Raw genomic sequence first — 115,343 nt, 5'->3', positions numbered from 1 at the left:
CTCATGACGACGCCTGAGTTCACCCTGTTGGGCAGCAAGCGGAATGCACCGATCGACAGTGAGGAACTGGAGACGTTCCCGAAACCCGAGGGCCTCTACGAGGTGGAGTTCACCACCAGGGAACTCACCTCCCTGTGCCCGATCACCGGGCAGCCGGACATCTATACCCTCACCGTCCGGTACACCCCGGACGCCCTGTGTCTGGAAGCCAAGTCGGTCAAGCTCTACCTGCACCGGTTCCGCAACATCGGCGTCTTTGCCGAAGAGCTGGCCGTGGTCATCGCTCAAGACCTGCAGCGAGCCTGCGGAGCAACCACCGTCAGCGTGGAGGCGGCACAGCAGGTCCGAGGGGGCCTCTCCTTCACCGCGCGGGCAAGCGCCGGCCCGAGGGGTGACGACGTATGAAAGTCGTCGTGCTGCTGTCCGGCGGGCTGGACTCCACAGTCCTGGCCGCACAGTTCGTTGAGGGCGGCCATGTGGTGTTGGGCCTGTCGGCCAATTACGGACAGCGTCATGTGCGGGAACTGGACGCCGCCGCCGCCGTGTCGGACGCATTGTCCATCCGCCACAACATCGTCGACCTGCGGGGCGTGACAGCTGCGATGGACCCTGCTTCCTCGGTGCTCCTGAGTTCGACCGCTATGCCCCACGGCCAATACAGTCACGAATCCATGGCCGCGACCGTAGTCCCGGGCCGGAACCTGCTCTTCATCGCGGCCGCGGCTGCCGTTGCCGCCTCGCGGCAGTACGACGCCGTGGCTCTGGGCGCCCACGCCGGCGACCACCCCGTGTACCCGGATTGCCGTCCCGACTTCCTGGTGGCTGCCGCCGGGGCGGTGGAGCGCGGTACGGGGGTGGAACTCCTCTTCCCGTTCGCTGAAACGGACAAGACCGGGATCGTGGCGCTCGGCGCCCGCCTCGGCGCCCCGCTCGATCTCACCTGGTCGTGCTACGACGGCGGGGACGTACATTGCGGACGGTGTGGCACATGTGTGGAAAGAGCTGAGGCATTCAGTCTGGCCGGGATCCCCGACCCGACCGCGTACGGGGTATGACCCTGGGCGACCACCTATGAAACAGCGCCCCGGGCAGTGTTGATGCCGGATGCCACTACGCGGCTCAGGAGGTCCGGGTGTGGTGGTCCAGCAGGCGGGTGAGCAACTGCACGAACTGGTCGCGTTCGGCCGGACTCAGCGGCGCGAGCAGTTCGTCGTGGAGGTCGTCCAGGACCTTGTCAAGGCGGCGTAGGTGGCGGCGGCCCTGGGGGGAGATGGTGATGATGTTGCGTCGCCGGTCGTCGGGATCCGGTGCCCGTTCGACGAGGTCACGCTCGGCCAGTTCGTTGAGCACGCTGACCATGTCGCTGCAGTAGATGCCGGTGCGTCCGCTCAGCGCCGCTTGGCTCCCCGGCCCGGAATCCTGAAGTGAGGCGAGCACGGCGTAGTGCCACTTGCGGGCGTCGACCTGGGCCAGTCCCTCGTTTATCAACCGGTCCGACCGCGCGGACAGTTGCGACAACAGTCGGCTCGCCCGTCGTCGCAGCCTGTCGGGCGTCTTGGGTGCGCCGTCGTCGGGCCTGTCCGCGGCTTCGGCTCTGATCATGGCGCCCATCCTAACTCGTTGCGTTAGTTCGACTAACGATGTACGTTCGTTCGCGCCGAAAACGTTAGTGCAATAAACGATTGAGTGAACTCCAAGGAAGGAAGATCTTGCCCACCAAGACACTGCAGATTCCCACCACAGACGGCCAGGCTGACGCTTTCGTCGCCTTCCCCGACCGCGGCGAGCGGCACCCGGGGGTGCTGTTGTACCCGGACGCCTTCGGCGTGCGGCCCGAGCTGGAGGAGAAGGCCCGCGAACTGGCCGGGCACGGGTACTACGTACTCGTCCCCAACCTCTACTACCGGCACGGCCCGGCACCGGTGATCGAACTCCCCGAGCACATCGGAGCAGAGGTCCGGCCCGCGGTCATCGACCAGCTGATGCCCTTTATCGAGGCGCACACCACCGAACGTGTCCTGCGCGACGCCGACGCCTACCTCCGGTTCCTCACAGCCCAGCCCGAAGTCAGCGCGGGACCGGTCGCCACGATCGGCTACTGCCTGGGCGCCGCCCTGGCGATGCGCACCGCAACGGCCCACCCCGACCAGGTGGCCGCCGTCGCCGGATTCCACCCCGGCTTCCTGGTCACCGACGCGCCCGACAGCCCGCACCGCCTGGTCTCCGAGCTCACCGCCCAGGTCCACCTCGGTCTCGCTGAAGGAGATCTGACGCCCGAGGCCATCAGCGAGCTCAACAAGGCCTTCGATGCCGCGGGTGTCGGCTACACGACCGAGATCTACCCCGGCACCGTCCACGGCTTCACCATGTCCGACACCGACGCCTTCAACCCCTCCGCACTGCAGCGCCACTGGGACCGTCTGCTCCCCCTGCTCGACCGCACCCTGGCCAACAGCTGACGCTCCGGCCCGGAAGCCAAACCCGAAGTGCACGGCTCCGCAGCCCGTAGCTCGCACGCCGGCCGCAACGCAGCGGCCGGGACCTGGTGATCGTGGTCATGCGCCGCAATCGCGTGTACCTCGTGACAGCTTCCTTAACGACGAGCCAGCACCGCGCCGGCCGCACCCTGCGCAAAGTCCGTGGTGGCGGCGCTGGACCAGCGCCCGAACTGTTTAGCGGGCATGAAGAAGTCTTCCTGTGAGACGGGGGCTGGCGGCCTGACCGTAGCCGTCCGGGGCGGACGGGCCGTCGCCGCGCAGCGGGCTGAAGTCGACGTCCAGGTGCGGGTCGTACGCCTCGGGCTCAAGGCCAAGTTCATGGGGTGGAGTATTCGCCGAAGCGGCGGATGTGCTCGGTCAGGTACGGCGAGATGTGCGCCAGGTCCTCGGGGTCGATGACGTGGCCCTCCTCCTGGAGCCGGCGCACGATCTCGGCGATGTCCAGGGCGTTGCGGAAGATCACCGCGTTCGTGAGCAGAGCATTGAATTTCGCGGTCTTCTCCCTGCTCGACGGGGTCGTTGTCGGTGATGACGACCACCGTTGCCGAAGCCGATCCACTGGGAGAAGCCGTTGGGTCGAGTTGCTGTCAGGCCGGCGCCGGTACTCAGGCATGCCCACGTTGGAACTGGCGCGGGGGCTGCCTTGTTCTGGAGATATCCGCCGGGGTGCCGACGTCGGCCTGGCCACCAATACCGTCGCGCCGCACCAAGATCATCGTCCCCGCTCGATCCCGCAGCGGGGATGCAGAGCACATGGCCGTACGTCTCGCCGACTGCGCTCACGCGGCCGCGGCCGGCGGCTTCAGCTCCACCGCCATAATGCTCGGGTGACTGCCGCCTCCTCCCCTTCCTCCGCCGCGTCGGTACAGCGCGCCCCCGTCGTCATCGTGGGCGCTGGACCCGCCGGTCTCACCGTCGCCAACATCCTGCGCGCCGCCTCCGTCGACTGCGTGGTGCTGGAAACGGAGAGCAGACAGTTCATCGAACAGCGGCCCCGCGCGGGCTTCATGGAGGAGTGGGCGGTACGCGCCCTGGAACGGCGCGGGCTGGCCGACCGGCTGCTGGAACAGGCGCAGGCGCACAGCGAGTGCGAATTCCGATTCGCGGGTGGGCGCCACAGGTTCCGGTACAGCGAGTTGTCGGGGCACCGTCACTTCGTCTATCCCCAACCGCTGTTGGTGACAGATCTGGTGCGCAAGTACGCGGACGAGGCCGGTGGCGACATCCGCTTCGGCGTACGCGATGTGGAACTGCACGCCATCGACACGGATCAGCCCTCGGTGTCCTATACGGACCCGGAGACGGGCGAGCGCCGACGCATCGACTGTGAGGTCATCGCCGGCTGTGACGGCGCACGCGGCGTGACGCGCGCCTGCCTGCCGGCGGAACACATTTCCGTCGCCCGGCACAACTACGGGGTCGGCTGGCTGGCTCTCCTCGCCGAAGCGCCCCCGTCCTCCGACTGTGTCGTCTTCGGCGTCCATCCGCGCGGCTTCGCCGCCCATATGGCCCGTAGCCCCCAGGTCACCCGCTACTACCTCGAGTGCCCGCCCGGCGACGACCCGGAGAACTGGCCGCACGAGCGGGTGTGGTCCGAGCTCCGCCACCGGCTTTCGGTGGATGGGGCCCAGCCGCTCGCCGAGGGACGGCTGATCGAGAAGCGGGTGCTGGACATGCACAACTACGTCGTGGAGCCGATGGCATACGGACGGCTGTATCTGGCGGGCGACTCGGCCCACCTTGCGGCGCCGATCGCCGCGAAAGGCATGAATCTCGCCCTGCACGACGCGCTGTTGCTCGGCGACGCGCTCGTCGCGTACTGCGGCAAGGGCGACGACAGCGGACTGAGCGGCTACTCGGCGGCCTGCCTGCGGCGCGTGTGGCAGTACCAGGAGTTCTCGCAGTGGCTCTCCGAGGTGCTGCACGGGGCCTCGTCGGGCGACGCCTTCCGGGCCGGGTCCACAGCTGCCCGGCTGCGGCGGATTCTCGGTTCGCCGGCCGCCGCGACCGCTTTCGCCGAGTTGTACGTCGGCAAGGACACCGACTACTGACCCGGACCGGGCCGGCGGCTGGGCTGGGTATCTCCTGTTCCGCTCGTCAACCAGCCCCCGTGCTGCACGCTCAGCCGGCAAACGATGTCCGGCGAGACTTGCTTCCGGGCCGGAAGGCTGTGCCGTCCGGCCGTGCGGCGGTGGACCCGGCAGCGGCGTGGCATTCGTCGTGCCGGGTCCTTTCCGGGTCCGGGTCGGGCCGGGTCCGTTCCCGGTCAGGGTCCGGGCGTCGTCAGCCGCACCTACGGCCGCTGTTGATGCAGTTCACTGCTTTCCTCATCAGCGACGAGGACATCACGTTAATGAAGTCACCATGGTCCGTGCCCGGCTTGTGCAACTGCTCGGGGAAGCTGTCGACGGCGAACACCGAGCCGGGCGCAATCTTGTACGTGATCCGCTGGACCAGCTGCGGGATGGCCCGGAATCCCTTGGCGCACGAGCCGTTGGGCCGGGCGAAGGCCACATGCGTGCGATGGTTCGCGCTGTCAGTGTTCTGACCGTCCCAGCAGCTCTGGAACTTGAACGTACGCACCACATTGCTGCCCTGCGGGCACAGCGGGTACTTGTCCTTCAGCTGTCGGTTCTCGAAGCCGGTGCAGCTCCACGAGGCGTTGGCATTGGCTGTTCCGTTGGTGAACGCCTTGGCGTCGCCGGTGATGATGCGCAGGAACGTGGGTATCGCCGTGACTTTGCTGACGGGGCTGCCGCGGAAGGTGAGCTGCACTGAGGCGGGCTGGAGAATGCGCCCGACGTTACCGTCCTGTCCTCCGCCGGGGAGGTTCACGTCCCCCTCGTTCTTTCCGTTGCGCAGTCGCAGGACCGGCCAGTAGTGGGTGGAGCGGTCTCCATTGGTGCATGTCGTCCCGGCGGTTGCGAGGTCGTCATTGCTGGAGAAGGCGTCGGTCTCGAGATTGCCGACGTAGTCGTGCATGTGGTGGGCGCCGTTGCTGACACCGGGGGCGACGATCACGTTGTCGGGGTTGAAGTGCTTGTTCTCGTTGCGCCCGCAGCGCGACTGGAAGGTGCCACGGGAGGCAGTGCTCTGCAGGCGGGGGCTCGCGACGTTGGGCCGTACTTTGCGGATGTCCACGAAGTCGGACCGTCGGGGGCCGGTCTGCGCCTGACCGCCTGCGGCCGGAGCGGAGGCACCCGGAGCGGGGGCGCCAGGAGCAGAGGTGCCGCTGGCCGGAGCACTCGGAACCGCTGCGCCGGAAGCGGGCGCAACGTCGTCCCGCTTGACCGTGCAGGACGCCAGCGAGTCCAAGCCCTGCGGCCTGGTCGAGACCCGCTCGATTTCGGCGGCGATACGGTCCAGTGTGCTGCGGCGCTGCGACGACAGCGGGTCCAGCACTTGCGAGCGCACCCAGTTCTGGTCGGCTTTCGCGTCGCCCGTGGCGAGCTGCCCATAGGCATCCGCCACCTGGGTGTCCAGCTGCGCCAGCTCATTGTCCACGGCGGGTCGCGCCTGCTGCGGCACACTCCACAAACGGACCGCGACATCGGGGCAGTTGATGGTCATCGGCGCCTGCGCCGCCGCCAGCTGGCGCGCTGCCTTCGCGGATTCCCGGGAGGCCGAGGCATTGTTGCCGGTCATCAGGAGAGCCCCGCCCCCCACAGCCATTGCCGCAACTGCCGCGACTGTCATGCCGATCCATCTGGACCGCTTGTGTCTCTGTCCGTACCTCACAAGTCCGCCCCTTCTTGGTCGCGTTCGCACACCGCCGTGCCCTCACCCGCCCGGAGGAGACACAGCACAACGCCTGGGGATACGGAAACGAGGACTGTTCTACTCAGTAGGAGCTGAAGGACATTGAAACTCCGCGCGCCGGGCGGGCGTCGAACGGGCTCTGCCGCCCCTCAGGCAGCGCCGATGATCAGCGCAGAACTCACTCGTACTCGGCGCCGCCGACGAGCAGACGCTCCAGCAAGTCACCGAGCAGTTCGCGCTGGTCGGGGGTGAGCGGGGCGAAGGAGTCGGTGAGGACGCGGTCCACGATCTCGGCACCCTCCCGGTGTACCTGGCGGCCGTGGTCAGTGAGGCGGTGGCGTACGGCGCGGCCGGGGCCCGGTAGGCGTTCGATGAGGCCTCGCTCGACCATCCGTCCGGCCAGCGTGCCGAATGCCTGGTCGGTCTGGAAGGTCAGCTGCGCCAGGTCGTGCAGCGACGCTTCGGGGCTCTGGTCGACGTGGCGCAGGGCGTCCCACTGCACCAGGCTCACTCCGATCGTCCGGAGGCCGACGTTCAGGGCGTTGTGGTGGCGGTTTTGCAGGCGCTTCACCGCCCGCCCGAGTTCCTGGAGAGACGTACTCACACGGCTATCCTAGCTCCTGACTAAGGTTGCTTATATAAGTATGTTGATTTACCTTTCCCGTACGACTCACCTGAGCGCTCCCACCCCGCCTGCCGCCGCCGCGCATACCACCACCGTCCAAGACCTCCCCTTCGAGAACCTCACCGCTCCGGGGACCGCCGACACAATCATCAGCACCCTCGGCCGGCACGGCGAAGGGCACCCCTACCTGCTGCTGCACGGAGGTGCCGGACCCCAGTCCGTCGCCGCCTTCGCCGGGCAGCTCGCAACCGACGCCCCCGGCCAGGTGATCGCCCCGACCCACCCCGGTTTCGGCGGAACCCGGCGTCCGGACCGGCTCGACAGCATCGCCAAACTCGCCGTGCTCTACCGCAATCTGCTGGACCGGCTCGGCCTTGAAAACGTCACCGTCGTCGGCAACTCCATCGGCGGTTGGACAGCCGCCGAACTCGCACTTCTGCGCAGCCCGCGCGTCAGCCGCGTCATCCTGGTCAACGCCGTCGGCATCCTCGTCGAGGAGGCTCCCGTCACCGAAATCTCCGGGCTGACACCGGACGAACTGTCCCGGCTCAGCTTCCACGACCCGGCCCCGTTCCGGGTCGACCCGGCCTCGCTCACCGAACAGCAACTGGCCGCCATGGCCGCCAACCGTCGGGCGCTGGCCGTCTACGGCGGGCAACCGCCCATGACCGACCCGGCACTGCGCGACCGGCTCGCCGGCATCACCACGCCCACCCTCGTCCTATGGGGCGAGAGCGACGAGATCGTGATCCCCGCCTATGGCCGCGCCTACGCCGAGGCCATACCCGGCGCGGAGTTCCGCGTACTCCCCGGCACCGGACACGTCCCCCAGATCGAGACTCCTCAGCAACTGCTCAACCACGTACGGACATTCGCGGAGGCCCAGCCGCCAAACGACCCGGCATAGCACCCGACGCCCCGGCCCACAGAGGCGGACTCACCCAGGCAAGGGCATCTGACGGAGACGATGGAAGCGTGGCGACGCGGTCGGTCCGTCGCCCCGCTCCGCTGGATGGAGACAGTCCAGGGCCACGCCGGAGATGTCCGGCCGTAGCCGGACCGTGATGCTCAAGTTCCCCTCAGATGTAATGACGGCGAGCCAACCGGGTCCTTACTCTCCTCCCTACGCAACTCGCGCGCGACGCGACAACGGTGATCGTCGTCACGCACGAGATGGGCTTCGCACGATCCGCCGGGAACCGGGTCGTACTCGTGGCCGACGGCAAGATCATCGATGAGGCCTCGCCGGAACAGGTTTGCAACACCCGCGCAGGGACCGGGCCAAGGACCTCCTGTCCAAGATCCTGCGCCGGTGACGCGCGACGTCCTGCGGGCGCCGTTGTCCCCGACCGTCGAGCCTGCCGAATCCGTTGACATAAAGGATGTTTCACGATGAAGCCCTGCAAGTCCGCACTCGCGGCGATCGCTGTACTTTCGGTCGCCCTCACAGCAACCGCCTGTGACAGCGGGTCCGGCGGTGCCGATGACACGCCCACCGGTAGCTCGGGCAGCGGGAACCGGCCGACGCTGCCCACCTACGCGGTCGCCAAGGACGTCAAGATCGACTCCCCGACCCTGCGGAAGGCCCAGCAGGCCGGCAAGCTTGTCATCGGCGCCAAGAACGACCAGCCGTACCTCGGTTTCGAGGACGCCAACGGCAAGCGGTCCGGCTTCGACATCGAGATCGCCAAGATGGTCGCTGCCGACCTCGGGTTCTCGCCGGACATGATCGAGTTCAAGACGGTCGACACCCGCAACCGCGAGGCCACCATCTCCAAGGGCGACGTCGACCTGTACGTCGGCACGTACACGATCAACGACGAGCGCAAGAAGCAGGTGGGCTTCGCCGGCCCGTACTACACGGCGGGCGCCGACCTCCTGGTCCGTAAGAACGACGGGACGATCAGCGGGCCGTATTCGCTGCAGGGCAAGACGGTCTGCTCGGTCAAGGGCTCGACCGCGATCCGGGAGATCAAGAAGCCCGACTACAACACCACCACCGTCGAGACAACCAAGTACAACGAGTGCGTTCAGCGACTGCTCAAGAACGAGGTCGACGCCGTCACCACGGACGATGCCATCTTGATGGGCTACGCCGCCCAAAGCCCGGAGAAGCTGAAGGTCGTCGGCAGCCCGTTCACCGAAGAACCCTATGGCGTCGGTATGAACAAGGATGACAAGGCACTGCGTGACGCGGTGTCGGACGCCCTCGAGGAGCACGACAAGAACGGCGATCACAAGATGGCGTACGACGCGACGCTTGGCCTGTCCGGCTCCCAGTACGGCGGGGCGTCGATGGTCGAGCGCTACTGACGGCGCCGACGTCGCCCAATCGGCGCCTCGACAGCACGGCAACCGTCTCAGGCGTCGGGCACGCGAATTCCGTGGCGACCCTTTTCCAGGCATCGGACGCCTAGACCGATCTCCGGCTCACCGAGACCCGGACCTTCGGCAACGGGGGTCGTGCTCCTCCATTACCGGCGTACTGAGGCTTCCTCGCCGAAATGACCTTCGCGAAGCGGCGCCTCGCGCGGATGCACGGCCAAGGCGTGGGCGCCGATGGCGAGTTCAGTGGCCGTGGGCGTACGGGCCATATCGTCCAGGGGCTCGCCTCGGGTGCGCTCAATGGGTAGCGGCCGCGGAGCCGCTCCCGTTGTCCAGCTGTCCAGCTGTCCGGGACAGTGCCCTGACCAGTCCGGACACCGCCGCGCTGTCCGGGACAGCTGTCCACTGTTGCCGGGTCCCCCGCCGCGCCGAAAGGCTCTGTCGCAGCCCGAGCGATCCCGCCGGGCACCGTTCCACCCCACGACAGGAGTGCCTCATGGGAACCCGAGCACGAGTCGCACCCGTAGTCCTCGCCATAACCCTCGTCGGCGGCCTGACGGCCGCCGCCGTGGCCCCGGCCCATGCCGGGGCGACGGCCGAACGCGCCGTGGCCCCCGCCGCGGCTCCCAGCTACTACCTCAAGTTCGACAAGAACACCGTGACCAACTCCAAGCTGTATCTGATGAAGAGCGTCGCCGGCCCCGACAAGGTCATCGCGAGCTACAAGGCCGGGTCGGGCACCAGCACCAACACCTGTGCCGTCGCGAAGGGCTGGCTGCCCAACGGCGACTACAAGATCGAGTTCCACCGGAAGAACTTCGACGGCATCATCAACGGCTACGTCATCAAGATCTCCGACAAGAAGTGCCACAGTGGCACCAAGCGCACCGCACTGTTCATCCACAGCGAGATGAAGCCGAACGGCAAGCAGGGCTCGATCGAGTCCGAGAAGTGGACGAACAGCAACCCGAACGACTACTACTCCAACGGTTGCATCAAGCTCAACCCGTCCAACATCAAGAACCTGTTCGGCAAGGTGGACGCCGTCGGATGGTCGAAGCTGACCAAGCTGAAGGTCGTCAGCTAGGGGAAGTACCGCCGAAGCGTCGCGTGGGACGACGCGGACAACGCGGCGTGGGTCCCGCGGAGTTGCGCGACCGCGGTGCCGGACGGCACGCCCACACGCACCACCCAGGGGACGCCCTCCCGGACGAGGTCCGGGAGGGCGTCTTCGGATCCCGAGACGCCTCCCGCCACGTCAACGGCGTCAACGCGACGCCGGAGGAGCGGGGGCAGTCTAGTGCGCGTCCACTCATCAGGATGTATATGCGCCCTCGTTCTCTCGCTGAGGGTTATTCGGGAGATACGCTACGTCAGGTAGTGAGATCGCCGACGGGCGTGCTCACCGTGCCGGGAGGAGAACGGGTGGTCGCTGATCGGCCAAACACGCAGCGAGCCGTAGGCCGGGAACCGGACGAGGAACAGCGCGAGCGGGACATACGCATTGTTCCCAGAACCCTCGAGCGAGATGCCGAACTGGTCGTCGTCAAGGCCGCGTTGGACGCCGTGAGCGGCCGTTCGACGACGGGTGCGGTGATCCCCTCCGCACGCCGCGGCGGTTTACTGGCCTTCACCGGACCGGCCGGCGCAGGCAAGACGACCCTCTTGGAGGAGGCGCGTCGCCGTGCGGCCGAGCGGGACTGCACAGGGCTCGTCGCGAAGGGCGGCGAGCAGGAGCAGAGTCTGGCCTTCCATGTGGTCCGGCAGTTGCTCCAGCCGCTGCTGGCCTCGTACTCCGAGAGCGAGCGCCGTGAGGTGCTGGGCGACTGGTACGGCATCGTCGGTCCTTGTGTCGGCCTGAGTCCCGCCGCGGAACGCGCGGTGCCGGATCCGCAGGGGGTGCGGGACGGTCTGGATTGGGTGGTCACTCATGTGGCGGTCCGGCGAGGCCCCCTGGTCCTGGTCGTGGACGACGCGCACTGGGCGGACGCGGAGTCCCTTGCCTGGCTGACCTCCTTCGCCGCGCGGGTCGAGGACCTGCCCGTACTCGTGGTCGTCGCCTACCGCCCGGAGGAACTGCCGGATGAGGCCCGGGCGTTCAGCGACATGGTCGAGCGGAACCGGGTGCGTCCGCTGGACCTGGCGCCATTGACGCCGGCCGCCGTCGCCGATCTGATGCGCGAGACCCTGGGAACCGGGATCGACGACGACTTCTGTCGCGAGGCCTGGCTGGTCACCGGTGGCAACCCCTTTGAGACGGTCGAGCTGGCGGCGAAGGTACGCGACCGTTACCTGACCCCCAGCAAGGAGAACGCCTGCGCCCTGCGGGACCTCGCGGCCGAGACCAAGGGCGGCGGCCTCGTGGACCGGCTGGAGCAGCTGGGCACCATCGCGGTACGGCTGGCCTGGGCCGTGGCCGTCCTTGGCTCGGAGGCGACCTTCAGCCTCGCGGCGTCGCTGGCGGCGCTGGGACCGGCCGAGGCCGCGGACGCGGCGGATGTGCTGCGGGCCGAGCGCATTCTGACGTACAGCATAAAGCCGGAGTTCGTCCATCCGCTGATTGCGACGGCGGTCTACCGGGCCATCCCGCCCGCGGTGCGGGTGGCACTGCACGGCAAGGCCGCCTGGGATCTCGTCGAGGCGGGCGAGAGTCCGGCCGTGGCGGCCCGGCATCTGCTGGAAACGCAGCCGGAGGGCGACCCCTGGGTGGCGGAGCAACTGCGCGAAGCGGCCCAGGAGTATGTGCGCCGCGGCGCTCCCGACGCTGCCCGGCGCTGCCTTGGCCGCGCGCTGCGCGAGCCTCCGCCCGCGACACTGCGGGCCGCCGTGCTGCACGAACTCGGTTCCCCGGCGCTGCTGCACGATCCGGCGGTGACGGTCAACCATTTGCGGGCCGCGCTGCAGGAGCCCGTTCTGCCTTCGGCACTGCGGCAGAGCATCGTGATCCGTCTCGGGCGTGCGCTGTCGCATTGCGACCGGCTCGCGGAAGCGGCGGAGGTGGCGATGGAGGAAGTCCGTATCGCCACGGACTCTCAGGTACGTCTGCGCATGCTCATGGAACATTTCATGTTGTCGGCGTTCACCTCCGAGGACCGCGAGGCCCCGGTGCTGTCGCGTCGGCTCAGCCAGCTCACGCAGCGGCTGTCGGGTGACAGCCAGACCGAGCGGTATCTCTACGGCCTGCGGGCATGGGATGCGATGGTGCGCGGCGAACCGGTGGCAACCGCCCTGGAGTTCGCGGAGCGGGCGCTGGGTTCCGGCGGGATGAGCTGGACGGACGAGCAGTGGGGCTTCGAAGTCCCCTCGCTGGTGGCCCTCACCTTCCTGTACTGCGACCGCCCGGACCGGGCCGAGGAACTGTACGCGGGGGCCATCGCGGAGTACGAGCAGCAGGGCTGGCGCGGGGTGCACCTCTCGCTCGGCTACAGCCTGCTCGGCTATATCCGGTTCTGGAAGGGCCAGCTCACCGACGCCGAGGACTTCGTACGCGCCGGGCTGCAGCTCGGGGACCGCCTCGGGCCCGCCGGCACGCATGCGCAGTGGTACGCGATGGCGAGCCTGATCGAAATCCTGATGGCCCGCGGGGAGACCGCGGCTGCCCAGAAGCTGGCGGTGGAACGACGGTTCGGCAAGCCGTTCCCGTCGGCCGTGACGCTTCCCGACGCCGAAACCGTCCACGGCGAACTCCTGTTGGCGCGAGGCATGGACAAGGAGGCCGCCGAAGAACTGACCGCGGTGGGCAGTCGCCTCGATCTGCGCGGTATGCGCAATCCGGCCTGGTGCCCATGGCTGCCCCATCTCGCGCTGGCCACCCGGACGACGGATGCCGGGCGGGCACTGGACCTGGCACGGGAGGCGCTGCGCCGCGCCGAGCGCTTCGGTACGGCAACGGCAGTGGGCAAGACCCTGTGTGCGCTCGCCCGGCTTACGGACGGGCCCGAGGGGATCGCTCTGCTGCAACGTGCCGTCAGCACACTGGAATTGGCTCCCTCGTCGTACGAACTCGCCGCCCCTCTGGTCGAACTCGGTGCCGCGCTGCGCCGTGCCGGCCTCCTCTCGCAGGCGGCCGAACCCCTGCACCGTGGCGTGGACCTGGCCGGTCAGTGCGGTGCCGGGGGTGTCGCGGCGCGGGCGCGCGACGAGCTTGTCGCGGCGGGGCTGAGGCCGCGACGCCTGGAGGTGGTACGGCACGAGCCGCTTAGCGGAGCGCCATTGGTGTAGTCAACGGCGCACGGTAGCCCGTGCACGCCGTGCCGTGCACCCACGTCGTGGGCGTGGTGCGCCAGGGGCAGTGTGGTGGTTTCCCCCGGCGTGGAGAGGTGAAGCATGAAGGGCGAACGAACGGGGAGCACCTGCTCTCCGCTCTGATTGACTCGCTCTTGCTTCCTCGTCTCGCTCCATCGGAGGGGGGCCACCATGCGCGCTGCTGTGGCGGGTGCGGGGGGCCGTACCATGATGGCCCTCACTGATGCCGTGCTGGACACGGTGAAGATCCGGCACGCGGTCGACTCCGTACTTGCGGAGTTTCTGGCGGCGAAGAGCCGTTCGGCTCCTCCCCAGCTCATGGAACTCATCGACACCTTACGAAGATTCCTCTTCGTGGGCGGCAAGCGTTTACGACCGCTGATGTGTGTGTGCGGCTGGTGCGCCGCGCGCGGCCGGGGAGACCCGGAGCCGGTGCTGCGGGCCGCTGCGTCTTTGGAGCTGTTCCACACCTTCGCCCTCATTCATGACGACGTCATGGACGACAGCGACACGCGCCGAGGGCATCGAAGCGTCCACGCTTCCCTGGCCGACCGTCACCGCAGCCGCCAAGGCCCCGGGGACGCCGACCGGTTCGGCGCGAACGCAGCCATTTTGTTGGGCGACCTCGCACTGACCTGGTCCGACGAGTTGCTCCACTCGGCGGGCCTCGCGCCCGTCCCCATGCGTGCGGCCCTCGGCGTGGTGAACGCGATGCGTGCCGAGGTCATGTTCGGCCAGTACCTCGACCTGCTCGCCACCGGCAGGCCGACACGCGATATCGCTCATGCCCTGACGGTGAGCCGCTTCAAGACCGCCAAGTACACCGTCGAGCGACCGCTGCATCTCGGTGGCGCCCTGGCCGGCTGCGGCACCGCCGTCATGGAAGCCTGCACCGCCTACGCGATTCCCATCGGAGAGGCGTTCCAACTCCGCGACGACCTCCTGGGCGGATTCGGCGATCCTGAGGCGACCGGCAAACCCAGCACTGACGACTTCCGCCACGGCAAGTGCACCGTCCTGATGGCCATCGCCGTCGTACGGGCCACTCCCGCGCAACTCCGCGTTCTGCGCGCTCTGGTGGGCCACCCCGACCTGACCGAGGAGCAGGCAGATTCCGTACGGGCCGTTCTGGAAGCCACCGGCGCCCGACTCGCCGTGGAGCGGATGATCGCCCGCCGCTGCCGCCGAGCCATGAATGCCCTCGACTACGCCCCCTTCCCGGAGGCGGCCGTCGAAGCCCTGCGCCAACTTGCCCACGCCGCTTCCGTGAGGACCTCATGACCGAATTTTTCCTGCCCGAGCTTCCACGGCTGCTGCCGGTGGCCTACCACCCCAATGCGGCGCAAATCGAGTTCCGGTCGAACGGCTGGGTGCGCAGCCGACTCGCCGACTGTTTCGCGAGCGAGGAAGACCTGCTGACCTTCCTGCGTCAGCGCAACGGACTGTACGGACCACTGACCGTGCCGTACACCGACGAGCGGCGGGCGCTCGATGTCGCCGACTGGTACCAGTACGTCACTGTCATCGACAGCCTCGTCTCGGACCGCTCGGCGCTGGGGGCCGATGAGGCCAGGGCCCGCGAGGTGTTCGCCGACATCATGGGCGACTTCCACGGTGACGGTGGCGGGAGCGGCGACTTTGCCTACGGCGTGGCGGGCAAGGAGCTGTGGCGTCGTATCAGTCCTGGGCTCTCCCCTGATCAGATACGTCGGTTCGCCGGAGCTCTCGAAGCGTTTCTGCGCGGGTGCGTCACCGAGATCCGTTTCAAGCTGACGGAGCGGGTGCCCGACTACGAGACCTGTATGACCGTGCGTCTGGACAGTTTCGGCTGCGACTTCATCCGGTTGATGACCGAATACGCGGCCGACGTCGACATGACCGGATGCGACCGGATACTCGCGGACGTGCACACACACTGCATGCGGCAGATGATCATCGTCAACGACCTGCTCTCGTGGCGCAAGGAGCATGCCCAGGACGACAAGATGACGGTCGCCCGCGTGCTGATCGAGCGCGAGGGTCTAGGTCTGCAGAGTTGCGTCGACCGGCTTTGTGAGCTGATCGACCACCATGAGAGGGCCTACATCGCGGCCCGGGACCAGGTGCTGAACGGTCCACACGGCACGCGCCCGGGAATCCGTGCGTATCTGAAGGGCCTGGACCATCTGATCGGTGGCAGTGCGGAGTTCGAGTACCTCACGCCTCGCTACTTCGGCGACGGCTACGTCTGGGACGGTTCCACCTCGGGCTGGATCAGCCTCACCGCTCCCGTCACCCGATTCCGGGCACGGCCCAGCACCGATACCAGTACCGAATCCAATACGGATAGCGATACCGATACCGATACACAGAGCGGCAGTCCGCAGGCGCCGACGCCATCCATGACAAGGAGCTGAAGAGTGGCAGACACCGCACGCATACGGCCGGGCGCCGGACACGCGACGACCGGCGTTGCCGGGCCGTCGAGGAAGGGCCGCGCCCCCGGCCGGCTCCCCGTGCTCGGCCATGCGATCCCCCTGCGGCGCCGTCCGCTCGAGTTCCTGGTCGACCTGCCCACGCACGGCGACCTGGTCGAGATCCGTCTCGGCCCCAAGCGGGCCTACATGGCCTGCCATCCCGAGCTCGTACGTCAGGTCCTGCTGGACTCGCGCACCTACGACAAGGGCGGCCCGCTGTTCGACAAGGTCCGCCCCCTCGTGGGCAACGGCTTGTTCAGCTCCGCCTGGGCGGAGCACCGATTACAGCGCCGGCTGGTGTATCCCGCCTTTCACCCCGGCCGGATGGCGTCGTACGCCGCCATGATGTGCGAAGAGATAGACGCCGTGCTCTGTTCATGGCAGGAAGGCCGTGCCATCGACCTCGGCGCCACGCTGCACGCGCTGACGGTCCGGGTCACCACGCGAACCTTGTTCTCCACCACGGCCGGTGGTGGAGCCGTTGCCGACGTACAGCACTGTCTGCCCATCATCCTGCGGGGCATCTACCGGCGGATGACCGCGCCGGTCGGTCTCCTGGAGAAACTGCCCACCCCGGAGACCAGGCGATTCGAGCAGGCACGCAAGAGGCTGGGCGCCGTCATCGACGAGACGGTCCAGGGCTGCCGGCGCTCGGGTGCGGACAACGGGGACCTGCTGTCGACACTGGTGGGTGCCCGGGACGAGGAGAGCGGTGAACGCTTCACCGACGACGAACTCCGCGACCAGGTGATGACCCTGCTGATCGCAGGTACCGAGACCACCGCGAGCGTCGTGGCATGGACCTTCCACCTGCTGAGCCGGCACCCCGAGGTCGAGCGGCAGTTGCACGACGAAACCGACCGCGTCCTTCAGGGCCGAGTGCCTGTGTTCGCCGACCTGCCCGCCCTGGAGTACACCCGACGCCTCGTCACCGAAACCCTTCGTCTCTACCCGCCCGCCTGGCTGCTCAGCCGGATGGTCACCGTTGAGACGGAACTCGCCGGGGAAAAGCTGAAGCCGGGCGCGACCGTCCTGTACAGCCCGTACCTCCTCGGCCGCTCTCCCGGCCTCTTCCCCGACCCCGGTCGCTTCGACCCCGATCGCTGGCTTCCCGAGCGGGCAGCATCAGTGCCGCGCGGCGCGATGGTGCCCTTCGGGGCAGGCAGCCGCAAATGCATCGGTGAGGCCTTCGGCATGGCCGAGGCGACCCTGGCCATCGCCGCCATCAGCACGCGCTGGCAACTGCGGCCCGTGCCCGGGACGACGATCCGGCCGAAGCCGGAAGCGGCCCTGGGCACCGGTCCCCTGCACATGCTCCCCCGACCACGCCGCTTCGGGACGGGCTCGGGGCGCGTGAACCCCTGACACCGACCGCAGGTCATGGACCCCTGACACCGGCTGCCGGTCTGCCGAGCGGCGACGCCCATACCGGAGCCCGACTCGGCAGATCACCGCCCGCCCTCCGGGGAGCCCCCCTCCCCGTCTGCCGCGCGGTCGTGTTCGAAGACCCAGACAGCCACCTGGGCACGGGAGGTGAAGCCGAGTTTGCTCAGTATGTGCTCGATATGACCCTCCGCCGTGCGCTGGGCGATCACGAGCGTGGCCGCGATCTCCTTGTTGCTCAGCCCCTGCGCGACCAGGTGGGCGATCTCGGTCTCCCGAGGGGTGAGCGGGGAGGGCCGCTCGTCCTCGCCACCCGGTTCCCCCGCCGTCAGGTCCTCCTCGAGCGCGTAGCTGAGCGCCTCGTCGTAGGAGAGCCGGGAGCCTTTCTTGACGGCGGCGCGGAAGGCCGCCGCACCGAGGGCCCGGCGCGTGCGGGACTCGCATTCGTCGTGGTAGTTGACGAGGTGCCCGTACCCGGACAGCGGTGCGCCGATCGCCTGCCAGATCGTCTGCAGGATGCCCAGGAGCCGGGCGGCGCGCTCGTAGTGCTCCTCCGTGGCGGCGATCCAGGCCAGCACCTCCAGGTTGACGCCGACCCCCAGCGGATCGTCGAGCGAACGGTTGAAGGCCAGGCTCTCCTCCTCGAGCCCGGCGGCGCGACGGGTGTCGCCCTGGCGCCAGACCTCGACTCCGAGCGCCATCGTCGTATAGGCCCGGTGCCAGCCCTCTCCGTAGGCGTCGCACACGCTCAGGGACTCCTCCCCGATGGAGATGGCGCGCGGCGAGTCACCGAGGAACGAGTGCAGCAGGGAGAGCCGGATCAGTGACAGCACCAGTCCCACGGGATCATCGGTGGCCCTGTGCCTGGCCACCGCCTCCTCGTAGAGCCCGATCGCGGATTCGGCGTCCCCCCGGTACATGGCGATCATGCCGGAGTACAGCGCGGTGTAGGCGAGCACGGACTCGTCCGCGAGCTGTTTCCCGAGCCTCCCGCTCTCCTCGAGCATGGCCGCCGCGGCGCCGGTCTCGGACTGGATGACGGCCAGCCAGCTGTTGGTCCACAGCGCTCGGGCCCGGACCTGGCTCGGGTCGGTGCAGACGGCGAGCCCCTGGTCCAGCCAGCGCCGCCCCTCGCCGATGTAATAGCTGGTGATCCAGTGGTAGAGCAGGTCCGAGGCCATGTCCAGGCCGGTATCGGCCTCCCCGGGTTCGTCGAAGCTGAACTCCAGGGCTGTGCGCAGATTGGTGTGCTCCAGGTTGAGCCGCGTGAACCAGGGCACCTGTGACGGACCGAACAACTCGGCATGCGCCTCGCTCGCCAGCCGCCGGTAGTAGTCGCGGTGGCGCCGTTGCCAGGTCGCCGCCTCCCCAGCCGCTACGAGCTGCTCCCGGCCGTACTGCCGCAGTGTGTCCAGCAGCCGGTAGCGCACCGTCGAATGGGGCTCCTCTCTCAGCAGTACGGACTTGTCGACCAGTCCGGTCACCACGTCGAGAACCTCTTCGCGGCTGATGCCGTCGCCGGAGCACACCTCCTCGGCCGCCTCCAGGTCGAAGCCGCCGGTGAACACCGAGGCGCGAGCCCAGAGCAGTCGCTCCTGATCGGTGCACAGTACGTAACTCCAGTCGATCAGCGCGCGCAGCGTCTGGTGGCGCGGGAGCACCACCCGCGAACCGGCGGTGAGCAGCTGGAACCGGTCGTCCAGACGCTCCAGCAACTGCTGTACGGAAAGGGCCCGCAGCCGGACGACGGCAAGCTCGATGCCCAGGGGGATGCCGTCCAGCTGGCGGCAAATCCGTTCCACTGCTTCGCAGTTGGCCTCGGTGACGGAAAATCCGGGCAGGACGCCGTTCGCCCTCTCGATGAACAGCCGTACGGCGTCGCACCGGGCCAGCGACTTGACGGAGAGCCGACGCTTCTCGGTGCTCGGCAGCTCCAGCGTCGGCACGGACAGGGTGTGTTCGTATGTGAGGCCCAGAACCTGCCGGCTGGTGGCCAGGATCTTCAGGTCGGCGGTGGAGCGCAGCAGCGAATCGGCCAGCACCGCGCACTGCGGCAGCAGGTGTTCGCAGTTGTCCAGGATCACCAGCATGCGCTTGTCCCGGAGGTGGTCGGTGAGGACGTCCAATGGCCGCCGGGACGAATGGTCACGGATCTCGAGCGCTTCGACGACGGTCTGGGCGAGCAGCTCGGGGTTCTCCAGGCCCGCGAGTTCGACGAGCCACACGCCGTCCAGAAATGCCGACCGGACTTCGGCCGCGACATGCGACGCCAGTCGGGTCTTGCCGACTCCCCCCACACCCGTGAGCGTCACCAGGCGCGATCCGGACAGCCTGCGGCGGACCTCGGCCACCTCGTACCGACGTCCCACGAAGCTCGTCACCTCGGCAGGCAGGTTGCCCTCCTGCCGACGTGTCGAGACCCTTGGTGCCACGACAGCCATCGATTCCTCGGATCGGGTCCCGATCCGAGGCGCACCAGCCGCTCGCGGACCGGGCCGACGCCATCCAGCCTATTCCTCCGGGTGCAACCATGGTGTTATGTCCGCCCACGGTGCCATTGGCACTGGTTCCCACCTCCGGCGGGGCACTCCTGTCGGCGACGAGTCCTCCCTGGTCGGCCGCCGACGGCAGCTGGCCGAGGCCAAACGGATGCTGCGGCATTCTCGTCTGGTGACCCTCACCGGTGTGGGTGGCGTGGGCAAGACCAAGCTGGCTGCAGCAGTTGCCGACGAGGTGCGAAGGGCGTTCCCGGACGGCGTATGGCTGGTCGAACTCGGCACGCTGGAGGACGAAGGGCTGCTCCCGCAGACCGTCGCGACCGCGCTGGGTCTACGGGACCAGTCGGCCAGGCATCCGGAGGACATGCTCTGCGACCATCTGCGTGACGCGCGCTCCCTGGTGATCCTGGACAACTGCGAGCACATCCTGGACAGCTGCGCTGCGCTCACCGCCCACCTGCTGCGTGCGGCTCCCCAGATGTGCGTACTGGCCACCAGCCGCCAGCCCCTGGGGGTGTACGGCGAGTCCGTCCTCTCCGTGCCCGCGCTGGCCGTGCCGGGACCCCGCCAATCGCTCAGCCCCGCGGCGGCCGACCACTATGCGGCGCTCAAGCTGTTCCAGCGGCGGGCAAAGGAGGCGTCGCCCGATTTCACCCTCGGGCCCGAAAACCTGGAGACGGTCATCCGGCTCTGCCGGCACCTGGACGGCATCCCGCTCGCCATCGAACTGGCCGCTGCGCGACTGAGGACGCTCACGCCCCAAGAGCTCCTGCGACGGCTGGAAGAGCGCCTCGATCTGTCTGCGGACCACATCACGGCGGACCTGCCCCGGCACGAGACCCTGCGCGCGTCGATCGACTGGAGCTTCGATCTGTGCTCCCCCGGTGAGCAGCGATTGTGGGCGCGCCTTTCGGTCTTCGCCGGGAGCTGCGGACTGGAGGAGGTCGAAGCCGTCTGCTCAGGTGACGGCATACCCGAGGAGCACGTCCTCGACCTGGTGGCGGGGCTGGTGGACAAGTCGGTCCTGATCGGGGAGGAGCACGCTGCCCAGGTGCGCTATCGCCTGCTGGAAACGGTCCGGCAGTACGGCGCGGAGCGCCTTGTCGAGGCCGGGGAGAAGCCTGCCCTGCAGCAACGCCACCGCGACTGGTACCACCAGCTGGTGGACCGGGCGGAGGCGGAGTGGCTGAGCCCGCGCCAGGAGACCTGGCTCACCCGGCTGCAGAGCGAGCACGCCAACATCCGCACCGCCCTGGAGTTCTGCCTCAGCCGGCCCGGCCAGACACAGGCGGGGCTGGAGATCGCCGCGTCGCTGTGGTTCCACTGGCTGTGCAGCGGCCGACTCAGCGAGGGCCGCCACTGGCTCGGCAGGGCGCTGGCGCTCGCACCCGAGGACACGGTCGCCCGCGGCAAGGCCCTGTGGGTGGACGGCTGGCTGTCGGTGCTCCGCGGCGACACGGCCTCCGCCCTGCCGCAGCTGGCGGAGTGCCGGGCCCTCGCGCTCCGGCTTCGCGACACCTCCACGCTGGTCCATGCAACACAGTTCCTGGGCGGACACGCGCTCTACGAAGGCGACTTCCGCCAGGCGATCGGCCTTCTGCGGGAAGCCGTGGAAGGCCACCGCGCGGCCGGCGACCGCAATGGCCTGATGACCGCCCTGTACCAACTCACCTTGGCCTGCGCCATGTCCGGCGACCCCCGTGCCGCGGATGTCGGGAAGCAGTGCCTGGACCTCTGCAATGAGGCACACGCACCCTGGTCCCGCTCCTACGCCCTGTGGGCGCTCGGCCTCCACCTCTGGCGCCAGGGCGAGCCGAGCCGCGCTGCCGAACTCCTCCGCGACGCCCTGAACGCCCGCCGGGTCGTAGGGGACGGGTGGGGAATCGCCCTGTGCATGGAAGCGCTGGCCTGGACCGCCGCCTCGGCCGGCGAGGCGGAACGCGGTGCCCGGCTGCTGGGCGCGGCGGAGGTCGTGTGGCGATCCATCGGGATCTCGCAGTCGGGCTTCCGCCACCTGGCCGCGGGACATGAGACGACCGAAACCCGGCTCCGCACCGATCTCGGCGAGCGCAGATACGGTGCGGCTCTCCGGCGCGGAGCGCGGATGGGACTCGACGGGGCGGCGGAGTGGGCCCTGTACGGCTCCTCGGCCCCGGCTCCGAGGCCACCCCAGGATTCGGCAACCCAGTAACGGTGGTTTGCGGGGGTTTCAGGTACCGATCCGGGGATTTATCCCCTCCTCGTCACTTCCACCGTCGGCACATGATGGTCGCGCCATACGAGATCTCAACGAATCGGGCGGAGAATCGAAGGTCCGACCAATGTGCAAGCACCAGCCATCCTGCCCCTCCTCGAGCGCGCCCGACCGTGTCGCCGCCCGCCTCGTGGCCTACCACCCCGAACAGGGCTGGGGCCTCCTGTGCAACGGCGTGACGGTGTTCGAGGACAAGGGCGAGCTCCTGCCCGACGGCAGGTCCGCCCCAACCCTTCAGGGCATGGGGGGCAGTGCGGCATGAAACCGTTCACCGCGTCCATGCCGGATACCACGGCTGGTCTGCCGTTGCAGGCCGGGCTCGGCGCCGCCCCGCACGAGGCCCCCCATAAGCGGTCCTGGCTCCTGCCGCCCGACCCGTCCTCGGTACCCGAGGCACGGCGACTCGCGCGTCAGCAGCTGACCGACTGGGCTCTAGAGGAGCAGATCGAGGACACGGAGCTGCTCGTCAGCGAGGTGGTCACCAACGCTCTGCGCCACGCGTGGGGGCCGATCCGGCTCACCTTTTGCCTGTCCTCCCGGCACGGCGGGCTGCGTTGCGAGATCGAGGACGCGAACCCGGCCGAACCACTGGGGCGCCACGCCGACGAACACGACGAGGAGGGGCGGGGGCTGCACATGCTGAACCTGCTGACCCGCTGCTGGGGCAGCGACCACACGCACGCCGGGAAAGTGGTGTGGTTCGAGCTGAGAGCGTGCGCCGGCCCCGCGTAGAGGCCTGCGCCCGACGAGGGAGGGAGGAACTATCGGAGAGACAGAAACACGCGAACAACATGACAGCCATCGAAATGGCCCAGGGGTCGGGGAGCTGAGTTCCACCGCTGCCTCCCGCCTCTGGGCCTCCCTATCGCTCTGCACGCCTTGAACAGCTCCCACAAACCGCAGAGCACGCTCCACTCGCCCCTGCCAGGGCCTCGGATAGGCTGATGTGTTAGCAATTGCGCCCGAAAAAGCTGTGCCAGAAGTCGCTGTATCCGAAAAAGCCGCTGTACCCGAAGACGCTGCATCGACAAGGCGTCGGCAGCGCCCGGCCGGAAGATCGCCAGGGAGTGGTCGGCAAGCACAGGCCCCCCACTCCCCCGGGGTGAGGTCGTTGCGTTGGACACCCACAAACCGACGAGTGCTGTGCCGGATCACCCCCTGTCCGCGGTCGGCTACGCGAGTGTGCTCCGCGACCTGCTTCCGATCGCGCTGTGGAGGGCCGATTCCGACGGGCGCATCGTGGAGTGGTCGCTCGCCGCCCGTGACCTGCTCGGCTACGGGCCGGAGCAGCTGCTCGGCCGGAACGCGATCCCGATACTGGTCCCCGAGTCCAACTGGGAGCTCGCTGATCAGCTGACGCAGAAGGTCCTGGCGGGTGAGGCGGTTGTCGGAAACCTGCCGGTGCGACATCGCGACGGGCACCTCGTGCCGATGGAGATGTGGATCTGCCCCTCCGCGGACCCGCGGGGAGGAACGGGCATCCTGGCCATTGCCGTGGAGACCTCCGCGGTGCTGCGAATGCGGGATTCGCTGGCGGCCATGGAAGGTCTGTTCACCCAGTCCCCCATCGGTCTGGCCATGCTCGGCCCCGATCTGCGTTTTCTGCGGGTCAACGACGCGCTGGCGCGGATGAACGGCGTCTCCGCCGCCGAGCACCTCGGCAAACGGCCGGCCGAGGTGGCGCCAGGGGTCAACGCCCCGGCGCTGGAGAGAGTGATGCGGCAGGTGCTGGACCGCGGCAGGGCGGTGGTCGACGTGCGCCGCACCGGTCGCACTCCGGCCGATCCCGATCACGACAGGACCTGGTCCTGCTCCTATGCTCCGCTGCTCGACAGCGCCGGCCGGCCGCTGGGAGTGATCGCTTCTCTGATCGACATCACCGACGGGCAGCAGGCCCACCTCGATGCCGAGCGGGCACAGCATCGCTTCGGCCTGCTGGCCGAGGCCGGCACGCGGATAGGGACCACGTTGGACCTGCGGCAGACCGCCGAAGAGGTGGTCGAGGTGCTGGTGCCCCAGCTGGCCGACTCGGCGGACGTACAACTGCTGGAAGAGGTGCTCGACCCGGACGAGGTGGCCGCATCCACCCACGGCGTGGCGCGTCGTATGGCGGCCGTCTTCACCGATCCGTTGGCCCCCGCGGAGAAACTGGCGGTAGGCATGACCTACCAGATCCCGCCCGGCTCGGTGTACGAGCAGGTCATCGCCGATGGGCACGCCATGAACCTCTATCTGTCCGACATCCCGGCGCTGATCAGTGATCCCCGCGCCGAGCGACTGCGCCAGTACCTCTTCGCCCATGTCGGCTCCGCGCGACTGATCCCGCTGGTCGCCCGCGGCAAGGTGCTCGGCGCCGTGGTGGTGACACGTACCCGCGGCCGCGAACCGTTCAACGAGCAGGACTGCGTGCTCATCGACGAGCTGGTCGCCCGTGCCGCGCTGAACATCGACAACGCCCGTCTGTACACCAGCCAGCGAAAGGCTGCCCTCACTCTGCAGCGAAGCCTGACGAACACCTCGCTGCCGGAAGTGACCGGCCTGGAACTCACCGGGCGCTACCTCCCCGCCAGCGAGCACGAGGTCGGCGGCGACTGGTTCGACGTCATCACCCTGCCGCACAACAGGACCGGGCTGGTCATCGGGGACGTCATGGGGCACGGAATCCACGCGGCGGCCGTCATGGGACAGCTGCGCACAGCGGTGCGAACGCTGGCACGCCACGACGTCCCCCCGGCCCAGATCCTCTCCTCCCTGGACGCCACCGTGGCGGACCTGGGGGAGAACGAAATGGCGACGTGCGTCTACGCAGTCCACGACGCGGCTGCCGGCGGCTGCGTGATCGCCAGGGCCGGCCATCCACCTCCGGCCGTTGTCGATGCCCAGGGGACGATCGCGTTCCTCGACGGCCCGCCGGGTACGCCCTTGGGAGCGGGCGGACAGGACTTCGGGACCGAGCAGGTCCAGCTGCCCCCCGGCAGTCTGCTGGTGCTGTACACCGACGGCCTCATCGAGGCTCGTGACAGAGACATCGACCAGGGCTTGCAACAGCTCGCCAGGGCGCTGCGACACCTCGATCACCCGTTGGAGAAGATCTGCGACCACATCCTCGGCCGGCTGCTCCCCTCCCCTGCCCAGGACGACGTGGCGGTCCTCCTCGCCAGAACCCTGCGTCCGCGGGGCTCGGTGAGGAGTTTCCCCGAGCGGCACCACATGGGCGGTCCCGCTCGGAAGGTGCGAGGGTGGTAACAAGATGGACACTCCGGTGACAACGTTCAGCGAGGGCCCGGAAGACCCGTTCGCGGTGCGACGCGCGGCCCTGATGGTGCTGGACGACCGCGGGAGGGTAGTCGGCTGGAGCGAGAGGGCCGAGGCGCTGCTCGGTCACCCGCCCGAGGAGGCGCTGGGGCGGCCGGCGGTCGACTTCCTGGTCGACCCGCGCGACCAGGACGTGGTCATGGACGCGGTGGCGGCATGCGTACGCGACCGGGGGTGGTTCGGGGTCGTGCCCGTCCGGCATCGCGAGGGGCACCGCGTGGAGTTGGGGTGCCGGGCCCGGATGATCGTGAAGGGCGACTCTCCTCGCGAATGGTTCCTCGTCGGTGCGCCCGCCGAAGAGGTGATCGAGTGGGAGACGGACCGGTCGGTCCTGGACGGACTTTTCCGCCGGTCCCCGATCGGTCTGGTCGTCCACGCCCGGGACCTGACCATCCTGCGTGTGAACAGGGCGATCGCGCGGTTCAGTCAGCTACCGGTCGAGCAGCACCGCGGGCTCACCACCAGCGACTTCCTGATCCAGCAGGACACCGACACCGTGGAGAGGCAGTTGCGGGAGGTACTGAAGACCGGCCGGTCCTCGGTCTTCGCCGAGCAGCCCTGCCGTACGCGGCAGGATCCCAGCAGGGAGATGTTCGTGTCGGTGTCGGCCTTCCGGATGGAGGACCCCTCCGGCCGGATCCTCGGGGTGACGCAGACAGTCGAGGACGTGACCGAACGCCATCAGGCCCGCCGTCGGCTGGCCCTGCTCAACGAGGCCAGCGCCCGCATCGGTACCACGCTGGGCGTGGCGGAGACAGCGCGTGAGCTGGCCGAGGTGGCGGTCCCCGAACTCGCCGACTGCGTCTCCGTGGACCTGCTGGAGCCGGTGACCCGCGGCGAAGAGCCCACCCAGGAGACGTTCGAAACCGTGCGCCGGACTGCGGTCCGCAGCATCCTGCCGGACACGGCGGAGGTGATGTTTCCGGTGGGCCACACGATTCACGTACCGCCGGGGACTCTGCAGGCACGGTGCCTGGCCGAACGGCGTCCGCTCCTCGAAGCGCAGCTGAAAGACGGCCCTACCGGGTGGCTCTCCATGGACCCGGAGCGGGCTGAGCGGGCCCTGAGCCTGGGCGTCCACTCGCTCATGGTGGTGCCCCTGGTCGCGCGGGGACTCGTGCTCGGCCTGCTCAGTCTGTGGCGGTCGCAACGGGTCACGCCATTCGAGGAGGACGACCTCACACTCGCCGAGGAGTTCGCCTCCCGCGCCGCCGTCTGCATCGACAACGCACGCCGCTACACCCAGGAGCACGAGACCGCGCTCACCCTGCAGCACAGCCTGCTCCCGCACGATGTGCCCAGGCACCCGGCGGTCGAAGTCGCCCACCGCTACCTGCCGGCCGACACGGCGACCGGCGTCGGCGGTGACTGGTTCGACGTCATCCCGCTCTCCGGAGTACGCATCGCTCTCGTCGTCGGCGACGTGGTCGGCCGCGGCATCCACGCGGCGGCCACCATGGGCCGGCTACGCACCGCCGTACACACCCTGGCCAACCTCGACCTCACCCCGGACGAGGTCCTCTCCCATCTCGATGATCTCGTGGACCGTCTGGCGGACGAGCAGGAGTCGACCGACGAACGTTCCCCTCAAATCATTGGCGCCACCTGCCTGTACGCGGTCTACGACCCGGTCTCGCGGCACTGCGCCCTGGCCCGCGCCGGCCACCCGCCGCCCGCGGTGGTGACCCCGGCCGGGGACGTACACCTTCTCGAACTGCCCCCAGGCCCGCCTCTGGGCCTGGGCGGGCTGCCCTTCGAGACCGCCGAACTGGAACTGCCCGAAGGCAGCCTCCTGACCCTCTACACCGACGGCCTCATCCAGGGCCTCAAGCGAGACGTCGACGAGAGTCTGGCGGATCTGTGCGGGGCACTGACGTCGCCGGCCCGCTCGCTGGAGGAGACATGCGAGGCGGTGGAGGCCGCGTTGCTGCGCGACCGGTCCACCGATGACGTGGCTGACGACGTGGCTCTGCTCATCGCCCGTACCCGCGTCCTGGCGGCGGAGAAGGTGGCCACCTGGGAGCTGCCCCTGTCGGCAACCGCCCCTGCTCAGGCCCGGACGCTGACGGAATCCCAGCTGGCCGAGTGGGGGCTGGAGGAGATGGACTTCACCACCGAACTGATCGTCAGCGAGCTGGTCACCAACGCCTACCGGTACGGCGACGGGCCGATCACCCTCCGGCTCATCCGTGACGGCCACCTCATCTGCGAGGTGTCCGACACCAGCAGCACCTCACCGCACCTCCGCCGCGCCCGCACCACCGAGGAGGGCGGCCGCGGACTCTTCCTGGTGGCCCAGCTCACCGAGCGGTGGGGCACCCGCTACACGCGCGACGGCAAGACGATCTGGACCGAACAGCCGCTGTCCTCCACGTCGGCGTCGTGAAACCTACCGGCGCTGCAGGGAACCTCGGACGAATGCCGCCTGGCCGGCGTGCTGCAAGTCGTCCGCGAGGACGCTGATCAGACGGACGCCCAGGGTGACGGGCGGGGACCAGGACTCGTCCACGACGCGGTCCAGCGCCGCGTCGTCGAGCCCGCGCAGGAACCGCGAGGTCTGCTCGTGGACGGCGTCGTAGTAGCCGAGCAGCAGCTCGGCCGACTGGACCTGTACCGCCGCGACCTGCCTGCTGGAGTGGCCGAACCCGGTCGCCCGCTTGGGAAAGGGCAGCTCGAAGCGGGCCGCCCAGTCCTGCGAGAACCACACCTGCTCCGCTCCGGCCGCGTCAGCCAGGTGATCGTCCTGGATGCGCGACAGATGCCACACGAGCCAGGCGATCGAATTCGCGCCGGCGTCCAGCCTGGCGTTGAGGTCGTCCGGGGAAAGCCCCTCGACCGCGGCGTGTACCGCCTCCCGGACGCGCTCGAACGCGTCTGCCAGCAAGTCTGCGCTGTTCATCCACTGATCCTTGGTCCTGGGCGGTCCCGGCGAAGGTTTGGTCTCCGGGACCACCATGGACTGTCCCCGGCCCCGGCCATGCGTTCGACACGCGCACCACTGCGCTCACCGCGCCGCAGTCACTGCCCCGCCGGGCTCACCCCTCGCCGCGGGGAACGGCCAGGTCGGTGAGCAGCGCGACGCCCGGTGCGAGCGCGGACCATGTGCCACGCCAGGTCAGCACGGCGACGGCGGAGGTGGGGAACTTGGTCTGTGCGCGCTGCAGAGTGCCGCCGAGTGCCTCCCCGGCGAGCAGCAGGATCAGGTCCTGAAGGCCGGGGTTGTGTCCGACCAGCAGCACCGTCCCGACATCGGCGGGCACTACGCGTGCGACTTCGAGGATGTCCTCGGCGTCCGCCCCGTAGAGGCGCGGGTCGTATCGCACCGGCGGGGCGCTGCCCATCTGCGCGGCGGCAAGCTCCCAGGTCTGGCGGGCACGGCGGGCGGGGGAGCACAGGACAAGGTCGGGCAGGCAATCGGCTTGTGCCAGCCAGCGGCCGGCGGCGGGAGCGTCTCGCAGCCCGCGCGGGGCGAGGGGGCGCTCATGGTCGGGAACGTCCTCGGGCCGTGCGGCCTTGGCGTGCCGCAGCACGACAAGCCGCCGCAGGGGGCTCACGCCGGCGCTCCGGCGGGGTGCGGCCGGCCGGTCTCGCGTGCGAGTTCCAGGCCGAGGACGCGGTCCAGGTGGGCGAAGGTCTCGAACTTCGCTCCGGCCGGCACGTCCGTGTCCGTCTCCAGATCCCGCAGCAGGTCGAGTACGGCGGGGGTGCCGAGTCCGTCCTCCAGCCCGGCACGGACCGGGCGCAGGAGGTCCATGGGCATCGGCATCGACGGCTGCTCCGCCCAGTCGGCTACGGCACGCCGCCATCGAGCCAGCGTAAGGCGGGCCTCGTCGAGGGCTTCGGCACGGAGCGCGGTCGGCTCATGGTGGGCGTGGGAGAGCAGGAGCAGGCGTACGGCGAGCGGATCGCGCTCCTCAAGTCCCGCCGGGGACACGGAGGTATGTGCCTCCGCCACCTGGAGGGAGGCGCCGCCCCCGCCCTCGTAGGCGCGGTTGGTGAGGTGTACGCCGGGTGGTCCGCCGAGCATGTCGGCGATGTGGTCCGGGGTTCCGTCGGCGTCGGACGGCCGGATGCCGACGGCCGCGGCCGACGGGACCCCCGGACCCGTCCGCCCCAGCAGGACGTGTCTGCCGCGCAGCTCGACGACGCGCGCCAGCACATCGGCGACCAGCAGCACGCGCAGACCGGTCAGGTCGCCCGGCCCGCCGGGCGGCGGCACATGGGCGCAGATCCGCAGGGGCCCACGGCCTGCCAGTTCGTCAACGATGCGCAGCACACAGCCGAGCCTAGGCGCCCCGACCCCGACTCCGCACCGCGAACGACGCGGCAGCGGGTCTTCCGTAACCCCGGATCGGCGATGGGCCCTCGGCGATGGGTCCCGTAACGATGGTGAACGCCCTCGGGTACGGCCCCCTCCCCCGGGCGCCCCGCGACGCCGGGCCGGTCGGGTGCCCGACGTCCTCGGCATCGCGTGCCGCCCCCGGTCGCCCGGCCACCTGCGGGGCCGCGCGCAGCTCCTATGTCGCCATGTCCGACCAGCTGTACGGCGGTGCGGCGCGCCCGCTCGTCGATCCGGCGCCCACGGCCTCGAGCTCAGTGTCGGCCGCCCTCATCAGCTGTCTCGCGACGTCCCTCATCGCGCGGCTGGCCGCAAGCTCGTCGCCGATGGTGGGGATGTCGACGTCCTGGGGGTTGCAGCGAGCGACCCCGTGGCCGGTGAGGGTAGCGGTACCGGTGTCCAGTACCGCGCGGGCCTTGGTCGTGCCGTCCTCCTCCGACAGGTGGAGGCGGACGCTCCACTCCAGCGTCCGAGTCATCGCACACCTCCTCGCCCGCGTCCGGGCCCGAGTGCGCCACCACGACGCGGTCCTGACTCCAGGATCCACCCAGTTCACTCCGCCAACCTGCCGGGGTAATGCGGCGATCGTAAGTCTGGTTTTCAAACTCAGTGACGCAATGCGCGCCCAGCTCGGCGAGGCACTCGTCGTACGGACGCTCACCCGCTTCCTGGCGCCGGTCGACGACCGTCCCGTCAGCGTGGAGGGCGCGATCGAGCGTGCCGGGCGCGGCACCTCGCCGCAACCGCCCCTCAACGCGGATCGGGACGGTCTTCGACGGTCAGCGCGGCCTCTGCTTTCGCGAGCGTCGCCGGATGGCCGAAGAGGCCGGGCAGGCCACCCGAGTGCAGGAAGAGCGTGCGCTGCCCCGCGACGACGTCGCCCTCCTGGATCGCTGCGATCAGGCCGGCCATCGCGCGGCCGGTGTAGATCGGGTCGAGCACGATGCCCTCGGTGCGGGCGGTCAGGGTCAGCGCCGCCATCGCCCGCTCGGTCAGTACGCCATAGCCGTCGCCCACCTGATCGAGACGCAGTCTCAGCGTCTTCGGCGCGCAATGGGTGCCGGACAGGCCGGAGGCCAGCGCGGACACGGTCCCGGCCGGATCGCCGACGGCGCCGCAATGGACGCCGAGCACGCGCTCGGCGCCCAGCTGGTCGACGAGGCCGGCCATGGTGCCACCTGAGCCGACCGCGACGACTACGGTCGCCAAATCCGGGGCCTGCGTGTGGAGTTCGCGCCCGCACTCGGCGTAGCCGCGCGCGCCGATGACGCTGGAACCGCCGAAAGGGATCAGCGCCGGCACAGCGCCCCGCCGCCGCAGCTCTTCAGCCACCTCCTCAGCGGTTGAGGCGAGCGCCTCGTCGTCGGCGACACCGGCCCATACGACCGTGGCGCCGAAGAGACCGTCGAGCGCCAGGTTCCCGGAGGCCGAGGCTCCGGGGCCGCCGGCGAGCACGAGTACGACGTCCAGGCCCAGCCGGGCCCCCGCGGCGGCGGTCAAACGCGCGTGGTTGCTCTGTGGCGCACCCGTGGTCACCAGGACGGTGGCGCCACCGGCCAGCGCCGCGCCGCAGGTCCACTCGAGCTTGCGTACCTTGTTCCCACCGCCGCCCAGGGAGGTGAGGTCGTCGCGCTTGACCCACAGGTCGTCCGTGCCCAGCCCGAGCGCACGGGCCAGCCGTGGCATGGGCTCGAGCGGGGTCGGCCATGTGCCCAGCGCTGCCCGTTGCGGAGTCTCGCCGTGCGGGGTCATCGTCACCACCCTTGCCGCGGCGCCTCAGTCGTGTTCGCAGATCATCATGCCCCAGGACAGCCCGTTGCGCCGTGACGCTGCCAGAGGGCTTGCTGTTCATGCTGGTGCAACGCGTGGCAGCGGCGCGAAGGCCTGTTCTGCGTTTCGGCGCGGGGCTTCCCTGTCGCGGCCGGCGATTGCCGGCGCGTCCGGGCCGTGACGGGATCAAAGCCACGGCTCCGGTCGGCTGCCGCGCGGGTAATTGCGCCATATGCACGCAGCAGCAGGGGATCTAACGAGTTCTTGATGCCGCTCCCCCCGTCGCAGCGTGCTGCAGAGCGGGTGGTGCCGCTTACGCTCGCGCCGTGTTCAACCTGACGGGGCTACTCAAGCGGCTGGTCATCGGCCGGGCCAGGCGCAGCGAGGAGCTGGGCGAGACGCTCCTGCCCAAACGTCTCGCCCTGCCGATCTTCGCCTCCGACCCGCTGTCCTCCGTCGCCTACGCCACGCAGGAGATCCTGCTGGTGCTCACCCTGGGCGGCCTGGCCTACCTGCACTTCACGCCGTGGATCGCGGGCGCGGTCGTGGCGCTGATGACGGTGGTGGTGCTCTCGTACCGCCAGGTGGTGCACGCGTATCCGAGCGGCGGCGGCTCCTATGAAGTGGCCTCGACGAACCTGGGGCCGTCCGCCGGTCTCGTGGTCGCCGCCTCGCTGCTGGTCGACTACGTGATGACCGTGGCCGTCTCGGTCGCCTCCGGCGTGGACAACATCATCTCGGCGGTGCCCGCCCTGGTCGATCAACGGGTGCCGCTGGCCCTCATCTTCGTCGCCCTCCTGACCGCGATGAACCTGCGCGGCGTACGCGAATCCGGCCAGGCGTTCGCGGCCCCGACGTACCTGTTCATCGGCGGCGTACTGATCATGGTCGGCACGGGCCTGTTCCGCTACCTGCTCGGTGACGCGCCGTCGGCCGAGAGCGCCAAGTACGGCATCGTGCCGGAACCCGGGGAGGCGAACCTGGCAGGACTGGCCCTGGTGATGGTCGTCCTGCGCGCGTTCTCCAGTGGCTGTACGGCACTGACCGGCGTGGAGGCCATCTCCAACGGAGTGCCGGCGTTCCGCAAGCCCAAGTCCAAGAACGCCGCGGCCACCCTGGCCGCGATGGGCATCATCGCCATCACGATGTTCGTCGGCGTCACCACGCTCGCGATCGTCGCCAAGGTGCACATCGTCCAAGACCCCTGCCGGCTGACCGGACTGCCGGGCGACTGCACCTCGTACACCCAGCGCACCGTCATCGCCCAGCTCGCCTCCTCCGTCTTCGGCGGAGACAACAGCGTCGGCTTCTATTTCATCCAGGCCGCCACCGCCCTGGTGCTGATCCTCGCCGCGAACACCGCCTTCAACGGCTTCCCCCTGCTCGCCTCGATCCTCGCGCAGCACCGATACCTGCCGCGCCAGTTGCACAACCGCGGCGACCGGCTCGCCTTCTCCAACGGCATCCTGGCCCTCGCCGTCGTGGCCGGCCTGCTGCTGTGGGCGTACAAGGCCAATGTCACCAGCCTCATCCACCTCTACATTCTGGGCGTGTTCACCTCCTTCACGCTCTCCCAGACGGGCATGGTGCGGCACTGGAACCGCGAGCTGCGCACCGAGACCGACCCGGGCCTGCGCCGTCGCCACCGCATGACGCGTGTCGTGAACGGTGTGGGCGCGGTGATCACGGGATTCGTCCTGGTAATCGTGCTGGCCACCAAGTTCACCCAGGGCGCCTGGCTGGCGGTGCTCGCCGCGGTCCTGCTGTGGGTCATGATGCGGGGCATCCGCCGTCACTACGACGCCGTCGCGGCCGAACTCGCGGTCACCGACCCGCGCAGCGAGTTGGTGCCGCCCTCCCGCGTCCTGGCCATCGTTCTGGTCTCCACCATCCACAAGCCGACCCTGCGGGCACTGGCCTACGCCCGCGCATTCCGGCCCGACCACCTGGAAGCCCTCACTGTCGCGGTCGACCGCGACGCATCCGTCGCGCTCAAACGTCAGTGGGAGGAGTACGGCATCGACGTACCGCTGAAGGTCCTCGACTCCCCCTACCGCGAGATCACCCGCTCCGTCATGGAGTACGTCCGCTCCGTCAGCCGCGACAGCCCGCGGGATGTGGTCGCGGTCTTCATCCCCGAGTACGTCGTCGGCCATTGGTGGGAAAACCTGCTGCACAACCAGTCCGCGCTGTGGCTCAAGAGCCGCCTGCTGTTCACCCCGGGCGTCATGGTCACTAGCGTCCCCTGGCAACTCAGCTCCTCCGCCCGCGCCGACCACCCGGCCGCCCGCGCCCCCGGCTCCGTCCGGCGCGGAGAACCCACCGCGACACGCAAGAGCGAAGACGTCAGCACACACCGGTGACCGCAACGACGGCGAACGGGCCCCGGGCCTCGCGGCCGGACGCGGGTGGGAGGACCCTGGAGACAGGACCACACGGCGGTGCCCCGACTGCGGACGCGTGGTGCGCGAGGAGGTAGGCCATGAAACGGACCCTGGAATGGAAGGTCGGGCTGTACCTGTCCGAGGAGGACGGAACGACACAGGCGCGAGCGGTGCTGGACACCGGCTCCTCGACGCTCACCGGGCAGGGGACCGCACGGTGCAGCGCGGAGGACGCGGACGTACCCGAGATCGGTGACGAGCTCGCGGCGAGCCGCGCGCTCAAAGACCTCGCTGGTCATTTGATGCGGGTGGCCGACCGCGACATGGAGAGGGTGGGCGCCGGGGCGGAAGCGCCGCTCGGTCCGCCGTACAGCTGGACAGTGGGGGCGTAGGGCCGCGGGTCGCACCGGCTGTGCGGCACGAGTCCGAGTCGCCTCACGCCTGATACTCGATTGTTGTCCCGTCGTGACCCATGGGCTCTTCCTGGGACAGGGTGAGGAGGGTGCACGATTCGCCGGGCGCCACGGAGACCGTGCGGTCCGGCAGGGCGATGTCGATCGGTGACCGGTCGGAGTCGGGCACGGTGATCTCCAGTTGTCCCGCGCTCAGCCGGAGCCGTACGCCCCAGTGCCCCTGGTAGCGGATCGCGAAGCCGTACTCCGACAGCTCCGGCAGCGGCACGGGATCGAGCCACAGCGCGCCGCCCCGCGTCTCCAGGCCGGTCAGTCCCCGCTGTACGAGATCGAGGGTGCCGGCCATCGCGCCGAGGTGAATGCCCTCCCCCGTCGTGCCGCCCTGCAGATCGGCGATGTCCCCGGCCAGCGCCTCCTGGCAGAACGCCCAGGCCTCCGCGCGCCGCACCCTCGCCAGCACCCAGCCGTGCACGAGGCTGCTGAGCGTCGAGCCGTGGCTGGTACGGCGCAGATAGTGGTCCACGGTGCGGTGCCAGACGGAGTCGTTCAGCTCGTATCCCAGCCGGCGGAAGAGGCCACGGAGTTCGGCCGGTGAGAAGAGATAGCCGAGCATCAGCACGTCGGCCTGCTTGGACGCCTGGTAGTTGTTGACCGTGTCCCCTTCGGCCTCCAGGATCCGGTCGAGTCGCCGGATGTCGCCGTAGCGGTCCCGGTAGATGTCCCAGTCGAGTTCTCTGAGTTCGCCGTAGCCCTCGAACTGGCTGATCATCCCGGCGTGGAAGGGGACATGCAGCTTGCGGGAGACCTCCTCCCACTCGTCGAGTTCGCCGTCGGCGAGTCCGGTGCGTTCGACGAGATCCCGGCGGCGTGGCTCCGGGAGACTGCGCAGTACGTCGAGGGCGCGGGCGAGCACCCAGGCAGCGGTGACGTTGGTGTACGCGTTGTCGTCGAGGCCGGGTTCCTTCGCTCCGGGGTAGGCGTCGTGGTACTCGTCGGGGCCCAGGACCCCGCGGATCCGGTAGCGGCCGAGCGTCTGGTCGTACGCCGCCGCGTCGGCCCAGAACCGGGCGATCTGCAGCAGCATTTCGGCGCCCTTGGTGTGCAGGAACTCCAGGTCGCCGCTCGCCTCGCAGTACTGCCACACGTTGTACGCGATCGCCGAGCCGACGTGGAGCTGAAGCCGGGAGTGATCGGGCAGCCAGCGCCCCGACAGCGGGTTGAGATGCAGTTGCTGGGTCTCCTCGCGGCCGTCGCTGCCGCTCTGCCAGGGGTACATGGCCCCCGCCCGGCCGGCGTCGCGAGCGGCGAAGCAGGCCCTCTCCAGGCGCCGGTGGCGGTAGCTGAGCAGGGCCCGCGAGACCTCAGGGAAGTGCAGGTTCAGATGGGGCAGGACGAAAAGTTCGTCCCAGAAGACATGGCCTCGGTATGCCTCGCCGTGCAGGCCGCGGGCCGGGACGCCGACGTCGAGTTCGGCGGTGTGCGGGGAGAGCGTCTGCAGGACGTGGAAGAGGTGGAGTCGCAGGATCGGGCCCGCGCTGTTCGGGACGTCGAGTTCGGCGGTACGCCACAGCTGGCGCCAGGCCGTGCGGTGCGAGGCCAGCAGGGCGTCGAAGTCCGGGGCGCGGTTCAGCCGGTCGACCGCGGCGTGCAGTGGCTCGCTGATGGCCGGGTCGCGGGAGGTGTGCAGGGCGATCGTCTTGTCGACGGTGACGGTCCGGCCCGGGGTCAGGGTAAGGCGCAGGAGCTGGGCGACCCGCCGCTTGTGATGGCGAGTGGTCGCCTCGGCCGGGGCCGGGATGCCGGCCAGGTCGCCCATGCCTGCCACGTCGGCCACGGTGCGGGCCGCCAGGCCGATCTCGATGTCGGAGGTACTGGTGCGGCAGCGCAGCCACATGGTGTCCGGGGCCGACGTCCCGGTGTGGACGTGGGTGAGGTGACGGCCGGCCAGCTGCCGGTAGCGCTCGACGCCGGAATTGGTGACCGCTCCGTCGAGCGCCGACTCGACCTCGATCTCCCCGGACCAGCCGTCGGCGGTGAACTCGGTGCGCAGCAGGGCCAGATGAGGGTAGGCCATGTGCACCAGGCGAAGCTGCCTCACCGCCAGGCCCCGACCGCTCGGGTCCTCGTAGCGCAGGGTGCGCTCCAGTGTGCCGGCGCGCAGGTCCAGCCTCTGGTGGTGGTCCAGGACCTTGTGGGTGTCCGGGGAGAGCCAGCTCCCGGCGTCCGTACGAAAGCGCAGCGGCAGCCAGTTGGGGAGGTTGACCATGTCCTCGTTCTCGACCTGCCGTCCCGCCACCTGCGAGATCAGCCGGTTGTAGCAGCCCGCCGCGTACGTACCCGGATAGTGGACGGGGCCGGCCGCGCACTCGGGGGCCGCGCCGCGAGTCGCGAAGTAGCCGTTGCCGAGGGTGCACAGGGACTCGCGCAGCCGCTCCTGTTCCGGGTCGTAGTCTTCGTACTCCCAGATCCAGTCGCGCATCGTCAGTCCTCCGGGGCGAGAAGTTCCGCGAGGTCACGAACTACGATGTCCGCGCCGTGCTTCAGCAGTTCAGCACGGGTTGCGGGAGTACGGGCCCGGTCCACGCCGATGACCAGGCCGAAGCCGCCGCGCGAGGCGGCCTCCACTCCGGCGAGGGCGTCCTCGACGACGGCGGCGCGGGAGGCGGGGATGCCGAGCCGGCGGGCCGCCTCCAGGAACAGCGCGGGGTCGGGTTTGCCGGGCAGCCGCAGGCGGGCCGCCTCCGCGCCGTCCACCACGGCGTCGAAGAGGTTCAGCACTCCCGCGCGCTCAAGGAGTTCGCGGGCGTGCCGGGAGGCGGAGGCCGCTGCCAGGGGTACACCGGCGGAGCGCAGGGTGTGCAGCAGCCGAACGGTGCCGGGGAAGGCATCGACGCCGTGCTCGCGCAGCCGCGCGGTGAACAGCCGCTCCTTGTTCGCGGCGACGTCCCGCACGTCCGCGTCCGTCGGCCTCAGCCCTCGGGAAGCCAGGAAGGCCGCGGCCCCGTCGAGGCGCGACTTGCCGTCGACGTGGCGCAGATAGTCCTCCACCACGTCGAAGGGTCGCCGCTGGGCGGGATCGGCGGGAGGGTGTTCGCGCAGGAAGGCGTCGAAGGCCGTCTTCCAGGCGGCGGCGTGCAGCCGCGCGGAGTCGGTGATCACTCCGTCGGTGTCGAGGACCACGGCCGCGGTGCCCCGTAGTGCCCGGGGCACGCCCGTGCCGTTCTGCGCCGGTTTCACGAGCCGTCGGCCACGCCTTCCCGTGCCCGGCGCGAACGGGGGCGGCCGATGCGGCCGACGCCGTTGCTGCCCATCCGTACGGTCATGTTGCGGCTCTCCTTTCCCCGACACGAGACGGATTTCATCCGGTCCAGGTCCATTCGGCGACCTCGGGCAGGTCGGTGCCGTGTGCGCGGATCCAGGCGTGGTGGCGGGTGCGGGCGTCGGCCATGTGCTGGCGTACGGCGGCCGCGCGCACCCCAAGGCCGGGGACGCGGTCGATGACGTCCATGACCAGCCGGAAGCGGTCCAGGTCGTTGCGTACGACCATGTCGAAGGGGGTCGTGGTGGTACCCATCTCCCGGTAACCGCGGACATGGAGATTGGCGTGGCCGGTGCGGCGGTAGGCGAGCCGGTGGATGAGCCAGGGGTAGCCGTGGTACGCGAAGATCACCGGCTTGTCGCGGGTGAACAGTCCGTCGTACTCGAAGTCCGGCATGCCGTGGGGGTGTGCGTCGTGCGGCATCAGCCGGGTCATGTCGACGACATTGACGACCCGCACGGCGAGGGCGGGCAGGTGCCGGCGCAGCAGCAGGGCGGCGGCCAGCGTCTCCTGGGTGGGGACGTCGCCCGCGCAGGCGAGCACGACGTCCGGTTCGCGCTCGCCGTGCGCCGTACCGGCCCACTCCCACACGCCGGCGCCGCGGGCGCAGTGGACGCGGGCCTGGTCCATCGACAGCCAGTCGAAGCAGGGCTGTTTGCCGGCGACGATCACATTGACGTAGTCGCGGGTGCGCAGCACGTGGTCGGCCACGGACAGCAGGGTGTTGGCGTCCGGCGGCAGGTATACGCGTACGACCTCGGGGCTCTTGTTGAGTACGTGGTCGACGAAGCCGGGATCCTGGTGCGAGAAGCCGTTGTGGTCCTGTCGCCAGACATGCGAGGTCAGCAGGTAGTTGAGGGAGGGGATCGGGGCCCGCCAGGTCAGTTCCCGGGACGTCTTCAGCCACTTGATGTGCTGGTTGACCATCGAGTCGACGATGTGGACGAAGGCCTCGTAGCAGGAGAGCAGTCCGTGCCTGCCGGTGAGGAGATAGCCCTCCAGCCAGCCCTGGCACAGGTGTTCGGAGAGAATCTCCATGACCCGGCCGTGCCGGGAGAGATGCTCGTCGGTCACGTACGTCTGCGCCTGCCAGGCCTTGCCGGTGGCGCCCAAGACGGCTCCGAGCCGGTTGGATTCGGTCTCGTCGGGCCCGACGAGCCGGAAGTCGCGGCGCTCGGAGGTGGCCTCCATGAGCTGTTCGATCAGGACGCCGAGGACCCGGGTGGGCTCGTGCAGGGTCGAGCCCGGCTTGTCGACGGGCACGGCGAAGCGGTCGAGATCGGGCATCGGCAGGTCGCGTGCGAGAAGGCCGCCGTTGGCGTGCCGGTTTGTGCCGAGGCGCCGGGAGCCCCCGGGGACGCAGGCGAGGACGTCGGCGGTGGGACGGCCCTGCGTGTCGAAGAGCTCGTCCGGCCGGTAGGAGCGCAGCCATGCCTCCAACTGCCGCAGGTGCTCGGGGTTTTCCCGTACGCCGGGCAGCGGGACCTGGTGCGAGCGCCAGGTGCCCTCGACCGGCACCCCGTCGACCTCGGCCGGTCCGGTCCAGCCCTTGGGCGTGCGCAGGACGATGACGGGCCAGCGCGGCCGCGTGGTGACGCCCTCCTCGCGTGCCGTGCGCTGCAGGACGGCGATGTGCTCCAGGGCGCGGTCGAGCGTGGCGGCCATGGCCCGGTGGACCTGGAGGGGGTCGTCGCCGGCGACGTGCATCGGATCGTGTCCGTATCCCCTCAGCAGGTCGTCGAGTTCGGGCTCGGGAAGGCGGGACAGGATCGTCGGGTTGGCGATCTTGTACCCGTTGAGGTGGAGGATGGGCAGCACCGCCCCGTCGTGGACGGGATCGAGGAACTTGTTGGAGTGCCAGGAGGCGGCGAGCGGACCTGTCTCGGCCTCGCCGTCGCCGATCACGCACGCGACGAGCAGATCCGGGTTGTCGAGCGCGGCGCCGTACGCATGCGCCAGGGCGTAGCCGAGTTCACCGCCCTCATGGATGGAGCCAGGGGTTTCCGGGGCGACATGGCTGGGCACCCCGCCGGGGAAGGAGAACTGCCGGAACAGCCGGTCCATCCCGGCCGCGTCCCGGCTGACGTCCGGATAGATCTCGCTGTAGCTGCCTTCCAGCCAGGAGTTGGCCAGGACCGCCGGACCGCCGTGTCCAGGGCCCCAGATGCACAGGGCCGACAGGTCGCGGGCCTTGATGACGCGGTTGAGATGGGTGTGGACGAGGTTGAGTCCTGGGGACGTGCCCCAGTGGCCGAGCAGCCGCGGCTTGATGTGCCCGGGTTCCAGCGGCTCCCTCAGCAGCGGGTTGGCCATCAGATAGATCTGCCCGGCGGACAGATAGTTCGCGGCACGCCAATAGGCGTCCAGGATGCGCAGCTCCTCGTCGGTCAGTACGGTGCTGTCCTGGTGCTTGGCCTTGGGCATGAGTGACTCCGTAACGTCAAAAAGCGTGGGAGGCGGTATGGCCGGCAAGAAGGCACGGCCCGACGCGCTGCCGCGTGCGCTGTACGAGCGGGAGCTGCTGCGGCTGCAGGCGGAGCTCGTGAAGCTCCAGGAATGGGTGCGCGCGGAAGGCGCGCGGCTCGTGGTGGTGTTCGAGGGGCGGGACGCGGCGGGTAAGGGCGGCACCATCAAGCGGGTCGCGGAGCATCTCAACCCCCGGGTCGCACGGATCGTGGCTCTGCCCACGCCCACCGAGCGCGAGCGCACGCAGTGGTATTTCCAGCGTTACATTGCGCACCTGCCCGCTGCTGGCGAAATCGCCCTGTTTGACCGAAGTTGGTACAATCGTGCGGGCGTCGAACGGGTGATGGGCTTCTGCACGAAGGAGGAGCACCAGCGGTTCCTCTACCAGTGCCCGATCTTCGAGCGGATGCTCGTCGAGGACGGGGTCCTGCTGCGCAAGTACTGGTTCTCGGTGAGCGACGCCGTACAGGAGCAGCGGTTCCGGCGTCGCCTCGAGGACCCGACGCGGCGGTGGAAGCTCTCGCCGATGGACCTGGAGTCCATCACTCACTGGGAGGCGTACTCCCGGGCCAAGGACGAGATGCTGGTGCACACGGACATCGCGCAGGCGCCGTGGTTCGTGGTGGAGAGCGACAACAAGCGCAGGGCACGCATCAACATGATCGCCCATCTGCTCGCGTCGGTCCCCTACCACGATGTGCCCCCGCCGGCGCTCGAACTGCCGCCCCGGCCGCCGCCCACGGGCTATGTGCGCCCGCCGCGTGACCTGCAGACGTACGTCCCCGACCACGCGGCCGGTCTGACCGGCTGAGCCTGCCAGGGCGCTCACGGGCAATCACGTCCGCTGCGGTACGACGGCCACGGGGCAGACGGAGTGGTGCAGCATCGCGTGGGCCACCCGGCCGAGCTGGAGCCCGAAGTGCTCGTGCCGCCGCTGGGCGCCGACGATCAGCAGATCGGCCGCTGCCGAGGCGTTCATGAGCACCTTGCGGGCGGGGCCTTCGGCCGTCGCCCGGTGCAGCTCGACGTCGGGGTGGTCCGCGGCGGCTTCGCGTAGCGCCTCTTCGAGCGTCTGTGCCGCTTCGCTCTCGTGGTAATGGGCAGCGTCCTGGGCGAGCAGGGGATGCTCGGCCGTCTCGTGCGCGGGACAGCGCCAGGCCCGGACGGCGTGCAGGGCGGCCCGGCGCGCCCGTGCCTCCTGGAACGCGAAGCGAACGGCGGCCAAGCCCTGCGGGGGTTTGTCGACGCCGAGGACGATCCGCCGGTGGACACCGCTGCGGGTGTCGTGCCCGCCGCGGATGACGATCACCGGGCAGTCGGCACGGGCGGCGACCGCCAGGCTGACCGAGCCGAGCAGCATCTCGGCGAGTCCGCTGCGGCCACGTGAGCCGGTGACCAGGGCGGAGGCGTTGCGGCCCTCCCGCAGCAGGGCGGTCACCGTGTCGTCGGGCAGGACGTCTGTCAAGATCTTCAGGTCCGGGTCGCGGCGGCGGGCGCGCTCAGCGGCCGAGCCGACGATGTTCTCGGCCATCACCTGTTCCGAGGGGCGGTCCGGGCTTTTGTCGGGTACGACCCCTTCGTAGCGCTCCCACATCGACGCGTTCACCAGCCGAAGCGGCACCCCGTGCAGAGCAGCCTCGTCCGCCGCCCAGTCCACGGCCCGCAGGCTGGACTCGGATCCGTCCACGCCCACGACGAGGGGCAGCTCCATTGACCCCACCTTCTTCCTTCCCCCCTCAGAATCCGGACTTCTCTGAGAAATCGAAGGTGATGCGGGCGTCGACCGCGGCTCAGGACAACGCGTGAGGGCGGGACGAGACTCTTCAACGGTAGTCGAATCCTGGCGTCGTGCCGAGAATCCCCTGCTACCGCGGCCGCTCGCTCCTCAGCGCAGCCCGAAGGCCTCCGCGAGCATGTCGAGTTGGGCATTGAGCAGTGTCCCGGCCTGGTGTCCCATACCCGAGTACTGGCCGGAGACCTCCAGGCTGGCGGTGCCGTGCAGTTGCGACCAGGCAAGCACCGTCCCGGCGAGCGCGGTCCCGGCGTGTGCGTCGTCCGCGGCCAGGCCCGTGTACGCGTGCAGCCAGTCGGCGACCGCAGGGTCCTTTCGTACCCACCCCTCCATCTCGGCGACCACCGGCCGCACCGCCCCGGTGGCCTCGCCCTGGGCGAACACCTTCACGAACGGCCCCATGACTGCCCTCGCCCGCTGCGCGGTGTCCGGCGGGGCCGCGTAACCGGGCACCGGACTGCCCTGGATGAGCAGGTAGCGGTGCGGCTGTGCCACTGCCCAGTCGAGATAGGCGCCACCGAGCGCGCGCAGTGCGAGTCTCGGGCCGGCCTGCGCGTCGGCGCCGACCCGGCCGACCGCTGCGGCGACGTCGTCGTAGGCGTCCCGGACAAGGTCGTTGAGCAAGTCGTCACGGCTGGAGAAATACCGGTACAGCGCCGGGCCGGACAGCCCCACCTCCTTGGCAATGCGGGTGAGTGCCACCCCCTGCGCGCCACCCTCGGCCATGTGCCGCAGCGCGATCTCCTTGATCTCTGCGCGGGTCTGTTCGCGGTAGCGGGCCCGCGGGCTCCGGATCTCTGCGGCCATGGCGTCCTCCAGCACATCGAATCGTCGTCACAGACCGTACCCCACATCTCGAATGCGACAATCGATCTCGAGAGTTACGATGCCTAACGAAGTAGTCGGCGGTACCCGCCGGGGGTGGCAATCCTGCGGCACAGCGGTATCCGCAAGTCATCGACGCCGGGGGCGCGCAGAGCGCCGAGCCGTCGGCCGGGTGATCATCGTCTCCAGGAGCCGACGGGCCTGCACACGACCGGGCGATCCGGATCTGGAGCCGGACCCTCAATTCCCGGTCGGCGGGCGGCAGTCGGCTGCCGTCAGAGTGTCTCGGTCAATGAATCCGCGAGTCGCCTGCGCGCTGTCCGGGTCGCCGGCAGGGCCGCGGCCGCGACAGCGCCCAGCACGGCGCCCGCCACGACCGAAGCCAGCAACATCGCATGCGGGACATGAGCGATGCCGGCGCCCATACCGCTGGAGCGGCCTTGAACGTCCACCAGCCAACTGCCCGACAGCACCCCCAGCCCCGTGCCGATCCCGGCGGCCAGCAGTGCGGTGAAGCCGGCGGCCGCCACGATCGCCGAGCTGATCTGACGCGGTGTCAGCCCGATCGCCTTGAGCGCGAGCAGATCACGGCCGCGGTCGCGGACGCCGGTGCCGATGACGGTCATCAGCTCGGTGAGCCCGATCAGGGCCAGCACGCCGACAAGGGCCGCGATCACCCCTCGCGCCGGTTCCAGCCGGTCCGCCGGGTTGGGAGTCTCGCGGATCTCCAGAGCGCCTCCCGCCGCCTCGGCGAGAGCGCTGCTCACCACGCGGGGCTCCGCGCCGGGCCGCAGGACGAGATGGTAGAAGTCCGGACGCAGCGCCGGATCGCGTTCCTCGAGCGTGTCGACCGTCGTCGAGATGACCCGCCCGCCGGCTTCCGGTTCGATGCTGCGTCCGACGATGTGCAGGATCTGCGGCCGTCCCTCAACCGTCATCCTGACCCAGTCACCAACCCGTACGTTCAGCAGATCGAGCAGCCCTTGACCGGCGACCGCCTCGTCCGGGCCGTCGGCGGGGCGCCCCTCGACAACGGTGAACGGATAGGGGTCGCGGGCGGTGCCGAGCCCTCGCAGTGTGATGGTGCCGGTCTGACCGGGCACCAGCGCCGCGACCTCCACGCCCGGATGGACAGCGGCGACGTCCGGGGGCGCGGTCAGGGCGCGCTGGAGCTGCTGGCCGGTGAGGCTGCCGGGCTGCTCGGCCCGTACGGTCAGCGCTGCGGGCACTCCCATGTCCGCGGGGCGGCTGCGGAACATGTCCAGCGTGGACCAGGCGACGAGCGCAACGGTGATCAGGAGGAGCGGCAGGGCGAGCCGGGCCACGGTGATCAGGGTGCGCGGCCTTCGGGGGAACGCCGCCCGCCACCCGAGGACCAGCGCGGGCGGCACCCGCATACCGAGCGCCCGGCGGCCAAGCCCGGTCATCGGTGCGGCCGAGGGAAGTGCTGCCCGGGCGACCGGCACCGGCGGGACCCGGCCGGCTCGCCAGGCAGCGAGTGAGGTGGCGGTCGCGATCAGCAGCACCGCGCCGCTCGGAACGCCGATCATCAGGGCGGTGTGCCCGGGCAGGTCCTGCCACACCCCGGCCGCCTCCCCGATCCGGCCGGGTATCCGGGCACCCATGAGCGCGATCGCCGCGGTGCCCAGGGTGACCCCGAGCAGCGCGAAGGCGAGGTGCTGGACGAGGAAGCCGCGTACCACCTGGCCGGGCGTGAACCCGATCGCCTTGAGGATCGAGATGTCCCTCAGCTGTCCGCGGATGCGGGCGCTGATCGCCCCCGACGCCGCGAGCGCGGCGGCCAGCAGGGCGCCAAGACCGAACACGGCGAACAGCTGCCCGAGCAGTCGTTCGTCGCCCCCGGCCTCGGCGCGCGCCTGCTGCCATTTGGTCACCTGGGCGACACGGTCGGCGCCGAGCAGAGTGACGGCCTGCTGGACGGTGAAGTCGGTGTCGTCCGGATCGTCCAGCCGCAGTCCCACGCTGTGGCTTGTGCTCCGCGGTGCGACGCGGTCGAGCGTGCCTGGCAGCACCCATCCGATACCGGGCTCGCCGCCCGGCCGGTAGCGGGGTTCCGCGGCCTCGGCGACGCCGGCCACCCGGAGGTTGCGCGCGGTGCCGTCCGATCCCGCGACGGTCAGGGTGTCGCCCGGTTCCGCCCAGAGCACTCGCGCGAGGGAGCTCTCCAGTACGACACCCTCGGCCCGCGTATCGAGCCAGCTCCCTTCGGTCACCAGTGGCCGGGCGATCTCCGGCGGCTGGGTGCCCGCCGCGCGCAGGGCCACGCTCGCCCGCACCCCACGGGATTCAATGGTGGCCTGACCGGTGCGGTACGGCCCCGAGACACCGGCCACACCGTCCAGCGCGGACAGCGCCCCCATGTCCGCGGCGACCCGGGTGTGGAGCCAGACATGAGCGCCCTGGGACTGGGTGAAGATCCGCTGCCAGGGGTTCGCGGCATAGCTGAACAGGGCCACGGCCAGGAGCAGCGAAGCGATGATGCCGGCGCTGGCCAGGACGACGAACACCGACTGTCCGCGGTGTGCCCGCAGATCGGCGTGCGCCCAGCGCAGAGTGGCCCGCACGCTCACTCCTTCAGTTCGAGCACGCCGGAGACGCCGCCCGCGGTGCGGCGCCCCGCGCCGAGTGTCGCGTCGTCGGCTATTCGCCCGTCGAAGAAGCTGATGACCCGGTCGGCGGCGCTGGCCATCCGTGCGTCATGGGTGACCAGCACGATCGTCTGGCCGCGCTGGTGGAACCGGGAGAGCAGCCGGAGCACTTCCCGGGTGCCCTTGCTGTCCAGGCTGCCCGCCGGTTCGTCGGCGAGCAGCAGCGCGGGATGGTTCACCAGGGCCCTGGCCAGGGCGACGCGCTGCTGCTCGCCGCCGGACAGTTCGCCCGGCATGGACCGTTCCCTGCCTTCGAGCCCGAGTTCGGCGAGCAATTCGGCCCGGCTGTCCCGGGCTGCCCTGGGTGAGGCGCCCGCGAGCAGCGCGGGCAGTTCGATGTTGTCGGCGACAGTGAGGTCGGAGACCAGGTTGAAGAACTGGAAGACGATGCCGATACTCCGGCGGCGCAGCATCGCCCAGCGAGCCTCGCGATACTCGTCCACCCGGCGGCCGTCGAGCCAGAGACGGCCGCTGTCGGGTCGCTCGAGCCCGCCGATGAGGTGGAGCAGCGTGGACTTGCCGGCGCCGGAGGGGCCGGTGACAGCAACGAACTCCCCGGGCTGAACGGTCAGATCCACTCCGCGAACGGCGTGCACCGGTGTGCCTTCGCCGTGATGGGTCTTGGTCAGACCCTCGGCGCGCACGATCGGCACATTGCCCCCCTGACCGGGCGCGGCGCCGGGAGTGCCCAGCGCGGCAGGAGCGGTGTCCTCGCTCATTCCAGCTCCTCCTGACAGCGTTCCAGCCAGTCGAGGTCGGCTTGCAGATGCAGCATCGCGCCCTCGATCAGCAGCTGGGAGACCCTGTTGTCCCGGTCCTCGGCCGCGGCCAGCTTCGACAGGTCACGCATGGTGTTCAGGTACTGCCGCCGCTGTCTGTTGATCAGGGTGATCGGGTCGGCGAGACCGGATTGTGGTGCGAGGGCGACCTTCATGAAGAACTCGTCCCTCACCCGTGGCTCGTCCGCGGTCTCGTCGAACCAGGCGAGTACGGCCTCGCGCCCGGCGTCGGTGAGCCGGTAGGTGCGCTTGTTGGGTCTGCCGGACTGCTCGACGTCCTCGCCGGCGATCAGACCGGCCTTCTCCAGCCGCCCGAGGGTGACATAGATCTGGCCGACGTTGGGCTGAGGGTACGCGGCGCCCAGGAGCTTCTCAAGGTCCTGCTTGAGCTCGTAGCCGTGAGCCGGACCACGGGTGAGAAGTGCCAGGAGCGGCAGCCGCACGCGCTCCCTCCCTCCCGCTCCGTAGTTTCCTGTTGGCTCGGATACGGGGTGTGGTTCGCGCCACCCGCCTTCTCCGCCTGGACGTCTAGTATCGCCCATGCCTAACAGGTATACATAGGCCACATGGGACGGCGGCGCGGCCGGATCGGTGCACTGGGAGGAACCTATGCGGTGGATGCACGCCGCGGGTAGGGGGCTCCTCGTTCTCGCCGTGCTTCTGGCGGGTTACGCGGGCTTCGCCACCCAGCCCGGGGCTGCGGCTCCCAAGGGCCGCGGGCCCATGACGCTGGTGACAGCGGGCGACCTGACCGAGTATCTCGGTCCGCTGCTGGACAACTGGAACCGCAGTCACGCGAAAGAACAGGTCACGCTCGTCGAGCTGCCCGACTCCGCGGACGAGACCCGGGCCCAGATGATCAGCGAGCTGCGGTCCGGCAGCGACCGGTTCGACGTACTGAACATCGATGTGGCCTGGACCTCCGAATTCGCGGCCGCGGGATGGATCTCCCCTCTGCAGCGGGACCGGTTCCCGCTGGACAGCTTCCTCGCTCCCGTGGTGGACACAGCCACCTTCGACGGCCGCCTCTACGCCGTCCCTTATGTCACCAACGCCGGACTGCTGTACTACCGCAAGGACATCCTGGAGCGGGCGGGCGAACGGCCCCCGCGCACCTGGGCACAGCTGGCCCGGCAGGCACGGGAGCTGGCCCCCAAGTACGGCATGGACGGCTATGCCGGCCAGTTCCTGCCGTACGAGGGACTGACGGTCAACGCCACCGAGGCGGTGCATTCGGCGGGCGGCTCGATCCTGCGGGACGACGGCGCCAGGGTCACGGTGGACTCGGCGCCGGCCCGGGCCGGACTGGAGTTCCTGGCGGGCGGAGTGCGGGACGGCTGGATCTCCCCGCAGGCCCGCGGCTACAAGGAGGAGGAGTCCCGGCAGGCCTTCCAGAACGGCCGGCTGCTCTTTCTGCGGAACTGGCCCTACGTGTACTCGATGGCCAACTCGCCGGGATCGAAGGTAGCCGGCGCATTCGGTGCGGTGCCGCTGCCCGGACCGTCCGGACCGGGCACGAGTGTGCTCGGCGGTTCCAATCTCGCGGTCTCCAGCCACTCCCGGCATCCGGAGTCGGCCGCCGACCTGATCGCCTATCTCACCAGCGAGCGCGTGCAGCGCCAGGTGCTCACCGAGGGCTCACTGCCACCGGTACGCGCCGCGCTGTACGAGGACCCCGCCCTGATCCGGGCCTACCCGTATCTGCCCACGCTGCGGCAGAGCGTGCTGGCGGCCGAGCCGCGGCCCAAGAGCCCTCGGTATGACCAGGTGAGCCTCGCCGTGCAGGCCGTCGTGCAGGACGTCATGGCGCTGCGTCAGACGCCGCAGCAGGCAGTGGAACGGCTGTCCCGCGAGCTGGGCGCGATCTCCCGCAGGGGCTGAATCTTTCCAGCCGTCCCCCTTCAGCCATTACTTATTTGTTATCTAGCGCCTGACTCTGACATACCCCCAAATACTCGGGCATACCCGGGCTGATTCTCGCAGCATCGTTGACACGTTGCCGTCACCCCTACTTAACATGCATGCATAACAGCGCACCCGCTCTGGGGCGCTCTCGCATCCTTCAGAACGGGTCATCGCGAGATGCTCACAGCTCTTCCGGCCGCCCTCGGCCATTCCTCCCGCACGGCCGGCTCCTGGTGGCGCGATGCGGTTATCTACCAGGTGTACGTCCGTAGCTTCCTCGACAGCACCGGGGACGGCATCGGCGACCTGGCCGGCGTACGGGCCGGACTTCCGTACCTCAGGAAGCTCGGTGTCGACGGCATCTGGCTCAGCCCGTTCTATCCGTCGCCGCAGCACGACCACGGTTACGACGTCGCCGACTACCGCGACGTCGACCCTGTCTACGGCGACCTGGCCGAGTTCGACCTGCTGATGGCCGACGCCCGCCGGCTCGGACTCAAGCTGCTGCTCGACATCGTCCCCAACCACTGCTCCAGCGAGCACCCGTGGTTCCGCGAAGCGCTCGCCGCCGACCCCGGCAGCGCCCCCCGCACCCGCTTCCACTTCGCCGACGGCCGCGGCCCGGACGGCGCTGAGCCCCCCAACAACTGGCGGGCGATGTTCGGCGGCCCCGCCTGGAGCCGGATCACCGAATCCGACGGCACCCCCGGTCAGTGGTATCTGCACCTGTTCACCTCGCAGCAGCCCGACCTGAACTGGCGCAACCCCGAGGTCGGCGACAGCTTCGAGCAGGTACTCCGCTTCTGGCTGGACCGGGGCGTCGACGGCTTCCGCATCGATGTCGCCGCCGGTCTCTTCAAGCACCAGGAGCTGCCAGACTCGGCCGACCCCGCCGCCGACGAGCGCGCCCGTGACTCGGTGAACCCGCTGGCCTGGAACCAGCCGGAAGTCCACCAGGTGTGGCGGCGCTGGCGATCGGTGTGCGAGGAGTACGCGGCCAAGGACGGCAACGAGCGGCTGCTCGTCGGCGAGGTCTCCGTACCCACCGCCCGTGAGCACGCCAAGTACGTACGGCCCGACGAACTGCACCAGGCGTTCTTCTTCGACCTGCTCAGCGCTCCCTGGGACGCCGATGCCTTCCGGGCGACCATCACAGAGGCGATACGCGACATCGCAGGGACCGGCTCCACTGTCACCTGGGTGCTCAACAACCACGACCAGGTACGCACGGTCACCCGATACGCGGGCGAACCCGGCGTGGAGGCAAGCGGACTCGGCGCGGCGCGCGCCCGCGCCGCCGCTCTGCTGATGCTGGCACTGCCCGGCGCCGCGTACGTCTACCAGGGCGAGGAGCTCGGCCTCCCCGAAGTCCTCGATCTGCCGGACGAGGTGCTCACCGACCCGATCTTCCATCGCACCGGCAGCCGCGCGCGCATCCGGGACGGCTGCCGGGTGCCGCTGCCCTGGTCGGGCCACGCCTCACCGTTCGGCTTCAGCCAGGGCGCGGCCGGCGCGCGGCCCTGGCTGCCACAGCCCGATTGGTTCGCCGAACACGCCACCGACCGGGCGCTGGCCGACACCCGCTCCTTCTGGCACCTCTACCGCGATGGACTCCAACTGCGGCGCAGCCTGCCGCAGTTGGGCGAGGGCAGCCTGCGCTGGCTGGAGACGCCCCCGCAGGTCCTGGCTATGACCCGCGGCGACGGGCTGATCTGCGCGGTCAACTTCGGCACCGAGCCCGTGCCCGCGCCGGTCACGGGCACTCCGCTCCTCTCCAGCGGCCCCTGCCCCGACGGCGTGCTCCCCGGAGCGACCGCCGCGTGGTGGACGGGCGACTGCCCCACCCCCTGAACCACCAAGCATTCCCACCCTCTCGGAAGGACTGTCACCATGCGACGACTCACCACGACCCGGCGGACCACGGCGGCCGCATCGACGGTGCTCGCCCTCGCCCTCAGCGCGACGGCCTGCGGCGGCTCACCCGGCCCGGCGAGCGGCCAGGAACTCAGCGGCCAGACCGTGACCGTGGCCGGAGTCTGGACCGGCAGCGAGCAGAAGAACTTCCGCAAGGTGCTGGACGCCTTCACCAAGGAGACCGGCGCCAAGACGGTCTTCGTGCCCACCGGTGACAACGTCTCCACCTTCGTCGGCAGCAAGATCGAGGGCGGCAACGCACCGGACGTGGCGATGGTGCCTCAGGTCGGCGTACTGCAGCAGTTCGCCAAGGAGGGCTGGCTCGAGCCCCTGTCGGAGAAGACCGCGAAGACCGCCGGCGCCAACCTCGCCACGGTGTGGAAGAGCTACGGCACCGTCGACAAGACCTACTACGGCCTCTACTTCAAGGCGGCTCACAAGTCGACCGTCTGGTACAGCCCGAGCGCGTTCGAGCAGGCCGGAGTGGCGGAGCCCAAGAGCTACACGGACATGCTGAAGGCGGGCCGCACGCTCGCCGACTCCGGACTCCCCGCCTTCTCCGTCGCCGGCGAGGACGGCTGGACCCTCACCGACTGGTTCGAGAACATCTACCTCTCCCAGGCAGGACCGGAGAAGTACGACCAGCTGGCCGCCCACACCCTGCCCTGGACCGACGCCAGCGTGGTCAAGGCGCTCACCACCCTGGGTGAGGTGTTCAAGGACAAGCAGCTGGTGGCCGGAGGCTCGGCCGGCGCCCTGCGCACCGACTTCCCGGGCTCGATCGAGCAGGTCTTCGGTCCCGAGCCCAAGGCCGGCATGGTCTACGAGGGCGACTTCGTGGGCGGGATGGCCAAGGACGACTTCGGCAAGAAGCTCGGCGAGGACGCCAAGTTCTTCCCGTTCCCCGGCGTCGACAGCGGCAAGGCGCCGGTGGTCAGCGGCGGCGACGCGGCCGTGGTGCTCAAGGACGGCAAGAACAAAAAGGCGGCGCAGCGGCTGCTGGAGTTCATGGCCACCCCCGAAGCGGCTTCGGTGTGGGCCGGCGCCGGAGGCTTCCTCTCCCCCAACAAGGACGTGGACCTCGCCTCGTACGCCGATGACACCACCCGCTCCACGGCCAAGTCGCTGGTGGATGCCGGTGACTCGGTGCGCTTCGACATGTCCGACCAGGCCCCGGCCGCGTTCGGCGGAACCAAGGGCGCGGGCGAGTGGAAGCTCCTCCAGGACTTCCTGCGCGACCCGTCGGACCCGAAGGCCACCGCGGCCAAGCTCGAAGCCGCGGCCGCCAAGGCTTACAAGAGCTGAGGCCTCGCACCATGGCTGCACTCACCACATCCACCGCCGCCGCGAATCCGCGGCGGCGGGCCATGCGCCAAAGGCGGAACATCGCCGTGGTGTTCGTCCTGCCCGCGCTGCTCCTGCTCGGTGCCCTGGTCGTCTACCCGGTTCTGTTCTCCGCCGGTCGCAGTCTCTTCGACGCGAGCGGTGACCGCTTCGTCGGCGGCGACAACTACTCCGAGATATTCAGCGATCCCGCGACGCTCAAGGCGATCCGCAACAGCACCATCTGGGTTGTCGTCGCTCCGGTACTGCTGACCGGTCTCGGCCTGGTGCTCGCCGTACTCACCGAGAAGGTGCGCTGGGCAACTGCCTTCAAGCTGGTCCTCTTCCTGCCCATGGCGGTGTCGTTCCTGGCCGCCGGCATCATCTTCCGGCTCGCGTACGAGGAGGACCCGAACCGGGGTGTACTCAACGCCGTGGCCGTCGGGGTCCACGACGCCTTCGACGACCGCTCCGCGTACCCCACCGCCAGAGCCCGTCAGGGCCAGGGACTGACCGGGGATCCGGGCGGTGCGTACCGTACGGCCGACGCGGTCAGCCCCGGAAAGTCCGTCAGCCTCGGCTTCGTCGGAGTGGCACCGGACAAAATGCCGTCCGGTGCCCGGCCCGCACATGCCGCGTCCCTGGCCGCGCCCGCCGCCGACGAGGTGAAGGGCGTGGTCTACCTGGACTTCACTCCCGGCGGAGGCGGCAAGCCGGGCAAGGTCGACCCGGTCGAGAAGGGTCTGCCGGGGATGTCGGTCGAGGCTGTACGGGACGGAAAGGTGGCCGCGAAAGCCACCACCGCCGCGGACGGCTCGTTCAACTTCCCCGGCCTGGACGCCGGTTCGTACACCGTCCGGCTGCCGGCGGAGAACTTCGCAGCCCCCTATCAGGGCATTTCCTGGCTCGGTCCCGCTCTGGTCACCCCCGCGATCATCGGTGCCTATCTGTGGATCTGGACCGGCTTCTCGATGGTGCTGATCGCCGCTGGACTCGCGGCCATCCCCCGGGACGCTCTGGAGGCGGCCCGGATGGACGGCGCCAACGAGTGGCAGATCTTCCGGAAGATCACGGTGCCGCTGCTCGCCCCGGTGTTGACGGTGGTCTTCGTGACCCTGGTGATCAATGTGATGAAGGTCTTCGACCTCGTGTGGATCATCGCGCCCGGGCCGGTCCAGGAAGAGGCCAACGTCCTGGCGACCCGGATGTGGCTGGTGTCCTTCGGCGGCGGCAACAACCAGGGCCTCGGCAGCGCCCTCAGCGTGCTTCTCCTGCTCCTGGTCGTACCCGCCATGATCTTCAACGTCCGGCGCTTCCGAAGGAGCGGAGCATGAGCGGTCACAGCACCATGGAGCGCAATCCGTCCCAGCCGGTCGCCAAGACCTCCCTCAACGCCCCTGTGCGGCCACGCCGGCCGCGCCCGCGCCCCCTGGGCGTGCTCACCAAGTGGCTGAGCAACGGACTGGTCCAGGCCGTCCTGCTCGTCGTCGCACTCGTCTGGATCACGCCGCTGGCCGGGCTGTTCCTGTCCTCGATGCGCTCCGAGCAGGACAACGCTGCCGAGGGCTGGTGGACGGCGCTCACCGATCCCGGGCAACTGTCGCTGGACAACTACACCGCTCTGTTCCAGGACTCCGGTATCACGCAGGCCTTCTGGAACACCGTGCTGATCTCGGTGCCCACCACCGCCCTGGTCGTCGGCATCGCGGCGCTCGCCGGATACGCCTTCGCCTGGCTGGAGTTCCCCGGCCGCAACACGATCTTCCTGGTGGTCGTGGGTCTCCTCGTGGTGCCCGTCCAGATCGGGCTGCTGCCCGTGGCCAAACTGTTCGGCGCCGTAGGGCTGTTCGGCACGATCCCGGGCGTGATCCTCTTCCATGTCGCCTATGGACTGCCCTTCGCGATCTTCCTCCTCCGTAACTATTTCGCCGAGATCCCGCGCGAAATGCTGGAGGCCGCCCGGATGGACGGCGGCGGAGAGTGGCGGATCTTCTACCAGCTGATCCTGCCACTGGGACGGCCCGCCCTGGCCAGCCTGGCGATCTTCCAGTTCCTCTGGGTCTGGAACGACATGCTGGTCGCGCTGCTCTTCGCCGACAGCGAGTCCCAGCCGCTCACCGTCGCCCTCCAGTCCGAGATGCGGCAGTTCGGCAGCAACATCGGAGTACTGGCACCGGGTGCCTTCCTCTCCCTGGTGGTGCCGCTGATCGTCTTCTTCGCCTTCCAACGGCACTTTGTCCAGGGGGTGATGGCGGGCTCGGTCAAATAGCCGCCGCATCGTCGCGGCCGAGGCCGCAACCGAGGCCGCGACTGCGCGACCGCGACCGCGACCGGCACCATCGCCGACGACAAGCACATGATCGCCCGGACCGTTGTGCGGTCCGGGCCTTCATCGCTGCGGGTGCGAACTGCTGAGGGCGCGAGATTCAGCTCCCTCGCCGAGAATGGGAGTGTGGCCCCCGAACCGGCAGTCGCCGAGATCCCGCGGCACGTCGCCGCACGGGCGAATTCACCATCCGAACACGGCCCCATCACCTGGATGACGGCCTGGCGCCGCCCTTTCGCCGGATGCTCCCTGACGGACCATCGGCATGTCCCCGACATTAAGGAAGCGCCAGTGAGACTGCACCGCTCTCCCCGACCGGCGGCAGCCGCCGCTCTCGGCGCCGCGCTCGTCGCACTCCTCACCCCGGCCCCCGCGCAGGCCCGCTCCTCCGCTCCGCCCACGGTGACCCCCACCGCGGAGACCCCGGCCCTCTACGACGACGCGGCGGGCGGCAACGCCAACGCCGACGACCCCGCGATCTGGCGTAACGCCGCCGATCCGGCACGCAGCCTGGTCGTCGCCACGGCGAAGGAAGGCGGCCTGCGGGTCTACGACCTCGATGCCAGGCCGGTCCAGTCGATTCCCGCGCCCGCGCCGCCCGGCCAGGGGGACGCGCCGGGCCGGTTCAACAACGTCGACCTCGTCCCCGGACTGCGCACGCCGGACGGCCGCGCGGATTTCGCGGTGGTGAGCGACCGGGGCAATGACCGGCTGCGCGTCTACCGCATCGACCCGTCGCGACCGGGACGCCCGCTGACCGATGTCACGGGTCCGGCGGCCGCGCCCGTGTTCTCCACGAGTCAGTCCGAGATCAACGAGCAGCGGACCGCGTATGGCCTGGCCACCTGGACGGACAAGAGCAGTGGGCGTTCGTACGCGCTCGTCAGCCGGCGCAACAGGACGGCAGTCGCGCTCCTGGAGCTGAAGCCGACGGCGGCAGGCACGGTCGGTTACCGCAAGGTTCGCACGATCGAACTGCCGTCGTCCTTCCGCCTTCCCAACGGCGCGAGCTGGAGCCCGTGCGCCGAACCCGACGAACTGCCGCAGGTCGAGGGCATGGTCGTCGACCCGGCCAACGGGGTGCTCTACGCCGGCCAGGAGGACATCGGCATCTGGCGGATGCGTGCCGACCTCACCGGCAAGCCCGTACTGATCCACAAGGTCAAGGAATACGGCATCCCCGGCGTCTACGACGAACAGACCGAGGAGTGCACCCTGGGCGCCGATCCCGGCTACGGCGGCAAGCGACTGTCGGCCGACGTCGAGGGCCTGACGCTGTTCCAGGAGCCCGACGGCGACGGCTATCTGATGGCCTCCAGCCAGGGCGACGACACGTTCGCGCTGTACGACCGGGAGATCTCCGAGCACAACGAGTATGAGGGCGGCTTCCGGGTCGGCCCCGCCTCGGGCACGCTCGACGGCAGCGAGGAGTGCGACGGCGCGGCTGTGCTCAACCAGCCGCTCGGCGCTCGCTATCCCCGCGGCCTCCTCGTTGTCCAGGACGGGCACGAGACGCCCGCGGTGCCGGACGGCCAGGGCGGCGACAGGGAGGCGACCGGCTTCAAGTTCGTCGACCTCGGCAAGGTGGTCGACGCCGCCGACATGTGACGCAGAGGACCTGAGGTGACGGCCCGCGGCAGCCCGGCAGATGCCGGCTGCCGCGGGCCGGAGCCTCTGCCGGGCACGACCGCGGGTGCCTCTGCTTGTCGTTTGCTGTCGTTTACTTGTCGCTTACTTGTCGTTGTCCGCGAGGGCGGCGAGGTAGCGCTCGGCGTCCAGAGCCGAGGCACAGCCCGAGCCTCCGGCAGTGACGGCCTGACGGTAGGTGTGGTCCACGACGTCGCCCGCGGCGAAGACGCCGGGGATGCTCGTACGGGTGGAGGGCGAGGCGACTTTGACGTAGCCGTCCTCTTCCAACTCCAGCTGACCCTGGACCAGTTCGGTGCGCGGGTCGTGGCCGATGGCCACGAACAGGCCGGTGGCGGGGAGTTCGGACGTCTCGCCGGTCCTGGTGCTGCGCAGGGTGAGGCCGGCCAGCTTGCCGTCCCTCTCATGGAGTTCGACGACTTCGCTGTTCCAGACGAACGAGATCTTCGGGTCTGCGAAGGCACGCTCCTGCATGGCTTTGGAGGCTCGCAGCGTGTCGCGTCGGTGGACGACGGTGACGGAGCGCGCGAACCGGGAGAGGAACGTCGCCTCCTCCATCGCCGTGTCGCCGCCGCCGACGACCACGATGTCGTGGTCGCGGAAGAAGAATCCGTCGCAGGTCGCGCAGTACGAGACACCGCGGCCGGAGAGCGCGTCCTCGCCCGCCAGGTTCAGCTTGCGGTGCTGTGAGCCGGTCGCGACGATCACGGCCTTGGTGCGGTGGACCGTGCCGGCGGTGTCGGTGACGGTCTTGATGTCGCCGGTGAGGTCGAGGATGACGACGTCGTCGGGGATCAGTTCGGCGCCGAACCGGGCGGCCTGGGCGCGCATGTTGTCCATGAGGTCCGGGCCCATGATGCCGTCGCGGAAACCGGGGAAGTTCTCCACCTCGGTCGTCTGGGCCAGCGCTCCGCCCGCGGTCACCGAACCCTCGAACACCAGCGGCTCGAGGGAGGCGCGGGCGGCGTAGAGGGCGGCGGCGTAGCCGGCCGGCCCGGAACCAACGACGATGACGTTGCGGATCTCGTTCGGGCTGGTCAGGATCTCGTTCTCGCTGGTCACTTCGCGGCCTCCGGCGCGGCCTCGGCGATGAGGCCCTCGACGAGAGTCCTGATCTCGCCCCGGATGGTCCGTACGGCCTCGACGCCCTGGCCCGCCGGGTCTTTAAGATCCCGGTCGAGGTACTTCCTGCCGGGGAAGACCGGGCGCACATCGCCGCAGACCTCGATCAGCTCGCCCGCGAGGTGGGTGAGGAATCCGGCGGCCGTCTGCGAACGTCCGGCGTTGTGGACACGGACGAACAGCACGGAGGCGAGCGGGCTGGAGACCATCGGATTCCTTTGCCGAGTATGCGGAGTGGTCCGACGCGGGTGCGCGGCCCTTCCACTCAGTCCGGACTGGTATCAGTTCCAGTTGATGTAAGGATATCGGCCCATGATGGCGTCAGTCGACGCTGACCCGATCCGAGCGGATGCCTCGATCGCCGCCAGGCTCTCCACGCTCGACGGTCCGGTTTTTCGAGCCCGGCAAGCGCGGCGGGGCACTTCGGCGGCACACTGCTGCCATGGCTGCGAGTCGATCCCTTGATGTGCTGGTGGTGGGCGCGGGGCCCACCGGGTTGGCCCTCGCGGCGCAGTTGCATGCGTACGGGGCTCGGTTCCGGATCATCGACCGGCACCTCGACCGGGCCCGGGAATCACGGGCGCTTGCCATCCAGCCCCGAACCCTGGAAGCCCTCTCCCCGTTCGGCGTGACGGACGAATTGGTCGCGCGCGGGAACCCGGCCGTGCAGCTGCGGATGCACCTTCCGGGTCGTACCGTGCGGCTGCCGCTGTTCGACATCGGCGTCGCCGACACCCCGTACCCCTACCTGCTCTTCCTGTCCCAGGCCGAGACGGAGAGCGTGCTCGACAGCCATCTCGCCACGGTCGGCACGACTGTCGAACGGGGCACCGAGCTGCTGGATCTGACGGCCGAAAACGTTTTTTCGGCATGCCGGTTGAGGCATCAGGACGGCAGCGAGGAGGAGGTGACCGCCCGCTATGTCGTCGGCTGCGACGGGGCGCGCAGCACGGTCCGCGAGCAGGCCGGTATCGGCTTCGAGGGCTACGCCTACCCGCAGACGTTCGCGCTCGCGGACCTGGAAGTGGACGGTCTGGAAAAGGGCGCTGCCCACGTGTACATGACCGACGCCGGGGTGCTGTTCTTCTTCCCGCTGGTCTCACCGGCGAGCTGGCGGATGCTCGCGATGCGCCCGCCGGGTGACACCGACGCCGAAAGTCCGCCGGCGCTCGGGCAGCTGCAGGCGATCGTCGACCGCTATGTCAGCGACCCGCTGCGCCTGCGGGACCCCGAATGGATGACCGACTTCAAGCTCTACAACCGCGGCGCCAAGAACTACCGCGCCGGACGCGCCTTCCTCGCCGGCGACGCCGCCCACATCCACAGCCCCGCCGGGGCCCAGGGCATGAACACCGGTATCCAGGATTCGCTCAATCTGGGCTGGAAGCTCGCCCTCGTCTGCCGCGGCGACGCCCCGGACGCCCTGCTGGACACCTACGAGAGCGAACGCGCCCCGGTCGGCCGCAACGTGCTGCGCTTCACCGACCGCGCGTTCACCATCGCCACCGGCCGCAATCCACTGCTCAAGCTGGCCCGCGCCCGCGTCGCACCCCGTCTCGCACCGCTGATCCTGCGCCTTCCCTTCCTCCGCGCCGCGGCCTTCCGTACGGTCTCGCAGCTGGCCATCCACTACCGGCGCAGCCTCGCCACGACCGAGGGCGGGCGTCCGCCCGGGCACGGTCCGCGGGCAGGTGACCGGCTGCCGGACTCCCCCGGCGGCCTGCACGCGATGACGGCCGCTCCCGGCTACCACCTGCTCCTGTGCGGGCGCCGCGAAGTGTGGGACACGGAACGGATCGCGGCGACCACCGGCGGTCGCGACGACCTGCTCCATGTCCACACGCTCGGCACGAGCGGCCCTTGGCGGGGCATCACCCACTGCCTGATCCGGCCGGACGGCTATATCGGATACCGGGCCGGGGGCACGGACCTGACCGGTCTCCTCAGTTACCTCGACCGGTGGCTGCCGCCGGCTGATCAGGCGGCGGACAGCAACTGAATCAGCGGATCTCGCTTTCGGCGAATTCGCGGAAGCCGCGGGCCGGGCGGCCGGTGATGCGTTCGGCGTGGCGCTGGCCGTGGTCCCGGACACCGGCTCACTCCGCGGCGACCTGCGCGCGAGCCTTGACGCGCTGATGGAGTGGCTGACACACCCCCGGTTCTCCCGGATTCTGCCCGACCTCGTGGCCGAGACGGCCCGCGACCCGGAGCTGGGCGAGTTCAGCAAAGCCATGATCGGCGCGCCGAGGCGCGAGGTTGCGATGGAGATGTTCCAGCGGGCGATCGAGCGCGGCGAGCTGCCTGCGGATACCGATCTGGAGCTTGCGCTGGACCTGCTCGCCGCGCCGGTCTATTGGCGGCTCATCGTTCGCGCCGAGGCGGCGGGACCGGACTAACTCGACAAACTTGCCCATACCCGGGCGATTGCCGCCTAGCGAGGAGCTCCCCCGGCCCCGGTGGCCACCGCCCCGCAGATCCCCTTGCTCCACGCACTGCTCGCCGCTCTACGCATCGCTCACCGGCCACTCCAACGAGGACAGCAGGGTGGGGCCAAGCCGGGTCAAAGGCGTCTGCGATGCTGGGCGCCGTGTCGCTCACACCGCTCGCCCCGGAACCGATAACGGCCGACCCGCCCAGCACCACAGCGAATCCGCTGCTCACCCAGTCGTGGCTCGACCTGGCGTTCCTGCACTGGGCCGTCGACCCGGCGGACGTGGCTCCCCTCCTGCCGGCCGGAACCGTCCCCGACACCCTGGACGGGGTCACCTATGTCGGCCTCGTAGCCTTCCGTATGCACCGTGTCGGCTGGTTTCGCCTCCCCGGCGTCCCCTATCTGGGAACCTTCCCCGAGACCAATGTCCGCCTCTACTCGGTCGACGCCCACGGGCGGCGCGGCGTCGTCTTCCGCTCGCTCGACGCCTCACGCCTCATACCGGTAGCGGTTGCCCGAACGGCGTTCCGGTTGCCGTACCTGTGGTCCCGGATGACGGTCCGCCACCGCGACGACACCATCACCTACACAAGCGCCAGGCGCTGGCCGGGGCCGAGCGGCGCGCACAGCCGGATCACCGTACGCATCAGGGAAAGCGTCGAGGATCCCACCGCCCTGGAGCACTTCCTGACCGCCCGCTGGGGCATGCACAACACCTTCCTCGGACGGCAGATGTACCTGCCGAACACCCACCCACGCTGGCCCCTGCACCGAGCTGACCTGGTCGAGTGCGACGAGAACCTCATCGTGGCCGCGGGACTCCCCAAGCCGGTCGGCGATCCGGTGAGCGTGCTGTACTCGCCAGGCGTCCCCGTACGCTTCGGACGCCCGGCCCGCCCCGGCGGCATCCCGACGCCCTGACGGCGTGCCTTGTCCGTGGTCACGCCCGCCTTCGGTGTGCCGGCGGCTCGGCGACGGGGCAGCGCCCCAGCACGGGTCAGAGGCTCTTCATCACCCGTCCGCTTCGGCACACAGATCTCGTTCGCTTTCCTGGCGGGGCGTACCTAGCATGCGCACTCATGACCAGCCCCACCGAAAGCATCCGCCCGTTCCGCATCGACATTCCCCAAGGCGACCTGGACGACTTGCAGGAGCGTCTGGACCGGACCCGATGGCCGGACGAACTGCCCAAGGTCGGCTGGGCCTACGGCATCCCGCGTGACTACCTCAAGGAGCTGGCGCGGTACTGGCGGCACGAGTACGACTGGCGCGCCGCGGAAGCCCGGCTGAACGAGTGGCCGCAGTTCACCACCACCATCGACGGGGCACACGTCCATTTCGCCCACATCCGGTCTCCGGAACCGGACGCGACGCCGCTGATCATGACGCACGGCTGGCCCGGCTCGATCGTCGAGTTCGCCGACATCGCCGGTCCGCTGTCAGACCCGCGAGCCCACGGGGGCGATCCGTCCGACGCGTTCCACCTGGTGCTGCCGAGCATCCCGGGATTCGGGCTGTCCGGGCCGACGCGGCAGACGGGCTGGGAGTTCCGCAGGGTCGCCGCCGCATTCGCGGAGCTGATGCGGCGTCTGGGCTACCGTCGGTACGGCACTCAGGGCGGCGACTGGGGCTCGGCCGTTTCCCGCGAGCTCGGCCGCACCTGCCCCGACCAGGTCATCGGCGTACACCTGAACCTGTTGCCGGGCTCAGCCGCGGCCGAGGAGCCGGACGCCGACGAGCTGGCCGCGCTCAGCCAGGCGGAGCGTGAGCGCACACTGGCCTCGTGGGAACGGAGCCGGCAGTGGCGCCGCGACAGCCAGGGTTACGCCGACATCCAGTCCACCCGGCCACAGACGCTGGCGTACGGGCTGACCGACTCACCGGTCGGCCAACTGGCCTGGATCGCCGAGAAGTTCAAGGAGTGGACCGATTCACCGGACCGCCCTGAGGACGCAGTCGACCGCGACCAGCTGCTCACCAACGTGATGCTGTACTGGCTTACCGGCACTGCCGGTTCGTCCGCCCGCATCTACTACGAGAGGGCGCACGCCGACTACTGGGGCGCGCCGCCCGAGCCGTCGACCGCGCCGACCGCGCTGGCCGTCTTCCCGCACGAGAACTTCATTCCGCTGCGGCACATCGCGGAGCAGACGAACTCGATCGTGCGCTGGACGGAGTTCGACCGGGGTGGGCACTTCCCCGCGATGGAGGAGCCGGACCTGCTGGTCGACGACGTACGGTCGTTCTTCCGTGCCCTTCGCGCTACCGGCCACGGCTGACGCGGCCGTCAGTGCCCGGTCGTCAGCGTACGGAATTGCGTCGCTTGCGGGATACCGCGACGAGGCCCGCGCCCGTGAGCACCGCGGCCACCGCGATACCACCGCCGGCAACAAGTGCCCGGGTCCTGGAGGAGCTCCTATCAGCCAGGTTCGCCTTCGCGGGCGCCTGAGCACCGGTGGCTGCCACGATGAGATCCGTGACGGCGTCGGGGTGGGTGATCATGGCGACGTGGGAGGAGTCGACCCCGACGGTGTGCGAGCGGGCGCGTTCGGCCTCGAACCGCTCCAGGTCGGCGGCGATGGACTTGTCATGGGCGGCGACCAGGGCCCACGACGGAACGGTCCGCCAGGCAGCCGCGGTGGCCCTGTCCATGAACGCGGAGGCATTGATGGGGCGTTGGGCGGCCGGCCCCGCGGCCACCACTGGCGCTGCGTCGGCGGCAGCGGGCCCGGCGGCGGCGAACAGTGTCGCGGTGAGGACCACTGCGACCGCGTACCCGTGACGCGAACGTATCCACGGGCCGAGGACGGACGACAAAGGCATGCTGTTCCCATTTCTGGAGGTGGGGCGGCTGGGACCTCAGCATTTCCGAGCGGCGCCGAGACGGCGCGACCCGCGAAGCATGCGGGTGAAGACTGCCGACCATCCGAGTGACGACGGCTCCTCCAGTGCTGCGGAGCCGGCGTCCAGGCATTACGGCCCTACGGCGTCCTCCACGGCACCCTCCCGGGGAGGTACCGTCGCGCCCCCAACGACCGGGAGGGTCGCCGGGCCGGCGCAGCACGGACGCTGCGACTGCAGCCGGGGGACGCACGGCGCAAGAACGGGAACGTCCGGACCCGGGACCGGCTGCTGCTGAGCGCCCACGGCGGTCACGACGTCGCGGCATGGCGTGACGCGGAGAGCTGGAACAACGACCGCGGGCGCGCGACGCGGGGCCTGGAACACCCGCGGATCTTCGTCGGTACGGCAGCCACTCGATGTACAACAACCAGGGCGGCACTACCCAAGTCCGGGCCGATCAGCGCGGCGAACTCGTGGGGGTCGTGAAGGACGGTCCACTGCAGCAGAACTTCGAGGCGGGTGCTGCCGCTTGGGAGAACGCTCAGCGCAATCCCGGCAAGGTGGCGAGGGAATCCTGCTCTCACTGACCCGGCAACGGGCCACGGTCGGTCGGCGGGCGGGGTCGTGCTGCTCAACCACCACCATGGGAGCCCGGCCCGCCGACCGCGCCGGCCGCCACGGTCTACAACCGCAGCAGCCGTTCCGTCACCTCGCGATACGCGCGCAGGGCGACCCGCAGCTCCTCCGTGTCCGCCTCCGCCGAGCTGTCCTTACCCGCGCCCTGCCATTCGGCGCGCAGGGAGTGACGCTGCTCGGTGAGGGCGGCCGTGATCTGCTTGGCGGTCTCGTCCAGTACCGCCGCCGCCTCCGCGACCGCGTGCTGCGGCCCGTCGACGAAGCCGGTGAGGGACTGCTGCAGGCGCAGGGCCAGCTGCTCGCGCTCGTCCGTCGGGATGAGGTGCACCGCCAGGGGCTGCTCCTGCGGCCGCGAGGGCTCGGAGCGCTCGGAGCGCTCGGAGTGCTCGGAGTGCTCGGAGTGCTCGGAGTGCTCGGAGTGCTCGGAGCGCTCGGGCGAGTCGGTCCGCTCCACTTCGTACACCATCAGGCGCCACTCCCCTTCGGCTTCAGCAGATGTCCGCGCCGAACGCGTCCCGGCGCACCGGCACGCGGCCCGCGGGTGTCCTCGGGACGGGCGCTGACCAGAGCGACGAACAGCGCACGGCCCTCGACCATCGCCTCGCGCAACTCCTCAGTGCTCGCTTCCCCGTGCGCCGCGCGGTGGACCCGGCGATAGCCGTCGACCTGTCCCGCGTGGTGCACGGACAGAGCGGCGAGCTGCTCCTCGTGCTGTGCGGCCTCGGGGAAGCCCCGCTCCGCCGCGAGCCGCGCCAGGAGTTGGTCCGCCGCGGCGACCGCTCCCTCCGGGGAGTCGACGAACTGCTCCTGGAGGCCGGCCCATTGGGCGACGTACCACTCACGATTCTCGTTCGTCAGCGGCCGCGCCTTGAGATCGCCGTGGCGCTTGACGTGCTCCGTCAGTTCGCGTTCCGCGGCCTTGTTGTCGCCGTCGTGGCGGGCGACGGCCCGGTCGTACTCGGGCCCGAACCGCCGCTTGAGACCCAGCCGGCCGCCGCCCGCGCCCGGTGAGAGGTAGAAGACCGCGGCGGCGGCGATCGCGAGCACCGCCACCAGAGCGACGATGATCAGTACTGTGTACATGGCTGCCTTCCCGGTTCATGATGGGCATTCCTCCCGACGGGTTGCCCGCAAGCCGTCGGCCAAACGGACCGCGGCCCCCGGGGCCGGTCCCGCAGTGACCTACGGTGACTTCAACGCACGTACAGGCAGGGGTACCTCATGGCCGCGGACGACGACGGTGTCGTGCTGTACTGGCGTCCCCTGTGCCCGTACTGCATGAAGCTGCGACTGCGTCTGCTCTTCACGCGCCTGCGCTACACCAGCGTCAACATCTGGAAGGACCGTGAGGCCGCGGCCTTCGTCCGGTCGGTCGCGGACGGGAACGAGACGGTGCCGACCGTCACCGTGGCCGGGCGCGCCATGGTCAACCCGTCGAAGCGCCGGCTCTTCGGCGAGATCCGGACATACGCCCCTCACCTGCTGCCCCGGGCGGGCGGGACCGACCGGTCCTCGTAACTCCGGGCGGATGCCTGCCGCGTTCTCACCAGGGCTGGTATGCGCACCCCGTGCCGGGCGGCGGTCACGGTGACAGAGTCCGCGCCCTCGTCGGCCGCCGTCCCCGCGCGACGTGTCGGCACCGCCGTCCACCGCAGCGGTGAAGGCCTGCCTCGGCCGTGACAGCGGTCAGCCTCTCTTGAGCGACCACGACCCGCCGTTCCACTTCCTGGCGGCACCATCCGGCGTGTCCTCGTCGACATCAGCGGGCAACTCCGGGCCGACCTGTAGAAGGAGGCCACGGGCGCGTTCATGCGGGACCAGTGGGGCTGCCCCGGGGCCGGCAAGAGTCGACAATCGGCCGGGAGTGTCCGGCGGGTGGATCCGGAGGGCCGGAACATGAGCAGTGGCGCCTGGACCGGTGTGGCGGTTGCGGGCGTCACTGCCGCGTACGCAATGTTCTCGCGTCGGCTGGCCTCGACGCCCCTCTCGTCGGCCATCGTGTTCGTCGGCACCGGGGTCCTCCTCGGGCCGGCCGTGCTCGACCTCGTCGACATGCAACACGACGCCGCACCGATCATCGCCCTCCTCGAAGCCACCCTGGCGCTCGTCCTGTTCACCGATGCCATGACGGTACGCAGGCGGGACCTGCAGATCGGCGGCTTTCTGCCCGGCCGCCTGCTGGGCATCGGACTGCCGCTGAGTATCGGGGCGGGCTGGCTGCTTGCCTGGCCGTTGCTGCCGGGGCTGACAGTCTGGGAGCTCGCACTCGTCGGCGCCATCCTCGCCCCCACCGACGCAGCCCTCGGAAAGACCGCCGTCTCCAATCCCCGGGTCCCGCCACTCGTACGTCACGGACTCAATGTCGAAAGCGGCCTGAACGACGGCATGGTGCTGCCCTTCTTCATCCTGTTCCTGGCAGCCATCCCAGGTACGCACTATGCGGAAGAAGGCGTGGCGGGTGTCTTCTGGCGCGCGCTTGTGCTGAGCACCGCGCTGGGTCTGCTGGTCGGTGGCCTCGGCGGTCGGCTGCTGCAGTGGTCCCGGGCCAGGGGGTGGGTCACGCGGGAGTGGCGGCAGGTCTACCTGCTGGCCGTCGCGGCGGCGGCGTACGAGCTTGCGATCGCTGCGGACGGCAGCGGATTCATCGCCGCCTGGGTTGCCGGATTCGCTTTTGGGTTCGCCCTGCGTCGCCTCCGGATCGGTGGCGAGGAGAAAGGCCCGGACCGCACGGCCGACTTCGCCGAGAATCTCGGAGGACTCCTGGCGTCGATCAGCCTTTTGGTCTTCGGGGCGGTACTGCTCGGCCCTGCGCTGGGGCACCTGAGCTGGCGGATCATCGTGTACGCGGTGCTCAGCCTCACCGTCGTCCGAATGGTGCCGGTGACTGTCGCGCTTGCCGGGAGCAGGCTGCGGCCCTCCACGGTGGCGTACATCGGGTGGTTCGGGCCACGCGGTCTCGCGTCCCTCGTGCTGGGTCTGCTCGTGGTGGAGGAGAACGTCCCCGGGGTGGAGCTGCTGGGCAGGGTGGTCGCGATCACCGTCGGCCTCAGTGTCCTCCTGCACGGCGTCTCGGCCGTAGCGCTCGCCGAGCGGTACGGACGCTGGCACGAGAAGGCCGCGGCCACCACCCCTGAACTGCGCGAGGGCACACCCGTACCCGAGACCCCCGCGCGCCGCAGGCTCGGCGCCCTGAACGAGCCCGATACGTGATGCCGCCCCAGGCCGGCCGCAGCACCGGGTCGTCGCGCAACTGGCCCGCGTGGCGCCCCATCGCGCGGGCCACAGACTCGCCGGGCAGGCATCCCCGTTGCGCTGAGTGCGGCCTACCCGCCGGGCAGCGGCCGGTCGACCGGGCGCAGGATGCCGAGCAGCAACTGCACGAGCTCGTCCACGACCTGATGCAGCGTCGCGTCCACCCAGCCGGCTCTCCAGTCGTGCAGGAGACCGTTCACGCTTCCGATGAAGGCGGCCGCGGCGACGCGATAGTCACGAGGCGCCGCCTCACCCCGCTCGACCGCCGCTGCCGCCTCGGCGCAAATGAGGTCCACCCACCGGGAGCGCCGCGCCAGGCGCTGCTCCTCCATTCGCGGACTGACACCGATGATCTCGACGAAAGCGATACGGATACGACGGGGGTCGCCGGTGACGTCGGCGGCGTATGCACGGAAGGTCGCCGTGGCGCGTTCCGCGATCGGCAGACCGTCGGCATCTGCGAGCGCGGTCAGGGCGGCTTCCTCCGCCCAGTCGTTGACCTGCAGGTGCAGGGCGGCCAGTACATCCTCGAGGGTGCGGAACTCCTCGTAGAACTGACGGGTGGACAGCCCGGCGGCCTCGCTCAGCGCCGCCACTGTCGTGGCGCGGTAACCGGGGCTGTCGCCGAAGAGTTGCAGCCCGGCGTCGAGAAACCGCTGACGCCGGTCGGCCTGCCGTTCCTCCGCGGACCTGCCCCCGTAGCGGCCGGTCGGTTGCCTGAGCCTGCCTGCCACTGCCCCTCCCTGCCTCGTCGGTCCCGGCATTTTCTCGTGTCGTGAGCCTTGTGGAGTGTCCCGCCTCTCGTTACTTTCCAGTAGCCCAATCTGAACGCACCCGTATTCAGATTGGGTCTGCGGCCCCTTCGTCCGACGGCAGAGGCCCAACTCGCCGCACCGTTCCACCACTTCCGCACCAACCCGGCACCCCGTACAGCGCCAAGAGCTGCGACTCCCCCACGGAAGGAACGACGATGTCCTTGCCCACAAGCCGGCGTTCACGGCGGATCGTGTCAGTGCGTGTCCCCCGGCCCCGCCCGTCCCTGCGCGCGCTCAGCGCTCTCGCCGCGGCCTTCGCCTTGGCAAGCGCCAGTTCCGCGACCGCTGCCGCCCCGAGTGACGGCACGTCGGGACTCAAGGAGGTGATGTTCGTGGGCAACAACTGGGACGGCACCGCCGACGTCATCGCGTCCAGAGGCGACTTCGCCAAGATCGGCCGCATCAACGTCATTCCGGACAAGGACCAGCGCCTCAGGGAGATATACCTCAACCCGGTCAAGCTCATCTACTTCCTCGGCATCCGCAACGGCCCCGGCGAGGGACACGACCAGTTCGTCGACGACATGTACTCCACGCCCGACGGCTCGGCCATGGTCGCCTCCCGCCCGAGCTTCGCCGACGTGGTGTCGATCGACCTCGCCACGGGCCGGATCAACTGGCGCTTCCCCGTGTCCGGTTACCGCTCCGACCACATGGCGGTCTCCCCCGACGGCACACGCGTGGCCGTCTCGGCATCGACGTCCAACACCGTGCATGTTCTCGACATCAGGACCGGCAAGCAGGTCGGGATGTTCAAGACCGGGGACAAACCGCACGAGAACGTTTTCACCGACGGCGGTAAGCACCTCTGGAACATGTCGATAGGCGAGGTCAACACGGCGCTGGACGACCCGGCGTGGGACTGGACGAAGGGCGACCGCCGTATCACCGTTGTCGACGCCACCACCTTCAAGGAGGTCAGGGTCATCGACATGCGCGGACGCCTCGACGCCTTCGGCCGCAAGGACCTGTCCGACGCGGTCCGGCCAGTCGCCTTCACACCGGACGAGTCGAAGCTGTACTTCCAGGTCTCCTTCTTCAACGGCATCGTCGAGTACGACGTCGCCTCCGACCGGATCACCAGCGTCAAGACGCTGCCGAAGAATCCCGGGACCAGCGAGGACCGCACGACCTGGGTCAACGACTCCCGCCACCACGGCATGTCCATGAACCCGGCGGGCGACAAGCTGTGCGTCGCCGGGACGATGGACGACTACGCGACGATCGTCGACCGGGCAACGCTCCAGGAGGGACCGCTGGTGACGGCATCGAAGCCGTACTGGGCGACCGTGAGCGGCGACGGCACGTCCTGCGTCATCTCGGAGAGCGGCGCGGACCGCGTCACCGCGATCGACTTCGCCACCGGCAAGAGGGTCGCGTCCGTGACGGTGGGCGACCACCCGCAGCGAGTACGCATCGCCCATGTGGCGGCCGACTGGACGGGCCCCGGAGCGGGCTGATCACCCGTCTGTGTCGCTACCGGGGAACGGGACAGCCGCTCGACGACTCCCTCCCATCGCCTCCATCAGCCGGGCACGCTGCGCCGCGCTCAGCGGGACAGCAGCGTGCCGGGCCGGATCGTCGCCGCGCTGGTTCACAGCCGCGTGTATCGGCCCGGCAGCGCTCGGTGAGGCGGATCATTCGGACCCTCTCGTCCGACGGATCGGACTCCGCCACCACCACCTGGCCGTCCCTCTCCAGTAACCGGAGCAGCCGACTCGGATAACCGGAATCCAGGCCGAGGCGGAGGCGCCGAGACCCGGTCCTCGGCGCCGTCGCTGCCGATCTCCCACAGCACACGGGACGCACCGAGCGGTCGGCCCCGGGCGAGGTACGCGTCGCAGAGCGCGCCGATCCGCTGGGTCACGGTGCGGTTGAACGACCGGACCTGCTGGGTCGCCGGCCGTGGCCTATGGGGCCCGCTACGCCGTGGGCGTACACCCTTCCGTCCATCGTCACCGATCCCTAACGTTAATTACATGATTACAAAGGAGCAGGAGCAGGCACTGCGCGGCTGGTTCGCCGGGCGGCTGCCTGAAGGACTCTTCAGTGAGCTCGTGGATGTGACCGTGGACCGTGAGGAGATCACCGTCATCGGCCGGATCCCGGAGCCTGACCTCGGCGATGACGCGACCGAGGCGGAACGCGAGGCGTCCCTGGAGGGACGTATATCGGAGTTCCGGGAACGTACCCGCGACGAGCGCATCGAGGTGGCGCGCGATGCCGAGCGGCGATTTCGGCGCAAGGTCTCGTGGGGCGTGGAGTGCGGTGGCAAGCGGGCCATGTACACCACCGTCTCCGCGCCTGTGATGACGCGTCTGCGTCAGCCCGAGCGCCAGGTGCTCGACACCCTGATCGCCGGCGGCGTCGCCCGAAGCCGCAGCGAAGCACTGGCGTGGTGCGTCCGCCTGGTACAGCGCAATGCGGACACCTGGCTGAGCGACCTGCGTGACTCCCTCCAGCATGTGCAGGAGGTGCGCGCGCAGGGGCCTGACACCGAGTAGGGCACATCCGGAACAGGCAGGCCACCGACTGGGCTTGTCTCCAACCTGCCTACCACGTAAGGAATCTGAACATGTGACAGTTATGCCCATCGCGGCAGGAAAAACGCGGTGCGCTGTGACGGCCGCTGAAGTAGCGTCGGCAGCCATGACGCCTCCCCGCATTCGCCCTCCATACGTCGCCGACGAACGGACGCAGCTTGTCGGCTGGCTCGACATGCAACGCGCGATCATCCGATGGAAGTGCGAAGGGCTGTCCGACGCGGATGCCCACCGGTCCGTCCTTCCGGCCTCGCCCAGGATGACGATGGCGGGTGTCGTCTCCCATATGCGATGGGTCGAGAACTGCTGGTTCGAGGTCCTCTTCCTGGGCCGACCGGCCAAGGGGCCCCAATTCGAGGACGGGCCCGAGGACGCCGACATGATGGTCGAAGGCATCCCCCTCGCGCGGCTCCTGGAGGAGTACGACCGGCAGTGCGCGGTGTCGAACGAGATCATCGCGGCCCATTCCCTGGACGAGGCGGGCCGGCACCCCGACTTCGATTCCGCCGCCGCGAGCCTGCGGTGGATGTTGATCCACATGGTCGAGGAGACCGCCCGGCACGCGGGTCACATGGACACCATCCGGGAGCTTCTCGACGGTGAAACCGGCTACTACTGAGCCTTTTTCGGCCCGAGAGTCATGGCGTGTGATGCGGCGTCAGGGCGGCTTGGGCGCGGAGGCCGCACGACGGGGGTGCGGGGTCGGTCACTGGACTCGGCGAGCCGGCCGGCCGCCTCTGACCGTAGCTCCCGGGCGGACCCCCGCAGCGCAACAACCGGGCGCGCAACCGCCATTGTCAGTGCCGCGCGAGATGCTTGACGGTCCGACACCTTCCAAAGGAGGCAACCGAGATGACCGATCCTGAGCTCGCCGCGGCGCAGGCGTACGTACGGCTGCTGGAGACCACCCGGGCTGTCCTCGCCAACGCGCGACAGGCCCCGCTCACCCTCCCGCTGCTGACTGTCCCGATCGCCGAGGCCGACGAGGCGTTGCGCGCCGTCGGGCTGGCCGGGAACGAGGCCACCTTCTTCCGTCTGGTCGCCCGGCTTCGGACCGTCCTGCCCGAGGACAGAGGGCACGACAGCCGGGCCGCTTGATGCGCGGCCCGAGGTCGAACGTGCTCGTCTAGGGCGCCTCCACACTCTTCTGGGTCTCGTCGGGCGCGACCACGGTCTGTGTCAGCGGGATCCGGGAGAGTGCGACGGCGCCCATGGCGATCAGTGTGAGACCGAGCAGTTGCGGCAGCAGCCACCAGCCGGAGCGCACCTGCTCCTCGTAGAGGGTGACGCCGAGTACCACGCTCAGCAGCGCGTCGCCCAGAGTGATCGCGGGCTGGGAGGCGACCAGCGGGCCGGCCTGCATCGCGTTCTCCAGGAAGAAGAGCGCGGCCACGCCGGCCAGCGCGAAGGCATAGGTCTGCCAGGCGGCGAAGAAGGCCACGATCCCCTGATCGTCCAGGATGTGCATCGACGCCTTCATCAGTGCCGCGGTCAGCGCGTAACTGATGGCGGTGGCCGTGCCGAGACAGGCCGCGCGGGCCCGGCCTTCGGAACGCCTCAGCGCCGTGACGGCGAGCACGACGACCGCGCCCACGCAGACGGCGAGGGCGGGGACCCAGCGGTCCAGCGGTACATGCGTGCGGTTTCCCGTGGGTGAGGCGGCTATGAGGGCAACGCCGAGTCCCGCCACGACGAAGGCCACCGCCGCCCAGCCGGCGCGCGGGAGTCCTCGGCGCAGCAGCAGGGAAGCGACGATCAGTGTGAGGGGCAGTTCGAGGACGAACAGGGGCTGTACGACCGTCAGTGGCCCGGTCGCGAGAGCCAGCGCCTGGCAGACGGCCGCGGCGATGACGGCGAGGATCCCGGCCAGCCAGACGGGGCGCCGCAGCAGATCGAGAATCAGGCCCGCGCGCAGTCCGTCGGAGCGCGGCACGCTCATGGCGGCCTTGCGTTGCAGCACGGTGGCGAGGCTGTTGCTGAACGCCGCGCAGAGCGCGAAGAGGACCGGCAGCAGGGTATGCACTGTCAACGGCCTCCAGGGCTCAGCGGTCGTCGGGATTCAGGCCGGACTGGGGCCGGGAGAAGAGCCGTCGGGCGTTCTCGTCGAGGGCGGCGAATCCCTCGACCAGTTGGGCGGCCACCCTCCAGGGGCCGTCCGCGCCAGCGCCTGATCGCCCGTCACCTGAGGCGCCGCCCGGCCGGGGTGCCGGATCGAACTCCCAGACATGGAACGCCTTGCCGGTGAAGGCGTCACTCACCGGCGATCCGTCGAGGCGATGGCGCAGGAAGAACTCCAGCCGGGTATGGGCGAGCCAGCGACCGTCGGGCAGCCGCACCGGCGTGGACATCTGCTCAACGGTGTGGGATTCGTCGAAGAACTCCGCGCGGGCGCCGAGGAAGTCCCGTAGTCCCTGCTCGCCCTGCCAGATCAGACCGTCCACGAAGCCCGTGCGGAAGTCGTCGGTGAGGATTTCGTCCCGCATGCGCTCCGCGGACACATGAGCCTGCAGCAGGGTGAAATACCGCTGGATCGTGTCCCAGATCACCGGGGCAGCGCGCTCGGAAGACATGCGACCTCCCACTTCCGCACGGGTCCGGCACCGTGTGTCGCCGGGGCCGGGCCGTTGCACTCCCTGCCATGGTGGCCCCGGCCCGCCGTCCCCCGCGATCCGGACGTTCAGCGCCGGGAGCCTCCCGTACGGGTGGAGGACCGGAACCGACCGGGCTGCGGGTCGTCGGTCGCGCGCCGACAATGGACGAGGACGCACGCCCGACGGCCCCGCGGCGGCGGGCATCGGCTGAGAGGAATGTGCCCTTGTGCCCAACGTGCGCAGAGCCATCCTTGGCCGCGCGGGCGCCGACTCGTGAGGCGCGACCGTGACCGGCGCGCGTACCTCTGAGAAGTCCCGGCATCAGCATCCCGATACGCGAAAGCCGGAGCGCAAGGCGATCGTGCACCGTGCTGTCCGGGTCACCGTCGCCGCGTCCGCCGGGTTCTATCCGCTTGTGTACGGGCTGCACCAGCCCTCGATGTCGCTCTACGCCCTGTTCGGACCAGTGGCGCTCGGAATGCTGTCGCCGATTCCCGGGTCGGGGCGGCAGCGGGCCGCCGTCATGCTGCGGGCGCTGCCGGTCGGCCTGGTGCTGGTCGCCCTGGGAACGGCGCTGGCCGTACGGACCTGGGCGGCGGTTCTCGGGATGCTGGTCGTCGGATTCACGCTCGCCTTCGCGGCGGTGGCGGGTCCCCGCCCGGCCGGGGCGGCACCGGGCCTGCAACTCTTCTACATCCTGGCCTGCTTCCCGCCGTACGCCCCGGAGACCCTGGGGGCGCGACTGGCGGGCCTCACCCTGGGCGTACTGCTCCTCGCGGCCTGCGAAGTGTTCCTGCTGCCCGCCCCGCCGACCGCCTCGTACAGGGAGAGCCTGGCGTACGCCGTCGAGGCCGCGGGCCGGGCCGCCAACGAGGCCGCTGTGTCTTCAGCGGGTTCAGCGGGCACCACCACGTCCGACACCGGTCCGCGCCACGACGCGCCCGGCGGGCCGGGCGACAGCCCGCCTGGCAGCCCGGCCGACAAACCTGTCGACAGCTGGGCCGACCGGCTGCGCGCGACCGGCCAACAGCTGCGCTTCTCCCAGCTGCCGCCCGCCGAGCGGCCCGCCGGGGCCGGGCGCGTGGACCGGGCCATGGCACAGGCCGGTACGGCGACACGCACACTGCTGGACCAGTTGGCACGGCTGGGCGGACCCGCGCCGACCGCCACGACCCGCAACAGCGCGGACGCGGACGCCGCTTCGGCCGATCTCCTCAGCCGTATCGCGGCGCTCTGCGCCGCGACCGCGGAGGCCCTGCGCACGGGACGGCCGCAACCGCTGCCTTGGTCCATGGAGCAGGCGATACGGGACTTCCAGGCGGTGCGCGTCCGGCAGGCGACCGGCCCGCCGCAGGCCGTTCCGGCCGTTCCGGAGCTGCGCCGACAGGCCGCGGTCCTGGGCATGGCGGAGTCGGCCAGGATGCTGGAGACCGCCGTACGCGTCGGGCTCGACGGCCGGCGCACCGGGCCGATCCCTCCGCGGGAGCTCTTCTGGTATGCCGACTCCGCTACCGCCCACCTGTGGTGGCGACGCCTCGTCGGCAATATGACGCTGCACTCGGTCCAGTTCCAAAACGCCGTAAGGACCGCATTGGGCCTGGGCGCGGCCCGGCTGGTGGCCGGATCCCTGGACCTGACCCACGGCTTCTGGGTCCTCCTCGCCGTACTGACGCTGGGCCGCACCACCGCGGGGGAAACTTGGGCGGCGGTGCGTTCGGCGCTGGTCGGCACGCTCGTGGGCGCGGTGGCGGCGGGCACGCTGCTGCTCGTCCTGGGCCGCCACACCGAGGCCTACGCGGCCGTGCTGGCGCCCGGCATGCTGGCCGCTTTCGCGCTCGGGCCGCTGCTCGGGATCGCCTGGGCGCAGGCGCTGTTCACCCTGGTGGTGTCTGCCGCGTTCGCCCAACTCGCCCCCGCCTCCTGGCAGCTCGCCGAGGCCAGGATCGTGGATGTGGTCACAGGCAGCGTGATCGGCCTGCTGTGCGGGTTGATCGCCTGGCCGGCCGGCGCCCGGCGGGAGGTGCGAAGAGCCGTGGCGGGCCTGCTGGACTCCTACGGGCCTCTGATCACCGGTACTGTCGGCGCGCTGCTGGCCAACCCGCCGGGATCGGCGCCCCTGCCGTCCACGTACCCGACCATGCACAGGCTGCGCCTCGCGGAGACCGCGTACGCGCAGTACCGGACCGAACCGGGCGAACACTCGGTCGCGCATGCCGACTGGCAAGCCGTACTCATCACCGCGAACCACATCCTGGTCGGCTCCCGCTGGCTCCCCCGCTTCGATCTGCCCCCGGTCGGCGTCACCCCTGAAGCCGCCGTCTGGGCTCGCACCAGCGCGGACCGGCTCGCCCTGACCACGGCTCGGCTCGCCGCCCTCTGCGCGGGCAGGAGACCGCCGCCGGAGCCTTCTCCCCCATCAGCGCCCCACTCGCCCGCCGAGGTTCCGGGCGCCCCGCCGCTGCCCATGCTGATCGACCTTGAAGTGTGGCTGAGCAGCCTCACCATGGAACTCCGCCATATCGAGCGCTCGGTGCCACCGCTCAGGAGCAGCACACCCAAGACGCCCAGCCGGTAGAAGGCTCGGCCGGCTACGTCACGCCGCCGCGCCCTGCCACGCACGGCCGCGGCGCCGAACGGAACGATCCCCGTCAGCCTGGTCCTCCACGGCCCGCGAGCCGCGGAGGCGCACTCCAGGGTGCCGCCTTACGCTCATGGTCATGACCATCGACCGGCGCATGCTGCTGCGCGGCATGGGCAGGGCGGCCACGGCAGGCGTGATCGGTGCCGCACTGGCCGCGGGTGACACGGGCAGACCGGCTGCGACAGCCCGCCAGGCCCACCCCACCGACCCGAGGGCCCAGGCCGCCGCCCCGTGGGCAGCGGCTCAGCCGGCCGTCGTGCCACGCACGGTCTGGCAGGCCGCCCCCACGCGCCGGAAGGAGCCCGCTCGCACCGCGACCGCGGTCAAGGCGGTCTTCATCCATCACACCAATAGCGGTAACGACTACACCCCAGCAGAGGTCCCCGATCTCATCAGGTATCTCTCCGGCGACCACACCGAGAACCGGGACTGGGACGATGTGGGCTACAACTTCTTCGTCGACCGGACCGGCACCATCTATGAGGGGCGTGCCGGCGGCATCGCCAACCCTGTCGTCGGCGCGCACACCATGGGCTTCAACGTCGGCACCGTCGGAGTGGCGGCGATCGGCAGTTTCGGCGCAGGCGCGACCGTGCCGGCGCCCATGGTGGAGGCCATAGCCCAACTCGCCGCGTGGAAGCTCGGCATGTACGGGGTCGATCCACGCGCCAGCACGGTCCTGGTTTCCACCAACGACGCCAGCAAGTATCCGGAGGGAAGCCGGACCGTGTTCCACACGATCTCCGGGCACCGCGACGGCTACTGGACGCGGTGCCCCGGCGCGGCGCTCTACTCGCTCCTCCCCCAGATCCGCGACCGCGCCGCCCACTTCCAGTCGCGACCCGCCGGCCCGGCATCAACCGCCTGACGCCGTCGGCCTCAGGCCGTGTCGCCGAAGTGCGCGTCGAGGCGCTCGTACTCGAGTCGCCCAGGATGCAGGACGGCTCGGCCCGCCCGCTCAGAACCGGACACGGAGCCTGCGTGTACGAACGGTGGCGATTGGCGCATAGCGCTGCGCGTCACGCCCCCGCCGCAGGCATCTGGTGCTGGTGGGGTGGCCGTCGCCTTGCGTGGTTTTCAGGTCGCGGCCCGGGAGCGCGCCGGAAGGCTGCCGTCCACGTCGTGGAGGCACACGTGTGCAGGAGCCACCACAGCGGTACGGAGTGCGGCACGCCGTCCGCCAGCGGTTCCAGTGCCGCTGCCGCGCCAGTCCAGTACGCCTTCCCGTAGTGCCTCGTTGACTCTGAGCAGCAGAAAGAGCGAGGAGCATTCCGGTTACCGGCAGGGGAGCTGCGGAGCCGGCCCCCCTCCCCATCTCCTGACTCAGGAGTCAGTTGACAGTGCATCAGCAAACGGCTGAGAGTTTGCCGGTTCCCCGAAGGGCATACACCCCACCCGGCCCCCACACCGCCGCAGCCTCGGCACGCCACGACCGGCGGGACGAACCTCGCGCGGCCGTCCGGTAGTTGTCACCGATGGACGCGCGTAGAGCGGCCGAAAGGCGCTCTTGTCGCCGATGCAACCGGACCCCAGGATTCCTAGCGGCGCAGGTTGTCAGGATCATGACCGAGACCAATGGTCATGGCCCGGCCTCCACGCGCTGTAGGGCCCGCCCACCCAGCGGGTCCCGGCTTCCCCCACCGGAGGATTTCGTGAACTTCAAGCGCTTCTCCCCCCTCGGCAGCGTCGCGAGACGAGCGCGGCTGATCGCCGTCGTATCGAGTCTGGTGACCGTCTCCGCGCTTGCCGCCCCGGCCGCTGTGGCCGAATCGGGCGACGGCGTACGGGCCACGACCACCCAGCTCGCACAGGCGAGCGACGCCATACTCGACACGGACGTGGCCGGTACCGCCTGGTACACGGACACCGCAACGGGCAAGGTCGTCGTCACCGCGGACGACACCGTCTCGGCCGCCGAGATAGCCAAGATCAAGAAGGCGGCCGGCGCGCGGGCCGGCGCCCTTGAGATCAAGCGCACGCCCGGCACCTTCAACAAGCTCATCGCGGGCGGCCAGGCCATCTACACGGGCGGCGGACGCTGCTCGCTCGGCTTCAACGTCCGCAGCGGGAGCACGTACTACGCCCTCACCGCCGGCCACTGCACCAACATCGGCAGCACCTGGTACACCAACTCCGCCAACACCACACTGCTCGGCTCCACGGCCGGTTCCAGCTTCCCCACCAACGACTACGGCATCATCCGGCACTCCAACGCCTCGGCCGCGGATGGCCGGGTCTACCTCTACAACGGCACCTACCGTGACATCACGAGCGCCGGCAACGCCTACGTCGGTCAGTCCGTACTGCGCAGCGGCAGCACCACCGGCCTGCACAGTGGCACCGTCACCGGCCTCAACGCGACCGTCAACTACGGCGGCGGGGACATCGTCTACGGCCTGATCCAGACCAACGTCTGCGCCGAGCCCGGCGACAGCGGCGGCTCGATGTTCTCCGGCAGCACCGCGCTCGGTCTGACCTCGGGCGGCAGTGGCAACTGCTCCTCCGGCGGCACCACGTTCTTCCAGCCCGTCACCGAGGCGCTGAGCGTCTACGGGGTGAGCGTCTTCTGACGCCTGAAGCCTGAAGCCTGACGCCTGAAGAACTGACGCACTGAACAGAGCCGGCGGACCCCCATCGGGTGGTCCGCCGGCTTCTCCCCGCTCCATGTCCGCCGTCAGCCGTTCGGGTCAATCCGCAGTTCGCGCTCCTCCTCGCCGGAGCCGATGTCGCGGTGCCCCTCGTCAGTCACGTCGAAGTACGTCCGAAGGCCGCGGATGAGGCGCTGAATGTCGCGCGGGCGGCCGAATACCAACGCGCGGACGGCTTCGGGCAGCGGGACCGGAGTGCTCACAGAACGGCTGTGCCGTACGTCGAAGGACCTGGTCGGCACCACCGCGCGCCCGCCCGGAGGGGACATGATCGCGCCGGTCCCGGGCAGCGTAGGGGCGAAGATCGCGGCAAGCGTCTCGTACACGACTGAGGCCGCTGCGCTCCCGTCCATGTGCACTCCGGCCGTTCCCGGCCGGCGGCTGCCCACAGATATCTCACCGCTCACTCGATGCCGCATTCCTTCAGCATCGGGCCGGCCGCGCGCATCCGCTCGGGGAGCGCCTCCGGCTCAGAGCACCTTCCACCGAACCAGGGCGCCCAGCACCAGGGCTCCGGGGAGCAGCGGCAGCCACACCGTGATGATCCGGAAGCCCAGCACGGTGGCCGTGGCCACGGTGAGCGGCACCCCTGACGCGACGAGCGTCAGGACCAGGGCCGCGTCGACGGAGCCGATACCTCCCGGGGTGGGCACCATCCCTGCCGCGATGCTCGCCGCCAGATACGCGATGGCGACATGGTGCCAGGGCAGCGGCACCTCGAGCGCCACCGCCACCGACGCCAGGACACTGGCCTGCAGCGCGGGAAACGCCAGCGCGCCGCCCCACAGCGCCAGCACCCGGGAGGGGCGGGCGTGCAGGGCGCGGGCGTCGGTCAGCGCCGTGTGCAGGAAGCCGCGGACGGTGCGGCGCAGCGGGCCTATGGCAAACAGGGCCAGTGCCAGCGCGGCGAGCGCCGCGGCCACCACCAGGAGCAGGACCAGCAGGGTGCGTCCGTCCGGGGTAATTTCGTCCAGTGGCAGGGCGCCGGGGACGGCAGCCAACAAGGCGAACAACAATACGAAGCGGGCGATCGGCTCGACCAGGGAGTACAGGGCGAGCGAGGCCGTACCCCGGGACAGCGGAATGCCACAGTTACGCAGGAATCGCAGCGTCACCGCGTGCGCGCCGAGACCGGCGGGCAGCACATGATTGGCGGCGCCCGCGGCGAACTGCGATGCAAGAAGCCGCCCGGCGGGCAGCCGCTCGAGGATCGCTCCCTGCCGTACACAGGAAGCCGCCACCCAGCACAATCCGGTCACCGCCACCGCGATCAGCAGCCAGACGGGGTCCGCACCGCGCAGCCTCCCCGCACCCTCGGCGATCACCGACCAGTGCGTCACCACCCAGACGGTGATCAGCACCAGCGGGATCAGGCACGCGATCTGACGCAGCGGCACTCTCCGGAGGACCGGCGTCACGGACAAAGCCACAACCAGCCGTCCTTCCACATTCACAGGCGCGCGACGGCGAGGCGCCGGGCACGTATGGACACTGCCCGCCGCGTGCGACGCACCGGTGTCCAACAGCCGACGAAACGGCAAGGCGCACATGACCGAAACGTCGCCCGGCCCATGGCTGAAACGACTCCCCGGCCCGGAAGCCAACGTGCGCCGGCTCCCGGCTAAGGTGACCCGCCATGACAAACCTTGATCACACCACCGCGGCGGATCCGGCTCCCGCGTCCTTCGCCGTGCACATTCCGGGCGCCGAACTGGAGCCGGAGCCCCTCGACCCGGCGCAGATCATCTCCGGCGACCCCGTCGTGACCGGGAAGGTGCTGTGGGAGTCCGGCGACGGCAAGCAGCTGCGCGGGATCTGGCAGATCACCCCGGGTGTGGTCACCGACACCGAGGCAAACGAGCTGTTCGTCGTGGTCAGCGGGCGCGCCACGATCGATGTCGAGGGCGGTGACACCCTCGACGTCGGGCCCGGGACGGCGTGCGTGCTGCGAGAGGGCGACCGTACGACCTGGACGGTGCACGAGACGCTGCGCAAGGCGTACCACATCAGCCTCTGAGGCCCCCGCTCCAGGACAAAGCGCGGGCTCAGGGGATCACGGACGGGGCCTCTCACTCCCCGTTGCTCACTCCTCGCGGCGGGCCGCGCCCGCCACGTTGATGTTCACGAAGCGCGGCACGCGCCGTCCGCCGGCGCGGAACTCCTCGGCCACGGTGGTACGTACGTGCGTCACCCGGTCCCGCGGCAGCAGCACCAGGGCGCTGCGCTCCGGCCGCGGTCCGGGCCACCAGGCTGCCCTCGCACCCGCACGCCGCGCGCTCGCCACAGCCCGCTCGATGTCGTGTGCGCCGGGTCCTTCTTGGCGGGTCACCAGCAGCATCAGCCGCGCCTCGTGCTCGGCCGGGTCGAAGCGGATGTGTCGCCGGCCGTGGCCGCCGAGCAGCAGGGCCCGGCCGGGGCGGGCGAACAGCACGGCCTCGCGCAGCGCTTCGTCGCCGTCGGGCGCGGCAGCTCTCGCGAGGTCGGCCAGTCTGCCGCGCGACGGACGCGGCCTTGAGCAGCCGGCGTGCAGTTCGGCGACCGCCAGCGCCACGGCACATTCCAGCGGTTCGGCACTCGAAAGACCGGCCGCGGCGGTCAGCGTTGAGTGGATGTGCAGGTCCATGCCGCCGCGTCCGTATCCGACGTCGGCCATGGTCCGCAGCAGGGCGTATGTGCGGGCCGCCCAGTCGGGGTGGGTCGGCGGCGGGCCGGTGAGCGGGAGTTCGCAGCTCTGTGCCGGGTGGGCGAGCGAACTCAGCCGTACGAGACCGTCGTCGCGCGGTGCGGCGGCCGCCGCCACCGGCCAGTCGGCCGCGGCGACAAGGTTCGGGGAGCCGACGTGGAAGGCGTGCGGGGCGCTCCACACCGTTGCCGGGGGCCGGTCGTGCGCGGATTCGAGGGCGTAGGCGACCAGCCGGAAGAGCGGGTCGGCCGTATGGCGGCGGGCGATGTCCAGCGTGCTCACGGCCCTCACCTCGCCCCAGGGGCCGGTAGCGACTTACGGGCGATCAGGCGGTAGGCGTTGCCGCCATCGGTGGCGCGGGCCACCGCCGCGCGCGCCCTGTCCAAGGCCGCGGCGGCCGCGTAGCACGGCAGCGCCGCGGTCTGCACGGCTGTGCGCAGCGCCCGCCGGGCCACGGTGGCGCCGCCCGGACCCCAGGGGGCGTACGGATTGGGCGCGAGCCGGTTCGCGGTGAGGAGGACGGCGCCGACGAAGTCGCATGCCTGGTGCGCCGCGCCGTGCTCCTCGGCCAGGACCGTGAACCCGCGGTCGGCCAGCGCCTGCCGGAGGTTCGCCAGCGGGATGAGGTGCTGGTGCTGGGGCTGGAACCAGGGCAGCCAGTACGCGCCGAGCAGGCCGGCGAGCCGCGACTCGGGGTCGGGAAGCTCGATGAGCAGATGTCCGCCGGGAGGCAGCACCTCGGCGGCGGCGTCGAGCTCGGCGAGCGGGTCCCTGGTGTGTTCCAGGTAGTGGAACATGCTGACGGTGTCGTAGCGGTGGACGAGCCCGGCCGCGAGCTCCGGGAACTGGCCGCGGTGGGCGGTGCCGACCCAGCCGCGGGCCTCCGCCTCCCGCACCGTTTCGGCCATGTCCAGGCCGTCGAAACGGGTGTCGGGCCAGATGTCGCGCGCGCTGTCGCAGAAGTGGCCGTGCCCGGTGCCCACGTCGAGCCAGGCGACGGGCTTGCCGAACGGCTTGAGCATGGCCGCGCGACCGCGGTAGGAGGGGCCCATCGTGCCGAACACATGGGCGGCGCCGCCGACGCCGAGGCCGTCGTAGAAGTCGCGGTAGTAGAAGTCGAGGCCGTCGAGAGAGAGGCGGGGGTTCTGGAAGGTGTGCCCGCAGCCTCCGCATTGTTCGAGGGTGAAGTGGCCCGGCTTGCCCTGGAAGAGGTCGAGCATGTGGGTGCGTACTGCCAGCCGAGTGGAGCCGCACCAGGGGCAGTCGGGGCGGCGGGGCTCGAAGAACCGCTCGGTGCCCGTCTTGAGGTCGGCGGCGTAGCCGGGTCGCAGCGCTTCCAGCTCCGAGTGCTGCTGGGCCAAGGCGGAGTCGTCACTCGCGGCGGTACGCAGGGCGGTGCCCGCGCCGTGCAGTGGCCGCGCGGCGGTGACGCGCCTCAGGTCGGCCGGGCGCAGCGGGCTGCCCGGGCCGCCGAGGACCAGGGCGGGCTGCAGCCAGTAGAGGGCGAGCGCCGCCGCACCCCAGCGGCGGTCCGTGGCCGCCGCGCGGACGAGCAGCGCCAGGCCCGCCAGCTGAGCGGCGGCCACCAGGCGCGGGGGCAGCCCCTGGGCACGCAGCTCTGCGGCCCGCCCGGCGAGGTCGGAGGGCGGGGCGGCCAGTCCGGGGGCGATGGCGATGCCGGTCGCGGCGGTGGCGTACCCCTTCAACCGGCCCAGCAGGGTGTGCAGTTCCACGGTGTCGAGGTCTGTCTCCGCCTCGGTTCCCGACCGGTCCCGGACGCTGTCGGCCACCAGCACGGCATGCCCCGCGCCGCGCACCTTGCCCGTGCGGGCGAAGCGGGAGTCCTTGAGGTCGAGGTCACGGAGCAGGCCCAGTGCGTGTTCTGTGTCGAGCCTGCCCGGGACCAGGTCGAGGAGTTGCAGACCGGTCTGTTCCGCATGGGCGACCGCGGCTGCAAGGGTCGTTTTGTCGACCTCGACGCCTCGGGCTGTGATCAGGTGCCAGCCGTCCGCGGGCACACTGTCGGCAGCGGCGTCCGTGTCCAGTACGGGTACGGTCGCCAGTCTGCGGCGGGCGCGCACCGTGCCTGCGGTGAGCCCGGCAAGAGCGGCGACGGCTGCCCACGGGACGCGAGTACGGGACTGTGTCATAGCAGCTTCTCCAACCTGTCGGCCGCGGCCGCGGCACCGCCGGCCGCGGCGAAGGACGCCTGGATACGGCGAGCGGCCCGGTGGTGGTCCGGGTCGTCGAGGACAGCGTTCAGGGCGGTGTGGATCTCTTCCGTGCGGGGACGGCCGAAGCGCACCCGGATGCCTGCCCCGGCCGCTGCGACCTGCTGAGCGACGATCGGCTGGTCGTCGCGGACCGGCGCGACGACGAGGGGCAGGCCGTGGGCGAGTGCCTCACAGACGGTGTTGTGCCCGCCGTGGCAGACCACCGCGTCGAGGTGCGGCAGCAAAGGGAGTTGGGGGACGTACTCCTGAAGCAGGACATGGTCCTCCCGCACCCGGCCGACCAGGTCGGCGGGTGCGGCCACAATGAACTGCGCATGGTCGGCGAGGCGCTCGGCGGCCCGCAGGACCGCGGCGTAGAAACGGCCGCCCGCCTCACGGTTGAGGGTGCCGAGGGAGACCAGCACCCGACGGCGTACGGGATCCAGTCGCCGCCACGGGAAGGAGGCGTCCCCCGGGCGGGAGCCGAACGCCGGCCCGACGAAGGCGTGGTGATCGGGAACCGCCTCGTCCGCGCCGAGGAGTTCGGGGGTGGAGAAGACCAGAACCAGACGGTCCGAGAAGCGCGGGTCCCAGCCGGCCGGTGCGCCGCACGCGGCGAGAAAGCCGGCGATCTCGTCCGCCACCCACCGTCCCACCTTGGGGAAGCCGGCGAAGGGCCTGGTGAACTCGGCCGTTGTCGTCGCGGACGTCACCCATGGCAGACCGCGCCGCCGGGCGACCACGGCTCCGGCGAGGGCCTGTTGATCGGCGACCAGCACATCGGGACCGTACGCGTCTACCGCTGCCTCGACCCCGGGCATCATCCCGTGGGCGAGCGGGATGAGCGCCTCCTCCCACAGGAAGCGCAGAGCTGCGACGCCGCGCAGATCGCGCCAGCGGCCGTGCAGCGCGCCGTAGCCTCCGGATCCGGTGCGGTCGCCGGACGGCAGGAGGGTGGCGCGCGCGGGGAGCAGACCCGACAGCACTTCGGCGGGGCCTGTCCAGGCGACCTGGTGTCCGCGCGCGGTCAGTTCGGCGGCGACGGCGACCGTGGGGTTGACGTGCCCCGCGAGCGGCGGGACGACGAACAGCACTTTCATACCGTCACCACCTGGGGCTGCCGTGCCGCCTCGGCCAGTCGGTCGAGGACTGCCCGGCGAAGCTCGCCGGTGCCGCCCTGGAGCACGTCGTGGCCGAGACCCGGGACTACGCGGACGGAGCACTGTGGGGCGTGTCGGGCCAATTGCCGGACACCGGGGACGAGTTCGGAGTGCTCCCCGCAGACGGCAAGCACCGGACAGCGCACCCGGGCGAAGTCCTCAGGCGTGAACGGCCGGGCCGCCGCGATGTCGTCGATCAGGGTGGTGCGGTTGAGGAGCTCGTCGGCCGTGGCGGTCAGCCGGGCGGCCTTGCGCGCGCCGAGCGAGGCGAGTTCCCGCGGCACCTGGCTGCCTTCGAGGCCGAGGGCGGCGACGGAGAGAGTGTCGAGCATGTTCTCGATCCAGGGGCCGTTCAGCGGTGGCTCGATCAGGATGAGCCCCGCGACGAGGTCGGGGCGGGCCAGCGCGGTGTGCAGGGCGAGCGTGCCTCCGTAGCTGTTGCCCACGAGGTGCACGGGCCGTTCGCCGAGACCCAGGGCCGCGAGCAGAGCGGTCAGGTCACGTACCGAGGTGCCGATGTCATAGCCGGCGGGCGGGCGCTCGGTGCGGCCGTGGCCGCGCTGGTCGTACAGGACGACGTCGTGCCCGGCCCGGGCGGCCGGGACAGCGAGGGTGCAGTAGAAGCTGGAGAGGTTGTCGACGACCAGACCGTGCAGGAAGACGGCGGTCGCGCCCGCACCACTGCCCGGGTCGGCGGCCGGCAGTCGGTGGACGTGGAAGCGGAGGGAGTTGGCGAGAATCTCGGCCATGGCCGGCGCTCAGCCGGCCGGGGCGGAGGCGACTGCGCGGCTCGCCGGGACCTGGGCGTCGGCCGGGACATGGGCGTCGACCGGGACCTGGGCGACTGGGGCCGGAGCGGGGGTGCCGGCGATATGGGACACGAGATCGCCGACCGTCATGGCGAGGATCTCCTCCATGTCCTTCTCGGCGAGGAACGCGATCAGGTCCACGGCCGCCCCGTACCGCTGCTGGAGCAGTTCGGCGAGTGCGACGAACTCGATGCTCTCCAGCGCCAGGTCCTCGTTGAATGTGGTCTTCAGGGTGACCTCCTCCGCGAGGAGGAACTCGTCGCCGACGGTCTCCACGAGCATGGCGGTGATGTCGGCGAGTATCTGTTCGGCGGTGGGGTCAGGTGCCATGGCTGGCCTCCGTCGGAGTGTGGGTGGGGGGTTCGGTCCAGGCGACGACATGCGTCGTGGGTTCGCTGTCCGGGCCGGGCAGATCGTGGACCGTGCTGATGCGTACGGCGTGGCCGCGGCCCGCGGGAGAACTCACCCTGAGCCCTGCCGGCCCCTCGGTGACAGTCCATTGCCGCAGGCGTCCGCCCAGGCCCGTGCCTTCCGCCTTGGCGGCGGCCTCCTTGGCGCACCACAGCGCGGTCAGCGCCTGCGCCCGGCCGCACCCGTCCCGCGCCGCGAGTTCCTCGGCGAGCCGCCGCTCGTCCGCGGTGAGCGCGATACGGCCGAGCGCCGCGGGATCGTCGGTGACGGCCTCGACGTCGATGCCGACGGCATGGCCGGGGTGGGCGTAGGCGACCGCCACCCGGTCCTTGTGCGCGAGGGAGAGCCGGAGTCCGGCGGCGAAGGGGCCCTGCGCACGCGGTCGGCCCTCGGCGTCATTGCCGACCTGGACCTCCACGGGGAAGAGCGGTCCCGCGCCTTCGTCCCACAGCAGTTGGCGTACGGCGTCCTTCGCGGCGATCCGCCCGAGCAGCCAGGCCGAGCGGGCACGCGGCGGGCGCTGCTCGTACGCCATCCGCTCGGCGGCGCCCAGATAACGCCGCATCACCAGCTCCTGCGAGGCGGGATCGGTCCAGCGGCGCCGGGCCAGACACCAGCCGCCGGGCTGCGGCTCGCCGATGCCGCAGATCTCCGGGGTGAACTTCATCGGCCACACCCGCTCGTCGGCCGCGAAGCGCCGGTATGTCCAGCCTGCCAGGCGGGCCCACACGGTGCCGTCGTCGGCGACGAGTTCCACGTCGCCGTGTACGGAGTCCGGCCGCACCGCGCGGATGCGGGCGGTGGCGTGCAGCAGCGCGCCGTCACGTGGGGCGGGCCCGTACAGGCTGACCCGCTCCAGGGACGCGGGAAAGACCAGCCGGTCGGCGGACAGCCGCAACTGCATCCAGTGGCCGAGGAGTTGCCCGGCGGCGTCCAGCAGGGCGCCAGGGGCGGGCAGGGCGCGCAGCACCCCGCGAATACCGTCGTCGGCGACGGCGGTCACCTCGTGGACGCCGGCGAACTCCGGGCCGTGGAACATCCATCGGTCGCGGTAGAGGGCCTCCGCACTGACGGGAGGCAGTCCCTCCCGGGTCAGCGCCGAGCGATCAGCAGCGGGGCGCACGGGGTGGCAGTCGGCGAGGACGACGGTGACGGACGCGCACCCGCCGATCTCCACGCGTACCCGGTCGCCGGTCGGGGCGGCGCTCACATTGAACTCCGCGTCGACGGGCGGGGCGACGGAGAGCCAGCGCAGCGCCCGTACGTCGCAGAAACCGGTCACCACCCCACCGGGCACCGCCTGGCGCGCGGCGTCCGCGGCGAGCTCCAGCAGCGTGGTCATGGGGACGACGGGGAAGCGGTCCGAGGCGTCGGGCCAGCTGTCGGGCTGGAGATAGACGCAGTGGTCACGGACGTACGGCATGGTCTCGAGGGAGAGTCGCCGCCTGGTGCGGTGGGCGGATGGCTTGTCGTCCGGGGCGTTGGGGGCGGGTCGCCTCGGCGGCTGCGGGGCGGGTGCCCCGCGCCAGGCTTCGGCGACGGCGCGCGCCGCGTGTTCCGTCTCGTCGAGTAAGGCGTCGAGGGCGGAGAGCAGTACGGGTTGGTCGGTGGCGGCTGTTCGGGGCGTCCCGAACGGGCGAGCGAGGCGGAGCGGGGAGGCGACGCCACCCAGACTGACCAGCGGAGACCCGAGATCGAGCCGCACGATGCCCGGCTCCGGGGCGGCGGGCACGGCCGAGGCGCCGGAAGCCGCTGGTTCAGTGGGCGCGGCGGACAGGCTGAACGGTAATGGCTCAGCGGGCGCGGCCGACCCGGCGGCCGGACTGGCCGGAGAGCCTGGATCGAGCCGCACAGGCCCAGGCCCGAGGGCCGCGGACGCGGGCGCGGGCGCAGGCGGCGTCGGCTCGGCTGTCGGCGCGCCGGGCGGCGCGGCCGGCTCGGCGGTCGAAGCGGACGCGCCGGGACCGGCCGGGGACTCGGGCGGGGACTCGGGCGGGCCCGACCCGCCGTGCACCCGTACAGACGGGGACCCGGGATCGAGCCGCACTGACCCCGGCCCGAAGGCCGCGGACGGGGCGGACACCACCGGCTCAGCAGGCGGCCCGCCATTCGACGCGGACGCGGGCGCCGTCGGCTCAACGCGCGGCCCGCCGTTCCGCCCCGGATCGAGCCGCGCAACCCCCTGCCCCCGCACCGCTGACGCGCGCTCCGTAAGCCGGTCCCAGCGGGGGTTCAGCCCCTCCGTCCACAGTGCCGCCGCCAGCCGGCGCAGTTGGTCCAGCCCGTCGCCGCCTCGGGACGCGCCCGCGGAGACCGCGAGGTGGTCCCGACCATGCAGGGTGTCCGACACGAATCCCGGCAGGCTTCCCGGGCCCATCTGCACGAAGGCCCGCACGCCCTCGGCGTACAACCGTGTGGTCAACTCCCGGAAGCGCACCGGCTCCAGCAGATGGCGCAGCACCACGTCCCGTACGTCCCGCTCCGTACCCGGATACGCGGCGACCGTGGTCGCCGACCAGACGGGCACGGCTGCCGGCCGCAGCGGCAGTCGGCCGAACGCGGCACGCACTTGGTCGAGGTAGGGCGCCCACATGGGTGTGTGGAAGCCCGAGCGGAAAGGCAGCTCCTGGGTGAGTACGCCCTGGTCGGCCAGCCGGGTCAGCGCTTCGGCCAACGCACGGGGTTCGCCGCAAAGCACCGACTGGTGGGGGCAGTTGTCGTGGCTCACCGCGACGCGTTCAAAGCCGTGCAGTGCGTCGGTGGCCTGCTCCGCCCCGCAGCCGAGTGCCGCGTAGACCAGATCCGGGACGTCGAGATCGCCCGGCCGCAGCGAGTCGAGAAACGTGTCGACGGCGTGCTGCGGATACATCCCGGCGACCACCATCGCGGTCCACTCGCCCAGGCTGTGCCCTGCCAACAGGCGTGCCTGGATACCAAGTTCGGGGAGTACGCCGGCGAAGAAGCGGCCGACGGCGATGGCGTCCACGGCCCTTTCCACCAGCGTGCCTCCGCCTGTCAGGGCGGGTCGCGGCAGCCCGAAGCGGTCGGCGACATCATCGACCTGCGGCGCGAAGTCGGGCTCAAGGCCGGGGAAGAGAAAGGCCGGTCGATCATCGTGTGCGAGCAGCGGGCGCGGTGTGAACCACACGCCGCCGCGACCTCGCCACGGCCGTCCCCGGGCGACGACCGCCGCGGCCAGAGCCCGGCGCTTGGAGGTGGGGCCGAGCACGGCGAGGCGGCAGGGTCCGTCGGACGTGGGCAACTGCGCGGACCACTCCCGAGTACTCAACTCCTCGACCATACGGCCGAGTTCGCCGGGCGTCCCGGCGGCCAGCAGCGTCACCGCGGAATCCTCCGTCGGCGCTGAGCCGCGCGCTGCCGCGGCCGGTCGGCCCGGCCCCGGCCGGTGGTACGAGGCCGGCGCCTCCTCCAGCACCACATGCGCGTTGATCCCGCCGAAGCCGAAGGCGTTCACGCCCGCCCGTCGCGGCGCGCTCCCGCGGTCCCAGGGCTCCGCCACCGTCACCGGGCGCATACGGGTCCTGGCGAAGCCGTCATGCGGCTCTTCGAGGTGGAGCGTCGGGGGCAGCGTCCCGTCGTGCACCGCGAGCACGGCCTTGATCAGCCCGGCCATGCCGGAGGCCTGCATGGTGTGACCGAGCATCGACTTCACGGAGCCCATCGCGACCGGCTCGGCGCCCGCCGTACTCGGACCGAAGACGCGGGCCAGGGTGGTGAGTTCGGCCTCGTCACCGACTGGCGTCCCGGTGCCGTGCGCCTCCAGCAGACCCAGCGCGCCGGGCGCCGCAGGGTCGAGGCCGGCCTGCGCCCAGGCCTGGTGCAGGGCGCGTACCTGACCGTCCACCAGAGGGCTCATCAGGCTCGCGGCCCGGCCGTCGCCGGCCACTCCGACGCCTCGTACGACGGCGTAGATGCGGTCGCCGTCGCGTTCGGCATCGGCGAGGCGCTTGAGGAGGACGACGCCGGTGCCTTCGGACAGCAGCGTTCCGTCGGCCCGGCGGTCGAAGGGGCGGATGCGCTGACTCGGGCTGAGCGCCCGCAACTGGGTGAAGACGCTCCAGAGCGTGGCGATATGACAGTGGTGCACGGCTCCGGCGACCACCAGGTCGCAGCTGCCGGCGGCCAGCAGACCGGCCGCCTGCTCGACCGCGAGCAGCGAGGAGGCACAGGCGGCGTCGAGCGTGTAGGCGGGTCCTCGGAAGTCGAGACGGTTGGCGGCCCTGGCGGCGGTGAAGCTGGGTACGAGTCCGATCGACGCCTCAGGCCGTTCCGGACCGAGTCCGGCCTGGAAGGCTTCGCGCACGGCCGCTATGCGCCCTTCGCCGAGTTCGGGGGCGAGTTCACGCAGGGTCGCGGCCAGTTGGTGGGCGGTGCGAACGCGCTGGTCGAGGCGGGCGGTGGCGACACCCATGAACCCGCCACGGCCGAGGATGACGCCGATCCGGGAGCGGTCGGCGGGCAGCCGCTCCTCGCCTCCGGCATCGGTCACGGCCTCGGCGATGACGCGCAGGGCGAGCAGCTGGTCGGGTTCCGCACCGGCCACGGCGGCGGGCATGATGCCGAAACGGGTCGGCTCGAAGGCGGTGAGGTCGTCGATGAAACCGCCGCGCCGGCAGTAGAAGTGATCGCTGCGGGCGGGCCCTTCGGTGGCGTCCGGGTCGTAGTAGACCTGAGGGTCCCAACGGCCGGGCGGTACGTCGCTGATGGCGTCCGCCCCCGCGACGAGGTTCCTCCGGTACGCGGCCAGGTCGGCGGCGCCGGGAAAGACGGCTCCCATCCCGATGATGGCGGCGTCGCTCGGTCGAGGCCCGCGACCGGGATCAGCCATGGCTGCCCTCCCCCGGGGCCGGGCTCCCTTCCGCGAGTAGTACGACCTGGCCGGTGGTGCCGTGCGCCAGCTCGGCGAGGAACGCAGCCGTGCCCGCGGCCGGATCGAGGAGCGGGATGCCGCGGCTCGCGTACATCCGTTCCAGCTCGGGGGTGACCATGCCGCCTGCCTCGGCCGCCCACGGGCCCCAGTCGACGGCGAGGACCCGGCCGGGGAAGCGGCGCGACCAGGCGGGGGTGGTCGCGAGGGTGTCCAGGGCGTCGTTGGCGGCCGCGTAGTCGGCCTGCCCGCGGTTGCCGAGGACGCCCGAGACGCTGCCGAAGAGGATGAGGAAGGCGGGGGCGGGGCCGGCACCGTGGTCCGCGGCGGCGTCGGCGAGGTGGCGGGCGCCGTCGACCTTGGTAGTGAACACCCGCGCGAAGGACGCCGGATCCTTGTCGCGCAACAACTTGTCCTCGATGGTTCCGGCGCCGTGCACGATGCCGTCGAGCCGGCCGTGGCGCGTACGTATGTCCTGGACGACAGCACGTACGGCATCGGCGTCGGTGACGTCCGCCGCGTGATAACGCACCGAGGCGGCGGCGGAGTTGAGTACGGCGAGGGTGGTGCGGATCTCGCGCGCGGCAAGGACGCGGGTCGCGGCAGCCTCGATCTCCGCGGGCGTGCGCAGACCTTGCCGGACGAGCGCCGCACGCAGGGCGACCCGGTCGTGGGCGTGGGCGACAGCCGGGTCCTCGGCGTCGTCGGGAGGTGGGGTGCGGCCGATGAGTTCGATGTGGCAGCCGGTCGCTCCGGCGAGGGCGATGGCCGTACGGGCGGTGATGCCGCGGGCCCCGCCGGTGAGCAGCACCACCGCGTCGCGGCCGATCGGAAGCGGTGGCGCGGCGTCGGGAATGGAGGTCGGGACGGCGGTGGGGACGGTGCGCAGGGTGTTGCGGGTGCCGTTGGTGTAGCCGATGACCACCGGCTCATCGGGGGCGCACAGTTCGGCGATCAGATGGGCGGCGATCCGCTCGGGGCGGTCCTTGGGATCGATGTCCACGGCGCGTACGGCCGTGCCGGGGTGTTCGATCGCCGCCGTACGGGCGAAGCCGTACAGCCCCGCGCCGGGGATCGGGTCGGCCGGGCCCGGCGATTCGTGCGACGGCGCGGTACGGCCGAACGCTCCGCCGCATCCGGTGACGAGCAGCAGCCGGCGGGTCCCGGCCGTCAAGGTCGCGCGCAATGCGCCGAAGGTCTCCGGAAGCACGGGGGCCGGGGCGGGGCGCAGCGCGCTGAGGTCCACGACGCCGTCGGCCCCGGCGGCGTCCGCCAGGCGGTCCGGGTGGAGAGTGCGCACCTCGGCGCCGTGGGACTCCAGCGCGGCGGCGAGGGCGAGGGCGACGCCCAGGCCGTCGTCGACGACGGCGAACCGCAGCCCGGGCAGCACATCGGCGGGGTCCCGGGTGTCGGGGGGCCCGACAGCCGCGACCTCGACCACGAGCCGGGCGGGGCGGGCCCGTTGGGGCGCGGGGCTCGTCGGTTGCTCGCCGGCGGCCGGGCCGGGGCGCATGCCCGCCGGGTCCGGGGCGAGGGTCTCCGCGGCCTGATCCATGCCCGCCGGGACCCGCTCCGTGCTCCCCCCGTTCGCGCCCTCGGCCGCGCGCGTGCCCAACTCCGTGTCGAAGCTCTCCGCCGGCCGGCCCTTGCCCGGGGCCGGGGCCGACTCCCTCGTTCCGCCGGGCGCGCCGACGGCCGCGCCGGTGCGTACGGCTCCGGGCGCTGGGCTCGGCACACGCCCGCCGGGGGCGGCGGCCGGGTCCGTGCCCGACCCCGCCGCGAAGGGCTCCACGGCCCGGCCCGTCGCCTCGTCCGCGGCCCGGCCCATGGCCGGGTCCGGCTCCGCGGCGCCGCCGCGCGACACGATCCAGTCGACGATGCCTCCGATGGACTTCAGCCGGGAGAGTTCCTCGACAGCCGATTCCGCAGGACCGTCCCCTCCGCGCGGCAGTCCGATCCGGTCCGCCAGCGCCCCGATGATCTCGACCCGTTTGATCGAGTCCACCGAGAGATCGGCTTCCAGATCAAGGCCGGGGTCGAGCATCTCCCTCGGGTAGCCGGTGCGGATGTGGACGATCTCCAGTACGGCGTCCATGAGTTGCTGGCGAGTCAGCGGCCGGCCGCCGGCCTCGTCGGGTAACTGTCGCGGGGCCGGGGCCCGTGGCGTGTCGGGCTCCCGCACGGGCCGCGCGGCCACCGGCGTCGGCGCTCTGTCCGCCCCCAAGTAACCCAACAGCACATCGCGTTGCGCGGCGACCAGCTCCCGAGCTCCCCGCAGGTACTCCAGTACGGCGTCCTCCCGCCGGTCCGCGGCCGCCGGGGCAGGGGCCGCCGCCACTCGCCGGGCCGGGCGCAGTCCGCCCGCCACAGGTTCGCCGTCCGCCGTCCGGACGAGGTGGCCGTCCACCAGCCAGCCGGCGCGCCGCGGCGGCTGGGCGGGCAGTGCAGCGGTACGGCCCTTGAACAGCGGCTCCGGGTCGAACGGGACGCCCGCCGCGGCGAGTTCGGCCAGCGTGGTGGTCAGGCGGGTCAGCCCGTGTTCGCCCGGGACGTCGAGTGGGACAGCGGTGTGCGGCCGGTCGCCCAGGATGCGGCCGACGAGCCCGGTGAGCACCCGGCCCGGGCCGGCCTCCACGAAGGTCCGTACCCCGGAGGCGTACATGGCCTCGATCTGCTCGGCGAAGCGCACGGGTTCGGCGAGCTGGCGGGAGAGCAACTCCCGTACGGCCACGGGGTCCGCGGGGTAGGTACCTGCCGTGGTGTTCGACCAGACCGGGACCGTGGGCGCGTTGACGGCCGAACCGGCCAGTTCCGCGGCCAGCGCGTCGGTGGCGCCCGCGACGACGCCGCTGTGGAAGGCGCAGGCGACCGGGATGCGTTCGGCGGCGATGCCGGCGTCGCGCAGCGCCCCGATCGCGGCCTCGACCGCGTGGGTCGGACCCGAGATGACGCTCTGCGCCGGCGCGTTGTGGTTGGCGACGACGCATCCGGGCGGCAGTTCCGGCAGATCCTGCGGCGCCGAGGGCACCGCGGCCATCGCTCCGGGGTCGTCACCGGCGGCGGCGAGGATCGCGTCGGCTCTGCGGTCGCTGAGCCGGAGGAGGGTCGCGGTGTCGTAGGCCCCGGCGGCCCACAGGGCGACCAGTTCGCCGTAGGAGTGGCCTGCCGTGCAGTCGGGGCGTACGCCGAGCGACGTGAGCAGGACGTGCGCGGCGGCGCCGGTGAGCCCGAGGGCGGGCTGGGCGACCCGGGTGTCGGTGACGGCCGCGCGCTGGGCGGCTCGCTCCCCGGGTGTGAAGGCTGCGGGCGGGAACATGGTCGCCGCCCGGCGCGGATCCGCGTCGTGCAGCAGTGTCCGCAGGCGCGGGAAGGCGATGAAGAGGTCGCCGAGCATGCCCGGCCGTTGACTGCCCTGCCCGGGATAGAGGAAGGCGACCCGGCCAGGATTCCTTTCGTCGCGCACATACACACCGTCGCCGGGTGCCGCGCCCGACTTGCGGGCCCGGTCCAGCTTTTCGGCAAGGTCGTCGAGGTCGCCTGCGACGACCGCGACGTGTATCTCGCCCTCACCGGCCGAGGTCTCGGCGGCGAGGTCGCGCAGCGGCCATGGGCGTCCCGCCGCGTCGTTCTGTTCCAGTCGGGCGACGAGCCGCTCGATCGCACGGAGTGCGGCCACGCGGTCGGCGCCACGGAAGCAGAACAGCTCGGCGGGCCATGCCTCCAGCCCGTGTGCGGGCTCGGGCGCATCCCCGTACCCGGCGAGGACCGCGTGGTAGTTGGTGCCGCCGAAGCCGAAGGCGCTGACCGCGGCGAGCCGCCGCCCGGCGGGCGTGGCCCACGGCCTGGCCTCGGTGTCGAAGCAGAAGGGGCTGGTGTCCGGCTGCCAGTCGGGGTTGGGGCTGGTCAGGTTGAGGGTCGGCGGCCGTACGCCGGAGTGCACGGCCCGGACCGCCTTGACGAGCCCGGCCAGGCCCGCCGCGCATTTCGTATGGCCGAGCTGCGACTTGACCGAGCCGAGCGAGCAGGAGCCCGTCTCTCCACCGGCGAACACCTCGGTGAGGACGGCCAGTTCGGTGCTGTCGCCAACGACGGTGCCCGTGCCGTGTGCCTCCACCAGTCCGATCTCGGCGGGCGCGACTCCGGCCCGCCGGTAGGCGCGTTGCAGTGCGCGACGCTGCCCTTCGGGGCGGGGCGCGGTGAGGCCGAGGGAGCGTCCGTCGCTGGAGGCCCCGACGGCCTTGACGACGGCGTAGATGCGGTCGCCGTCGCGTTCGGCGTCTGCCAGTCGCTTGAGTACGAGGCAGGCGACGCCCTCGCCGAGGGCGATGCCGTCGGCGGCGGCGTCGAAGGGGCGGCACCGGCCAGTGGGCGACAGGGCGCGTACGGAGGCGAACATCAGGTAGTCGTTGATGCCGTTGTGCACATCTGCGCCGCCGCACAGCACCAAGTCGCTGTCCCGGTCGCGCAGTTGCCTGCAAGCGAGGTCGAGGGCGGCGAGCGAGGACGCACAGGCGGCGTCGATAGTGCAGTTGGCGCCGCCTAGGTCGAGGCGATTGGCGACCCGCCCGGCTATGACGTTGGCGAGGACGCCCGGGAAGGAGTCCTCGGTCAGCCGGGGCAGCTGGGCGTCCAGCTCGGACGGCAACTCACCGAGGTAGCCGGGGTGCAGGGCGCGGAAGCCGTAGGCACCGGCGAGATCGGTGCCCGCCTCGGCGCCGAAGACGACTGAGGTGCGGGAACGGTCGAAGTGCCGCTCCCCCGCGTAACCCGCGTCGGCAAGGGCGCGGGCGGCGATGTCGAGAGCGAGCAGCTGCACCGGTTCGATGCTGCCGAGCGAGGCAGGGGCGATGCCGTGGGCGAGCGCGTCGAACGGCGCGGGAGACAGGAAGCCGCCCCACCGCGACGGCGTCCGCTCCCCGGCCCGTGCCGGGTCGGGGTCGTGATAGGCGGCGGTGTCCCAACGGCCGGCGGGCACTTCGGTGACCGAGTCGGTCCCGGCGACGATGTTCGACCAGTACCCGGCGAGGTCATCCGCTCCGGGGTAGCGGCAGGCCATGCCGACGACGGCGATGTCGAGCGGGGCATCGTCGTGCCGGACGTCCTTCGCCGACAGGCCCCTCAGCTGCCGCGCCCGCTCGGCGAGCAGGGCCGTCGCTCCCTCGGTCACCTGGGTATGAAGGGCCGCGACCGTGGTGGTGGCGGTGCGGGCGGTGGCGATCTGACCGAGCATGTAGAGGCCCTCGCGGCGCTGCTCCTCCTCCTCCACCGGGGCGAGGCCCGCGCCGGTGCGGCGCAGGCCTTTGCTGGCGATCCGCAGCCGCCCCAGGTTGAGTTTCTCCAGTTCCTCCCAGACTTCGTGCCCTTTCGCGCCCTCCTGCCGAAGCCGCTGCGCGGTGGCGGTGAAGGCATCGGCGTACGGCGTCGCCGCGCAGCGTGTCGCGTGACCGGGGGCGGTGCGCAGCAGCGAGGTGGCCTCGCATTCGATCGCCGTGCGTTGGAAGCCGGGGAGCACGGCTCCGGCGGCGACGGCCTCCTCGGTGAACAGATAGGCAGTGCCCATGAGTACGCCGGTCCGGGCCCCGCGCTCGGCCAGCGGACCGGCGGCGGCCATCGCCATCGCCGCGGATCGCTCGTCGTGGATGCCACCGGCGAAGAGCACGTCGAGTTCGGCGGCGTACGGGCAGGCGAGCAGCCGCTCGATCTGCTCCTCCCAGAGCGGGAAGGCGGCGCGGGGGCCGATGTGTCCGCCGCATTCGAGCCCTTCGAAGACGAACCTGCGCGCTCCCTCGGCGAGAAACTGCTCCAGCAGTCCCGGGGACGGCACATGCAGATAGGTGCGGGTCCCGGCGGCTTCGAGGGGTGCGGCCTGGGCGGGCCGGCCGCCGGCGATGATCGCGTACGGCGGCCGTATCCCGGCGACGGCGGCGAGCTGTTCGCGGCGCAGTTCGTCGGGGGCGAAGCCGAGCAGCCCGACGCCCCAGTCCCGGCCGGCCAGGCGGTCGGCGGTTTCGCCGAGCAGTGCGCGCACGTCCTTGCCGTCCATCACGGCCAGCGCGAGAAAGGGCAGCCCGCCCGCTTCGGCGACGGCGGAGGCGAAGGCGGGCCGGTCGCTGACGCGGGTCATGGGCCCCTGGACCACGGGCAGGTGGCGTTCGCCGGGGCGCGGCTGAAGGGGGCGCGCTCGTGCGGCCGCTTCGAGGTGGTCGGTGATGGCCGCCCTGACGGCCTGTACGACGGAGCCGGTGGTGCGGTGGCGCGCGGCAAGCCGGGCGGCGACCGGCCCGTCCTGTCCGATGGGCAGGGGCTGTGTGTGCAGGCCGCGGGCGCCGAGGAGTTCGGCGATGTCCCCCTGCGGCAGTGCGAGGTCGGGGCGGGTGTACACACGGTGGCCCGCGACGACGGTGGTTTCGCTGCCGTCCATGGCCCGGATCGCGGCCTCGACGGCGGCGGGAAGCTGGGCCGAGCCTTCGGTGGTCAGCGCCAGCTGCGTGTCGAGTACGACGCCGGCTGCTCCACCCGTGACGGCCGCGGCCGCCGTGTGCGGACCGATGCCTCCTGCCGCCAGGACCGGGACGGTCAACTCGGGGTCGGCGAGCAGCCGTTGCAGCAGCACGAAAGTGGTCAGTTCGCCGACCCGGCCGCCGGCCTCATGTCCCTTGGCGACCAGGCCGACCGCGCCCGCGGCGACGGCGGCCACGGCCTCGGCGGGGCTGGTGACCTCGGCCCATACCTGGCGCCTGCCGCCGGCCGCCCAGTCCTCTGTGCCGGCCCGCCACCAGGGCTCGGTGAGCAGCACGGTGTCCACGGCGGCGGGCAGTTCGTCCGGGGTCAGCAGGCATCCGGCCGGTACGCGGACTCCGTACCGGTCTCTCAGCCCGGCCATCGCGGTCAGGGCCCGGTCGCGATCCCTTCCGAGGTCGAGCAGGCCCAGTGCGCCTGCTCGTCCGGCGGCCGCGACCATTGGGGCGTTGGGCTCCTCGAACGGGCTGACCACGACGACGAGGCCGCGGCCTGCTTGCCGGGCGGGCTCAGACATCACGGGCTCTCCTTGGGTGGGGGGCTCCCAGCAGGGCCGGGCGAAGGAGCGAAGGAGCTTTGGTTCACGGGGAGCGGTGGTTCACGGGGAGCGGTGGTTCACGGCCGTGCGAAGGTCGGATCGCGGCAGGCAGAGGACGTATCCGGACACTCGGCGAGAAGTGACCGGCGGGTAACGTGTCGTGCCGCGTTGCATCCTGCGGCGAGGCTCGCGCACTGTCAACGCACATCCGCCTTCCATACCGCAGCGGCATGGAAGGCGATCTGACTGGATCTCAACTTCCATGCGGGGTCAGTCAGTTGTTAGCACTGCGCCTCTTACACCCCACACTGCGCGGCGGCTAACGTCCGCCCATGACCCCCACACTGCAACAGCTGCGCTACCTCGTCGCCGTCGCGGACTGCCGCTCCATCACAGCCGCGGCGAGCTCCGTCTATGTCGCCCAGCCCGCCCTCTCCCGCTCCATCCAGGCCCTGGAACGCGAAGTGGGCGTAGAACTCCTGGACCGCAGGGGCCGCGGGGCGACCCTCACCCCCGAGGGCGCCCGTGTCGTACGCCTGGCTCGCACAGTCCTCGACGCGGTGGCGGCGATCGAGAACATCGGACCGGGCGTGGCTCGCTGATCCGGTACCGGGACATGGTGTTACCGGCCTCCTTCAGATCGCGGGGACGGCGTCCGGTTCCACAGGCCAGGTGACGGCGCCGTCTCCCGGCAATCGGCGCGTCCCCCGCCGGTCGGCCGTACGGCACCCGCACGTCGCACACCCTGGGCAGCCTGGTGACGCGCGTACGTCCTGGCGGTGTGTGAGGGAGCGGAGACCAACCGAGGCCATGTCCACCCCCCACGCAAACCCCCTTCGGGGGCTGCCACTGAGGCAGATCGCCTGCCTGATGCCGATCGCCGCCGTCGCCCTCTGGGCAGCCCGGCACTGGCCTCTCATCACGGCCGGCGGCAGCGAACTCCTCTCGGCCAACCAGCGCTGGCTGCTGGTGGCGGCCACACTCACCGTGCTCGGCTGGGTCGCAGTCTCCTTCACCCGGCAGGGAGCGACCGTCGAACCGCTCCCCGCCGTACGGCTCTTCGTGACGCAGTTCGCCGCGGGAGCCGCCAACCACCTCCTCCCGGCGGGCCTCGGCGCGGGCGCGGTCAATCTGCGTTTTCTCCAGCGCCGCGGGCTCCCGCTGTCGCGGTGCTCCGCCGCTCTGGCCCTGCACATGCTCGCGGCGAGCACAGGGCGCATCGCTCTGCTGCTCGCGCTGCTCGCCGTCTCTCCGAACGCGCTGCGACTGGACAGCCTCATGCCGGACGCGGCAGGCCCGCTGCTGCTGCTCGTTGTGGGATGCCCGGTGTGCGTGGTGGCGGTGGCACTCGGTACGGCACGGCGGCTGCGCAGAGCCATCCGCGCGTTCGCCGACACCGCGCTGAGCGACGCGCGCTCGGTGCACAGCAGGCCCACGAGAGTGCTGGCCCTGTGGGGCGGTGCGCTGGCCTATCCCACGATTCAGGCCGCGGTACTGGTCGCCGTGGCGATGGCACTGGAGGTGTCGGTGCCGATGGTCCACATCGGGATCGCCTACCTTGCCGGGAGCACCCTGGCCTCTGCCGTACCGACCCCCGGCGGCATCGGCTCGGTGGACGCGGCCCTCGTCATCGCCCTGGTCACCACCGGGGTTTCGATCGCCATGGCCACTTCCGTGGTCCTCGGCTACCGCATCATCACGGTGTGGCTGCCGCTGGTTCCCGGCGCCTTGGTGCTCGGTGTCCTGGTCCGCTCGAAGGTGATCTGAGACCGGCCCACCGCCACGATCGGGTTCATGAGTGCGCCAAAGCGCATTCACAACTCGTCCACGCCGTCCCCTGAATCGTCCCTCGCCCTCGCCGTGGCCGTCGCTCCTCGCCGTCGTCCTCGCCCTCCCGGGAACCGCTCGGGAACCGCTCGTGACGGAAGTGTGTCTGCCATGGGGAGAGCGGGTGGGCTATCCTGCCGCGGCACGTAGGGGGCGGGGATGAACGCATGGTCGGTGCCCGGGTACACAGAGTCCCGGGAGTTGGGTTCCGGTGGCAGCGGGCGGGTCGTTCTGGCCGTCCATGAGGCCACCGGAACCCCCGTAGCCATCAAGTACCTGAGCGAGAGGCTGCGGTCGGACTCCGCTTTCGTCCAGGAGTTCCGGGCGGAGGCACGTCTGCTCGGTGACTTGGATTCGCCGTATGTGGTGGGGCTGTACGAGTACGTCGAGGCGCCGCAGGGCGCCGCCATCGTGATGGAACTGGTCGACGGCATGGCCCTGCGCGCGCTGTTGCTACGGGAAGGCGCCACCGGCCCGGAGGCGGCCCTGGTGGTGCTCAAGGGCTCGCTGCTGGGGCTGGCAGCGGCCCACCGCAGGGGTGTGGTCCACCGCGACTACAAGCCGGAGAACGTCCTGGTCGCGGCGGACGGCTCCTCCAAGCTCGTCGACTTCGGCATCGCCGCGGGCCGCGGCAGCACGCCGGGCGTGGCCGGTACTCCCGCGTACATGGCCCCCGAGCAGTGGAACGGGGCGCCCGCTTCCCCCGCGGCCGACGTCTATGCCGCGACCGCGACGTTCTACGAATGCCTGACCGGCCACAAGCCGTTCTCCGGCGAGAACTTCGCCGAGCTGGCCCTCCAGCACATCGAAGCACCGGTTCCCGAGGAGGAGACCCCCGAGCCGGTACGCCCGCTGATCAGGCGCGGAATGGCGAAGGAGCCGCAGGAACGGCCCGAGAACGCGGAAGCGTTCGTCGCGGAGCTGGAAGAGATCGCCGGGGCCGCCTACGGCCCGGACTGGGAGGAGCGGGGCCAGCGCAGACTCGCCGCGCTGGCCGCCCTCCTGCCGTTGCTCTTTCCCTCGGCGGCGGGCCATGCCTCGGGGACCACCGCGCTGGCCACGACGGCACTGGGCGGTGGCTGGGGCGGCAGCTGGAAACCGGGCCTGCGGGGAGTGCTGACGGGCGTCGCCGCGCTGGTGGTGGCCGTGATGGTCGCCGTCGCCGCGGGAGCGAGGGGGGACGACCCCCGGCAGACGACCGCTCAGTCCCTCGCCACCACCAGCGCGGTACCGAGTGCCATCACCTCGCCCGACGGCGGGCCCACTTCGGCAAGCCCGTCGCCGACCGGCAGCGCCTCTCCCGGCAACTCCCCCTCTCCTTCGTCCGCTTCTCCATCCGCCGGCGCCACAACGGCGCCGAGCACGCCGTCAGCCGCTCCTTCGTCCCCGACGCCGTCGTCCGCCGCGTCCACCGAAACCAGCCCGTCCACTCCCACTGTCTCTCCCGTGAGCGTGAAGTCGGTCTCCGTGTCGAGCCTGAGGCAGACGAGTGCGAACGGTGGCTCCGCGTCCATCGACGTCGCGACGGACGGCACCGGTCCGGTGACCGTCGTCATCGCGTGGTTCACCGGCGACGCCGCGGGCGAACTGGGAGCGCAGGACGGCTCGCAGGCCTTCGAGCGCAGCGGCGCGACGCAGTACACGATCACCCTGGACCACACCTTCCAGGGGAAGGGCTGCTACTGGGGTGTACGGGCCACGACGAACCCGGCGGCTGCGAACGGCAGTTCCTCGCAGCAGATCCTGACGCGGCGGTGCACCATCCGATGAACGATCCACGGATTCCATCCGGCCCCATTCGCGACGAGGCCGAAAGTGACGAGTACAGCGCGACCGCGCTGGGCAGTCACTGGTTCGAACTGCCCGCCCCGGAGCCCGCGACGCACGGAGTCACTCGGGTCCAGGGCGAACAGCCGACGAGCGTCGCCCCCGACCGCGTGGAGGGCGAGATCCTCCGCTTCGGCCCCGGAGTGACCGCCGCCGTCCACCGGCGCAGCCCCGGCAACACCACCGCGGCGCTGTGGCACGGCACACTGCCCGGCCGGCCCGCCGGGCCGCAGCCCCCCGACCGCCGCCGCGGAGGGCTGCGCCGGTACGCCCTGGCCGGAACCGTACTGCTGGCCGTGCTGGCCTTCCTCGCCTGGCAGCGCTACGGACCCGGCCTGGCCGTGGACGAGGTGTCGGTCCACACCTCGGCGGAGGGACCCGGGTGCGAGGGCACGGCGGACGTCGTGGGCGTCGTGGAGACCGACGGACGGCCCGGCACCGTCACGTATCGCTGGGTACGCAGCGACGGCACCGAATCGGAGCTGCTGCGGGAGAAAATGAAGCGCGGCCAGAAACTGGCCCGGCTGCATCTGCTGTGGACGTTCCACGGCCGGGGCGAGTACCGGGCCGGCGCGGAACTGCGGATCATCTCGCCGACCCGGCACATCGCCACCACGCACTTCATGTACCGGTGCGCCTGATTCTCCGTCGCACGACAGCGCCAGCCTCGCCGCGCACTTCACCGTCTGGAACACCCCGTTCGCCGACTCAGCGCTCGCGCTGCGCACACGGGCCGGCCCGGAGCTGAGTCCGACCCCGGCGCATGGTCTATATGCGGCCCTCGCCCATCCGGACATCGGCGGCGCCCGGCAGTACGCCCACGACGCCGAGGTGGGATCCCTCAGCCTTCGGACGAACCGTCAACCGGCTTACGGACATCCACCCCGGCGTCCTCGACCGGGGCCTCGGTCGAAGCCGGGTCCAGGATGCGCATGAGGAAGTTCCTGGTCCGCTCGTGCTGCGGATCACCCACGACCTGCGCGGCCGGGCCGTGCTCCACGATGACGCCGCCGTCCATGAACACGACGCGGTCGGCCACCTCCCTGGCGAAGCTCATCTCGTGCGTGACGACCATCATCGTCATGCCCTCGGCGGCCAGCAGCCGCATCACGGAGAGCACTTCGCCCACCAGCTCGGGGTCGAGCGCGGAGGTCGGCTCGTCGAAGAGCATCACCTCGGGGCCCATCACCAGCGCCCGCGCGATCGCCACCCGCTGCTGCTGCCCGCCGGACAACTGCGCCGGATAGGCGTCCGCCTTGTCGGCGAGACCGACGCGCACCAGGTTCTCCCGGGCGACGGCCGCGGCGCGCGCCTTGCTCCGGCGCAGAACCCGGCGCTGGGGCAGCGTGAGGTTCTCGGTCACATTCAGGTGCGGGAACAGGTTGAACTGCTGGAAGACCATGCCGATACGGCGGCGAACCGCGTCGATGTCCACGTCGAGGTCGGTGACTTCCGTGCCGCCGACGAAGACCTGGCCCGATGTCGGCTCCTCCAGGAGGTTCACGCAGCGCAGCAGCGTCGACTTGCCCGAGCCCGAAGGACCGATGACGCACACCACCTCGCCCCGGGCGATGTCCAGGTCGATGCCGCGCAGCACCTCGTTGTCCCCGAACGACTTGTGCAGCCCCCGGATCTCGATCTCCGGGCGGTCCGTGCCCATGCTGTCCACCGTCTCCGTCTTCCGTGACATCTCGTCCTCACCTGGCCTTGTCGGCGCGGGCCTCGAGGCGGCGCACCACGAGGCTCAGCGGCACGGTCACGATGAGGTAGCAAAGCCCGGCGACCAGGATCGGGGTTGAGTTGGCGGTCTGACTGGCCAGGTCCCTGCCGAACTTTGTCAGCTCCCGCTCCTCGAGGGTGACGCCGAGGAACAGCACCAGCGAGGAGTCCTTGAAGAGCAGGACGAGCTCGTTGGTGAGCGGCGGGATCACAATGCGCAACGCCTGCGGGATGATCACCGACACCATGGCCCGGGCGTGCGAGAAGCCCAGTGACCGGGCCGCCTCCATCTGCCCCTTGGGCACCGCCTGGATGCCCGCCCTGATCGTCTCCGCCATATAGGCGGCGGCGACCAGTCCGAGACCGAGCGCGACCTTGCCGTACGTACCGCCGGGGATCTGCGTGCCGGGGAACGCCAGCGGCACCGCCACACCCACGAAGATGAAGATCAACAGGGCGGGCAGGCCGCGGAAGAACTCGATGTAGACGCTGGCGACCCACCGGTAGGGGGCGACCGACGACAGCCGCATCAACGCGATGATCAGACCGAGCACCAGACCGAAGACGAACCCCGACATCGTGTACACCACCGTGTTGCGCAGGGCGATGGTGATGATGTCCGGGAAGAGTTCCTTGGCGAGGTCCTTCTGCGCGAACTGGTTCTGCAGACGGTCCCAGTCGGCCAGGAAGCCGATCAGGATCAGCGCCGCGACGAATACGGCGTACTGGATGCCCTGCGAGACGCGGCGCCGCTGGCGCCTGGTCAGCCGAGAGGTCACGACTTGCCCTGCGGCAGCGGGCCGATCCACTGCTCGTAGAGCTTCTTGTACGTGCCGTCCGCGCGCGCGTCCTCGATCGCCTTGTTGATCGCGGCGAGGAGCTTGGTGTTGCCCTTCTTCACCGAGAAGCCGTACTGCTCACCGGTCTCGACGTTCTGGCCGAGGACGAATTCGGCGGCGTTCGCCTTGTCCTTGAGCCAGCCCTGCACGACGGGGTAGTCGATGACGACGGCATCGACCTGGCCGGTGCGCAGCCCGTTGAGCACCGCGTCCGAGCTCTCGAACGCGACCGGGTCGAAGCCCTGCGACTTGGCGTAGCTCTCGCCGGTGGTCTCCGCCTGCGCGCCGAGCTTCTTCTTCTTGGCCTTGACGTCCGCCAGGGACGTCACGCCGCTCTTCTTCGTCGCCAGCACAGCCTGCGTGGCGTCGAAGTACGGGACGGAGAAGTCGACGTTCTTCTTGCGCTCGTCCGTGATCGTCATACCGGCGGCGGCAAGATCGCACGCGCCGGAATTCAGGAAGGCGCCGGTCTTGAAGTTCTCGAACGGTGTGTCCAGGACCTTCTGCTCGACCTTGAGGTTCTTCGCCACCAGATCGATCAGGGACACGTCGAAGCCGACGACCTTGCCCTTCTGCTCGAACTGGAACGGCGGGTAGGGCAGGTGGGTGCAGGTGGTCAGCTTGCCCTTGGCCACCACGGGCACGCCACCCGCCGCCTCACCCGGTCCGTCGTCGCCGGAGGAACAGCCGACGGCAAGGAACATCCCGGCGGCCACGGCACCGGCAGTGGCACGGGCCCGGATGCTGGTGCGGTGACTGCGGTGTCCGCTGGCCGTCCTGAACACGGTTGACCTCCATGGTTGTGCGCTGTGGGCGCTCGGCTCGACGCGATCGTTCGTCGGAGATCGTAAGGCACTCGGGTGCGGGGTGACGAAGTCGTCCACGATGCGTGCACTGCCCTGACCGGCGGCGGATGCACCGCTACGGGATCGGGATGACCAGTTCGGGGCGGTCCCACATGACAGCGGGCGGATTCGCGATCACTGTGCCGATCGGCTTCGCGCCGACGCTGCGGTAGAAGCCCTCGGCCGGCGGGTGCGAGACGATGCGCACGGTGGTGAGCCCGGCGTCCCTCGCCTCGCCGGTCATGTGCGCGACGAGCCGGCGGCCGATGCCGAGTCCCTGGGCGCCGTCGGCGACGAACATCAGGTCCAGCTCCGGCGGGGAGAGGATCAGGGCGTAGAAACCGAGCACCCGCTCGTCCTCGCCGACGGCCAGGAAGACATGGTGTGCCTCGATGTAGTCAGGGCCCACCCGGTATCCGGCGATCATCGGGGCGTACTGCCCCGCGTAGGCGCGGGACCTGCGTACGAGTCCGGTGAGCCGCTTCGCGTCACGGGCGGTGGCGCGCCTGATCCGCACGGCCTCCCCCCGCACGCCGACGCCAGTGCCCGTCACATACGAAGTCATGTAGAGAGTATTACCTGCCAGAGCCGCAGCCGGGCCGCGCGCTCATGAACGACGCTCTCCCGGCCAAGCCCCCGCGCGGTCTGCTCCTCCGGGCCCGGGATTGTTTACAGGACAACCACCCCTTAAGTTAGGGCAGCCTAACCTAAAAAGAGGGGGACAGATTGAGCACTCGGATCTACCGGGACGCCTGGGGGATCCCGCACCTGCGGGCTGACAGCGCGGACGAACTCGTCTTCAGCCAGGGGCACAACGCCGCAGTGGACCGGGCATGGCAGCTCGAGGTCGACCGTCACCGGTCACAGGGGACGACGGCCTCCTTCCTCGGCGAGGACGCAGTCGGCTGGGACCGCTTCGCCCGCCAGTCGAGGCTGGAGGACACCGCCCGGCGCTGCTTTCGCAGCCTCGACACCGACACGGCCTCATGGATCAGGAAGTACGTCGACGGGGTCAACGCGGGTCTCGCCGACGGGGCCCGGCGGGCACCGGAGTTCGCGGCGGCCGGGCTCGCCCCCGGCCGATGGAAGCCCTGGACGCCGCTCGGGATCTGGCTCGCGACGCACATCCTGTTCGCGGGGTTCCCCACCAAGCTGTGGCGCGAGGAGGTCGCCCACGCGCTCGGCGACGGCGCGATCGAGTTGTTCGCCACCGACGGGACCGGCACATCGGGGAGCAACGGCTGGCTCGTCGCCGCCGAGCGCACGGTCGGCGGCGCACCGATCGTCGCGGGCGACCCGCACCGGTTCATCGAGGATCCGGGGATCTACCAGCAGATCCATCTGGCCTGCCCGGAGTTCGACGTGGTGGGGCTGGCCGTGCCGGGCGTCCCCGGAATCGCGCATTTCGGGCACACCGGGACGGTGGCCTGGGCGATCACGAATGCGATGGCCGACTACCAGGACCTCTACCGGGAACGGCTCCGAAGACGGGGCACGGAGGTAGAGGCGCTCGGCCCGAAGGGCTGGCGGCCCGCCTCCGTGCACACCGAGACCATTGAAGTGGCGAGCGCCGGCCCGGTCGAGATCGAAGTGATCGAGACCGAGCGCGGGCCGGTCGTCATCGGCGGCCCCGACGACGCGGTGGCGATCAGTCTCCGCGTTCCGCCACGGGTGAGCGGGGAACTCGGCTTCAGCGCGCTGCCCGCGCTGCTGCGGGCGCGGACCGTCGCCGATGTGGACCGGGCTTTCGACGGGTGGGCGGAGCCCGTCAATGTCGTCCAGGCAGCGGACAGCCGGGGCGGACTGCTGCACCGTGTCGCGGGCCGGGTGCCGTTGCGGCACGGGGAGAACCGGCTGCGCATCGTGCCGGCCTGGGACGCGGCGTACGAGTGGCGCGGCTGGCACGAAACGCTGCCCCGCGAGCCGGTCGAAGGCATAGCGGTGATGGCGAACCAGAGAGGGATTGCCGCTCCCCTCGGCGTCGAGTTCGCGCCCCCGCACCGGGCCGAGCGCATACGGACCCTGCTGGACGCGTCGGGCGCCTGGTCCGCGAAGGCCATCACGGCCCTCCATATGGACACTCAACTGGCTTCCGCCAAGACCCTGTTGGAGCTGCTCGCCGGGCTCGACGGGCTGAGCGCGGACGCCGCGGGGCTCCAGCACCGGCTGCTGAGCTGGGACCGGCGGATGGACGCGGCCAGCACGGACGCTGCCGCTTACGCCGAACTGAGGTCGGCGGTCGTGCGCCGGGTCGCGGCTCATCCGGCGCTTGAGGCGCTCTCGGAACGGGTCGGGTCCGCGCCGTATCCGCAGCTGTTCCGGCCGTGGCTGTCCCTCGTCCCACGGGTCGCCTTCGCGTTGGAGGCGCTGCTCGAAAGCGAGGCGCTGCCCGGTGTGGACCCCGCGGAGGTGGTGCGGGCCGCCGTCGAGGAAGTGGCCGCCGCCGTCCGTACGCCGACGGCCTGGGGTGAGCGGCACCGGCTCGCGCCATGGCGGGCGCTGCCCGGCGCGACGCAGGAGGTGTGGCCCGGGCTGTCCGGCGACCACGACTGCGTGCTGTCGACGTCGAGCGTGCCGGGCATCACCGACCACAGCATGCGGGGCCCGGCGGCGCGCTATGTCTGGGACCTGGCGCGGCGCGACGACAGCCTCTGGGTGGTCCCGTTCGGCGCGTCCGGGGTGCCCGGCGACGCCCACCACCGCGACCAGCTCCCGCTGTGGCTGCGCGGCGAACTCGCACCCGTCATCACCGACTGGAACCGACTCACCGAGGAGAGCCATGCCTTCTGAATCCCCCGCCCGGCCGCGCGAGGCCGTCTACGAGCAGACCGTCGACGGCTTCGGGACGGTCCGCATCGTCCCGCTGGACCCCGCCGCGGACCTCGACCTGATCCACCGCTGGGTCACCGAGGAACGCGCCCGGTTCTGGGGCATGCTCGGCCACAGCCGCGAGCAGGTCCGTGAGACATACGAGTATCTGGACTCGCTCACCACCCACCACGCCTTTCTGGCCCAGCGGGACGGCGAGCCGGTCGCGCTCTTCCAGACGTACGAACCGGCCGCCGATCCGGTCGGCGACTGCTACGAGGTGCGGCCCGGCGACTTCGGCCTCCATCTGCTGATCGGCCCCGCGTGCGGCGCCATGGAGCGTGGCTTCACCGGCGGACTCCTCAAAGTCCTCATCGCCTACGCCCTGGCCGATCCGGGGCACCAGCGGATCGTGGTCGAGCCGGACGCCCGCAACGTGAAGGCCATCGAGCGCATGGTCCGGGCCGGTTTCGAGCTCGGCCCTGAGATCGACAAACCTGAGAAGCGGGCACGGCTGGCCTTCCTCAGCCGCGACAGGGTGGAACGCCGCGGCTGAGCCCGACGCGTGCCGCCCGCCCTCGGGGTCGGCAGGCCCGCGGCTCCTGGTGCTACTCGGTGCTGATCAGCGTCCCCTGGTGGAAGTACAGCCGCCAGCCTTCCGCCGTTCTGCGCCACAGGGAGCTCCGCCGGGCCAGCCGACCGCTCTCGTCCGACACATAGGTCACCTGGACGAGGCCGGGAGCGAGCAGCTTCCCGGACAGCTCACTGATGCCGGTGGCGGTCACCCGCTCGATGGGAGAGGGGGCGATGGCGGACAGGATCGTCGTACGGTCGTAGCGCGCGCCCGATGCCCCGAACTCGAAGAACTCCGGGTCCAGCAGCTCGGAGACCATGTGGGGCAAGGCCCGCACCGCGGGGTCCAGGAGCCGCAGTTCCCCCTCGACGGCGGCATCGACCGACCGCTCCTCGTCGTCGTTCATGGCGGGAGCCTATGCCCCTGGGCGGTCCGCCGCCCGTAAGGACGGGGACCGCGGGACGAGGGTCCGCGCGACGTAAGACTTTCGTCATCAGGCTCGACGGTGCCGATCGCCTCGCCCTGCCGTTGAATTGGGACCAGGCCGGACCCGGGACAGGCCGGGTCGGCGGCCGGTGGACGTCAGGAGACGACGGTGGGGCGCGTACAGAGGTGGCTGGGCAGACCGTGGGGTGTGGCGGCACTGATCGTTGGACTGGCGGTGGCCGGCGTGGGGCTGTTCTGGTTCCAGCCGTGGAAGCTCTGGGTGGACGAGACCGTCAAGGACGCCCTCCCCGCAGCGACCGCGACCCCGGATGCTGCCGAGCCCGCGGCCGGGGAGCCAACGCCCGCGGCCTCGGGGCCGCGGACGCTGGCTTCCGGCGAGTTGATCAGCCATGAGCACCGGACGAGCGGCTCGGTGAAGGTCCTGGAACTGGCGGACGGGACGCGCACCCTCCGGCTGGAGAACCTCGATACGAGCAACGGCCCCGATCTGCGCGTATGGATCACCGATGCCCCGGTGAAGGAGGGCACGGCGGGCTGGCGTGTCTTCGACGACGGAAAGTTCGTCAGCCTGGGCAAACTCAAGGGGAACAAGGGCGACCAGAACTACGCGCTGCCCGCAGACCTCGATCTGAAGCGGTACACCAGCGTCAGCATCTGGTGCGACCGATTCGACGTCTCCTTCGGCGCCGCGTCACTCGCCCGCGCCTGACCCTGCTCGACGGACAACTCGGTGGGCCGCGCCGCGCGGTCCAGACTCTCGGCCTCACCCGCAACTCATCGCCGTGGCCCACCCGTTCGCCCAGCCGCCGCCCTCCGGGCGGCCTGTGGCATATACCGGCGGCACCACCGTATCGAGTGTTGCCAAATCCCTTACGGGCCGTCGCACCCTGTGCAACAGTCATTACTGGTCCAGTGTAGAAACTTGGCTGTGCCCGCGCCTGTATCGGAGTACGACATGCCGTCCCATGTGTTCGCGGACCGTCCCGCCCAACAGCCGCCCGAGCGCGGCACCGTCGACGCCCTGATCACCCGCACGCGTCGGCTGCGCGGCGACGTGGACGCCGTGCGCCGGGACGCAGCCACGGACGACGAGTACGACCCGCAGGGGCGATGGCAGCGGGCGCTCTGCGACCTGGCGGTCCATCATCTGGACGATCTCGGCGCGCACTTGGGCCAGCTCAAGGAAGGTCTGCCGGACGGTACCCTCGGCGTCTTCGAGGACGAGCTCGCCGCATACGAGGCGGACAGCGCACAGAGCACGGGGTCACTGCTCAGCCGGGTCGGCAGCGCGGAGTGGAATCTGCTCACCGACGAGGTGAGTTGGTCCGACGAGCTCTACCAGATCCTTGGGCGCTCCGCGCAGAGCGGCCCCATGTCCCTCGACGAACTGCCCTCCATCGTATTCGCGGAAGATCAGGCGCTGCTCACCGCGCTGGTCACGGACTGTCTGGTCGACGGGCGCCCCATTGACGGCGAGTTCCGCATGGTGCGAGCCGACGGCCGGGTCCGTACGGTCCACATGATGGGCGAGCCGGTGCTCGACTGCGACGGATCCACCGCTTCCATGTGGGCGGTCCTGCGGGACGTCAGCGAACTGCGCCGTACCCAGCGGGCGGTGCGAGAGAGCCGTGACTCACTGGAGCGCAGGCAGCACTTCGCCCAGACGGAGCGCCGGGTCGCGGTCGAGTTGCAGGAAGCCGTCCTTCCGCCGTGGCGGGGCTCCTTGCAGTTCCCGCTCGGCGGGCCCGCCGTGCTGGACGTCGCCGCGCACTACCTGCCCTCCACGAACAGCGCGCTGATCGGTGGGGATTGGTACGATGCGCTTCAACTGCCCAGTGGCGACTCACTGTTGAGCGTCGGAGACCTCACCGGGCACGGAGTTACGGCGACATCCGCGATGGCGATGCTGCTGGGTGCGCTGCGCGGGATGGCCGTGGCCGGCATCAGCCCGGGACAGCTCATGGCGCATCTCAACGAGCTGCTGGAAACCTCGGCGCAGCCCGCGCTCGGCAGTGCGGTGTGCTGCCGCTACAGCCCGGAGAGTCAGACTCTGACCTGGGCGCAGGCGGGACACCCCGCCCCGCTGCTGTTCCGCAACGGGACGGGGAGTGCGCTGACGCCGCCCGACGGGGTGCTGCTGGGCGCGACGTCCGGCGCGGCCTATGAGCAGGCCGAGTTGCGGCTGCTCCCCGGCGATCTGCTTGTCCTGCACACCGACGGGCTGACGCGTACGAGCGCCGCCGAGGTGGGCAGCACGGACCGACTGCTTGCGCTGGCGCCGCGATTCGCCGAGGCCCGCAGCGCGCAGGAGTGCGTGCGGACGGTCGTCGAGGAATGCGGTGAGGACGACCGCGAGGACGACGCCTGTGTGATGGTCGCGAGGATCCGTTCGTAGGTCCTCGTGAGTCTGGGCAGTACTGAATGAATCCCGGAACAGTCCGGGGAACCCGGGCTAGATCTCGGCGCTCCTCGACCTCCTCGAGGGGCTGTTGGGCAGAGCCAGCTGGATCTCCTCGCGCAGATCCTGGATCTTTGGGTATTCCGCGTAGTGACCGGTCAGCCGGTACATCTCACGCAGCCTGTCCCACGTCCGGTGCGAGGAGGTCTCCCCCATCGAGACGAGCGCCAACCGGGCGTAGCGGTCGGCCTGTTCGGGGTCGTCCGCGATGAAGCACGCCGATGCCAGTGAGATGTAGTCGAAGATCTTCGAGCGTTGCCGGCCGCCCTCGCGCAGCTCCAGCGCCTGTCTGGCGTGGTTCTGAGCGGTGGCGGCTGCCGTCGGATCGTGGTCGGCGAGGGTGCGGTACGCCAGTGCCTCCATGCCGTGCAGATCCGCCTCGTCGAACATCTGCATCCAGCTCGGCGGCGGCACATCGCCCTTGTCGGAGACGAACAGGTCCTCGGCCTCGCCGAGGGTGCGGCGCATGGCCTGGCCGCGCCCCATGGATGCCTGGGCCCAGGCCTCGATGGTGTACAGCATCGCCTGGGTGCGCGGCAGGGTCTGTTCACCCGAGCCGGACTTGGCGAGCTTCATCAGGTCCAGGGCGTCGTCGGGACGGCCCAGGTGGACCATCTGCCGGGCGGCGCGGGAGAGGGCTTCTCCGGCGCGCGGGCGGTCGCCGCCCTCGCGTGCCGCGTGGGCGGCGATGACGAAGTACTTCTGGGCTGTTGGTTCGAGGCCGACGTCGTGGGACATCCAGCCCGCGAGTACGGCGAGGTTGGCGGCGACGCCCCACAGGCGGCGCTGGAGATGGTCGGGGTGGCGGTAGGCGAGCATGCCGCCCACCTCGTTGAGCTGCCCCACAACGGCCTTGCGCTGGAGCCCGCCGCCGCGGGCGGCGTCCCAGGCGCGGAACACTTCGACGGAACGCTCCAGTGCCTCGATCTCCTGCGACCCGATGGGGGCGGCCTCATAGCGGTCGAACCCAGCGGCGTCGGCGTGCAGGGGATTGTCGATACGGGGAGCGTCGTGGGCTAGTGCGGGGTCGGTGTGCAGCCAGTCGTGCATGGCGCTGCTGAGTGCGGAGCCTGCGGCGAGCGCGGCGCCCGCGCCCACCAAGCCGCGTCGGTTGAGCATGAGGTCCATTCCCGTGAATTCGGTGAGGACCGCCGCCGTCCGTTCGGGCGCCCACGGAAGGCCGTCAGGATTGTCTGCTCCCTGGACGTCCCGCCGCTTCCCCGCTCGCCCGATCCGTACGAACCCGAGGTCCTCGATGGTCACGACACGACCGAGTCGCTCGGTGAACAGAGCTGCCAGCACTCGCGGCACGGGATCGCGCGGGGTCTCCCCCATGTCGATCCAACGCCGTACGCGCGAGGTGTCGGTCGCCAGCTGCGGGTGGCCCATGGCCGCCGCCTGCCGGTTCACGAGTCTCGCGAGTTCCCCCTTGGACCAGCCGGCCAGGCCGAACAGGTCACAGAGGCGGGTGTTGGGTTCTCCGGTCACGTCAAGCCCCCAGGTTCTCGGCTGAGTTGACAGTAACCCCCTGTCAGATGCGTGGCGACTATTCGCCAGGGTTCGCCAGGGTGCGCCAGATGGTGTGCCACCCGCGGCCGGGTGTGACGTAGGAACGCGCCACCTCGGCCCGGCAGCCGGACGCATTCCCCAGGGTGCGGACCGGCTGCCGGGACGGGGCCGCGTATGCAACTTGTCGGCACGCGAAGGGATCTGTCGCCCCTATGTACACAGCATCGTCCTCCGTGTCCGCGCCGCATCGGCCGCAGCGCTCCGCCACCCCGGCCGGCTCCGGACCGTATCTCGACCCCGCTCACGCCGGTCGGGCTCGTCGGCCGGCGGGGACGGTCGGCCAACCCCTCAGCGGAAGAATCGACTTGTCCGGGCCTCAGGGCGCGCAGCTGCGTATGGCCGTCGCGTCGGTGCATCGCATCTGTCCGGAGTTCAACCCGGTGCAGGTGCTGCGCCGCAGCGGACGCTCCGTACTGCTCATCGGCACAACGGGACGTACTACAGCGGTCGCCAAGTGCTTACTGGACCACTCGCCCGCCTGGGCGGAACGGCTCCGCCACGAAATAGCTGCTTATCGCGCCTTCGTCCGGCACCGCCCACCAGTGCGGGTCCCGCGGCTGATCGCCGCGGATCCCGAAAACTGCACGCTGGTGATCGAGCGGATGCCGGGCCGGGCGGCGGCCCTTGCACGGCACCCGGCCGAGGCTCCGCCCCGTGCCGATGTTCGGGCCGCCCTCGGCGCGATCGCCCGGCTCAACTCCTGGCGGCCACCGGCCGGGATGTTCGACGCGCCGCTGGACTACGCCTCGCGGATCTCCCGCTATCACGAGCTGGGTCTGTTCACCGACCGTGACCTCGGGGATCTGCAGAAGCTGCTGCACGGTCTGGCGCACGCGGGCGGCAGGCAGGGCATGGGGCAGTTCTGTCACGGCGATGCGCTGCTCTCCAACATCCTGCTGTCGCCGACCGGTCCTGTGCTGGTCGACTGGGAGCACGCGGGCTGGTATCTGCCGGGCTATGACCTGGCGACGCTGTGGGCGGTGCTGGGTGAGGCGCCGGTGGCGCGCCGGCAGATCAGTCAGCTGGCGCAGCAGGCGGGAACGGCGGCGCGGGACGCGTTCCTGGTGAATCTGATGCTGGTGCTGACCCGGGAGATCCGTACCTACGAGACGGCTGTGCAGCGGACGATGCGGGAGGCGCCCCCTGCGGGCAGCAGCCAGCCCGCGTCCGGCGGACTGTCGGCCGGTGAGGAACAGCGGCTGCTGCTGAGGCGGCTGCACGACGACTGCGCACTGGCCCGGCGGGCCGTGCGTGCGGCGGTCGGCACTCGCTGACCGTCCGCCACAGAGGGGGAAGCGCGCCGCGCGCCCAGTGCCGACACACTGGGCGCGCGGCGCGCTGTGGTGCGCAGGCGGGTTATGAGGTTCGATCGCGCCGAGGCCGGCGCTTCGGCCGACGGCCGTCCGCCGCGCAGGCTCCGACTGTGCACCCGTGAGCACGTGGTGGCCGGGTTGAACCTGGGCGCGGCGCACAGCCGGGTGGTGGATCGCGGACTGCCCGGAGTCCGTACTGCGCCGTGTGGAGCGCACGCCCCACACGCTTCTGAGGGAGAGGGCCGGGAGCCGGGCACGCCGAGCTCCATCGGCGGGGGTGCGCGGATCGAGCGGAGCCGCACGGGCGAGAACGCGGCGGCGCTCAGCGCCGGGGATCCTCGCGGTCGAACACGCCTGTCCCCCGCCCGGGTGGACCGGCAGCCGGCGCGGGCCGCGTCGTAAGCCACCGGTCGGCCGGGATCGCCCGATCGTTGCCGAGACGCCGTCAACATCCGTTGCCCATAGGTTTATTGGTCCATGCCACTGACGCACCGCAGGCCCGCGAGCCCTCACCCCGAAACTCCGCCGCACCGGTGCTGACGTGCGAAATTCCCACTGCTGACGCTGATTGACGGATCGTCCGGGAGCCGATACCCCTGTAGTCGTGTCCGGCCCCGCGGGCCCCGTCGCGCACCACCCTTCCCTGGAGGCTGCCTTGCAAGGATCCGCCCCCGTACGACCGAAGCGCGCCCGTCGGCGCACGGTGAGGGCAGGGGGCGCGGTGGTGGCGTCGGCCGCTCTCCTGCTGCCACTGGTCTCAGCCGGTCCGTCCGCCACCGCCGAACAGCTCTCGTCCGGCTCGCTGCAGCGCGACTTCGCCGCCGCCGCGGCCCAGTACCGAGTACCGCAGAGCGTGCTGCTCGGCGTCTCCTATCTCCAGTCGCGCTGGGACGCTCATGCGGGCTCGGCGAGCGTCACCGGCGGCTACGGGCCGATGCATCTCACCGACGCCAGGACCGCTCTCGCCGAGGCGCCGCACCATTCGCACGGCATCGAGGACGCGCGCGGCGATGACGCGCGTCCGGCGCGGAACACCGCCGAGGCCGAGCTGCCCGAACCGTCCGCACTCCCCCGACGGCTGCGGACACTGGACCGGGCGGCCGAACTGTCCGGCTACTCCGCCGAGCAGCTGCGCGACAACCCTGCCGCCAATGTGCACGGCGGCGCCGCCCTGCTCGCCAACGCGCAGCGGAAGCTCGGCCGGCCGTTGAGCGAGGATCCGGCGGACTGGTACGGCGCGGTGGCGCGCTTCTCCGGGGCCGACGACACGGCGACCGCAACGACGTACGCCAACGATGTCTTCGACGTGATCCGCACGGGCGAATCGCGCATCACGGACAGCGGCCAGCGAGTCGCGCTCGCGGGTGACCCGGCCGTGGCTCCCGACCCGGCGCTAGGGCCTGTATCGAAAGTGGATCTTGGATGTGAGATGATCTTGATTCGTGGCGCGTGGAGATCTGACGGACGAGCAATGGGCCGTGCTGGAGCTGCTGTTACCAAAGGGCAAGAAGCCCGGCCGGCCACCGATATGGACCCGGCGGCAGCTGATCGACGGCATACGGTTCCGGGTTCGTACCGGCATCCCGTGGCGGGACATGCCCGCCGAGTACGGGCCGTGGGGCCGGGCGTACGACCTGTTCCGCCGCTGGCAGCGCAACGGCACCTGGCAGCGCATCTTCACCGACCTCCAGGCCCGGGCCGATGCCAAGGACCTGATCACCTGGGACCTCAACGTCGACTCCACCGTCTGCCGGGCCCACCAGCACGCCGCCGGAGCGAGGAAAAGGGGGACCTGCAGAAGGAGCCGCCCGGCGGTGTCGCAGTCGAGCCCGACGACCACGGCCTCGGTCGCTCGCGCGGCGGCCTGACCACCAAGCTGCACCTCGCCATCGAGCAGGGGCAAAAGCCCATGTCCATCGTGATCACCGCCGGGCAGCGCGGGGACTCCCCGCAATTCGAGGTTGTCCTGGGCCGCATCAGGGTGCCCCGGCTGGGGTCCGGCAGACCGCGCACCCGGCCGAGGCGGGTGCGCGCCGATAAGGCGTACGCCTCCCGGAAGAACCGCGCCTACCTGCGCAGACGTGGCATTCGCTGCACCATCCCGGACAAGGCCGACCAGGCCCGCAACCGAAGGAAACGCGGCTCCCGCGGCGGCCGTCCGCCGAAGTTCGACCCGGAGGACTACAAGGCTCGGCACGCGGTCGAGTGCGGCATTAATCGCCTCAAAAGGCACCGTGCCGTGGCCACGAGGTACGACAAGCTCGCGGTCCGCTACGAGGCAACCGTACTGGTAGCGGCCATCAACGAGTGGCTGTGACCAGCACATCTGACGCCATGCCCTCTCCGAGGCGGCCAGCAGCTGATGAACCGCTCGCCCAAGCCTGAGTGCTACGGCGTCTGACGGGGGATGCCTGTCAACGCCGGTAATGTCAGGAAGACGTCAGGCAGAAGGGGTGGCCAGCCGGATCCAGGAGCACCCGCCAGCGTCCGTCGCCGGGCTGATGGTCCGGTTTGGCCGCGCCGAGTTCCAGGGCCAGCTCTTCCATCGCATCGAGGTCGTCAGCGCGGAAATCCAGGTGGAACTGTTGTGGCACGTCCTGACCCGGCCACTGCGGAGCCCGGTATCCGTCAACCCTCTGGAATCCCAGATCACAGCCGGAGTCGTCCGTCAGAGCGACGAACTCGTCCGTACTGAAGAGTTCGCGCATCCCGGTCAGTGCACCGTAGAAGTCCGCCAGCGTCTGCGGGTCGGCACAGTCCAGAGTCACCCCTCGCAGTACGGCGCCTGGCACCATTCGCTCCTTCGCGTCCGCGCGTCTGTCTCCGTGAGCCGCCGCTGCATGCGATCACCGGCCACAGCCACACCGTACTCGCCACATCCACCGCTGAAGTAGCGGTTTACCCCTGCCTCAGAGCAACGGGCGGCTGTGACCGGCGCTTTCGATACAGGCCCTAGGTCGCACTGGCCGCCATCGGCGGGCTCCTCGTGTACCGCCAGATCCAGGCGGATCGCGCCGAGCAGGATCTGTGGACGGAGGCGACCGACTCCGTGCCCGCAGGTTCGGGTGTGTGAGACGCAGCAGTCTTGGTACGAAGCCCCGGTCGCTGAAGCGGCCGGGGCTTCCTGCTGTCCGCGGCCTGCCT

Annotated in this window: 93 protein-coding genes and 1 pseudogene; 51 read left to right on the top strand and 43 right to left on the bottom strand. The window is 70.5% G+C overall.

What is annotated here, in order from left to right:
- Window positions 1-3: 3 nt before the first annotated feature.
- The gene (gene queF, locus J7E87_RS04215; RefSeq protein WP_215089985.1) at window positions 4-405 is read left to right on the top strand and encodes a preQ(1) synthase; all 402 of its coding nucleotides are present in this window, start codon (window positions 4-6) and stop codon (window positions 403-405) included.
- Complete coding sequence (gene queC, locus J7E87_RS04210) at window positions 402-1,055, top strand: 7-cyano-7-deazaguanine synthase QueC (protein ID WP_215089983.1); 654 nt, start codon at window positions 402-404, stop codon at window positions 1,053-1,055. The genes queF and queC overlap by 4 nt, the downstream gene beginning before the upstream one ends.
- A 64-nt stretch (window positions 1,056-1,119) precedes the next feature.
- Here the strand turns inward: queC and J7E87_RS04205 are convergent, their stop codons facing one another.
- Window positions 1,120-1,602, bottom strand: coding sequence for a MarR family winged helix-turn-helix transcriptional regulator (locus tag J7E87_RS04205; protein ID WP_215089981.1), 483 nt, complete (start codon window positions 1,600-1,602; stop codon window positions 1,120-1,122).
- A gap of 107 nt (window positions 1,603-1,709) precedes the next feature.
- Here J7E87_RS04205 and J7E87_RS04200 point away from each other — a divergent pair, with 107 nt between their 5' ends.
- Entirely contained in the window at window positions 1,710-2,459 is a 750-nt protein-coding gene (locus J7E87_RS04200) for a dienelactone hydrolase family protein (protein ID WP_215089979.1), read from the top strand.
- A 355-nt stretch (window positions 2,460-2,814) separates the two neighbouring features.
- Here the strand turns inward: J7E87_RS04200 and J7E87_RS04195 are convergent, their stop codons facing one another.
- Window positions 2,815-3,111, bottom strand: coding sequence for a transposase (locus J7E87_RS04195; protein ID WP_251016934.1), 297 nt, complete (start codon window positions 3,109-3,111; stop codon window positions 2,815-2,817).
- A gap of 214 nt (window positions 3,112-3,325) precedes the next feature.
- On the opposite strand from J7E87_RS04195, the gene J7E87_RS04190 reads away from it, so the two are divergent.
- On the top strand, window positions 3,326-4,549 hold the full coding sequence (locus J7E87_RS04190) for a 4-hydroxybenzoate 3-monooxygenase (RefSeq protein WP_308312850.1): 1,224 nt from the start codon (window positions 3,326-3,328) through the stop codon (window positions 4,547-4,549).
- A 232-nt stretch (window positions 4,550-4,781) separates the two neighbouring features.
- Here the strand turns inward: J7E87_RS04190 and J7E87_RS04185 are convergent, their stop codons facing one another.
- Both J7E87_RS04185 and J7E87_RS04180 read right to left on the bottom strand, forming a co-directional pair.
- Complete coding sequence (locus J7E87_RS04185; RefSeq protein ID WP_374195137.1) at window positions 4,782-6,143, bottom strand: DUF1996 domain-containing protein; 1,362 nt, start codon at window positions 6,141-6,143, stop codon at window positions 4,782-4,784.
- A gap of 292 nt (window positions 6,144-6,435) precedes the next feature.
- Window positions 6,436-6,861, bottom strand: a complete 426-nt coding sequence (locus J7E87_RS04180; RefSeq protein WP_215089971.1) for a MarR family winged helix-turn-helix transcriptional regulator — start codon at window positions 6,859-6,861, stop codon at window positions 6,436-6,438.
- 40 nt (window positions 6,862-6,901) lie between these two features.
- On the opposite strand from J7E87_RS04180, the gene J7E87_RS04175 reads away from it, so the two are divergent.
- The 8 genes and pseudogenes from J7E87_RS04175 (at window position 6,902) to J7E87_RS04145 (ending at window position 17,273) form a co-directional block, all read left to right on the top strand.
- Window positions 6,902-7,789 carry an alpha/beta fold hydrolase gene (locus tag J7E87_RS04175; RefSeq protein ID WP_215089969.1) on the top strand — a complete coding sequence of 296 codons (888 nt, stop codon included), beginning with the start codon at window positions 6,902-6,904 and terminating at the stop codon, window positions 7,787-7,789.
- Between the two features lie 194 nt (window positions 7,790-7,983).
- Window positions 7,984-8,198: pseudogene (locus J7E87_RS34795) on the top strand (amino acid ABC transporter ATP-binding protein); the annotation flags it as partial.
- Between the two features lie 76 nt (window positions 8,199-8,274).
- Window positions 8,275-9,195 carry a glutamate ABC transporter substrate-binding protein gene (locus J7E87_RS04170; protein WP_215089967.1) on the top strand — a complete coding sequence of 307 codons (921 nt, stop codon included), beginning with the start codon at window positions 8,275-8,277 and terminating at the stop codon, window positions 9,193-9,195.
- A gap of 508 nt (window positions 9,196-9,703) precedes the next feature.
- Window positions 9,704-10,294, top strand: coding sequence for a L,D-transpeptidase family protein (locus J7E87_RS04165; protein WP_215089965.1), 591 nt, complete (start codon window positions 9,704-9,706; stop codon window positions 10,292-10,294).
- Window positions 10,295-10,632: 338 nt separating this feature from the next.
- A complete protein-coding gene (locus J7E87_RS04160) occupies window positions 10,633-13,428 on the top strand; it encodes an AAA family ATPase (RefSeq protein ID WP_308312849.1) in 2,796 nt (931 codons plus the stop codon).
- 231 nt (window positions 13,429-13,659) lie between these two features.
- A complete protein-coding gene (locus J7E87_RS04155) occupies window positions 13,660-14,733 on the top strand; it encodes a polyprenyl synthetase family protein (protein WP_215089960.1) in 1,074 nt (357 codons plus the stop codon).
- Window positions 14,730-15,848, top strand: coding sequence for a terpene synthase family protein (locus J7E87_RS04150; RefSeq protein ID WP_215089957.1), 1,119 nt, complete (start codon window positions 14,730-14,732; stop codon window positions 15,846-15,848). The genes J7E87_RS04155 and J7E87_RS04150 overlap by 4 nt, the downstream gene beginning before the upstream one ends.
- 3 nt (window positions 15,849-15,851) lie before the next feature.
- Complete coding sequence (locus tag J7E87_RS04145) at window positions 15,852-17,273, top strand: cytochrome P450 (RefSeq protein ID WP_308312848.1); 1,422 nt, start codon at window positions 15,852-15,854, stop codon at window positions 17,271-17,273.
- Between the two features lie 83 nt (window positions 17,274-17,356).
- Here J7E87_RS04145 and J7E87_RS04140 read toward each other — a convergent pair whose 3' ends face one another.
- Entirely contained in the window at window positions 17,357-19,660 is a 2,304-nt protein-coding gene (locus J7E87_RS04140) for a LuxR C-terminal-related transcriptional regulator (RefSeq protein WP_308312847.1), read from the bottom strand.
- A gap of 169 nt (window positions 19,661-19,829) precedes the next feature.
- On the opposite strand from J7E87_RS04140, the gene J7E87_RS04135 reads away from it, so the two are divergent.
- The 5 genes from J7E87_RS04135 to J7E87_RS04115 all read left to right on the top strand — a co-directional run bounded on the left by J7E87_RS04135 (window position 19,830) and on the right by J7E87_RS04115 (window position 27,744).
- Window positions 19,830-21,980: an NB-ARC domain-containing protein gene (locus J7E87_RS04135; RefSeq protein WP_215089953.1), complete on the top strand. Its 2,151-nt coding sequence runs from the start codon at window positions 19,830-19,832 to the stop codon at window positions 21,978-21,980.
- A gap of 130 nt (window positions 21,981-22,110) precedes the next feature.
- On the top strand, window positions 22,111-22,305 hold the full coding sequence (locus J7E87_RS04130; RefSeq protein WP_215089951.1) for a DUF5999 family protein: 195 nt from the start codon (window positions 22,111-22,113) through the stop codon (window positions 22,303-22,305).
- Window positions 22,302-22,775: an ATP-binding protein gene (locus J7E87_RS04125; RefSeq protein WP_251016933.1), complete on the top strand. Its 474-nt coding sequence runs from the start codon at window positions 22,302-22,304 to the stop codon at window positions 22,773-22,775. The genes J7E87_RS04130 and J7E87_RS04125 overlap by 4 nt, the downstream gene beginning before the upstream one ends.
- Before the next feature lie 411 nt (window positions 22,776-23,186).
- Entirely contained in the window at window positions 23,187-25,289 is a 2,103-nt protein-coding gene (locus J7E87_RS04120; protein WP_308312846.1) for a SpoIIE family protein phosphatase, read from the top strand.
- A gap of 4 nt (window positions 25,290-25,293) precedes the next feature.
- Window positions 25,294-27,744, top strand: a complete 2,451-nt coding sequence (locus J7E87_RS04115; protein ID WP_215089947.1) for a SpoIIE family protein phosphatase — start codon at window positions 25,294-25,296, stop codon at window positions 27,742-27,744.
- 3 nt (window positions 27,745-27,747) lie between these two features.
- On the opposite strand, the gene J7E87_RS04110 is transcribed toward J7E87_RS04115, so the two are convergent.
- From J7E87_RS04110 to J7E87_RS04090, 5 genes are all read right to left on the bottom strand, one after another.
- Window positions 27,748-28,257 (bottom strand): DinB family protein, encoded by a 510-nt coding sequence (locus tag J7E87_RS04110; RefSeq protein WP_215089945.1) that lies wholly within the window; start codon window positions 28,255-28,257, stop codon window positions 27,748-27,750.
- 136 nt (window positions 28,258-28,393) lie between these two features.
- Window positions 28,394-28,912, bottom strand: coding sequence for a histidine phosphatase family protein (locus tag J7E87_RS04105; RefSeq protein WP_308312845.1), 519 nt, complete (start codon window positions 28,910-28,912; stop codon window positions 28,394-28,396).
- On the bottom strand, window positions 28,909-29,634 hold the full coding sequence (locus J7E87_RS04100; RefSeq protein WP_215089943.1) for a hypothetical protein: 726 nt from the start codon (window positions 29,632-29,634) through the stop codon (window positions 28,909-28,911). The genes J7E87_RS04105 and J7E87_RS04100 overlap by 4 nt, the downstream gene beginning before the upstream one ends.
- 241 nt (window positions 29,635-29,875) lie before the next feature.
- Window positions 29,876-30,175 (bottom strand): DUF1876 domain-containing protein, encoded by a 300-nt coding sequence (locus J7E87_RS04095; protein WP_215089941.1) that lies wholly within the window; start codon window positions 30,173-30,175, stop codon window positions 29,876-29,878.
- 272 nt (window positions 30,176-30,447) lie between these two features.
- Window positions 30,448-31,449: a D-cysteine desulfhydrase family protein gene (locus J7E87_RS04090; protein WP_215089939.1), complete on the bottom strand. Its 1,002-nt coding sequence runs from the start codon at window positions 31,447-31,449 to the stop codon at window positions 30,448-30,450.
- 344 nt (window positions 31,450-31,793) lie between these two features.
- Here J7E87_RS04090 and J7E87_RS04085 point away from each other — a divergent pair, with 344 nt between their 5' ends.
- Window positions 31,794-33,830 (top strand): APC family permease, encoded by a 2,037-nt coding sequence (locus tag J7E87_RS04085; RefSeq protein ID WP_215089937.1) that lies wholly within the window; start codon window positions 31,794-31,796, stop codon window positions 33,828-33,830.
- A gap of 119 nt (window positions 33,831-33,949) precedes the next feature.
- A complete protein-coding gene (locus J7E87_RS04080) occupies window positions 33,950-34,243 on the top strand; it encodes a DUF1876 domain-containing protein (protein ID WP_215089935.1) in 294 nt (97 codons plus the stop codon).
- Between the two features lie 43 nt (window positions 34,244-34,286).
- On the opposite strand, the gene J7E87_RS04075 is transcribed toward J7E87_RS04080, so the two are convergent.
- The 3 genes from J7E87_RS04075 to J7E87_RS04065 form a co-directional block, all read right to left on the bottom strand.
- Window positions 34,287-36,743, bottom strand: coding sequence for a glycoside hydrolase family 65 protein (locus tag J7E87_RS04075; protein WP_215089933.1), 2,457 nt, complete (start codon window positions 36,741-36,743; stop codon window positions 34,287-34,289).
- Window positions 36,744-36,745: 2 nt separating this feature from the next.
- A complete protein-coding gene (locus J7E87_RS04070) occupies window positions 36,746-37,501 on the bottom strand; it encodes an HAD family phosphatase (RefSeq protein WP_215089931.1) in 756 nt (251 codons plus the stop codon).
- A gap of 121 nt (window positions 37,502-37,622) precedes the next feature.
- Entirely contained in the window at window positions 37,623-40,007 is a 2,385-nt protein-coding gene (locus tag J7E87_RS04065; RefSeq protein ID WP_215089929.1) for a phosphoketolase, read from the bottom strand.
- 37 nt (window positions 40,008-40,044) lie between these two features.
- Between J7E87_RS04065 and ppk2 the strand changes: the two genes are divergently transcribed.
- The gene (gene ppk2 / locus J7E87_RS04060) at window positions 40,045-40,860 is read left to right on the top strand and encodes a polyphosphate kinase 2 (protein WP_215089927.1); all 816 of its coding nucleotides are present in this window, start codon (window positions 40,045-40,047) and stop codon (window positions 40,858-40,860) included.
- Window positions 40,861-40,884: 24 nt separating this feature from the next.
- On the opposite strand, the gene J7E87_RS04055 is transcribed toward ppk2, so the two are convergent.
- The 5 genes from J7E87_RS04055 to J7E87_RS04035 all read right to left on the bottom strand — a co-directional run bounded on the left by J7E87_RS04055 (window position 40,885) and on the right by J7E87_RS04035 (window position 46,557).
- Window positions 40,885-41,760 (bottom strand): universal stress protein, encoded by an 876-nt coding sequence (locus J7E87_RS04055; protein WP_215089925.1) that lies wholly within the window; start codon window positions 41,758-41,760, stop codon window positions 40,885-40,887.
- Window positions 41,761-41,934: 174 nt separating this feature from the next.
- Window positions 41,935-42,648 carry a TetR/AcrR family transcriptional regulator gene (locus tag J7E87_RS04050; protein ID WP_215089923.1) on the bottom strand — a complete coding sequence of 238 codons (714 nt, stop codon included), beginning with the start codon at window positions 42,646-42,648 and terminating at the stop codon, window positions 41,935-41,937.
- A gap of 293 nt (window positions 42,649-42,941) precedes the next feature.
- Window positions 42,942-45,251 (bottom strand): FtsX-like permease family protein, encoded by a 2,310-nt coding sequence (locus tag J7E87_RS04045; RefSeq protein ID WP_215089921.1) that lies wholly within the window; start codon window positions 45,249-45,251, stop codon window positions 42,942-42,944.
- 2 nt (window positions 45,252-45,253) lie between these two features.
- A complete protein-coding gene (locus J7E87_RS04040) occupies window positions 45,254-46,054 on the bottom strand; it encodes an ABC transporter ATP-binding protein (protein WP_251016932.1) in 801 nt (266 codons plus the stop codon).
- Window positions 46,051-46,557 carry a PadR family transcriptional regulator gene (locus J7E87_RS04035; RefSeq protein WP_215089919.1) on the bottom strand — a complete coding sequence of 169 codons (507 nt, stop codon included), beginning with the start codon at window positions 46,555-46,557 and terminating at the stop codon, window positions 46,051-46,053. Before J7E87_RS04035 ends, J7E87_RS04040 begins: the two co-directional genes overlap by 4 nt.
- A 166-nt stretch (window positions 46,558-46,723) precedes the next feature.
- Here J7E87_RS04035 and J7E87_RS04030 point away from each other — a divergent pair, with 166 nt between their 5' ends.
- From J7E87_RS04030 to J7E87_RS04005, 6 genes are all read left to right on the top strand, one after another.
- A complete protein-coding gene (locus J7E87_RS04030) occupies window positions 46,724-47,995 on the top strand; it encodes an ABC transporter substrate-binding protein (RefSeq protein ID WP_215089917.1) in 1,272 nt (423 codons plus the stop codon).
- Window positions 47,996-48,196: 201 nt separating this feature from the next.
- On the top strand, window positions 48,197-49,870 hold the full coding sequence (locus J7E87_RS04025) for a glycoside hydrolase family 13 protein (protein ID WP_215089915.1): 1,674 nt from the start codon (window positions 48,197-48,199) through the stop codon (window positions 49,868-49,870).
- Between the two features lie 39 nt (window positions 49,871-49,909).
- Window positions 49,910-51,238: an ABC transporter substrate-binding protein gene (locus tag J7E87_RS04020; RefSeq protein WP_215089913.1), complete on the top strand. Its 1,329-nt coding sequence runs from the start codon at window positions 49,910-49,912 to the stop codon at window positions 51,236-51,238.
- A gap of 11 nt (window positions 51,239-51,249) precedes the next feature.
- A complete protein-coding gene (locus tag J7E87_RS04015) occupies window positions 51,250-52,590 on the top strand; it encodes a carbohydrate ABC transporter permease (RefSeq protein WP_251016931.1) in 1,341 nt (446 codons plus the stop codon).
- Window positions 52,587-53,525 (top strand): carbohydrate ABC transporter permease, encoded by a 939-nt coding sequence (locus J7E87_RS04010; protein WP_374195136.1) that lies wholly within the window; start codon window positions 52,587-52,589, stop codon window positions 53,523-53,525. Before J7E87_RS04015 ends, J7E87_RS04010 begins: the two co-directional genes overlap by 4 nt.
- Before the next feature lie 348 nt (window positions 53,526-53,873).
- Window positions 53,874-55,190, top strand: a complete 1,317-nt coding sequence (locus J7E87_RS04005; protein ID WP_308312844.1) for a phytase — start codon at window positions 53,874-53,876, stop codon at window positions 55,188-55,190.
- 123 nt (window positions 55,191-55,313) lie between these two features.
- Here the strand turns inward: J7E87_RS04005 and trxB are convergent, their stop codons facing one another.
- Both trxB and J7E87_RS03995 read right to left on the bottom strand, forming a co-directional pair.
- A complete protein-coding gene (gene trxB, locus J7E87_RS04000) occupies window positions 55,314-56,270 on the bottom strand; it encodes a thioredoxin-disulfide reductase (RefSeq protein WP_215090021.1) in 957 nt (318 codons plus the stop codon).
- Window positions 56,271-56,287: 17 nt separating this feature from the next.
- Entirely contained in the window at window positions 56,288-56,560 is a 273-nt protein-coding gene (locus J7E87_RS03995) for a hypothetical protein (protein ID WP_215089911.1), read from the bottom strand.
- Window positions 56,561-56,793: 233 nt separating this feature from the next.
- Here J7E87_RS03995 and J7E87_RS03990 point away from each other — a divergent pair, with 233 nt between their 5' ends.
- The 4 genes from J7E87_RS03990 (at window position 56,794) to J7E87_RS03975 (ending at window position 61,061) form a co-directional block, all read left to right on the top strand.
- Window positions 56,794-58,350, top strand: a complete 1,557-nt coding sequence (locus J7E87_RS03990; RefSeq protein ID WP_215089909.1) for an FAD-dependent monooxygenase — start codon at window positions 56,794-56,796, stop codon at window positions 58,348-58,350.
- A 67-nt stretch (window positions 58,351-58,417) separates the two neighbouring features.
- Entirely contained in the window at window positions 58,418-58,747 is a 330-nt protein-coding gene (locus J7E87_RS03985) for a TetR-like C-terminal domain-containing protein (RefSeq protein WP_308312843.1), read from the top strand.
- 179 nt (window positions 58,748-58,926) lie between these two features.
- Window positions 58,927-59,703 (top strand): DUF2071 domain-containing protein, encoded by a 777-nt coding sequence (locus J7E87_RS03980; RefSeq protein ID WP_215089907.1) that lies wholly within the window; start codon window positions 58,927-58,929, stop codon window positions 59,701-59,703.
- Between the two features lie 158 nt (window positions 59,704-59,861).
- Window positions 59,862-61,061: an epoxide hydrolase family protein gene (locus tag J7E87_RS03975; RefSeq protein ID WP_215089905.1), complete on the top strand. Its 1,200-nt coding sequence runs from the start codon at window positions 59,862-59,864 to the stop codon at window positions 61,059-61,061.
- Window positions 61,062-61,083: 22 nt separating this feature from the next.
- On the opposite strand, the gene J7E87_RS03970 is transcribed toward J7E87_RS03975, so the two are convergent.
- The 3 genes from J7E87_RS03970 to J7E87_RS03960 all read right to left on the bottom strand — a co-directional run bounded on the left by J7E87_RS03970 (window position 61,084) and on the right by J7E87_RS03960 (window position 63,345).
- Window positions 61,084-61,605 (bottom strand): hypothetical protein, encoded by a 522-nt coding sequence (locus tag J7E87_RS03970; protein ID WP_215089903.1) that lies wholly within the window; start codon window positions 61,603-61,605, stop codon window positions 61,084-61,086.
- A gap of 703 nt (window positions 61,606-62,308) precedes the next feature.
- Window positions 62,309-62,728, bottom strand: coding sequence for a hypothetical protein (locus J7E87_RS03965; protein ID WP_215089901.1), 420 nt, complete (start codon window positions 62,726-62,728; stop codon window positions 62,309-62,311).
- Window positions 62,728-63,345, bottom strand: coding sequence for a hypothetical protein (locus J7E87_RS03960; RefSeq protein WP_215089899.1), 618 nt, complete (start codon window positions 63,343-63,345; stop codon window positions 62,728-62,730). Before J7E87_RS03960 ends, J7E87_RS03965 begins: the two co-directional genes overlap by 1 nt.
- A gap of 138 nt (window positions 63,346-63,483) precedes the next feature.
- Between J7E87_RS03960 and J7E87_RS03955 the strand changes: the two genes are divergently transcribed.
- Complete coding sequence (locus J7E87_RS03955; RefSeq protein ID WP_215089897.1) at window positions 63,484-63,780, top strand: glutaredoxin domain-containing protein; 297 nt, start codon at window positions 63,484-63,486, stop codon at window positions 63,778-63,780.
- Window positions 63,781-64,158: 378 nt separating this feature from the next.
- The gene (locus J7E87_RS03950; RefSeq protein ID WP_215089895.1) at window positions 64,159-65,472 is read left to right on the top strand and encodes a sodium:proton antiporter; all 1,314 of its coding nucleotides are present in this window, start codon (window positions 64,159-64,161) and stop codon (window positions 65,470-65,472) included.
- Window positions 65,473-65,585: 113 nt separating this feature from the next.
- Here the strand turns inward: J7E87_RS03950 and J7E87_RS03945 are convergent, their stop codons facing one another.
- Window positions 65,586-66,248: a TetR/AcrR family transcriptional regulator gene (locus J7E87_RS03945; protein ID WP_215089893.1), complete on the bottom strand. Its 663-nt coding sequence runs from the start codon at window positions 66,246-66,248 to the stop codon at window positions 65,586-65,588.
- Window positions 66,249-66,484: 236 nt separating this feature from the next.
- Between J7E87_RS03945 and J7E87_RS03940 the strand changes: the two genes are divergently transcribed.
- The 4 genes from J7E87_RS03940 (at window position 66,485) to J7E87_RS03925 (ending at window position 69,970) form a co-directional block, all read left to right on the top strand.
- Window positions 66,485-67,789: a YncE family protein gene (locus J7E87_RS03940; RefSeq protein WP_251016929.1), complete on the top strand. Its 1,305-nt coding sequence runs from the start codon at window positions 66,485-66,487 to the stop codon at window positions 67,787-67,789.
- 519 nt (window positions 67,790-68,308) lie between these two features.
- Window positions 68,309-68,833 carry a hypothetical protein gene (locus J7E87_RS03935; protein ID WP_215089891.1) on the top strand — a complete coding sequence of 175 codons (525 nt, stop codon included), beginning with the start codon at window positions 68,309-68,311 and terminating at the stop codon, window positions 68,831-68,833.
- A 145-nt stretch (window positions 68,834-68,978) separates the two neighbouring features.
- Window positions 68,979-69,491, top strand: a complete 513-nt coding sequence (locus tag J7E87_RS03930) for a DinB family protein (protein WP_215089889.1) — start codon at window positions 68,979-68,981, stop codon at window positions 69,489-69,491.
- A gap of 233 nt (window positions 69,492-69,724) precedes the next feature.
- Window positions 69,725-69,970 carry a hypothetical protein gene (locus tag J7E87_RS03925; protein ID WP_215089887.1) on the top strand — a complete coding sequence of 82 codons (246 nt, stop codon included), beginning with the start codon at window positions 69,725-69,727 and terminating at the stop codon, window positions 69,968-69,970.
- A gap of 28 nt (window positions 69,971-69,998) precedes the next feature.
- Here J7E87_RS03925 and J7E87_RS03920 read toward each other — a convergent pair whose 3' ends face one another.
- Window positions 69,999-70,895, bottom strand: coding sequence for a DMT family transporter (locus J7E87_RS03920; protein WP_215090016.1), 897 nt, complete (start codon window positions 70,893-70,895; stop codon window positions 69,999-70,001).
- Between the two features lie 19 nt (window positions 70,896-70,914).
- A complete protein-coding gene (locus J7E87_RS03915; protein ID WP_215089886.1) occupies window positions 70,915-71,442 on the bottom strand; it encodes a hypothetical protein in 528 nt (175 codons plus the stop codon).
- Between the two features lie 307 nt (window positions 71,443-71,749).
- Here J7E87_RS03915 and J7E87_RS03910 point away from each other — a divergent pair, with 307 nt between their 5' ends.
- From J7E87_RS03910 to J7E87_RS03900, 3 genes are all read left to right on the top strand, one after another.
- A complete protein-coding gene (locus J7E87_RS03910) occupies window positions 71,750-74,038 on the top strand; it encodes an FUSC family protein (protein ID WP_308312841.1) in 2,289 nt (762 codons plus the stop codon).
- A gap of 142 nt (window positions 74,039-74,180) precedes the next feature.
- The gene (locus J7E87_RS03905; RefSeq protein WP_215089884.1) at window positions 74,181-74,972 is read left to right on the top strand and encodes a peptidoglycan recognition protein; all 792 of its coding nucleotides are present in this window, start codon (window positions 74,181-74,183) and stop codon (window positions 74,970-74,972) included.
- Between the two features lie 784 nt (window positions 74,973-75,756).
- A complete protein-coding gene (locus J7E87_RS03900; protein WP_215089882.1) occupies window positions 75,757-76,674 on the top strand; it encodes a S1 family peptidase in 918 nt (305 codons plus the stop codon).
- A 104-nt stretch (window positions 76,675-76,778) separates the two neighbouring features.
- Here the strand turns inward: J7E87_RS03900 and J7E87_RS03895 are convergent, their stop codons facing one another.
- Entirely contained in the window at window positions 76,779-77,105 is a 327-nt protein-coding gene (locus J7E87_RS03895) for a hypothetical protein (protein WP_215089880.1), read from the bottom strand.
- 117 nt (window positions 77,106-77,222) lie between these two features.
- Window positions 77,223-78,182, bottom strand: a complete 960-nt coding sequence (locus J7E87_RS03890) for a lysylphosphatidylglycerol synthase transmembrane domain-containing protein (protein ID WP_308312840.1) — start codon at window positions 78,180-78,182, stop codon at window positions 77,223-77,225.
- Between the two features lie 206 nt (window positions 78,183-78,388).
- Between J7E87_RS03890 and J7E87_RS03885 the strand changes: the two genes are divergently transcribed.
- The gene (locus tag J7E87_RS03885; RefSeq protein ID WP_215089877.1) at window positions 78,389-78,769 is read left to right on the top strand and encodes a cupin domain-containing protein; all 381 of its coding nucleotides are present in this window, start codon (window positions 78,389-78,391) and stop codon (window positions 78,767-78,769) included.
- Between the two features lie 66 nt (window positions 78,770-78,835).
- Here J7E87_RS03885 and J7E87_RS03880 read toward each other — a convergent pair whose 3' ends face one another.
- The 7 genes from J7E87_RS03880 to J7E87_RS03850 are packed head-to-tail and all read right to left on the bottom strand — an operon-like array spanning window position 78,836 to window position 95,952.
- Complete coding sequence (locus J7E87_RS03880; RefSeq protein ID WP_215089875.1) at window positions 78,836-79,717, bottom strand: galactokinase; 882 nt, start codon at window positions 79,715-79,717, stop codon at window positions 78,836-78,838.
- Between the two features lie 5 nt (window positions 79,718-79,722).
- Entirely contained in the window at window positions 79,723-81,585 is a 1,863-nt protein-coding gene (locus tag J7E87_RS03875; RefSeq protein ID WP_215089873.1) for a class I SAM-dependent methyltransferase, read from the bottom strand.
- Entirely contained in the window at window positions 81,582-82,748 is a 1,167-nt protein-coding gene (locus J7E87_RS03870; protein WP_215089871.1) for a glycosyltransferase, read from the bottom strand. The genes J7E87_RS03875 and J7E87_RS03870 overlap by 4 nt, the downstream gene beginning before the upstream one ends.
- The gene (locus J7E87_RS03865; protein ID WP_215089869.1) at window positions 82,745-83,557 is read right to left on the bottom strand and encodes an alpha/beta fold hydrolase; all 813 of its coding nucleotides are present in this window, start codon (window positions 83,555-83,557) and stop codon (window positions 82,745-82,747) included. The genes J7E87_RS03870 and J7E87_RS03865 overlap by 4 nt, the downstream gene beginning before the upstream one ends.
- Before the next feature lie 9 nt (window positions 83,558-83,566).
- A complete protein-coding gene (locus tag J7E87_RS03860; RefSeq protein WP_251016927.1) occupies window positions 83,567-83,947 on the bottom strand; it encodes a phosphopantetheine-binding protein in 381 nt (126 codons plus the stop codon).
- The gene (locus tag J7E87_RS03855) at window positions 83,937-88,877 is read right to left on the bottom strand and encodes a type I polyketide synthase (RefSeq protein ID WP_215089867.1); all 4,941 of its coding nucleotides are present in this window, start codon (window positions 88,875-88,877) and stop codon (window positions 83,937-83,939) included. The genes J7E87_RS03860 and J7E87_RS03855 overlap by 11 nt, the downstream gene beginning before the upstream one ends.
- Window positions 88,870-95,952 (bottom strand): type I polyketide synthase, encoded by a 7,083-nt coding sequence (locus tag J7E87_RS03850; protein ID WP_215089865.1) that lies wholly within the window; start codon window positions 95,950-95,952, stop codon window positions 88,870-88,872. Before J7E87_RS03850 ends, J7E87_RS03855 begins: the two co-directional genes overlap by 8 nt.
- A gap of 353 nt (window positions 95,953-96,305) precedes the next feature.
- Here J7E87_RS03850 and J7E87_RS03845 point away from each other — a divergent pair, with 353 nt between their 5' ends.
- From J7E87_RS03845 to J7E87_RS03830, 4 genes are all read left to right on the top strand, one after another.
- Window positions 96,306-96,575 carry a LysR family transcriptional regulator gene (locus J7E87_RS03845; protein WP_215089863.1) on the top strand — a complete coding sequence of 90 codons (270 nt, stop codon included), beginning with the start codon at window positions 96,306-96,308 and terminating at the stop codon, window positions 96,573-96,575.
- A 208-nt stretch (window positions 96,576-96,783) separates the two neighbouring features.
- Window positions 96,784-97,740, top strand: coding sequence for a lysylphosphatidylglycerol synthase domain-containing protein (locus tag J7E87_RS03840; RefSeq protein ID WP_215089861.1), 957 nt, complete (start codon window positions 96,784-96,786; stop codon window positions 97,738-97,740).
- 219 nt (window positions 97,741-97,959) lie between these two features.
- The gene (locus J7E87_RS03835; RefSeq protein ID WP_215089859.1) at window positions 97,960-99,570 is read left to right on the top strand and encodes a serine/threonine-protein kinase; all 1,611 of its coding nucleotides are present in this window, start codon (window positions 97,960-97,962) and stop codon (window positions 99,568-99,570) included.
- Window positions 99,567-100,268, top strand: a complete 702-nt coding sequence (locus J7E87_RS03830) for a hypothetical protein (RefSeq protein WP_215089857.1) — start codon at window positions 99,567-99,569, stop codon at window positions 100,266-100,268. The genes J7E87_RS03835 and J7E87_RS03830 overlap by 4 nt, the downstream gene beginning before the upstream one ends.
- Window positions 100,269-100,468: 200 nt before the next feature.
- Here the strand turns inward: J7E87_RS03830 and J7E87_RS03825 are convergent, their stop codons facing one another.
- The 4 genes from J7E87_RS03825 to J7E87_RS03810 form a co-directional block, all read right to left on the bottom strand.
- Complete coding sequence (locus J7E87_RS03825) at window positions 100,469-101,317, bottom strand: amino acid ABC transporter ATP-binding protein (RefSeq protein WP_374195132.1); 849 nt, start codon at window positions 101,315-101,317, stop codon at window positions 100,469-100,471.
- Between the two features lie 7 nt (window positions 101,318-101,324).
- Window positions 101,325-102,125, bottom strand: coding sequence for an amino acid ABC transporter permease (locus tag J7E87_RS03820; protein WP_308312839.1), 801 nt, complete (start codon window positions 102,123-102,125; stop codon window positions 101,325-101,327).
- Window positions 102,122-102,889 carry an ABC transporter substrate-binding protein gene (locus tag J7E87_RS03815; RefSeq protein ID WP_215090010.1) on the bottom strand — a complete coding sequence of 256 codons (768 nt, stop codon included), beginning with the start codon at window positions 102,887-102,889 and terminating at the stop codon, window positions 102,122-102,124. The genes J7E87_RS03820 and J7E87_RS03815 overlap by 4 nt, the downstream gene beginning before the upstream one ends.
- A 217-nt stretch (window positions 102,890-103,106) precedes the next feature.
- Window positions 103,107-103,595 carry a GNAT family N-acetyltransferase gene (locus J7E87_RS03810; RefSeq protein WP_215089853.1) on the bottom strand — a complete coding sequence of 163 codons (489 nt, stop codon included), beginning with the start codon at window positions 103,593-103,595 and terminating at the stop codon, window positions 103,107-103,109.
- Between the two features lie 161 nt (window positions 103,596-103,756).
- Here J7E87_RS03810 and J7E87_RS03805 point away from each other — a divergent pair, with 161 nt between their 5' ends.
- A complete protein-coding gene (locus J7E87_RS03805; protein ID WP_215089851.1) occupies window positions 103,757-105,820 on the top strand; it encodes a penicillin acylase family protein in 2,064 nt (687 codons plus the stop codon).
- The gene (locus J7E87_RS03800; protein WP_215089849.1) at window positions 105,810-106,394 is read left to right on the top strand and encodes a GNAT family N-acetyltransferase; all 585 of its coding nucleotides are present in this window, start codon (window positions 105,810-105,812) and stop codon (window positions 106,392-106,394) included. Before J7E87_RS03805 ends, J7E87_RS03800 begins: the two co-directional genes overlap by 11 nt.
- Window positions 106,395-106,446: 52 nt before the next feature.
- Here J7E87_RS03800 and J7E87_RS03795 read toward each other — a convergent pair whose 3' ends face one another.
- Window positions 106,447-106,818 (bottom strand): DUF4440 domain-containing protein, encoded by a 372-nt coding sequence (locus tag J7E87_RS03795; protein WP_215089847.1) that lies wholly within the window; start codon window positions 106,816-106,818, stop codon window positions 106,447-106,449.
- 189 nt (window positions 106,819-107,007) lie between these two features.
- On the opposite strand from J7E87_RS03795, the gene J7E87_RS03790 reads away from it, so the two are divergent.
- Window positions 107,008-107,568 (top strand): DM13 domain-containing protein, encoded by a 561-nt coding sequence (locus J7E87_RS03790; protein ID WP_215089846.1) that lies wholly within the window; start codon window positions 107,008-107,010, stop codon window positions 107,566-107,568.
- Between the two features lie 246 nt (window positions 107,569-107,814).
- Window positions 107,815-109,254, top strand: coding sequence for a PP2C family protein-serine/threonine phosphatase (locus J7E87_RS03785; protein ID WP_215090007.1), 1,440 nt, complete (start codon window positions 107,815-107,817; stop codon window positions 109,252-109,254).
- A 57-nt stretch (window positions 109,255-109,311) separates the two neighbouring features.
- On the opposite strand, the gene J7E87_RS03780 is transcribed toward J7E87_RS03785, so the two are convergent.
- Window positions 109,312-110,805, bottom strand: coding sequence for a hypothetical protein (locus J7E87_RS03780; RefSeq protein WP_215089845.1), 1,494 nt, complete (start codon window positions 110,803-110,805; stop codon window positions 109,312-109,314).
- Window positions 110,806-111,038: 233 nt separating this feature from the next.
- Here J7E87_RS03780 and J7E87_RS03775 point away from each other — a divergent pair, with 233 nt between their 5' ends.
- Window positions 111,039-112,160, top strand: coding sequence for an aminoglycoside phosphotransferase family protein (locus J7E87_RS03775; RefSeq protein WP_215089844.1), 1,122 nt, complete (start codon window positions 111,039-111,041; stop codon window positions 112,158-112,160).
- Window positions 112,161-112,956: 796 nt separating this feature from the next.
- Here the strand turns inward: J7E87_RS03775 and J7E87_RS34790 are convergent.
- Window positions 112,957-113,358, bottom strand: a complete 402-nt coding sequence (locus J7E87_RS34790) for a hypothetical protein (protein ID WP_251016926.1) — start codon at window positions 113,356-113,358, stop codon at window positions 112,957-112,959.
- Between the two features lie 283 nt (window positions 113,359-113,641).
- On the opposite strand from J7E87_RS34790, the gene J7E87_RS03765 reads away from it, so the two are divergent.
- Window positions 113,642-114,516 (top strand): IS5 family transposase gene (locus J7E87_RS03765; RefSeq protein WP_374195130.1). Its coding sequence is split into 2 segments (ribosomal slippage): window positions 113,642-113,999 and window positions 113,999-114,516, totalling 876 coding nucleotides; the frame shifts between segments, so codons are not numbered across the junction.
- A gap of 112 nt (window positions 114,517-114,628) precedes the next feature.
- On the opposite strand, the gene J7E87_RS03760 is transcribed toward J7E87_RS03765, so the two are convergent.
- The gene (locus J7E87_RS03760) at window positions 114,629-114,976 is read right to left on the bottom strand and encodes a VOC family protein (RefSeq protein WP_155350410.1); all 348 of its coding nucleotides are present in this window, start codon (window positions 114,974-114,976) and stop codon (window positions 114,629-114,631) included.
- Between the two features lie 185 nt (window positions 114,977-115,161).
- Here J7E87_RS03760 and J7E87_RS03755 point away from each other — a divergent pair, with 185 nt between their 5' ends.
- A complete protein-coding gene (locus J7E87_RS03755) occupies window positions 115,162-115,272 on the top strand; it encodes a DLW-39 family protein (RefSeq protein WP_215090005.1) in 111 nt (36 codons plus the stop codon).
- The last annotated feature ends 71 nt before the right edge of the window (window positions 115,273-115,343 follow it).

Origin of the sequence: Streptomyces sp. ISL-1 (assembly GCF_018614585.1) — a bacterium.
GTDB classification, from domain to species: Bacteria; Actinomycetota; Actinomycetes; order Streptomycetales; family Streptomycetaceae; genus Streptomyces; species Streptomyces maoxianensis.
This window is presented reverse-complemented; position numbering and strand designations above follow the sequence as displayed.

Bases quoted from the DNA above. Each gene is read 5' to 3' on its own strand.
- J7E87_RS03835 (WP_215089859.1), top strand. From the start codon at position 97,960: ATGAACGCATGGTCGGTGCCCGGGTACACAGAGTCCCGGGAGTTGGGT.
- J7E87_RS03850 (WP_215089865.1), bottom strand. From the start codon at position 95,952: ATGTCTGAGCCCGCCCGGCAAGCAGGCCGCGGCCTCGTCGTCGTGGTC.
- J7E87_RS04185 (WP_374195137.1), bottom strand. From the start codon at position 6,143: ATGACCGGCAACAATGCCTCGGCCTCCCGGGAATCCGCGAAGGCAGCG.
- J7E87_RS03925 (WP_215089887.1), top strand. From the start codon at position 69,725: ATGACCGATCCTGAGCTCGCCGCGGCGCAGGCGTACGTACGGCTGCTG.
- J7E87_RS03810 (WP_215089853.1), bottom strand. From the start codon at position 103,595: ATGACTTCGTATGTGACGGGCACTGGCGTCGGCGTGCGGGGGGAGGCC.
- J7E87_RS03800 (WP_215089849.1), top strand. From the start codon at position 105,810: ATGCCTTCTGAATCCCCCGCCCGGCCGCGCGAGGCCGTCTACGAGCAG.
- J7E87_RS04195 (WP_251016934.1), bottom strand. From the start codon at position 3,111: ATGCCTGAGTACCGGCGCCGGCCTGACAGCAACTCGACCCAACGGCTT.
- J7E87_RS03935 (WP_215089891.1), top strand. From the start codon at position 68,309: ATGATTACAAAGGAGCAGGAGCAGGCACTGCGCGGCTGGTTCGCCGGG.
- J7E87_RS04150 (WP_215089957.1), top strand. From the start codon at position 14,730: ATGACCGAATTTTTCCTGCCCGAGCTTCCACGGCTGCTGCCGGTGGCC.
- J7E87_RS04080 (WP_215089935.1), top strand. From the start codon at position 33,950: ATGAAACGGACCCTGGAATGGAAGGTCGGGCTGTACCTGTCCGAGGAG.
- J7E87_RS04020 (WP_215089913.1), top strand. From the start codon at position 49,910: ATGCGACGACTCACCACGACCCGGCGGACCACGGCGGCCGCATCGACG.
- J7E87_RS03955 (WP_215089897.1), top strand. From the start codon at position 63,484: ATGGCCGCGGACGACGACGGTGTCGTGCTGTACTGGCGTCCCCTGTGC.
- J7E87_RS03885 (WP_215089877.1), top strand. From the start codon at position 78,389: ATGACAAACCTTGATCACACCACCGCGGCGGATCCGGCTCCCGCGTCC.
- J7E87_RS04075 (WP_215089933.1), bottom strand. From the start codon at position 36,743: ATGCGCGACTGGATCTGGGAGTACGAAGACTACGACCCGGAACAGGAG.
- J7E87_RS04025 (WP_215089915.1), top strand. From the start codon at position 48,197: ATGCTCACAGCTCTTCCGGCCGCCCTCGGCCATTCCTCCCGCACGGCC.
- J7E87_RS04155 (WP_215089960.1), top strand. From the start codon at position 13,660: ATGATGGCCCTCACTGATGCCGTGCTGGACACGGTGAAGATCCGGCAC.
- J7E87_RS04135 (WP_215089953.1), top strand. From the start codon at position 19,830: ATGTCCGCCCACGGTGCCATTGGCACTGGTTCCCACCTCCGGCGGGGC.
- J7E87_RS04065 (WP_215089929.1), bottom strand. From the start codon at position 40,007: ATGCCCAAGGCCAAGCACCAGGACAGCACCGTACTGACCGACGAGGAG.
- J7E87_RS04170 (WP_215089967.1), top strand. From the start codon at position 8,275: ATGAAGCCCTGCAAGTCCGCACTCGCGGCGATCGCTGTACTTTCGGTC.
- ppk2 (WP_215089927.1), top strand. From the start codon at position 40,045: ATGGCCGGCAAGAAGGCACGGCCCGACGCGCTGCCGCGTGCGCTGTAC.
- J7E87_RS03785 (WP_215090007.1), top strand. From the start codon at position 107,815: ATGCCGTCCCATGTGTTCGCGGACCGTCCCGCCCAACAGCCGCCCGAG.
- J7E87_RS03930 (WP_215089889.1), top strand. From the start codon at position 68,979: ATGACGCCTCCCCGCATTCGCCCTCCATACGTCGCCGACGAACGGACG.
- J7E87_RS03995 (WP_215089911.1), bottom strand. From the start codon at position 56,560: ATGGTCTCCAGCCCGCTCGCCTCCGTGCTGTTCGTCCGTGTCCACAAC.
- J7E87_RS03970 (WP_215089903.1), bottom strand. From the start codon at position 61,605: ATGCCTTTGTCGTCCGTCCTCGGCCCGTGGATACGTTCGCGTCACGGG.
- J7E87_RS03865 (WP_215089869.1), bottom strand. From the start codon at position 83,557: ATGGCCGAGATTCTCGCCAACTCCCTCCGCTTCCACGTCCACCGACTG.
- J7E87_RS04095 (WP_215089941.1), bottom strand. From the start codon at position 30,175: ATGACTCGGACGCTGGAGTGGAGCGTCCGCCTCCACCTGTCGGAGGAG.
- J7E87_RS04165 (WP_215089965.1), top strand. From the start codon at position 9,704: ATGGGAACCCGAGCACGAGTCGCACCCGTAGTCCTCGCCATAACCCTC.
- queC (WP_215089983.1), top strand. From the start codon at position 402: ATGAAAGTCGTCGTGCTGCTGTCCGGCGGGCTGGACTCCACAGTCCTG.
- J7E87_RS03965 (WP_215089901.1), bottom strand. From the start codon at position 62,728: ATGGTGTACGAAGTGGAGCGGACCGACTCGCCCGAGCGCTCCGAGCAC.
- J7E87_RS03795 (WP_215089847.1), bottom strand. From the start codon at position 106,818: ATGAACGACGACGAGGAGCGGTCGGTCGATGCCGCCGTCGAGGGGGAA.
- J7E87_RS03980 (WP_215089907.1), top strand. From the start codon at position 58,927: ATGCTGGGCGCCGTGTCGCTCACACCGCTCGCCCCGGAACCGATAACG.
- J7E87_RS03875 (WP_215089873.1), bottom strand. From the start codon at position 81,585: ATGACACAGTCCCGTACTCGCGTCCCGTGGGCAGCCGTCGCCGCTCTT.
- J7E87_RS03940 (WP_251016929.1), top strand. From the start codon at position 66,485: ATGTCCTTGCCCACAAGCCGGCGTTCACGGCGGATCGTGTCAGTGCGT.
- J7E87_RS04030 (WP_215089917.1), top strand. From the start codon at position 46,724: ATGCGGTGGATGCACGCCGCGGGTAGGGGGCTCCTCGTTCTCGCCGTG.
- J7E87_RS04130 (WP_215089951.1), top strand. From the start codon at position 22,111: ATGTGCAAGCACCAGCCATCCTGCCCCTCCTCGAGCGCGCCCGACCGT.
- J7E87_RS04040 (WP_251016932.1), bottom strand. From the start codon at position 46,054: ATGAGCGAGGACACCGCTCCTGCCGCGCTGGGCACTCCCGGCGCCGCG.
- J7E87_RS03975 (WP_215089905.1), top strand. From the start codon at position 59,862: ATGACCAGCCCCACCGAAAGCATCCGCCCGTTCCGCATCGACATTCCC.
- J7E87_RS04090 (WP_215089939.1), bottom strand. From the start codon at position 31,449: ATGACCCCGCACGGCGAGACTCCGCAACGGGCAGCGCTGGGCACATGG.
- J7E87_RS03845 (WP_215089863.1), top strand. From the start codon at position 96,306: ATGACCCCCACACTGCAACAGCTGCGCTACCTCGTCGCCGTCGCGGAC.
- J7E87_RS03870 (WP_215089871.1), bottom strand. From the start codon at position 82,748: ATGAAAGTGCTGTTCGTCGTCCCGCCGCTCGCGGGGCACGTCAACCCC.
- J7E87_RS04055 (WP_215089925.1), bottom strand. From the start codon at position 41,760: ATGGAGCTGCCCCTCGTCGTGGGCGTGGACGGATCCGAGTCCAGCCTG.
- J7E87_RS03830 (WP_215089857.1), top strand. From the start codon at position 99,567: ATGAACGATCCACGGATTCCATCCGGCCCCATTCGCGACGAGGCCGAA.
- J7E87_RS03915 (WP_215089886.1), bottom strand. From the start codon at position 71,442: ATGTCTTCCGAGCGCGCTGCCCCGGTGATCTGGGACACGATCCAGCGG.
- J7E87_RS03895 (WP_215089880.1), bottom strand. From the start codon at position 77,105: ATGGACGGGAGCGCAGCGGCCTCAGTCGTGTACGAGACGCTTGCCGCG.
- J7E87_RS03860 (WP_251016927.1), bottom strand. From the start codon at position 83,947: ATGGCACCTGACCCCACCGCCGAACAGATACTCGCCGACATCACCGCC.
- J7E87_RS03840 (WP_215089861.1), top strand. From the start codon at position 96,784: ATGTCCACCCCCCACGCAAACCCCCTTCGGGGGCTGCCACTGAGGCAG.
- J7E87_RS04175 (WP_215089969.1), top strand. From the start codon at position 6,902: ATGTTGATTTACCTTTCCCGTACGACTCACCTGAGCGCTCCCACCCCG.
- J7E87_RS03825 (WP_374195132.1), bottom strand. From the start codon at position 101,317: ATGTCACGGAAGACGGAGACGGTGGACAGCATGGGCACGGACCGCCCG.
- J7E87_RS03905 (WP_215089884.1), top strand. From the start codon at position 74,181: ATGACCATCGACCGGCGCATGCTGCTGCGCGGCATGGGCAGGGCGGCC.
- J7E87_RS03950 (WP_215089895.1), top strand. From the start codon at position 64,159: ATGAGCAGTGGCGCCTGGACCGGTGTGGCGGTTGCGGGCGTCACTGCC.
- queF (WP_215089985.1), top strand. From the start codon at position 4: ATGACGACGCCTGAGTTCACCCTGTTGGGCAGCAAGCGGAATGCACCG.
- J7E87_RS04015 (WP_251016931.1), top strand. From the start codon at position 51,250: ATGGCTGCACTCACCACATCCACCGCCGCCGCGAATCCGCGGCGGCGG.
- J7E87_RS04115 (WP_215089947.1), top strand. From the start codon at position 25,294: ATGGACACTCCGGTGACAACGTTCAGCGAGGGCCCGGAAGACCCGTTC.
- J7E87_RS03775 (WP_215089844.1), top strand. From the start codon at position 111,039: ATGTACACAGCATCGTCCTCCGTGTCCGCGCCGCATCGGCCGCAGCGC.
- J7E87_RS03815 (WP_215090010.1), bottom strand. From the start codon at position 102,889: ATGTTCCTTGCCGTCGGCTGTTCCTCCGGCGACGACGGACCGGGTGAG.
- J7E87_RS04110 (WP_215089945.1), bottom strand. From the start codon at position 28,257: ATGAACAGCGCAGACTTGCTGGCAGACGCGTTCGAGCGCGTCCGGGAG.
- J7E87_RS03960 (WP_215089899.1), bottom strand. From the start codon at position 63,345: ATGTACACAGTACTGATCATCGTCGCTCTGGTGGCGGTGCTCGCGATC.
- J7E87_RS03990 (WP_215089909.1), top strand. From the start codon at position 56,794: ATGGCTGCGAGTCGATCCCTTGATGTGCTGGTGGTGGGCGCGGGGCCC.
- J7E87_RS03855 (WP_215089867.1), bottom strand. From the start codon at position 88,877: ATGGCTGATCCCGGTCGCGGGCCTCGACCGAGCGACGCCGCCATCATC.
- J7E87_RS04125 (WP_251016933.1), top strand. From the start codon at position 22,302: ATGAAACCGTTCACCGCGTCCATGCCGGATACCACGGCTGGTCTGCCG.
- J7E87_RS04205 (WP_215089981.1), bottom strand. From the start codon at position 1,602: ATGATCAGAGCCGAAGCCGCGGACAGGCCCGACGACGGCGCACCCAAG.
- J7E87_RS04050 (WP_215089923.1), bottom strand. From the start codon at position 42,648: ATGGCCGCAGAGATCCGGAGCCCGCGGGCCCGCTACCGCGAACAGACC.
- J7E87_RS04010 (WP_374195136.1), top strand. From the start codon at position 52,587: ATGAGCGGTCACAGCACCATGGAGCGCAATCCGTCCCAGCCGGTCGCC.